The 95,764-nt window shown below is 70.2% G+C and carries 81 protein-coding genes and 1 tRNA gene (1 of these 82 cut by a window edge); 40 read left to right on the top strand and 42 right to left on the bottom strand.

The window, feature by feature from the left end; all coding sequences use genetic code 11:
• The 5 genes in view from G398_RS0110755 to mraY are tightly spaced (at most 28 nt apart) and all read left to right on the top strand, a layout consistent with a single transcriptional unit that may run on beyond the window.
• Nucleotides 1–1,070: the 3' end of a penicillin-binding transpeptidase domain-containing protein gene (locus G398_RS0110755; protein ID WP_026853584.1), read on the top strand. It extends 1,072 nt beyond the left edge of the window; 1,070 of the gene's 2,142 nt are visible here — the last part of the coding sequence; the start codon falls outside the window, past its left edge; it ends in the stop codon at nucleotides 1,068–1,070.
• Nucleotides 1,067–2,524, top strand: a complete 1,458-nt coding sequence (locus G398_RS0110760) for a UDP-N-acetylmuramoyl-L-alanyl-D-glutamate--2,6-diaminopimelate ligase (RefSeq protein ID WP_026853585.1) — start codon at nucleotides 1,067–1,069, stop codon at nucleotides 2,522–2,524. The genes G398_RS0110755 and G398_RS0110760 overlap by 4 nt, the downstream gene beginning before the upstream one ends.
• Nucleotides 2,521–3,507, top strand: a complete 987-nt coding sequence (locus G398_RS17870; RefSeq protein WP_084512494.1) for an L-threonylcarbamoyladenylate synthase — start codon at nucleotides 2,521–2,523, stop codon at nucleotides 3,505–3,507. The genes G398_RS0110760 and G398_RS17870 overlap by 4 nt, the downstream gene beginning before the upstream one ends.
• A complete protein-coding gene (locus G398_RS0110770) occupies nucleotides 3,504–4,856 on the top strand; it encodes a UDP-N-acetylmuramoyl-tripeptide--D-alanyl-D-alanine ligase (RefSeq protein ID WP_052571836.1) in 1,353 nt (450 codons plus the stop codon). Before G398_RS17870 ends, G398_RS0110770 begins: the two co-directional genes overlap by 4 nt.
• 28 nt (nucleotides 4,857–4,884) lie before the next feature.
• Nucleotides 4,885–5,973 carry a phospho-N-acetylmuramoyl-pentapeptide-transferase gene (mraY, locus tag G398_RS0110775; protein ID WP_026853587.1) on the top strand — a complete coding sequence of 363 codons (1,089 nt, stop codon included), beginning with the start codon at nucleotides 4,885–4,887 and terminating at the stop codon, nucleotides 5,971–5,973.
• Here the strand turns inward: mraY and G398_RS19765 are convergent.
• A complete protein-coding gene (locus G398_RS19765; protein ID WP_052571837.1) occupies nucleotides 5,951–6,730 on the bottom strand; it encodes an EAL domain-containing protein in 780 nt (259 codons plus the stop codon). The genes mraY and G398_RS19765 overlap by 23 nt on opposite strands.
• Before the next feature lie 56 nt (nucleotides 6,731–6,786).
• Between G398_RS19765 and murD the strand changes: the two genes are divergently transcribed.
• Genes murD through G398_RS0110795 form a run of 3 tightly spaced genes read left to right on the top strand, consistent with a single transcriptional unit; the run spans nucleotide 6,787 to nucleotide 10,147 of the window.
• Nucleotides 6,787–8,157 carry a UDP-N-acetylmuramoyl-L-alanine--D-glutamate ligase gene (gene murD, locus G398_RS0110785; protein ID WP_043484850.1) on the top strand — a complete coding sequence of 457 codons (1,371 nt, stop codon included), beginning with the start codon at nucleotides 6,787–6,789 and terminating at the stop codon, nucleotides 8,155–8,157.
• A gap of 8 nt (nucleotides 8,158–8,165) precedes the next feature.
• Nucleotides 8,166–9,590, top strand: coding sequence for an FAD-binding oxidoreductase (locus tag G398_RS0110790; protein ID WP_026853589.1), 1,425 nt, complete (start codon nucleotides 8,166–8,168; stop codon nucleotides 9,588–9,590).
• A 50-nt stretch (nucleotides 9,591–9,640) separates the two neighbouring features.
• Entirely contained in the window at nucleotides 9,641–10,147 is a 507-nt protein-coding gene (locus tag G398_RS0110795; protein ID WP_026853590.1) for a hypothetical protein, read from the top strand.
• A 65-nt stretch (nucleotides 10,148–10,212) separates the two neighbouring features.
• Here G398_RS0110795 and G398_RS0110800 read toward each other — a convergent pair whose 3' ends face one another.
• The 5 genes from G398_RS0110800 to G398_RS0110820 form a co-directional block, all read right to left on the bottom strand.
• Nucleotides 10,213–11,985, bottom strand: a complete 1,773-nt coding sequence (locus G398_RS0110800; RefSeq protein ID WP_026853591.1) for a cytochrome c biogenesis protein — start codon at nucleotides 11,983–11,985, stop codon at nucleotides 10,213–10,215.
• A gap of 2 nt (nucleotides 11,986–11,987) precedes the next feature.
• Nucleotides 11,988–13,148, bottom strand: coding sequence for a cytochrome c biogenesis ResB family protein (locus G398_RS0110805; RefSeq protein ID WP_052571840.1), 1,161 nt, complete (start codon nucleotides 13,146–13,148; stop codon nucleotides 11,988–11,990).
• Nucleotides 13,141–13,773, bottom strand: coding sequence for a hypothetical protein (locus G398_RS0110810; RefSeq protein ID WP_052571841.1), 633 nt, complete (start codon nucleotides 13,771–13,773; stop codon nucleotides 13,141–13,143). Before G398_RS0110810 ends, G398_RS0110805 begins: the two co-directional genes overlap by 8 nt.
• Nucleotides 13,774–13,856: 83 nt before the next feature.
• Nucleotides 13,857–14,102: a 4a-hydroxytetrahydrobiopterin dehydratase gene (locus tag G398_RS17880; RefSeq protein ID WP_052571842.1), complete on the bottom strand. Its 246-nt coding sequence runs from the start codon at nucleotides 14,100–14,102 to the stop codon at nucleotides 13,857–13,859.
• Nucleotides 14,099–15,691: an aromatic amino acid hydroxylase gene (locus G398_RS0110820; RefSeq protein WP_043485087.1), complete on the bottom strand. Its 1,593-nt coding sequence runs from the start codon at nucleotides 15,689–15,691 to the stop codon at nucleotides 14,099–14,101. The genes G398_RS17880 and G398_RS0110820 overlap by 4 nt, the downstream gene beginning before the upstream one ends.
• Before the next feature lie 82 nt (nucleotides 15,692–15,773).
• Between G398_RS0110820 and G398_RS17885 the strand changes: the two genes are divergently transcribed.
• Complete coding sequence (locus G398_RS17885) at nucleotides 15,774–16,553, top strand: TrmH family RNA methyltransferase (RefSeq protein ID WP_052571843.1); 780 nt, start codon at nucleotides 15,774–15,776, stop codon at nucleotides 16,551–16,553.
• Between the two features lie 3 nt (nucleotides 16,554–16,556).
• Here the strand turns inward: G398_RS17885 and G398_RS17890 are convergent, their stop codons facing one another.
• Nucleotides 16,557–17,126 carry a thioredoxin family protein gene (locus G398_RS17890; RefSeq protein ID WP_043484852.1) on the bottom strand — a complete coding sequence of 190 codons (570 nt, stop codon included), beginning with the start codon at nucleotides 17,124–17,126 and terminating at the stop codon, nucleotides 16,557–16,559.
• A 163-nt stretch (nucleotides 17,127–17,289) separates the two neighbouring features.
• On the opposite strand from G398_RS17890, the gene G398_RS0110835 reads away from it, so the two are divergent.
• Nucleotides 17,290–18,333: an NAD(P)-dependent alcohol dehydrogenase gene (locus G398_RS0110835; protein ID WP_026853595.1), complete on the top strand. Its 1,044-nt coding sequence runs from the start codon at nucleotides 17,290–17,292 to the stop codon at nucleotides 18,331–18,333.
• A 77-nt stretch (nucleotides 18,334–18,410) separates the two neighbouring features.
• Here G398_RS0110835 and G398_RS0110840 read toward each other — a convergent pair whose 3' ends face one another.
• Nucleotides 18,411–18,968 (bottom strand): type 1 periplasmic-binding domain-containing protein, encoded by a 558-nt coding sequence (locus G398_RS0110840; protein WP_026853596.1) that lies wholly within the window; start codon nucleotides 18,966–18,968, stop codon nucleotides 18,411–18,413.
• A 267-nt stretch (nucleotides 18,969–19,235) separates the two neighbouring features.
• On the opposite strand from G398_RS0110840, the gene G398_RS0110845 reads away from it, so the two are divergent.
• The gene (locus G398_RS0110845) at nucleotides 19,236–20,144 is read left to right on the top strand and encodes a winged helix-turn-helix domain-containing protein (RefSeq protein WP_026853597.1); all 909 of its coding nucleotides are present in this window, start codon (nucleotides 19,236–19,238) and stop codon (nucleotides 20,142–20,144) included.
• A 12-nt stretch (nucleotides 20,145–20,156) separates the two neighbouring features.
• On the opposite strand, the gene G398_RS0110850 is transcribed toward G398_RS0110845, so the two are convergent.
• The 9 genes from G398_RS0110850 to G398_RS17900 form a co-directional block, all read right to left on the bottom strand.
• Nucleotides 20,157–20,516, bottom strand: coding sequence for a nuclear transport factor 2 family protein (locus G398_RS0110850; RefSeq protein ID WP_026853598.1), 360 nt, complete (start codon nucleotides 20,514–20,516; stop codon nucleotides 20,157–20,159).
• A gap of 116 nt (nucleotides 20,517–20,632) precedes the next feature.
• Complete coding sequence (locus G398_RS21195; RefSeq protein WP_211229076.1) at nucleotides 20,633–20,797, bottom strand: hypothetical protein; 165 nt, start codon at nucleotides 20,795–20,797, stop codon at nucleotides 20,633–20,635.
• Complete coding sequence (locus tag G398_RS17895; RefSeq protein ID WP_211229077.1) at nucleotides 20,755–21,180, bottom strand: hypothetical protein; 426 nt, start codon at nucleotides 21,178–21,180, stop codon at nucleotides 20,755–20,757. The genes G398_RS21195 and G398_RS17895 overlap by 43 nt, the downstream gene beginning before the upstream one ends.
• Nucleotides 21,181–21,239: 59 nt before the next feature.
• Nucleotides 21,240–21,464: a DUF2188 domain-containing protein gene (locus G398_RS0110860; protein WP_026853599.1), complete on the bottom strand. Its 225-nt coding sequence runs from the start codon at nucleotides 21,462–21,464 to the stop codon at nucleotides 21,240–21,242.
• Between the two features lie 91 nt (nucleotides 21,465–21,555).
• The gene (locus G398_RS0110865; protein ID WP_157492386.1) at nucleotides 21,556–21,870 is read right to left on the bottom strand and encodes a hypothetical protein; all 315 of its coding nucleotides are present in this window, start codon (nucleotides 21,868–21,870) and stop codon (nucleotides 21,556–21,558) included.
• 134 nt (nucleotides 21,871–22,004) lie between these two features.
• Nucleotides 22,005–23,297 (bottom strand): dihydroorotase, encoded by a 1,293-nt coding sequence (locus G398_RS0110870; RefSeq protein WP_026853601.1) that lies wholly within the window; start codon nucleotides 23,295–23,297, stop codon nucleotides 22,005–22,007.
• A gap of 76 nt (nucleotides 23,298–23,373) precedes the next feature.
• Nucleotides 23,374–24,060 (bottom strand): HNH endonuclease, encoded by a 687-nt coding sequence (locus G398_RS20445; protein ID WP_026853602.1) that lies wholly within the window; start codon nucleotides 24,058–24,060, stop codon nucleotides 23,374–23,376.
• Between the two features lie 60 nt (nucleotides 24,061–24,120).
• Nucleotides 24,121–25,581, bottom strand: coding sequence for an IMP dehydrogenase (gene guaB / locus G398_RS0110880; RefSeq protein WP_026853603.1), 1,461 nt, complete (start codon nucleotides 25,579–25,581; stop codon nucleotides 24,121–24,123).
• A gap of 52 nt (nucleotides 25,582–25,633) precedes the next feature.
• On the bottom strand, nucleotides 25,634–26,572 hold the full coding sequence (locus G398_RS17900) for an ABC transporter ATP-binding protein (protein ID WP_052571844.1): 939 nt from the start codon (nucleotides 26,570–26,572) through the stop codon (nucleotides 25,634–25,636).
• Between the two features lie 148 nt (nucleotides 26,573–26,720).
• Between G398_RS17900 and G398_RS21100 the strand changes: the two genes are divergently transcribed.
• Nucleotides 26,721–26,954, top strand: a complete 234-nt coding sequence (locus G398_RS21100) for an HP1242/YdcH family protein (RefSeq protein WP_169720655.1) — start codon at nucleotides 26,721–26,723, stop codon at nucleotides 26,952–26,954.
• A 397-nt stretch (nucleotides 26,955–27,351) separates the two neighbouring features.
• Here the strand turns inward: G398_RS21100 and hutI are convergent, their stop codons facing one another.
• The gene (hutI, locus tag G398_RS20845) at nucleotides 27,352–28,560 is read right to left on the bottom strand and encodes an imidazolonepropionase (protein WP_026853605.1); all 1,209 of its coding nucleotides are present in this window, start codon (nucleotides 28,558–28,560) and stop codon (nucleotides 27,352–27,354) included.
• Between the two features lie 147 nt (nucleotides 28,561–28,707).
• Between hutI and G398_RS0110905 the strand changes: the two genes are divergently transcribed.
• Genes G398_RS0110905 through G398_RS0110935 form a run of 7 tightly spaced genes read left to right on the top strand, consistent with a single transcriptional unit; the run spans nucleotide 28,708 to nucleotide 39,937 of the window.
• Entirely contained in the window at nucleotides 28,708–30,825 is a 2,118-nt protein-coding gene (locus G398_RS0110905; protein ID WP_026853606.1) for a hypothetical protein, read from the top strand.
• On the top strand, nucleotides 30,822–31,772 hold the full coding sequence (locus G398_RS19770; protein ID WP_052571845.1) for a DUF1175 family protein: 951 nt from the start codon (nucleotides 30,822–30,824) through the stop codon (nucleotides 31,770–31,772). Before G398_RS0110905 ends, G398_RS19770 begins: the two co-directional genes overlap by 4 nt.
• Before the next feature lies 1 nt (nucleotide 31,773).
• Nucleotides 31,774–36,531 (top strand): alpha-2-macroglobulin family protein, encoded by a 4,758-nt coding sequence (locus tag G398_RS0110915; RefSeq protein ID WP_026853607.1) that lies wholly within the window; start codon nucleotides 31,774–31,776, stop codon nucleotides 36,529–36,531.
• The gene (locus G398_RS0110920; RefSeq protein ID WP_026853608.1) at nucleotides 36,528–37,394 is read left to right on the top strand and encodes a hypothetical protein; all 867 of its coding nucleotides are present in this window, start codon (nucleotides 36,528–36,530) and stop codon (nucleotides 37,392–37,394) included. The genes G398_RS0110915 and G398_RS0110920 overlap by 4 nt, the downstream gene beginning before the upstream one ends.
• On the top strand, nucleotides 37,381–38,211 hold the full coding sequence (locus tag G398_RS21995; RefSeq protein ID WP_026853609.1) for a hypothetical protein: 831 nt from the start codon (nucleotides 37,381–37,383) through the stop codon (nucleotides 38,209–38,211). The genes G398_RS0110920 and G398_RS21995 overlap by 14 nt, the downstream gene beginning before the upstream one ends.
• Complete coding sequence (locus G398_RS0110930; RefSeq protein WP_026853610.1) at nucleotides 38,208–39,683, top strand: hypothetical protein; 1,476 nt, start codon at nucleotides 38,208–38,210, stop codon at nucleotides 39,681–39,683. The genes G398_RS21995 and G398_RS0110930 overlap by 4 nt, the downstream gene beginning before the upstream one ends.
• A complete protein-coding gene (locus G398_RS0110935) occupies nucleotides 39,680–39,937 on the top strand; it encodes a GIY-YIG nuclease family protein (RefSeq protein WP_043484854.1) in 258 nt (85 codons plus the stop codon). The genes G398_RS0110930 and G398_RS0110935 overlap by 4 nt, the downstream gene beginning before the upstream one ends.
• On the opposite strand, the gene G398_RS0110940 is transcribed toward G398_RS0110935, so the two are convergent.
• The gene (locus G398_RS0110940) at nucleotides 39,921–40,511 is read right to left on the bottom strand and encodes a hypothetical protein (RefSeq protein ID WP_157492388.1); all 591 of its coding nucleotides are present in this window, start codon (nucleotides 40,509–40,511) and stop codon (nucleotides 39,921–39,923) included. The genes G398_RS0110935 and G398_RS0110940 overlap by 17 nt on opposite strands.
• Nucleotides 40,512–40,908: 397 nt before the next feature.
• On the bottom strand, nucleotides 40,909–41,595 hold the full coding sequence (rpe, locus tag G398_RS0110945) for a ribulose-phosphate 3-epimerase (protein WP_026853613.1): 687 nt from the start codon (nucleotides 41,593–41,595) through the stop codon (nucleotides 40,909–40,911).
• Nucleotides 41,596–41,735: 140 nt separating this feature from the next.
• On the opposite strand from rpe, the gene G398_RS0110950 reads away from it, so the two are divergent.
• Nucleotides 41,736–42,299, top strand: coding sequence for a ParB N-terminal domain-containing protein (locus G398_RS0110950; RefSeq protein ID WP_026853614.1), 564 nt, complete (start codon nucleotides 41,736–41,738; stop codon nucleotides 42,297–42,299).
• A 39-nt stretch (nucleotides 42,300–42,338) separates the two neighbouring features.
• On the opposite strand, the gene G398_RS17910 is transcribed toward G398_RS0110950, so the two are convergent.
• Nucleotides 42,339–43,946, bottom strand: a complete 1,608-nt coding sequence (locus G398_RS17910; protein ID WP_052571846.1) for an amidohydrolase — start codon at nucleotides 43,944–43,946, stop codon at nucleotides 42,339–42,341.
• 273 nt (nucleotides 43,947–44,219) lie between these two features.
• On the opposite strand from G398_RS17910, the gene G398_RS0110960 reads away from it, so the two are divergent.
• The 6 genes from G398_RS0110960 to G398_RS0110985 all read left to right on the top strand — a co-directional run bounded on the left by G398_RS0110960 (nucleotide 44,220) and on the right by G398_RS0110985 (nucleotide 53,302).
• Nucleotides 44,220–46,598, top strand: coding sequence for a putative bifunctional diguanylate cyclase/phosphodiesterase (locus G398_RS0110960; protein ID WP_052571847.1), 2,379 nt, complete (start codon nucleotides 44,220–44,222; stop codon nucleotides 46,596–46,598).
• Between the two features lie 56 nt (nucleotides 46,599–46,654).
• Entirely contained in the window at nucleotides 46,655–48,310 is a 1,656-nt protein-coding gene (locus G398_RS0110965) for an acyl-CoA mutase large subunit family protein (RefSeq protein WP_026853616.1), read from the top strand.
• Nucleotides 48,311–48,422: 112 nt separating this feature from the next.
• Nucleotides 48,423–48,674 carry a hypothetical protein gene (locus G398_RS0110970; protein WP_026853617.1) on the top strand — a complete coding sequence of 84 codons (252 nt, stop codon included), beginning with the start codon at nucleotides 48,423–48,425 and terminating at the stop codon, nucleotides 48,672–48,674.
• Nucleotides 48,675–48,894: 220 nt separating this feature from the next.
• Nucleotides 48,895–50,757 carry a cytochrome b/b6 domain-containing protein gene (locus G398_RS17915; RefSeq protein WP_052571848.1) on the top strand — a complete coding sequence of 621 codons (1,863 nt, stop codon included), beginning with the start codon at nucleotides 48,895–48,897 and terminating at the stop codon, nucleotides 50,755–50,757.
• A 51-nt stretch (nucleotides 50,758–50,808) separates the two neighbouring features.
• The gene (locus tag G398_RS17920) at nucleotides 50,809–52,977 is read left to right on the top strand and encodes a cytochrome b/b6 domain-containing protein (RefSeq protein WP_052571849.1); all 2,169 of its coding nucleotides are present in this window, start codon (nucleotides 50,809–50,811) and stop codon (nucleotides 52,975–52,977) included.
• Nucleotides 52,978–53,068: 91 nt separating this feature from the next.
• Nucleotides 53,069–53,302: a cytochrome c3 family protein gene (locus G398_RS0110985; RefSeq protein WP_026853618.1), complete on the top strand. Its 234-nt coding sequence runs from the start codon at nucleotides 53,069–53,071 to the stop codon at nucleotides 53,300–53,302.
• Nucleotides 53,303–53,363: 61 nt separating this feature from the next.
• Here the strand turns inward: G398_RS0110985 and G398_RS0110990 are convergent, their stop codons facing one another.
• From G398_RS0110990 to coaE, 5 genes are read right to left on the bottom strand one after another with little or no spacing between them, the layout of a single operon-like run.
• On the bottom strand, nucleotides 53,364–55,064 hold the full coding sequence (locus tag G398_RS0110990) for a phospho-sugar mutase (protein ID WP_026853619.1): 1,701 nt from the start codon (nucleotides 55,062–55,064) through the stop codon (nucleotides 53,364–53,366).
• Nucleotides 55,065–55,098: 34 nt separating this feature from the next.
• The gene (locus tag G398_RS0110995; RefSeq protein ID WP_026853620.1) at nucleotides 55,099–55,719 is read right to left on the bottom strand and encodes an SAM-dependent methyltransferase; all 621 of its coding nucleotides are present in this window, start codon (nucleotides 55,717–55,719) and stop codon (nucleotides 55,099–55,101) included.
• Nucleotides 55,719–57,107 (bottom strand): TldD/PmbA family protein, encoded by a 1,389-nt coding sequence (locus G398_RS0111000; protein WP_026853621.1) that lies wholly within the window; start codon nucleotides 57,105–57,107, stop codon nucleotides 55,719–55,721. Before G398_RS0111000 ends, G398_RS0110995 begins: the two co-directional genes overlap by 1 nt.
• Nucleotide 57,108: 1 nt before the next feature.
• Entirely contained in the window at nucleotides 57,109–57,627 is a 519-nt protein-coding gene (locus G398_RS0111005) for an O-acetyl-ADP-ribose deacetylase (protein ID WP_211229078.1), read from the bottom strand.
• Nucleotides 57,624–59,720, bottom strand: coding sequence for a dephospho-CoA kinase (gene coaE / locus G398_RS0111010; RefSeq protein WP_211229079.1), 2,097 nt, complete (start codon nucleotides 59,718–59,720; stop codon nucleotides 57,624–57,626). The genes G398_RS0111005 and coaE overlap by 4 nt, the downstream gene beginning before the upstream one ends.
• 164 nt (nucleotides 59,721–59,884) lie before the next feature.
• Between coaE and G398_RS0111015 the strand changes: the two genes are divergently transcribed.
• The 10 genes from G398_RS0111015 (at nucleotide 59,885) to ilvD (ending at nucleotide 73,572) form a co-directional block, all read left to right on the top strand.
• Nucleotides 59,885–60,817 (top strand): acetyl-CoA carboxylase carboxyltransferase subunit alpha, encoded by a 933-nt coding sequence (locus G398_RS0111015; RefSeq protein ID WP_026853624.1) that lies wholly within the window; start codon nucleotides 59,885–59,887, stop codon nucleotides 60,815–60,817.
• Nucleotide 60,818: 1 nt separating this feature from the next.
• A complete protein-coding gene (locus tag G398_RS17925; protein ID WP_052571850.1) occupies nucleotides 60,819–62,486 on the top strand; it encodes a single-stranded-DNA-specific exonuclease RecJ in 1,668 nt (555 codons plus the stop codon).
• Entirely contained in the window at nucleotides 62,483–64,231 is a 1,749-nt protein-coding gene (locus tag G398_RS0111025; protein ID WP_026853625.1) for a hypothetical protein, read from the top strand. The genes G398_RS17925 and G398_RS0111025 overlap by 4 nt, the downstream gene beginning before the upstream one ends.
• Before the next feature lie 53 nt (nucleotides 64,232–64,284).
• Nucleotides 64,285–67,560: a WD40/YVTN/BNR-like repeat-containing protein gene (locus G398_RS0111030; RefSeq protein WP_026853626.1), complete on the top strand. Its 3,276-nt coding sequence runs from the start codon at nucleotides 64,285–64,287 to the stop codon at nucleotides 67,558–67,560.
• A gap of 74 nt (nucleotides 67,561–67,634) precedes the next feature.
• On the top strand, nucleotides 67,635–68,375 hold the full coding sequence (gene lptB / locus G398_RS0111035; RefSeq protein WP_026853627.1) for an LPS export ABC transporter ATP-binding protein: 741 nt from the start codon (nucleotides 67,635–67,637) through the stop codon (nucleotides 68,373–68,375).
• Nucleotides 68,375–69,943: an RNA polymerase factor sigma-54 gene (gene rpoN / locus G398_RS17930; RefSeq protein WP_026853628.1), complete on the top strand. Its 1,569-nt coding sequence runs from the start codon at nucleotides 68,375–68,377 to the stop codon at nucleotides 69,941–69,943. The genes lptB and rpoN overlap by 1 nt, the downstream gene beginning before the upstream one ends.
• Before the next feature lie 73 nt (nucleotides 69,944–70,016).
• Nucleotides 70,017–70,340, top strand: coding sequence for a ribosome hibernation-promoting factor, HPF/YfiA family (gene hpf / locus G398_RS0111045; RefSeq protein ID WP_026853629.1), 324 nt, complete (start codon nucleotides 70,017–70,019; stop codon nucleotides 70,338–70,340).
• Between the two features lie 76 nt (nucleotides 70,341–70,416).
• Complete coding sequence (locus G398_RS20855) at nucleotides 70,417–70,581, top strand: hypothetical protein (protein WP_157492391.1); 165 nt, start codon at nucleotides 70,417–70,419, stop codon at nucleotides 70,579–70,581.
• A gap of 2 nt (nucleotides 70,582–70,583) precedes the next feature.
• Nucleotides 70,584–71,684, top strand: a complete 1,101-nt coding sequence (locus tag G398_RS0111055; RefSeq protein WP_026853630.1) for a CofH family radical SAM protein — start codon at nucleotides 70,584–70,586, stop codon at nucleotides 71,682–71,684.
• 37 nt (nucleotides 71,685–71,721) lie between these two features.
• Nucleotides 71,722–73,572 carry a dihydroxy-acid dehydratase gene (gene ilvD, locus G398_RS0111060; protein WP_026853631.1) on the top strand — a complete coding sequence of 617 codons (1,851 nt, stop codon included), beginning with the start codon at nucleotides 71,722–71,724 and terminating at the stop codon, nucleotides 73,570–73,572.
• 7 nt (nucleotides 73,573–73,579) lie between these two features.
• Here the strand turns inward: ilvD and hisG are convergent, their stop codons facing one another.
• The 9 genes from hisG to hisD all read right to left on the bottom strand — a co-directional run bounded on the left by hisG (nucleotide 73,580) and on the right by hisD (nucleotide 81,679).
• On the bottom strand, nucleotides 73,580–74,230 hold the full coding sequence (hisG, locus tag G398_RS0111065) for an ATP phosphoribosyltransferase (protein WP_026853632.1): 651 nt from the start codon (nucleotides 74,228–74,230) through the stop codon (nucleotides 73,580–73,582).
• Nucleotides 74,227–75,195 (bottom strand): ATP phosphoribosyltransferase regulatory subunit, encoded by a 969-nt coding sequence (locus G398_RS0111070; protein ID WP_026853633.1) that lies wholly within the window; start codon nucleotides 75,193–75,195, stop codon nucleotides 74,227–74,229. The genes hisG and G398_RS0111070 overlap by 4 nt, the downstream gene beginning before the upstream one ends.
• Nucleotides 75,195–75,854: a bifunctional phosphoribosyl-AMP cyclohydrolase/phosphoribosyl-ATP diphosphatase HisIE gene (hisIE, locus tag G398_RS0111075; RefSeq protein ID WP_026853634.1), complete on the bottom strand. Its 660-nt coding sequence runs from the start codon at nucleotides 75,852–75,854 to the stop codon at nucleotides 75,195–75,197. The genes G398_RS0111070 and hisIE overlap by 1 nt, the downstream gene beginning before the upstream one ends.
• 1 nt (nucleotide 75,855) lies before the next feature.
• Nucleotides 75,856–76,608: an imidazole glycerol phosphate synthase subunit HisF gene (gene hisF / locus G398_RS0111080; protein ID WP_026853635.1), complete on the bottom strand. Its 753-nt coding sequence runs from the start codon at nucleotides 76,606–76,608 to the stop codon at nucleotides 75,856–75,858.
• The gene (locus tag G398_RS0111085) at nucleotides 76,608–77,321 is read right to left on the bottom strand and encodes a 1-(5-phosphoribosyl)-5-[(5-phosphoribosylamino)methylideneamino] imidazole-4-carboxamide isomerase (protein WP_026853636.1); all 714 of its coding nucleotides are present in this window, start codon (nucleotides 77,319–77,321) and stop codon (nucleotides 76,608–76,610) included. The genes hisF and G398_RS0111085 overlap by 1 nt, the downstream gene beginning before the upstream one ends.
• A gap of 13 nt (nucleotides 77,322–77,334) precedes the next feature.
• Nucleotides 77,335–77,970, bottom strand: coding sequence for an imidazole glycerol phosphate synthase subunit HisH (gene hisH / locus G398_RS0111090; RefSeq protein ID WP_026853637.1), 636 nt, complete (start codon nucleotides 77,968–77,970; stop codon nucleotides 77,335–77,337).
• Nucleotides 77,967–78,551 (bottom strand): imidazoleglycerol-phosphate dehydratase HisB, encoded by a 585-nt coding sequence (hisB, locus tag G398_RS0111095; RefSeq protein WP_026853638.1) that lies wholly within the window; start codon nucleotides 78,549–78,551, stop codon nucleotides 77,967–77,969. Before hisB ends, hisH begins: the two co-directional genes overlap by 4 nt.
• A complete protein-coding gene (locus tag G398_RS0111100) occupies nucleotides 78,548–80,311 on the bottom strand; it encodes an aminotransferase class I/II-fold pyridoxal phosphate-dependent enzyme (RefSeq protein WP_026853639.1) in 1,764 nt (587 codons plus the stop codon). The genes hisB and G398_RS0111100 overlap by 4 nt, the downstream gene beginning before the upstream one ends.
• Nucleotides 80,312–80,392: 81 nt before the next feature.
• Nucleotides 80,393–81,679, bottom strand: a complete 1,287-nt coding sequence (hisD, locus tag G398_RS0111105) for a histidinol dehydrogenase (RefSeq protein ID WP_026853640.1) — start codon at nucleotides 81,677–81,679, stop codon at nucleotides 80,393–80,395.
• Nucleotides 81,680–81,900: 221 nt separating this feature from the next.
• Here hisD and G398_RS17935 point away from each other — a divergent pair, with 221 nt between their 5' ends.
• Nucleotides 81,901–83,502, top strand: coding sequence for a hybrid sensor histidine kinase/response regulator (locus G398_RS17935; protein WP_026853641.1), 1,602 nt, complete (start codon nucleotides 81,901–81,903; stop codon nucleotides 83,500–83,502).
• 7 nt (nucleotides 83,503–83,509) lie between these two features.
• Here G398_RS17935 and lpxC read toward each other — a convergent pair whose 3' ends face one another.
• The 7 genes from lpxC to G398_RS0111145 form a co-directional block, all read right to left on the bottom strand.
• Complete coding sequence (lpxC, locus tag G398_RS17940; RefSeq protein WP_052571853.1) at nucleotides 83,510–84,430, bottom strand: UDP-3-O-acyl-N-acetylglucosamine deacetylase; 921 nt, start codon at nucleotides 84,428–84,430, stop codon at nucleotides 83,510–83,512.
• A 123-nt stretch (nucleotides 84,431–84,553) separates the two neighbouring features.
• Nucleotides 84,554–85,258, bottom strand: a complete 705-nt coding sequence (locus tag G398_RS17945) for an IspD/TarI family cytidylyltransferase (RefSeq protein ID WP_169720656.1) — start codon at nucleotides 85,256–85,258, stop codon at nucleotides 84,554–84,556.
• Nucleotides 85,227–86,072, bottom strand: coding sequence for an SPOR domain-containing protein (locus tag G398_RS19775; RefSeq protein WP_052571855.1), 846 nt, complete (start codon nucleotides 86,070–86,072; stop codon nucleotides 85,227–85,229). Before G398_RS19775 ends, G398_RS17945 begins: the two co-directional genes overlap by 32 nt.
• A 132-nt stretch (nucleotides 86,073–86,204) precedes the next feature.
• Nucleotides 86,205–87,923 (bottom strand): DUF4388 domain-containing protein, encoded by a 1,719-nt coding sequence (locus tag G398_RS22000; protein ID WP_026853642.1) that lies wholly within the window; start codon nucleotides 87,921–87,923, stop codon nucleotides 86,205–86,207.
• Nucleotides 87,920–89,119, bottom strand: a complete 1,200-nt coding sequence (tyrS, locus tag G398_RS0111135; RefSeq protein WP_026853643.1) for a tyrosine--tRNA ligase — start codon at nucleotides 89,117–89,119, stop codon at nucleotides 87,920–87,922. The genes G398_RS22000 and tyrS overlap by 4 nt, the downstream gene beginning before the upstream one ends.
• Before the next feature lie 67 nt (nucleotides 89,120–89,186).
• Nucleotides 89,187–89,738 carry a hypothetical protein gene (locus G398_RS0111140; RefSeq protein ID WP_026853644.1) on the bottom strand — a complete coding sequence of 184 codons (552 nt, stop codon included), beginning with the start codon at nucleotides 89,736–89,738 and terminating at the stop codon, nucleotides 89,187–89,189.
• A 9-nt stretch (nucleotides 89,739–89,747) separates the two neighbouring features.
• The gene (locus tag G398_RS0111145; RefSeq protein WP_043484859.1) at nucleotides 89,748–91,079 is read right to left on the bottom strand and encodes a PhoH family protein; all 1,332 of its coding nucleotides are present in this window, start codon (nucleotides 91,077–91,079) and stop codon (nucleotides 89,748–89,750) included.
• Between the two features lie 105 nt (nucleotides 91,080–91,184).
• On the opposite strand from G398_RS0111145, the gene G398_RS0111150 reads away from it, so the two are divergent.
• The 3 genes from G398_RS0111150 to G398_RS0111160 all read left to right on the top strand — a co-directional run bounded on the left by G398_RS0111150 (nucleotide 91,185) and on the right by G398_RS0111160 (nucleotide 95,631).
• On the top strand, nucleotides 91,185–93,299 hold the full coding sequence (locus G398_RS0111150; RefSeq protein ID WP_211229081.1) for a prolyl oligopeptidase family serine peptidase: 2,115 nt from the start codon (nucleotides 91,185–91,187) through the stop codon (nucleotides 93,297–93,299).
• 74 nt (nucleotides 93,300–93,373) lie between these two features.
• Nucleotides 93,374–95,515 carry a prolyl oligopeptidase family serine peptidase gene (locus tag G398_RS17955; protein WP_084512514.1) on the top strand — a complete coding sequence of 714 codons (2,142 nt, stop codon included), beginning with the start codon at nucleotides 93,374–93,376 and terminating at the stop codon, nucleotides 95,513–95,515.
• Between the two features lie 40 nt (nucleotides 95,516–95,555).
• Nucleotides 95,556–95,631 (top strand) — tRNA-Thr (locus G398_RS0111160).
• Nucleotides 95,632–95,764: the final 133 nt, after the last annotated feature.

Consider the following 95,764-nt stretch of genomic DNA (forward strand, 5'->3'; position numbering starts at 1 on the left):
CCATCGCCCTGGAGGAGCGCAAGATCCACCTGGGCGAGCGCATCGACTGCATGTCGGGCCGGTGGCAGTACAGCGCGAAGGTCCCCCCCATCACGGACACCCACCGCCACGGGCTGCTCACCTTCGAGGAGATGCTCTGGCAGAGCTCCAACATCGGGGCCGCCAAGATCGGCATCCGGCTGGATCCCGCCGTGCACTACCAGTACCTGCGCAAGTTCGGCTTCGGAGACGCCACGGGCCTGAACTTCCCCGGCGAGAGCGCCGGCCGCCTCATCGCGCCGGACCGCTGGAGCGTGCCCACCCAGTACACCCTGTCCTACGGCTACGGCCTCAGCACCACGCCCCTGCAGATCCTCATGGCCGGCTGCGCGCTGGCCAACGGCGGCAAGCTCATGCAGCCCATCCTCGTCCAGCGCATCTACAACGACAAGGGCCTGCTGCTGAAGGAGTTCAAGCCCACAGTGCGCGGGCAGGTCCTCAGCGAGGAGACCGCGAACCTCATGAAGGAGACCCTGAAGGGCGTGCTCACCCAGGGCACGGGCCGCAAGGCGCGGCTGGACAACGGCGTGGAGGCCTTCGGCAAGACCGGCACCAGCCGCAAGCTCATCGACGGCCAGTACGATCCCAAGCGCCACTTCGCCTCGTTCATGGGCTTCTTCCCCGCGGACAAGCCCCAGTTCGGCGTCCTCGTGATGCTGGACGATCCTGCGGGCGACACCACCGGCGGCGACGTGGCCGCGCCCCTCTTCAAGCGCATCGGAGACGGGATCCTGCGGTTCCGCCAGACTGCGCCGGATCCCGACCGCGAATCGGACCTGAAGCTCTCCCTCCGCGACTGGCCCGTGAGCGAGACCGACGAGGCGACCATGCACGTGGAGCGGGGCCGGGTGCCGGACCTCCAGGGCCTCAGCCTCAAGGCCGCCATCCACCGGGTGGTGCTGGTGGGCGGGACGCCGAAGGTGGAGGCGGCTCCGGGGTTCACGGCCACCCGCGTGGTGGGCCAGATCCCGGCTCCCGGCGCGCCGCTGGAACCGGGCACCGTGGTGAGGATCAAGGCGGGGATGCCATGAAGCTGGATGCGCTCATCGAAGGGATCGCCCTGCGGCGCTCCGGCCCGGAGGTCGAGGTGGCGGACCTCACCAGCGACAGCCGGGAGGTGCGGCCGGGCTGGGGCTTCGTGGCCCTCAAGGGCGAGAAGGCCGATGGCGTCGCGTACGTGCCACAAGCCCTGGCGCAAGGCGCCAGTGCCATTTTCTCTCCTTCCGGCGTGAACACGCCGGAAGCCGTCGCCGACTGCACCTTCACCGGCGATCCCCGCCTCCAGATGGCCGAGCTGGCCCGCCGCCTGCACGGCGCGCCGGACGAGCGCCTGGCCCTCATCGGCGTCACGGGCACCAACGGCAAGACCACTACCACGACCCTCATCCGCCAGCTCCTGCGGGGTGCTGGTATCGGCTGCGGCCTGGTGGGCACGGTGCTGAACGCCGCCGGCGATCTCGAGGAGGAGGCCGTCCGCACCACGCCGGAGAGTCCGGCCTTCTACCGCTGGCTCCACCGCAGCGTGGCGGCCGGCGACGCCGCCTCCGCCGTGGAGGTGAGCAGCCATGCCCTCTGTCTGGGCCGGGTCCATGGCGCGCGCTTCCAGGTGGGCGTTTTCACCAACCTCACCCAGGACCACCTGGACTACCACGGCTCCATGGAGGCCTACTTCGAGGCCAAGCGCCGGCTGGTGGCCCAGAGCGGGCGCTTCCTGGTGAACGCCGACGATCCCTGGGGCCGCGGCCTGCTGGAACGCGAGGGCCACGTCAGCTACGCCGTGGACCGCCCGGCCTGCTACCGCGCCCACGGCCTGGACCTGGGCCCCACGGGTTCGCGCTTCACCCTGTACTCGGCCGAGGGGAGCTGGGAGGTCCAGAGCCCCCTGCTGGGGCGCTTCAACGTCTACAACCTGCTGGCGGCCCTGGCGGCCTGCGCCGAGGCGGGCTTCGACCTGGACCGGCTGGTACCCGCGGTGCCCAAGGTGAGCGGCGCCCCCGGCCGCCTGGAGCGCGTGGACTGCGGTCAGCCCTTCGGTGTGATGGTGGACTACGCCCACACGCCGGACGCCCTGGAGAAGCTGCTGGCGGAAGGCCGCCGCCTGCTGCCGCCCGGCGGGCGCCTGCATGTGCTCTTCGGCTGCGGGGGCGACCGGGACCGCACGAAGCGGCCCCTCATGGCCGCCGCCGTGGCCGCGGGGGCCGATGTCCTCTGGCACACCAGCGACAATCCCCGGACCGAGGATCCCGAGCGCATCCTGGACGACGCCGCGCCGGGCATCCCCGAGGCGCTCCGGGCCGATGCCACTCGCTACCACCGCAACGCCGACCGGCAGGAGTCGGTGCGCCGGGCCCTGGCGGACTGCCGTCCCGGCGACCTGCTGCTGCTGGCGGGCAAGGGCCACGAGCCCTACCAGGAGATCCACGGGGTGAAGCACCCCTACAGCGACCGCGCCGCCGTGGAAGCCGCCCTCCAGGGGGTGCTGTGACGCGCCTGTTGGCTGTCTCGGGCCCGGAGGATCCGGCCATCGTCGAGGCCGCGGCCCTGCTGCGCGCCGGGGGCCTGGTGGCCTTCCCCACGGAGACGGTGTACGGCCTGGGCGCCGATGGCCTGAACCCGGCCGCGGTGGCGAAGATCTACGCGGCCAAGGGCCGGCCCGCGACCAATCCCGTGATCCTCCATGTGGCCGACGCCGCGGGAGCCCAGGCCCTGGTCTCCCGCTGGCCCGCCGAGGCCCGGGCTCTGGTGGAGCGCTTCTGGCCCGGCCCCCTCACCCTGGTGCTGCCGGCCTCCGACCGGGTGCCCTCCATCGTGCGCGCCGGCGGGCCTTCCGTGGCCCTGCGCTGCCCGGCCCATCCCGTGGCCCTGGCCCTCATCCGCGCCACGGGCCGGCCCCTGGCGGCCCCCAGCGCCAACCGCAGCCAGCACCTCTCGCCGACCCTGGCCCAACACGTGGCCTCCAGCCTCGGCGGGGCGGTGGACCTGATCCTCGATGGCGGTCCCACTGAGGCGGGCCTGGAATCGACGATCCTCGACCTCTCCGGAGTCCGGCCCCGGATCCTCCGGCCCGGCCCCATCGGCCCGGCCGACATCGAGGCGCTGATCGGCCCCGTCGACCTGTGGGAGGGTGTGGTCAAGGCGGGAGACCGCCAGGCGGCCCCAGGCATGGCCGAGCGCCACTACGCCCCCAGGGCCCGGCTGGAGCTGGTGGCGCCGGGTTCCGGGCTGCGCGAGGCCTCTGGTTCCGTGGCGTACGTGGCCCTCGGAGCCCTTCCCGCCCTCCCCGCAGGGGTCCGGGGCATCCTCCTGCCCCTGGATGCGGAAGCGGTCGGAACCCGGCTCTACGCGCTCCTGCACGAGCTGGACGATGCCGGCTTCGAACGCATCTTCATGGAGCGCCCGCCGGAGGACGAAGCCTGGCTGGCGGTCCGCGACCGGCTGCGGCGGGCTTCGGCAAAGGAGCGGCCATGAGCCTCTGGTCTCTGTTCCAGGCTGCCTCCCAGGTGGGGGGGGAAGTCCTGGGCGACGGCGCGGTGGTGCCGTCCTCCCTCTCCCTGGACACGCGGACGCTGCTGCCCGGGGCCTGCTTCGTGGCCCTGCGGGCCGAGCGGGACGGCCATGAGTTCGCCCTCCAGGCCGTGGCGAAGGGGGCCTCGTGCCTCCTGGTGGATCATCCAGTGGACAGTGACCGTCCCCAGCTCGTGGTGCCCGACACCCTGGCCGCCCTTCAGCGCTGGGGCCAGGCCCGGCTCGCGGCGGTGCGGCCCAGGGCGGTCTTCGGCGTCACCGGCAGCGTGGGCAAGACCAGCACCAAGGAACTGCTCGCCGCAGCGGTGGACGGTTGGAGGACGCCGGGCAACCGCAACAACACGCTCGGGATGCCGGAGGCCCTGGCCACGCTGCCGGAGGGCCTGGGCGCCGCGGTGCTGGAGATGGGCATGAGCACGCCGGGCGAGATCCGGCGCCTCACGGAGATCGCGCCCCTGGACTACGGCCTCATCACGATGGTGGGCACGGCCCACGCGGAGAACTTCGCCGACGGCCAGCGGGGCATCGCCGAGGCCAAGGGCGAGCTGGTGGCCGGGCTGGTCCGGGGCGGCGTGTGGGCCCATCTGGCCTCCGACCCCTGGTGCCACTGGATCGCGGAGCAGCCCTGGGCCCGGCACGCCGAGGCCCTGGCGGTGGGCGAAGGGCAGGCCTATGGCTGGGAGGGCGTCGAGTCCCTGGGGGCCGCGGGCGAGGGCTTCCTCATGCGGACCCCGGCAGGCACCTTCCCGGTGCGGCTCCAGCTCCCGGGCGAGCACCAGGTGCGCAACGCCGCCCTGGCCGCCGCCCTGGCGGTCCATGCCGGGTTTGATCCGGCGCGGGTGGCGGCGGGCCTCGGCTCCGTGGTCCCTGAGCCCGGGCGCGGGCGGCTCCATGGGCTGGCGGGGGGCGGATGCCTGCTGGACGAGACCTACAACGCGAGTCCCGATTCCATCCTGGCCTGCGCCCGGGCCCTGCTCCAGCTTCCCGGGGAAGAGGCCGTGGCCGTGCTGGGCTCCATGCGCGAGCTGGGCCCGGAGGCTGCGCGGATCCACCGGGACGTGGGCGCCGGGCTCAAGGCCCTGGGCCTCTCACGGCTGTGGGCCTACGGAGAGTTCGCCGAGGACTATGCAGAGGGATTCGGCCTGCGGGCCGTGGCCTTCCCGGATTTTGAGGCCCTGCGCGACGATGCGGCCGGCCTCTCCGCAATCCCCCCCGGAGCCCGTATCCTGGTGAAGGGCAGCCGGTTCTGGCGCGCGGAGCGCGCCGTCGAGTGGCTTCTAGCCCGTTCCTGACTCCAGACTCCAGACTCCCGGACCCCCCATGCTGCCTTGGCTCCTCTACCCCTACCGCGACGTGATCCCGGGATTCTCGGTCTTCCGCTACGTCACCTTCCGCACGGCCATGGCCGCGGCCACGGCCATGATCCTCAGCCTGGTGCTGGGGCCCTGGGTGATCCGGACGCTGACCGCCCTCAAGATGGGCCAGCACATCCGCGGCGAGGGCCCTGAGCACCACCAGAAGAAGGCGGGAACGCCCACCATGGGCGGCATCCTCATCCTGCTGGTGATCACGGTGTCCACGCTGCTCTGGTGCGACCTCAAGAGCGGCGCCATCTGGGTGGCGCTGATGGCACTGCTGGGCTTCGGCACCGTCGGCGCCTTCGACGACGCGCAGAAGCTGCTCAAGAAGCAGAACCTGGGCCTCACGAGCTGGCAGAAGATGCTCCTGCTGACGGGGATCTCGCTGCTGGTGGCCTGGCTCATCCTGCACTTCGGCCTGCGCGGCTCCGCCACGAGCCAGCTCTCGGTGCCCTTCTTCAAGAACTTCCGTCCCAACGTGGGCGTGCTCCTCATCCCCTGGATCTGGCTGGTGATGGTGGGCACGAGCAACGCGGTGAACCTCACGGACGGCCTGGACGGGCTGGCCATCGGAGGCACGCTCATCGTGTCGCTCACCTACGCGATCCTGGCCTACATCGTGGGCCACGCGAAGATCGCGGCCTACCTGGTGGTGCCGCACGTGCCCGGCGGCGCCGAGCTGTCCGTGTTCATGGGCGCCATGGCCGGGGCCTGCCTGGGCTTCCTGTGGTTCAACGCCCACCCGGCGGAGGTCTTCATGGGCGACACAGGCTCCCTGGGCCTGGGCGGCGCGTTGGGCACCGTGGCCGTGGTCATCAAGCAGGAGGTGCTGCTCGTCATCGCCGGCGGCCTCTTCGTGCTGGAGGCCGTGAGCGTCATCCTCCAGGTGGGGAGCTTCAAGCTCCGGGGCGGCAAGCGCATCTTCCGCATGGCGCCCTTCCACCACCACCTCGAACTGGGCGGCCTCCAGGAGACCAAGGTGGTGATCCGCCTCTGGATCACCGCCATCGTCTGTTCGATCCTGGCCCTCAGCTCCCTGAAGCTGCGGTAGGCCCGGGGGCGGGCCCAGAGATGGGCCGGGGCAGGGAGGGCCATGGCCGGCCCAGGATGTAGCCCTGGCCCCAGGGCACGTCGGCATCCAGGACCGCCTCGAGCTCTTCCAGGGTCTCGATGCCCTCGGCGATGAAGCCGATGCACATGTGCCGCGCGAAGTGGGAGAGGGCGTTCAGCAGAGCCGCCTGGTAGGGCCGGCGGTGGACCTGCTCCACGAGGGTCCGGTCCGCCTTGATGAAGTCCGGCGCGAGCCGCGCCATCTGCGTGAGGCTGGCCACGCCGGCGCCCAGGTCGTCCACGGCGATGCGCAGGCCGGCATCGCGCAAGCGCTTGGCGTAGGTCTGGAGCGCCTCGAGGTCGTGCATGCCCTGGGACTCGGTGAACTCCATCACCACGAACTCCGCCGGAAAGGGCAGGGCCTCCAGCCAGCGTGGGAGGCAGTTCCAGAAGCCCGGGGATTCCAGGCTCACCGGCTCGAGGTTCACGAAGTGCAGGTGGTCCCCGTTCCCACGCCGGGCGAGGGCCTCGAAGGTGGCTTCGAGGAAGCGCAGGTCCAGCGCCAGGCGGTCCTGCAGGGCCAGCGCCGGGTCCTGCAGGAGGGGCCCCACAGGATGGGTGTTGCCGGCCGCGTCGAGATGCCGCGCCAGGTATTCCCGGGCCATCATCCGGTTGTCCTCCAGCCGGTAGATGGGCTGTACATGCGGGACGATGGCGCCGTCGCCGTTCAGAAGGTTCTCCAGGATGCCCTTGGGCATGGCCACTCCGCACACATCAAGGGTTCCAGCGCCAGTGTAGCGCGCCAGAGGCCGCCATGCAGGAAGCCCCGGGCCGGGTTACGCTGGACGTGGGGGGCGACATGCGCACCGTGGTGATGGGGGCGGGACGATCGGGCCTGGCGGCGGCCCGTTTCCTGGTGTCGCAGAAGCGGCCGGTGGTGCTCACGGACAGCCGTCCCGGCCCGGATCCCGACCTTGAGATCGAGCTGGCGAAGGCGGGCATTCCCGGCGTGTGGGGCGGCCATCCTGCATCGCTCCTGGATCATTGCGGCGAACTGATCGTCAGCCCGGGCATTCCTCCCAGCGCGCCCTTTGTGGCTGAAGCTGTTTCACGCGGCATTCCCGTGATCGGCGAGGTGGAGCTGGCCCACCGCGCCCTCCGGGCCCGGAAGGACGGCAGCCGCGTGCTGGGCGTGACCGGCACCAACGGCAAGAGCACCACGACGGACCTGGCGGCCCATCTCCTGCGGGCCTCGGGCCTGCCCGCCGTGGCCTGCGGCAACCTGGGCATGCCGGTCATCGAGGCGGTCGTCGCCGGCGCCCCGGGCGCCATCTACGTGGCGGAGCTGAGCAGCTACCAACTGGAGACCGTGACGGCCTTCCATGCGGAGGCGGCGGCCTTCCTGAACCTCACGCCGGACCACCTGGCCCGCCACGGGACCCTGGAGGCCTACCGCCGGACCAAGCTGCGGATCTTCGAGCGCCAGGGACCGGACGACCTCCGCGTGGTGCCCGCCGCCCACCCCGAGTGGTGGGAGGACGCGCCGGGAGCGGCGCGGACCGCGCGCTTCGGCTGGATCCCGTGCGAAGCCTGGTGCGACGGCCAGGGCCTCCTGCACCTGCACGGCGAGGCGCTCCTCCACCGGGACGAATTGCGCATCCCCGGCGACCACAATGTGGAGAACGCCCTGGCGGCGGCCCTCCTGGCACGGCACGGCGGCGCCACCCTCGAGGCGGTCCGCGCGGGGCTGCGCACCTATCCAGGCCTGGCCCACCGCATCGCCTTCTGCGGCGAGAAGGGCGGGGTGAGGGCCTACAACGACTCCAAGGGCACCAATGTGGATGCCACGGTCACGGCCATCAAGGCCCTGCCGGGGCCACTCGTGCTCCTGCTGGGGGGCACGGACAAGGGCGCCAGCTACGATCCCCTGCGCCAGGCCCTGGACGGCAAGCTGCGCCGCCTGGTGTTCCTGGGCGACGCGGTTCCGCAGCTCACCCGCGACCTCGGCGACCTGCCCCACGACGTGGTGCCGGCCTTCGACGACGCCGTGCGCGGGGCGCTCGCCCTCGCGCGCCCCGGCGACCAGGTACTCCTCAGCCCCGCCTGCGCCAGCTTCGACCAGTTCGACAACTTCGAGCAGCGCGGCGAGCGGTTCGAGGCCCTCGTGAAGGCCTGGCTCCAGTAGAATCGGGCATGCACGATGCTGTCCGAGCCGCTGCCGACCTCCGCGCCTTATTGGGCGCCGATGCCGTCCTGACGGAACCGGAGGACCTCTCCAAGTACGAATCCGGCTGGCGCTATGGGAAGGGCAAGGCCCTGCTCGCGGTGCGCCCCGGTACCACCGCCGAAGTGTCGAAGGTGATGGCCTACTGCCACGGGCGGGGCATCCGGGTGATGCCCCAGGGCGCCAACACCGGGCTGGTGGGCGCCTCCAATCCGGATGCCAGCGGGGAGATGCTCGTCCTCAGCCTGGAGCGGCTGAACAAGCGGCTGGAGATCGATCCCATCAACCGCACGGCCGTGGTGGACGGCGGCGTACTGCTCAGCGAGCTGAATGCGGCGCTGACGGAGCACGGGCTCATGTTCCCCATCGACCTGGGTGCGGATCCCACCATCGGCGGCATGATCGCCACCAACACGGGCGGCACGCGCCTGTTGAAGTACGGCGACGTGCGCCACAACCTGCAGGGCGCCGAGGCCGTGCTGGCGGACGGTACGGTGGTGGACGTGATGAACCACCTGCGGAAGAACAACACCGGCCTCGACTTCAAGCAGGTGCTCGTGGGCACCAGCGGCATCTACGGAGTGGTCACCGGCGCGGTGCTCCAGGTGGTGCCCGTGCCCCGCCAGCACGCCACGGCCCTGGTGGGCTGTGCCTCCGGGGATGCGGTGCTGGCGCTGCTGAAGGCCCTGGAACGGGAGCTGGCGGATGTGTTCACGGCCTACGAGGCCATCAGCGCCAATGCCCTGAATGCGGTGTTCAAGCACCACGACACGATCCGGAATCCCTACGCCGCCCAGCCGCCGGCCTACACGGCCCTGGTGGAGCTCTCCTCCACCCTTCCGGGGACGGCCCTGAACCTGCCCGAGGTCCTGGAGGAGCGCCTGGGCGCCTTCCTCGAGACAGACGAAGGCGAGGGCATCACGGATGTCTTCATGGGCAAGCCCGAGGACTTCTGGGCCATCCGCCACCACATCAGCGAGAGCCTGCGAAACGAGGGGAAGGTGCTGGCCTTCGACATCAGCGTGCCGCGGAGCCGCATGGCCGCCTTCACCGACGCCGCCGTGGCCCTGCTGGCCCAGGACTATCCCTTCGTCCGCTGCTGCGACTTCGGCCACTGGGGCGACGGGGGGACTCACCTCAACCTGGTGTGGAACGAGGCGGAGTCGCCGCGGCCGACGCCGGTGATCGTCGAGGAGCTGCAGTCGCGGATCTACGAGCTGGCGGTCCGCGGCTTCGACGGATCGTACAGCGCCGAGCACGGCGTCGGACCCCACAACCAGCGGTTCTACGACGCCTATACCCCAGAACCCGTGAAGGCCGTGAACCGGGCGCTCAAGGATCAGCTGGACCCTAAGGGCCTGCTGGGCACCACCCGGCTCGGCCCCCTGGCGTGATCGCCACCGGGGACGTTCGGGGTTAGATTCGAGGTTTCCAGGGAGCTCCCATGCGTCCGTCCGCCCTCCTCCTCCTGCTCTGCCCACCTCTCTTGGCGCAGACCCCCGCGCCCAAGGCGGACCCCCTGGAGGCCGTGCGGTTCCTCGCCGGGGACTGGGTGGGGGAAGGGGATGGGAAGCCCGGCTCGTCCAGCGGCGCCGCCTCCTTCCGCTTCGAGCTGGAGGGGAAGGCCCTGGTGCGGCGCAGCCATGCCGACTACCCCGCCGCCAACGGCCGGCCCGCCTCCCACCACGAGGACCTGATGACGGTCTTCGCCGAGGCCGGCCAGCTCAAGGCCTTCTACGCCGACAACGAGGGCCACGTCATCCGCTACCAGGCGTCCGCCGTACCCCAGGGTGTGGCCTTTACGAGCGAGCCCGCGCCCGGCCCACGCTTCCGCCTGACCTACCTCCGCGGAGCCGCCGAGACCGTCACCGTCCGCTTCGAGATCGCCCCGCCCAGTACGCCTGAAGCCTTCAAGACCTACCTGGAAGGAGTGACGCGTCGAGTGAAGTGACGCTTTTCCATGCCTGCAAAACGGCCCCCGGAAACCGGGGGCCGTTTTGCAGGTAGCAAAAGACTTCACGCTCTAGTGTGGGGCTTCTGTTCCCAGAAGCGGGCGGGCGCGTAGCAGATGGCCATGAAGACCAGCTGGCTGAGGCAGAAGCCCGTGAGGGCCCAGAAGGCCTGGTCCATGAAGCCGTAGGAGTGCAGGCCCACGCCCAGCATGTTCACGCCGAACCAGGAGAGGGCGGTGATGATGTTGCCGAAGATGGCCATCACCATAGTGCCGCGCTCGCGCACGTAGCCGGCCCAGCGCGCGTGGAGGATGATGGCGTTCCACAGCACGATCATCAGGGCGCCGTTCTCCTTGGGATCCCAGCCCCAGAAGCGGCCCCAGGACTGGTCGGCCCAGATGCCGCCCAGCACGGTGCCCACGAAGCTGAAGAAGAGGGCGAAGCAGATGATGCCGTAGGCCATGTCCACCAGGGCCTTGTCCGTTTCCACGTCCACCTTGGTGGCGATGTGCTTCCGGATGGCGTAGCCGATGGCGATGGCCCCGGCGAGGAAGGTGCCCGAGTAGCCGATGGTGATGGTCACCACGTGCGTGGCCAGCCAGAAGTTGGAGTCCAGCACGGCCCGCATCATCTCCATGGTGTCGCCCTCGGTGCCCAGGTTCTGGGCCACGATGAGCGAGGCGAAGCCCGCGGCGGCGGCCACGGCGGTGCCGAAGCCCTTGCGGTACATCCGCTCCACGATGAGGCCCAGGATCACCGCGCCCCAGCCCACGAAGACGGCGGAGGAGTAGAGGTTCGTCACTGGCGGGCGGCCCTGGAGGATGATGCGCGCGGCCAGGCCCAGGGTGTGCACGATGGCCCCGGCGAACAGCAGGGAGTAGGCCGTGGGCTGGAGGAGCTCGGGCTTGTAGATCCAGGACACGCACAGCACGAGGAAGGCCACGAAGTAGATGGACAGGCCCACGAAGAAGGGCTGGGCCCGGTTGAAGATCACCTCGTTGGTCGCATGGCTGAGGGCGCCGGGCTTGAGGGTGGAGACCACCCCGTTCATGTCGGCCAGGGCCTGGTTGAAGCCCGCGGCGTCATTGGCCACATAGGCCGCGTTGAGCCGGGCGAGGGGCACCAGGGCCGGATGGGTGCCCTGGCCTGCGGCCATGGCCTGGAGGCCTTCCCCGATGCTCTTCCAGGCGTCGGGGTTGGCGCCGGGGAGGGGAGGCAGGATGCGGAAGTGGGCCAGCTGCGTCAGGTCCTGGTGGCGGGCCGAGGCCTCGGCGTCGCCGATGGACTGGAGCTCCCAGCCCAGGCCCGGCGAGCCGGCCAGCTGGAGGGTGTTCCGCAGCTTGTAGTAGAGGAAGGCGCGGTCGAACAGGTTCACGATGGCGCTCTGGAAGCGGGTCCGCTTCTGAGGCGCGATGGGCTGTGCGGTCTGGGCCTGCTTCTGGATCTCCTCCAGGTGGGAGGACAGGTCGGCAAAGCTGAAGTAGTTCCGGTTCTTGGTCTGCTTGGCCCCGATGAGACCGATGATGTCGGGATCATCGATGACGAAGATGGGCTGCTGATCGGCCACCTGGGGACGGAACATCACGTCGAGGATCCACTCGTCGGGTCCGATGGTGCGGCCCTCGTACCGGAATCCCTGGCGGCTGTGGATGATCAGCAGGGAGTTGCGGGCCACGGAATCCAGCGGCTTGACGCGGCCACCTTCGAGGATGGGGATGTTGCCGAAGCCGGCGGCGTCGAAGCCGCGCACCTTCCCACCGGGCATGGCGAAGATGAGGGCGACGAGCAGGGCCAGGATGCCGGCGCCCCAGGCGAGGTACTTCTGGACGAAGGTCATGGTCAGGCCTCCTTCTTGTCCTGGCGCCGCTTCAGCGAGCGCCGCAGGACGATGGCGAAGTGCACGAGCAGGCCCAGGGAGACCAGCACGCAGGACACATACGGGAGCAGCCAGCCGGGATTTTCGACCACGGAAAGGACGGAGAGGGTGTCGTTCTTGCCGAAGCTCGCCTGGTAGAAGGTCTTGCCCTCGTACCGCAGCGGCTGGTTCATGTAGATGAGCACCTCGCGGGATTCCTTCTGGGAGGGGTTCACCACCTGGACCAGGCTGGAGAAGTTCTTGGGGATCTGCGTGCCGGGGTAGACGTCATGCCGGAACTGCTTGAGCGTGAAGGAGTACGGCAGGTACTGGCGGAGCAGGCGCATGGAGAGCGAGTAGGTGCGGCCCTCGTGGGTGAAGGACTGGGGCGCCCCGATGGCCATGGAGGCCAGCCAGGTGCCGTAGCTGCGTCCGCCGGCCACGGGCTCCACGAACACCGAGCCGGTGTTCAGCTCGTTGTCGTTGGTGACCGTGGGCCGTTCCACGATCGCAATGCCCGGGCCCACGCCGGCCGTGGCCATGGAGGGCGGCATGCCCGGGGCCAGGTTGGAGAGCTCGGAATTGGGGAAGTAGCGCTTCACATTGAGGGTGATGGGGGTGCCGGGGATGGGGATGGCGCCGCCCCTGGACAGCAGGGTGTCGGGAACGGAATAGACCTCGTCCCAGGCGGGATCGGTGACGTCGATGACGGCCAGCTCCATGTTCTTGTAGCTCTGGACGTAGTTGACGGTCTGGCCCACCTCGATGGACATGTTGGTGTCTACCTGCATCATCCCCGCCACGAACTCGCCGGCGAACAGGATCACCAGGCCCGCGTGGACCAGCCACATGCCGGCCTTCTGCCAGGTACGCTGGATGTCGAGGGTCTTGGCGATGAGGTTGAGGGTGAGCAGGAGACCCACCAGGCCGCCGCCGGGGAACACGGGGATGGCGAAGGGAAGCGCCGCGAACTGCTTCTTCACGAAGAAGCTGCGCATGTAGGCGTTCACCGCGCCCTGGGTGCCCATCTCCACCTGGGCCAGGGTGCAGAGCACCACGAGGCACATGAGGAGGGCCAGCAGGACGATGGTGAGCTGGAAGGACTTGAGGAAAGTCCAGATGCGGGAGGCGAGTGTCTTAATCAAGGCGGAGGCTCTCCAGGATGCGCATGAAATCAGGCTTGGCCTTGGCCACGGGGCCCGCGTCGCCAGTCAGCTTCAGAAACCAGGTGTTCCCGTCGGGAGTGGAGATGAGGCCGGCCACCATGCGGCTCTTGGCCTGGCCCTCGCTGGTGAAGTCGTAGACGTTCAGGGCGCCGGCCTTGGACTTGACCACCACCCGCGCCGCGGCCAGGGCCGCTTCGTCGATGGGGCCGAGGCCGATCTGGCCGCGCCAGCGGTTCACGTTGGCCAGCTCGCCGCCGGCGGCGCCGGGCAGCACCACCACCGTGGCCTCGTGGCGCCCCTGGATGGGGGACTTGAAGGTGGCGAAGCGCATGCCCTCACCGGGGACCTCGCTCCACCCCTTGGGCAGGGACCACTTCAGGGCGCCGGCTCCCGCGGGGCGGGGCGGGGCGGGCATGTCGCCGCCGGCGGGGGGCATCCCCTCCATCTCATGGCCCGGATGGTCGGGATGATCGGCCACGGCCTCCTTGGGCACCCGGTAGTGGCTCACCTGGTCGCGGCCGCACCCGACGGCCAGGGCCAGGAGGCCGGTGCCGGCCAGGAACGAGGCCTTCGCGATGAAGGACCTGGAATGGCGGGGAAACATCGATGTTTTCAACAAGGGGTTCCTCTGGGACACATCAGAATACCGGACCTTCTGGGGGGGAGACTCGTGACATTAGGCAAGGCTCAGAAGCCGAGAGGCTGGACGGCTTCATCGATGAGATGGGCCAACTGTTGATCTTTCTGGGTGATCCCTCCCGCATCGTGGGTGGTCAGGGCGATCCTGACGTGGCCCCAACCAAAGATGATATCTGGGTGGTGATTCATGGCCTCCGAAGGTTCCACCACGGCGGTCACAATCCGGAAGGCGGTCATGAAATCCGGGGTCCGGAATTCCCGCACCAGGCATCCGTCCTGCTCGATCCAGCTCATGGCCGCGCCTCCTGGGTTTCCAGTTCCGCCAGCTCCTCCTGGAGGAGCCACTCGCCTGGGTAGGTCCGGGCCCGGGTGGCCAGGGCCTGGAGCCGGGGGCCATCCCCGGCCTCCCGGGCTTCCCGGGCCTCCCGGTAGAGGGCAGCCAGGTCCGGGGCCAGGGAGGAGGCTTTCCGGGCCCTTGCCTGGGCTTCGGCTTCGCCTTCTGCAAAGGTGCCTTGGGACCCGTACCAGCGATCCCAGGCGCCCGGATCCGCCGGGCCACCGGCCACGGAAGGCAGGCCGGAGCTGAGGAAGAGCAGGGCCCAGCTGGGCAGGTCCAGGGGGCGGCCGTCCTGGTGGCCCCGGAGGTTGATCACTTCGTGTTCGCCCACTCGGAAGCCCGTCAGGAAGAGGCCGGAGGGGAGGTCCAGGCTGAAGGGCCCCCGCGCCGGGAGCGTGCCCGTCCCGAAGGCCACCACGGCCGTGCCGGGCCAGGGCGGCGCCTCAGCCACGCCCTGGCGGGAGATCATCACGGGGCCCTCGACCCGCGCCAGGGCGGTGGAGAGCCCGGGGGCCAGCTCGCCGCGGGCCGGTATCCGGGCCACGACCTTGCCGGTGATCTCCAGGCCGCCCTCCAGCCCCAGGTGGTTCACGGTCCGGGCGCGGAGGGCCTCCTCGAGGCCGTGATCCCCGCCGCGCCGCCAGCCCAGGGTGGCCTCGAAGGCCTCCAGCACTTCGAAGAGGTGGTCGAAGTCCCGGGCGACGAAGAGCTGGGGCTGCATGCGGGTGATGTCGTACTCGGTGTCGACGCAGACCAAGCTCAGGGGCACCTTCGCCACGGCCGGCGTGAGGCAGTGGGCTGCCTCGCCCAGGCTGCTCAGGAGGCCGGCGCCGTAGAGCTTGGGATCGGCGAGATCGCCCACCAGCCCGTACTCCGCGGTCCACCAGTAGAGGCGGCTGGCCCTGGTGCTCTCGCTCACGTAGCGGCGGCTGGCGGAGGCGGCGCGCAGGCGCTCCTCGGCCAGGTGGACCTCGGCCCCGGTGGCCTCGGGGTCCTCCTTCACCACGCTGAGGTTGCGGATGGCCTCGTAGACGGCCTGGTCCTCCACGGAGGCGATGGCCCGGAAGCCCGCTTCGCCGCAGCGCTTGAGGTAGTCCGCGTAGCGGCGGTCCGCGAGGATGGGGGCGTGGCCGGCGCTCTCGTGGACGATGTCCGGGGCCGGGGTGTACTCGATGTGCTCGTGGCTGCGGATGTCCGCGGCGATGGCCAGGACGCCGAGGGACTGCAGCTCCGTGAACACCGCCGGGGGGATGAAGCCCCGCACGCCCACGGCGCACCAGCCCAGGCCCTCCAGCTTCAGGTTCATCTCGTCCAGGCTGGGGATGCGCTCCAGGCCGATGCCCGTGGCCGCCAAGCCCGAGAGGTAGCTGGCGTGGGCCGTATCCTTCAGTCGGTCCGCGAGCCGGTGGAGGATGTGCCGCCAGACCGCGTGGTCCCGGGGGGTGTAGGCCCCGTAGTCCTGCTCCGCCACGTAGCGCCGGAGGTGGGCCGGGAGCCGGTCGATGGCGCGCTGGGTGGGGCTGGGGGACGCGGTGGGGGAAGCCATCATTGAATTCTAATCCGAAATCAATGCCCCGGCCCGGCGGGAGCGTCCCGGGTTCCACTGGAAGGCGGGGTACCCTGGTCCCATGGCCTTCGATCCCTGGGAACCCTACCGCGACCTCCGCTTCGCCGGCACCCGGGAGCATCCGGAGCATGGCCCCTGCTTCATCGCCGAGGGCCGTATCCTGGTGGAGGACCTGCTGGCCGCAGGCCGGGCCGGCAGGCTTCGCATCGTCTCCGTGGCGGCCACCACCACGGCTGCAGAGGCCGCGAGGCCCCTGCTTCCGGAGGGGACGGAGCTGCTGGTGGCCGAGCCGGAGGCCCTGTCGGCCATGGCGGGCTTCTCCTTCCACCGGGGGCTCATGGCCCTGGCCCAGGTGCCGCCGCCGCCCTCCGGCGAGGCCCTGCGCGCCGCCCGGCGGCTGCTGGTGCTGCCGCGGCTCTACGACGGCGAGAACCTGGGTCTGCTGCTGCGCAGCGCCGCGGCCCTGGGTCTGGACGGCGTGCTGGCGGGGCCGGGGCCGGGCCTCTGGAGCCGGCGTACGGTGCGGGTCTCCATGGGCGCCGTCTGGCGCATCCCCGTGTGGCGGGTGGACGACCCCTGGACGCTCCTGGCGGACTGGAAGGCGGCGGAGGCAGGTTCGGAGATCATCGCCGCCGCGCTCTCCCCTTCGGCCCAGGATGCCCGCACCTGGCGGCCCGCGCCGCGCACGGCCCTGGTCATGGGGCCCGAGGACACGGGCCTGGATGCCGCGCAGCTGGCCTGCTGCGACCGCGCCGTGGCCATCCCCATGGCCTCGGGCATGGACAGCCTGAACGTGGCCGCCGCGGGGGCGATCCTGATGTTCAGGCTGGTGGAAGGTTGAGCCTCAGGGCTCGCGGCTGCTGGCGATGTCCGCCAGACGGATGAGCTCGGCCACCACCTCGCGCCGCGCCGTGTCCTGTCCATAGAGGGCCGACACCTTCTTCCGGGCCGCGGCCACATCGCCGCAGGCCTTGCCCCGGGCGATCAGCTCCTTGCAGGCCTCGGGCATGGGGCCCCAGTTCCCGCACTCCACGAAGCGGTCGCTGAGGAAGATGAACTTGGGAATGGCCTCGCCCCCGTTCGTGAGGAAGCGCGCGAACACATCCGGGTGCTGCCCCCGGCTGATGTAGCGGACCTGCAGGTTCGGGCCCGCCTCCGCCAGGCGCTGGAGTACGGGCACATGGCGCACCACGTCGCCGCACCAGTCCTCGGCGATGGCCACCACATGCACAGGCCGTGGCAGGGCGGCCATGAAGGCCGCCGCGGAGGGGTCCAGCTTCAGGGCCTGCCGCTGGGCTTCCATCTGGTCGCGCTGCTCCGCGGACTCCGCCGCGGCCAGCCAGGTCGCATAGTCCTGGCCCGAGGCATGGACGGCTTTCCAGTCGATGAGGGGCAGGGTGGCAGGGCGCGGCATGGAACCTCCTCGGGTCATCTGATGCTCGCACGCCGGCACTCGTTGCAGGCCGCCTCCATGCCCGTCCATGATTCCCCACACCCGCACGCTACGCACCTGGAAGTGCGTCGTGCCCGAGGCGCGGCCCTGGACTAGAGTGGAACTCTGTCTTCAAGGAGTCCCCATGGCCACCGCCAAAGCCTACGCCGCGACCTCCGCCACATCCCCGCTCGCGCCCTTCCAGATCGAGCGCCGGGCCGTGGGGCCGCACGATGTCCAGATCGAGATCGCCTACTGCGGCATCTGCCACTCGGACCTCCACCAGGTGCGCGACGAGTGGGGCGGTTCCAGGTTCCCCATGGTTCCCGGGCACGAGATCGTCGGGAAGATCACCGCGGTGGGAGCCCACGTGAAGGCCTTCAAGGTGGGCGACCTGGCGGGCGTGGGCTGCATGGTGGACAGCTGCCGCACCTGCCCCAGCTGCCAGCGCAAGCTCGAGCAGTTCTGCGAGAAGGGCGTGGCCTGGAGCTACAACAGCACCGAGATGGACCGGGTGACCCCCACCTATGGCGGCTATTCGTCCAGCATCGTGGTGGACGAGGCCTTCACGCTGAAGGTCTCCCCCAAGCTGGACCTGGCCGCGGCGGCGCCCCTGCTCTGCGCGGGCATCACCACCTACTCCCCCCTGCGCCACTGGAACACGAAGAAGGGCGACAAGGTGGGCGTGGTGGGACTGGGCGGCCTGGGCCACATGGCCGTGAAGCTGGCCGCCGCCATGGGCGCCGAGGTGACCATGCTGAGCACCTCGAAGTCGAAGGAGGCCGATGCCCGCAAGCTGGGAGCCCATCACTTCGGGCTCACCTCGGAGGACGCCACCTTCAAGCGGCTGGCCGGCCAGTTCGACCTCATCATCGATACCATCTCCGCACCTCACGACTACAACAAGTACCTGGGCCTCCTCCGCGTGGAGGGCGCCATGGTGCTGCTGGGCGTGCCCCCGGAACCCACCCCCGTGGCGGCCCACTCGCTCATCGGCGGGCGCAAGACCCTGAGCGGCTCGCTCATCGGGGGCATCCAGGAGACCCAGGAGATGCTCGACTTCTGCGCCGAGCACGGCATCGTCTCCGACATCGAGCTGATCCCCGTTCAGCAGGTGAACGAGGCCTACACGCGCATGCTGAAGAACGATGTCCGCTACCGCTTCGTGCTGGATATGAAGACGCTGTAGCAGGACGGCCGGCAGGCGTCCCCATGGGAAAGCGCCCCGCCTCGGCGGGGCGCTTCCTGCTTCCACGGCCGGCGCTGTCAATAGGCGAACACCAGGTCCAGGACCGCCGGTCCACCCTTGCCGCCGTTCGTCCAGGGTGTGATGGTGATGTCCTCGATGACGCCTTTCTTCAGGTCAAGGTCGATCAGCTTGCGGTTGAACAGCAGCTCCCAGTTGGTGGCCTGGCCCATAGCCATCACGCAGCCGTTCTTGAGGGCTGCCGGGGTGGTTCCGAAGGCCGGGATGGTGCGGTGGAGGTTGGCCACGAGGTTCGTGGCGAACGGGGACCCGTCGAAGACCAGGGCATCCTTGGGCAGCAGGGCCAGCATCTGCACGCGGCGCTGGAGGATGATGTTGCCGGCGCGCTCCACCTGGGAGGGGTGGTGGGCGTCGACCACGGTGAGGACAGAGCCCTCCGGCAGCGCCCGCTGGAGATCGGCCACCATGGCCAGGCTGCGGCCGTAGTCGCAGACGACGCCGAAGTGGTTCCTCCCTGGGTAGATGAGGCCGGCGGCCTTCACCACGGGGCCGAAGTCCTCCGCGGCGAGGGAGGCAGTGAGGGCGGCCATGGCGAACAGGGTGGTGGGTCTGAACATGGAACACCTCCGTGGAAGGGACCCTGCTGGGCCCAGATGGTGCCGAGCCAGGCGCTGCGGCAAGGCCCAGGCTTGGCTGGGGCGCCTCACCGCGCCATGACCATTCCCTAACCGCGTAAGTGGTGATTTGGCGTTACTTGACATGACTTCACCTCGACAGTCCGGAAAGCCGCTGGGACACGCGAGGCGGTGGTTAGAATCCGGTGAGGTCGAGCCTTGAAGTGGGTTCTTGCCGCATCCATACTTGGCCAGCCCCATGGATCTCGCATGTCCCGATTGTCCTTCGGCGGATTCGAGCTGGACCCCTCCACTGGTGAACTCTGGAAGGGGAAGGACTGCATCCACATGCAGGAGCAGCCCCTCAAGCTGCTGCTCTGCCTGCTGGAGCGCCCGGGCCAGCTGGTGGGGCGGGACGAACTGCAGAAGCGGGTCTGGGAGGGGGACATCCACGTGGGCTTCGAGGACGGGCTGAATGCCGCCGCCTGGCGCCTCCGGCAGGCGCTGGGGGATTCCGCCGATCGGCCCATCTTCATCGAGACCGTGCCCCGCAAGGGCTACCGGTTCGTGGGGAAGGTCATCCCCCTGCCCGGGAAGACGCCCCCATCGTCGGGATCCTTCCCCATGCCCGTCTTCCGCCCCGCCACGAATTCCAGCCGGTTTCCGGTGCTGGCGGGCCGGCGCTGGGCCTCCCGGCGGTCCCTGTGGCTCGGGGCCGGCCTGGGGCTGGGGCTCCTGGGCGTGGGCGCGGTGCTGTGGGGGGGCCTGCGGTCGAGGCCAGTGCCCCTGGTCATCACCCCCCTGGTGAACATGACCGGGGATCCGGCCGTGGACTACTTCGCCTCGGCCTTGTCCCGCCAGGTGAGCCAGGATCTGGTCGATCATCCGGACGTCACGGTCCAGCCCGCCGAAACCAGGGGGGCGGCCCGGGGTCCGCTGCCGCCGGGAACGCTGTCCCTCACCTGGACCCTGGCGCGGGAGGGACAGGGCTACCGCATCACCACCAGCCTGGTGGATGCCCAGGGGCAGGGCCGCGGCGACCGGACCTTCGTGGTGGCTGCCGAGGAACTGCACCAGGTCCACCGGATCATCGCGGGATACCTCGCGGGACAGGCCACTGGGGAGGCCCCCTCCGACCCGGGTGCGCCGGGGGCAGGGAAGGCCCTCCCGGGGAACTGAGGCCGCTTCCCCTCAGGCCTGCGGGATGGGCAGGCCGTGCTGGCGGAGGAAGCTGAGCTTGTCCCAGTAGCCGCGCTGGAAGGCGATCTTCCCGGCCACCACGCGGAAGAAGCCGCACCCCCGCAGGCCCAGCGGGTCGCGCCACTCCAGGATGGCCCACTCGCCGTCCTCGAAGAGGTTCTCCACGAGGCACACCATCTCCGCGGCGGCGAACTCCCGCGCGAACATCGCGTGGATGGCCTCCCGGCCCGCCACCGGCGATTCCGCCACCTGGTGGTTCACCGCATCCGTGTGGTACATCGCGGCCAGGGCGTCGGCGTCGCCGCGGTTGAAGGCCTCGACCCAGGCGGCCACCCGAGTCTTCGGCGTCATCTCGCTGGGTTCGGATGGGGCGGTCATGGAGTCTCCGGGGACCAGGGGGCCCATGGACACGGTAGCCGGATCCTCCCTGGGGAACGAAGGGGGCCAGCGTCCAGGAACGCCGGGGCTCAGATCCCCGCGGGACCAGTGGCGGGCCGCCCCGGGCGGAGCCGGCGCACCAGGGAGGGGAGGATCAGCATGGCCGCGAGGACGATCCAGACCGTGGCCTCAGGATGCTTCAGCCAGGCATTCAGGCGCAGGGTCGCGAGGGCCACCACGGCGAAATAGAGCATGTCCCCCGCGATGGCGATGGCCCAGCCCGCCAGGAACCCATGGCCCGCGGCCAGGGCGGCGCTGCGGGGCCCGTCATGGGATCCACGCCGAAGGCGATCATGACCAGGGCGATGGGCCCCATGCCAGGGCCGCCGACCCGGGCGGCGCTGAGGGCCATGGCCGCCTTCAATGCCGATCTGAACCGGGCCAGGAAGGGGCTGCGCCGGGCCAGGAACACCAGTCCCCGGAGCACGGGCTCGAAGGCCAGGGCCAGGATCACATCTGAAACGAGGTACAGTCCCGCCGTCGGCGCCCAGCCCAGCCCCTTCGACTGGGCCAGCAGCACTCCCGCCGGAATCCCGCCCCCGACAGGGACCAGGAAGAGGAGGAGGACCGCGAACATGCAACCATGCTACCCCGGCAGGAGCCTCTGCCCGGGGGCCGCTTGGGGAGGATCAGGCCTCAGCCCTTGATGCGCCGGGGATCCATGGACCGGGAATAGGTCCGCTCTTCCTGGATCTGGCCGTTCTCCTTGTGGATCTTCACGGAGCCTTCATGGTCGTGCATGTAGGCCCGCATCTGTCCGATGGCCTCCGCCTTGGTCATGGCGTGGACGACCGGCCGGCTGCCCCCTTCCGGCTTGAGGTTCCAGGCGTTTCCTTCCTTGGCGAGGTGATAGTTTTTCATATCGCCCTCCTTGTGTGGCGTTCGCCGGTGCCGAACATAGGCCTTTTCAAGGGCCGGGCCAATCAAGCTGCGGAGGCCCGGGCGGCCCAACTCAATCCATGCGGATGGATGTTCCGGAGAGCAGGGCCAGGGACAGGACGGCCAGGGACATGCCGAGGACGGCGGCGATCGAGGTGAGCACCTGGGTCCGCCGGGACTTGGCCCTGGAAAACCAGGCCACGCCGAGAACAAGGAGGCTCCACTGCAGGATGGCGATCGACACGGCGCTTGGATAGGCCAGCAGAGCCGCGGGGCGGTCGGGAAAGGATCCGGGCGCCGTGAACCCTGCGTGGGGGAACACCATCAACTTCCAGAGCGTGCCCAGAACCGCACCGGCCGGGGACTCACGGAGCACGACAGAGGCCATGGCCGGAGCCATCAGGATCGAGCAGGTGGTCAGGACGCTTCGCCTGAAGCCTGGGCTTTGGGTCCCTGGGGTCATTGACGGGCCTTGCATGGGAGGTTGCGTCGCTCGAGCGCCCGGGGGCCGGGATGGGTCCGCTACCCCCATACCCGCTTGCCGCCCACCCAGGTGCCGAGCACCTTGCCGGGCAGGCTCCAGCCCTTGAAGGGGGTGTTGTAGGACTTGGACTGGATGAAGGCGCGGTCCACCTGGACCTTGGCCTCGGGATCGAAGAGGACCAGGTCGGCGGGGGCGCCGGACCGGAGGCTGCCGAGGCCCTGGCGGTCGAGGTGGAAGACCTGGGCGGGCTTCCAGGAGAGCAGGGCGAGGGCCCTGGCCAGGCTGATGACCTTCCGGTTCACCAGCAGCTCCAGCGTGAGGGGCAGGGCGGTCTCCAGGCCGATGACACCGAAGGCGGCGATGGGCAGCTCCACCTCCTTGTCGTCCCAGGCGTGAGGCGCGTGGTCCGTGGCGATGGCGTCCACGGTGCCGTCCGCCAGGGCCTCCAGCACGGCCTGGATGTCGGCCTCGGTGCGGAGGGGCGGGTTCATCTTGTAGTCGCTGTCGAACTTCATCAGCTCCCTGTCCGACAGGGCGAAGTGGTGGGGGGTGACTTCGCAGGTGACGTTCAGGCCCCGGGCCTTGGCCTCGCGCACCATGCGCAGGGAGCCCTTCGTGCTGAGGTGGGCCAGGTGCAGGTGGCCACCGGTGTGCTCCGCCAGCACGAGGTCCCGGGCCACCATGGCCTCCTCGGCCGCGGCGGGGATGCCCAGGCAGCCGAGCGACGCGCTCACGGCCCCCTCGTGCATGTAGCCCTTGCCGGCCAGGTCGCGGTCCTCCTCGTGGGCCACCACGGGGACCTCCAGCCAGCGCGTGTATTCCAGCGCCCGGCGCATGAGCGCCGAGTTGGCGATGGGCATGCCGTCGTCCGAGAAGGCCACGCACCCGGCGGCCTTGAGGGTGCCCATGTCCGCCAGCTCCTCGCCCTTCATCTCGCGGCTGACGGTGCCGATGGGGAAGTAGCGGCAGAGGCCGGCCTTCTCGGCACGGCTGAGCATCATCTCCGTGATGGCCACGCTGTCGTTCACGGGCTTGGTGTTGGCCATGGCGCACACGGAGGTGAAGCCCCCCGCCACCGCCGCCCGGCTGCCGCTCTCGATGCTCTCCTTGCGGGTCTGCCCCGGCTCGCGGAAGTGCACGTGGAGGTCCACGAAGCCCGGCGCCAGCACGGCCCCGCCGCCGTCCAGGATGTCCGCCCCCGCCGCGAGCGGATCGCCCTCCAGGTCCGCCCCGATGGCCGCCACCACCCCCTCCACCACCAGCAGCGATCCCGGCCCGTCCAGGTTCTGCGCCGGATCCACAAGGCGGACGTTCTTCACGAGGAGGGACATGGGGGCTCCGGAGCAATCGCGTATCTAGAAAAGCTAACCACCAAGACACCAAGGCACCAAGAAATGCAATGGAGGCTCACTCAATTTTGTCGCGTTTGGCCAGATTGTGTTTGGCGCACAGCAAGCGGACATTCTCGGCCACGAGAGACGACCCTCCCTTAGCAAAGGGGATCTCATGGTCAAAATGGAGGTTTTTGGTGTCTCCACATAGGACGCATCTACCTTGATCTCGTTTCCAGACAGCTTGTTTGACGCGGCTTGGGATCATGCGTTCGTGTTTGAGTGGCCCTGTGGCGGCAACAGGGATGCCCTCATTCTCAGACAACTCCATTCTGAACTTCACCACCTGCCGCCCCTTCGATGGTTCCGTCCAGGCGGATAGAAGCGCAAATGTGCCGTTATAGGCCCATATGCCGGCTTTGATCTTTTCGTAAACCCTTACTCTCTCGGGTTCCGTTCCGCTCTCGGCGGCCTTCGCTGTGGACCAGAACTTCCCGTTTTCGGTCGGCTTTCCATTGGCGCTCTTGAGAGGTTGATCCACAGATTTGGGGTCAGGTCCGCCTTTTAGCGTGGGGATGTCGTGACCTTCATAGATCAGAACTCGGCCTGATTCTTGGAGGGAGTCGTCGTAAGGAGCACCGGCCCGAAGACTCATCAGCACCACAGAATGGGTTGGGCGGAGCCGGAAGTTCATCCCACGTTGAAGACTCGCACCTTCCTCCTGGCACATCTCCAAATAGGAGAGGATGTCCCCGGGTTTCATGGCGCGCTTACCTCACCGAATGAATAACTTTGTGTCTTGGTGGTGGACTTTTGGTCGTCCCTACTCCATGCGGTAATTCGGCGCTTCCTTGGTGATCATCACGTCGTGGGCGTGGGACTCGCGGAGGCCGGCGCCGCTGATCTCGACGAGGGTGGCCTTCTTCTGGAAGTCGGCGATGGAGGCGCCGCCGCTGAGGCCCATGCCGGCGCGGAGGCCGCCCATGAGCTGGGTGACGAGGTCGCCCATCTTGCCCTTGTAGGGCACCTGGCCCTCGATGCCCTCGGGCACGAGCTTGGTGTCGTCCTTGCCTTCCTGGAAGTAGCGGTCTTTGCTGCCCTGCTTCATGGCGCCCAGGCTGCCCATGCCGCGGTAGGCCTTGAAGGTGCGGCCCGCGTAGAAGATGGTCTCGCCGGGAGCCTCGTCCGTGCCGGCGAAGAGGCTGCCGATCATGACGCAGTCGGCGCCCGCGGCGATGGCCTTGGCCACGTCGCCGCTGAACTTGATGCCGCCGTCGGCGATGCAGCTCACGCCAGCCTCGCGGCAGGCCCGGCTGGCCTCGGCCACGGCCGTGATCTGGGGCATACCCGCGCCGGTGACGATGCGGGTGGTGCAGATGGAGCCGGGCCCGATGCCCACCTTCACGGCGTCGGCGCCGGCGGCGGCCAGGTCCTTGGCGCCCTGGTAGGTGGCCACGTTGCCGGCGATGAGGGCCACGCCGGGGTGGGCCTTCTTGAGGGCCTTCACTGCGTCGATGACGCCCTTGCTGTGGCCGTGGGAGCTGTCCAGGCAGAGCACGTCCACCTTGGCCTCGACCAGGGCCGCGGCGCGGTCCAGCAGCTCCTTGCCCACGCCCACGGCGGCGCCCACGCGCAGGCGCCCGTGGGCATCCTTGCAGGCGTTGGGGTACTCGATGGACTTCTCGATGTCCTTGACGGTGATGAGGCCCTTGAGCTGGCCCTGGCCGTCCACCACCAGCAGCTTCTCGATGCGGTGCTTCTGGAGGATGCCCTTGGCCTCCTGCAGAGTGGTGCCGACGGGAACCGTGACCAGGTTCTCCTTGGTCATGGCCTCGCGCACGGGGATGTCCCAGCGGGTCTCGAAGCGGAGGTCGCGGTTGGTGAGGATGCCCACCAGGCGGTGGCCCTCCACCACGGGCACGCCGCTGATGCGGAACTTGGCCATGAGGGCCTCGGCGTCGCGGATGGGCGCGTCGGGCCCGATGGTGATGGGGTCCGTGATCATGCCGGATTCACTGCGCTTCACCTTGTCCACTTCCTCGGCCTGGCGCTCGGGGCTGAGGTTCTTGTGGATGATCCCCACGCCGCCCAGCTGGGCGAGGGCGATGGCCATGCGGCTCTCGGTCACCGTGTCCATGGCGGCGGAGAGGAGGGGGATGCGCAGCCCGATGTCCTTCGTGAGCCGGGTGCCGAGGTCCACCTGGTTCGGGTGGATCTCCGAGTAGCCGGGGACGAGCAGGACGTCGTCGAAGGTGAGGGCGCGCATCAGGGGCAAGGTCAGCATGGGGCTTCCAGAAACCGGACCCGCTGCCTGCGGGACCTTGCATCCCATGGTCTCACGCCGGGGCCGCGGCTTCCAGCGGGCGCTCGCAACGCAGGCCGTCATGGGGCTCTCCGCGCCAGGGCCCCCAGGCGCTGCAGGCCTCCGCGGGATCGGGACAGCGGGGGCGGAAGGGACAGCCATCGGGCCGGTGGCCCGGGGCGGGGAGGAAGCCGGCTTCGCGGGAGGGGCGGCGCCGGGCGGCCTCCAGCAGGCGGGCCGTGTAGGGATGCCGGGGGGCCGAGAGCAGGCGGGCTGCCGGCCCCGCCTCCAGGGCCTCCCCGCCGTAGAGGACCAGCAGGCGGTCGCAGGCTTCGGCAGCGAGGCCCAGGTCATGGGTGATCCACAGGAAGCCCAGGCCCCGCTCCCGCTGGAGACCCAGGACCAGGTCCAGGAAAGCCCTCCGGGCCAGGGGGTCCAGGGCCGTGGTGGGCTCGTCCAGGACCAGCAGCTCCGGATCGCAGGAGAGCGCCATGGCCAGGCAGAGGCGCTGGCGCTGGCCACCGCTGATCTGGTGGGGGAAGCGGCCCAGGAAGGCCCCGCCGGTGGGCAAGCCGAGCCGTTCCAGCAGGGGGGTCAGCCGATCCAGGGCCCGGCGGGAGCCCTCGGCCCGGTGGATGCCCGGGAGCAGGGCCAGGTGCTGAGCCAGGGTCAGGAGGGGATTCAGGGCCTGGCGGGGATCCTGGGGCACCCAGGCCATCCGGGCGCCCCGGATCTGGTCCCGGCCCCTGCCGGGGCGATCCAGGGGGAAGCCGAAGGCCGTGAACCTTCCCCCCGCCTGCCGTACTCCAGGGGGCAGGACGCCGAACAAGGCCTGCACCAGCAGGCTCTTCCCCGAACCGCTCTCCCCGACCAGGCCCAGGCGCTCCCCCGGACCCAGCCGGAGGCTCAGGGGACCCAGCAGACGGACCCCGTCCACCCGTTCCAGGAGCAACTCGTCAATGGCCAGGGACATGGGCCAAGAATTGCATGGAAGTGATGAAAGTCAACGGGTTCCATGTGGCCTGGTATTGCCTCTTGACGGTCCCCGGGGGGGCCTTACCCTTGGGCCACCTGATCACCCTGCGGGATCCGCGGCGGGCCCGCCCAGGCAAGGAGGATTCATGGATTTTCTGCGCCCAGATCTTCAGGAGCGCCTGATGAAGGAGCACTTCGAATTCCGCAAGCTCATGGAAGAGCACCGGGCCGCCGACACGCGCCTGTGCGACCTCCAGAGGAAACCGACCCTCTCCGCCAAGGAATCGCTTGAAGAGGTGGAACTCAAGAAGACCAAACTCCGCGCCAAGGAACGCATCTACTCCATCGTGCAGGAGGCCTCAAGGCACGTCGAACAGTAGACCTTCCGCACTCGCAGGAGAAGCCCCGGGAATCGGCCCGGGGCTTCGTTTTTCCCGCGGCAGCGGGAGGGCCAAGGATCGCCACGAAGGGTACGAAGAAAGTCGGAGGGGGCGGGATAAATGATGGGCAGCTTTATCTCCGTCCATCTCCGTTCATCTCCGGCTTTTCTCTTTTAGAGATGCTTCTTGGCTGACTTGGACGCCATCACGGGGCGGATCCTCGGCTGAGCCTTCGAGGTGAGTACCCCTCACCCAACGGCTGCTGAAGGGCTGGGAAAAGAAACGACAGCCGGAGATGAACGGAGATGAGCGGAGATAAAAGAGAAGAGCGAAGGGCGCGAATGGATTTCCTTGGTGCCCTTGTCTTTCCATTCGTGCTCTTCGTGGAAGTCTTTATCTATCTAGTCAGGAACCTCGGCCGATAGGGCTCCCCGACCCAGTACACGAGCTCCAGCATCTCCTCCACATCCCACAGCAGCACCTGGGCGCGGGCGCCGGGATGCAGGTGGCCGAGGTCGTCGCGGCGGAGGCTGCGGGCGGGATGCAGGGTGAGCGCCGTGAAGGCCTCCTCGAAGGTCATGCGCAGCTGGAGGCAGCCCAGGCGGAGGATCGTGAGCGGATCCACGCAGGGACAGGAGCCGGGGTTGAAGTCCGTGGCCAGGGCCACGCGGCAGCCGGCCTCGATCATCTTGCGGGCCGGGGCCCAGTCGCGCATGCCGAGGAAGAGCGTGGTGGCCGGCAGCAGCACGGGGGTCACATCGGCGGCGGCCATGGCCTTCATGCCCGCCTCGCTGCAGAACATGAGATGGTCGGCGCTGGCGGCGCCCAGCTCCGCGGCCAGCTCGGCGCCGCCGGTCCAGGAGAGCTCATCGGCATGGACCCGGGGGATGAGGCCCAGGCGCTTCCCGGCCCCGAGGATGCGGCGTCCCTGTTCGGCGGTGTAGACGCCGGTCTCCACGAACACATCGCAGAAGCGCGCCACGCCGGGATGGCGTTTTACCAGTTCCGGCAGCCAGTCCTCGGCCACGGCGCAGGCGTTGGCCTCGGCGTCGCCGCCGAACTCCGGAGCTAGGTCGTGAGCGGGCAGCAGGGTGACGTCCAGGCTCCAGCCCCGCTGCTGCAGCTCCGCATAGGCGGCCGTGAGCCGGGACTCCGCCTCCAGCTCCAGGCCGTAGCCGGTCTTGCATTCCAGGTGGACGACGCCGCGCTCGCGGAAGGCCCTCAGGCGCTCCTCGCCGGAGGCCACCAGGTCATGGACCGTGGCCCCGCGGGTGGCGCGCACGGTCTCCCGGATGCCACCGCCCTCGGCGGCGATCTGCTGGTAGGTGGCGCCGTGGAGCCGGCGGTTGAATTCGCCCGAGCGGTTGCCCCCGAAGAGCAGGTGGGTGTGCGGGTCCACGAAGCCTGGCGTGGCCCAGGCGCCGCCGCCATCCACCTTCGGGGCGTCCGCCCAGGCCGCGGGAAGGTCCTCCTTCCGGCCCAGCCAGGCCACCCGGCCGCCCTCCAGGGCCAGGGCCGCGTCGGGGATGCGGTCCACCGCCCAGGCCCGGGCGGGATCGGGGGTGAGCAGGCCCCGGAGGTTCACGAGCACGCGGCGGTCCGACATCCGTCCAGTCTGCCAGCAAAAAAATCCCAGGAGGTCCCTTGCGCCGTGACCTCGGCTTGATAGGATCGCTCGACACCGGAGGTTCCAGTGCGGGGCAGGGGGCGTGGCATGAGGCGACTCGCGCAGAGTCTGTGTGTGCTTGGAGCGGTGCTGGCTCCCGCGGCGGCCGAGGAGGCCGTGCCGGCCTGGGCCCGGGAATACGCCGCCCAGTGGTCCACCTACCGCACGGACGCGCGGGGCCAGCGGAACTGGCAGGCCATCCCCTTCGCCCAGATGACCCAGGGCGAGCAGTGGGAGCAGTTCATGGAGCACCTCAAGCAGGGCGGGAAGGCCCGGCGCGCGGCCCTCGCCTTCCTCGGGCAGCGGACGCCCTCGGTCTGGGCCGCGGAGGGCCTGAAGACCGGCGATCCGGAGGTGGCCCTCGCCCTGTACCGCCTCGGCTTCCGTCAATCCGGAGCGGATCCGCTGGCCTACCTCGGGTCGCCGGATCGCGTGGACCGCCCCTGGACCCACGGCCTGGGCCTGCATCTGGACAAGACCGGCTGGCGGTTCCAGTGGATTCCCAGCCCTGCACTCTTCACGCAGGGCGGGTCCGCGGCGCTGCCAAAGGGGCTGGGCCAGGCCGCCCAGCCCGGGGTGATCATCCACCTGAAGCAGCTGCGCCCGGGCCTCGAGAAGCTGGTGGCCCTCGGCGGAGGGACCAGCCCCGAGGTGCGGGGCATCCTGCCGGCGCTGGCCCAGGGCGGCCGCCTCGGCTTCACGGCGCGCCACCTGGAACCCTGGCTGAAGAAGGCCTCGCCGGCCCTGGAACCCCTGGCGAACCGCGAAGCCTGGGTGTTGCATTACGGGTCCGCCCGGCCCGGGGCCGAGGACCTCCAGGGCACGCTGGTCTTCATCCCCGGGGACCTGCCGGCGCGCACCCAGTTGACCATGGCGCTGCTGCGCCTGAACCCCTCCAGCTCCGGGGCCCGGTCCCGCGTGGTGAAGTGGACAGGCCCTGGCGGATCGACGGAAGTCCAGCAGCTGCGCGGCTCCGGTGGCGTCTTCCACCTGATCCAGATGGCCGAGGGCACCTGGATCAGCGACCGCGAGGCTCCGCTCCGCGCCCTTCTGTTCCCCGGTCCCGTGCCCACGCTGGGGGAGCGGCCGGAATGGGCCCGCGTGGCCCTGTCGGCCACGGCGCCCGACACGGAGCTCTCCTTCTGGCTGGCGCCGCGCATCGGCGCGGGCGCCGCCTTCGAGGCCCAGGCCCTCCGCCGCCGGCAGGCGAACGCGCAGCAGGGCACCTGGCCCAACCCCTTCGTGGCCAAGGCCGCGCCCCGCACGGGGGCCCTGGCGGTCTCCCTCGGGGCCGGGCCCACGGAGAAACTGGTGGAGGCGATCCTCCGGGTGGATGACGCCGCCGACTTCCGGGCGCCGCAGATGCCGGAGTTCGCCAATGGCGGCCAGGCTTTGAGCCCGGATCAGTTGAAGGCCTACCGGGATGCGCTGGCAGAAACCCAGGAGCGCCAGCGTCAGCGGACGGCCCTGCGCCAGGACGCCCAGGCCCTCCAGGCCTGCCTCGACCTCCGGGGCGCGGCGTTCTTCTGGAACGGCTGGGTGACGGCGCCCCCGCTGACGGGGGCGGAGAAGGCGGCCCTGACGGAGCTGGGCAAGCTGCGGCGGGAGGATCCCTGGCGGGCCATGCGCCTCCAGCAGGAAGGCAAGGTGACCGCCTTCGGAGGCTTCGGCGAGCCCGGCATGGCCCCGAGCCTGGCCCTGGCCCTCCCCCTGCAAACCGCCCGGCGGACGCAGGCCGAGAACCTCATGAAGAAGGTGCTGCCGAGGCTCTTCAAGGGCCAGAACCAGAAGCAGGCTTCCGGTTCCGCGGAGCTGCACCGCATCCTCACGGCCCAGGCCTTCCGGCCCGCCTGGACCCTGGTGGCCGACACGCTGGTGCTGGGCACGGACGAGGGCGCGGTGAAGGCCGTCGCCGCCGGCCTGCAGGGGCAGGCGCCCACCCTGGCGGACAGTGAATCCCGGGCCTGGGCCCGCATGGAAGTGGACGGGGCCAGGGCCTCCGCCGAGCTGGAGAACCTGCTGCTGGCCTTCCTCCGCAGCCGCAGCGGCGGCGGGTGGTGGATCGGGGAAGCCTCGAGCCAGGATGATGCGGCGGCGGAGCTGGCGGCCAGCCTCGGCCCCTTCCTGGGCGCCCTGAAGGCCCTGGGACCCGTGCGCATCGAGTGGAACTGGACCGCGGCGGGCCTGGAGGGGCGCCCCCGATGACGCCGATCAGGCCCCTGTCCGTGGCCCTCGCCGCGGGGATCGCGGTCTTCCTGGCCCTGGCCCCGGTGCGCCACCGGGCGTTCGTGGAGACCGATCCCTCCAATCCCATCGCGAGGATCCGCCTGGAGAGCCGGTCCCTGCTGGGCCTGCGCCGGCCCGCCTGGGGGGCCGGCGTGGACGGGGCGGCGGCCTGGGGCGACAGCCGGAGCGGGTTCTTCCTCCGGACCGCTGGCCCCTCCCAGGCCCACATCCACGCCTGGCCTGGATTCAGACAGTCTTTGTCCATTCCAGGGACTGATGGGAGCGCGGATGCCCTCCTGGACGAGGGCGACCGCCAGGCCTTCCGGGACTGGTTCGTGGCGATCCTGGAGCAGCAGGTGGAGGCGCCGAGCCCCGCCTGGGAGCCCGCTCAGCGGGACTGCGCCGGCCTGCTGCGCTTCGCCTTCCGGGAGGCCCTGGCGGTCCACACCGCGGACTGGAGGCTGCGCGTGGCCTTCTCGGATGGCGCCCCGGGGCAGGATCCCTCGCCAGCCTTCGCGACGGCCTGGCGACGGGGCTTCCCCACCCCGGAAGGTCCCCGCCCCTTCGCCAAGGGGGCCTTTCTCCGGCAGCTCTCCTGCTTGCCGCTGGGGCGCGACCTGGCCCTGGCCAAGCCGGGGGACCTGCTCTTCTTCGCCCGGGGCGGGGCCCGCGCCCAGCCCGACCACGCCATGGCCTTCGTGCGACCCGATGTGGACGGCGCCCCCGTGCTGCTCTACCACACCGGTCCCGAGGGCAGCGGCAGCTCCCGGAAGCCCGGTGAAGTCCGCCGGGCGCGCCTCGACGACTTGATGCACCACCCTGATCCCGATTTCCGACCCCTGCCCGAGAACCCCGCGTTCCTGGGCCTCTTCCGCTGGCGGGTGCTGGCGGAGGCGGCCTCCGAACCTCTCCCTCCCAGGTCCTGACATGCGCTGGTTCCGCCCGATCCTCACCCTGCTGCTGCCCGCGATCCTGCTCATGCCCACCACGGGCACGGCCCAGAAGCGCAGCCCCGAGGCCCCTTGGCGGGAGGGCGGATGGACCGGCGCCTTCGCCAACCTGAGGCCCACGCTGCCCGGGAAGCCGGGGCAGCTGGAGGCGGCGGGACCCATCCCGGCCGAGGCGCGCATCCGCATCTACCGGGTCGAGGATCCGGAGTCCCTGCTGAAGAAGGTCCTGGCGGACCGGAGCCGCTCCGTGGCCGAAGGCGGGCGCGGCGTCCAGGATCCCCTCGACCTGCTGCGCGAGGCCGTCCTCTGGGGCGGGCGGCGGGCCTTCGTCACGGTCCACCGCACGGCCACCCAGGGCCTCCGCGACGCGGCCAAGCAGACGGACCGCCTGCGCTCGGCGCGCACCTCGCCGGACCGGGTCCGCGAAGGCGCCGCCCTGCCCATCGAAGGCCAGCCGGGGATCACCTTCATCACCGAGCTCGTACCCCGCGTCGCAGAGGACATCGCCGGAAAGAAGGGACGCCCGGAAGATGAGTCCGGGGACGAGGGCTTCCTCAGCCGGGTGGATCTGCCCGCCCAGGCCGCGGGCCTCTATCTGGTGGAGGTGCTGCGCGGCAGCGATGCGGCCTACGTGCCGTGGCTCGTCACGGACCTGGCCCTGCTGTCCGAGCAGGACGGCTCGCGCCTCCGCGTGCGCGCCGTGGATGCGCGGGACGGCTCGGCCAGGGCCGCCGTGTCGGGCCAGATCCTCGAGGGTCCCAAGGCCCAGCCCCTGGCCTTCGACGGCGCCGGAACCGCCGAAGCCGCCGCCACGCCCGGGGTGCGCCGGGTGGTGGTGGCCCGCGCCGGGGCGAGCTTCGCCCTGCTGGCCAGCGAGGGGCAGGGCTCCGCAGCGGTGCGCCAGCGCCTCTACGCCTTCACGGAGCGGCCCCTCTACCGGCCGGGCCAGGAGGTCTTCGCCAAGGCCATCCTCCGTCGGGTGGAGGATGGCGAGAATCGCGTGGCGGGCGGAGCGGCGGCCCTCCCCTTCACGGTGCTCGATCCCGAGGACACCAAGGTGACGGAGGGACAGGCGAAGCTGATGAGCGCCGAGACCGGCACCTACGCCGCCCAGTTCACCCTGCCGGGCGCGGGCCGGCTGGGCCTCTACCGCCTCGTGTTCCAGGGGCCCCAGGGGCCGGGCCAGGCCGAGTTCAAGGTGGAGCAGTTCGTGAAGCCCGCCTTCGAGGTGAAGGTCACGGCCGCCAAGGCCAAGGTGGGCCTGGGTGACCTGCTGGCCTTCCATGCCAATGCCCGCTATTTCTACGGTGCCGCCGTGCGCGGGGCCAAGGCGGACTGGTTCCTCTACAAGGTCGTGCCGCCCAAGGCCCGGTGGATCTGGGACGACGAGGACGCCGGCCCCGCGCCCGAGCTCATGGAGAGCGGCCAGCTGGAGCTGGATGAGGAAGGCCAGGCGGACCTGCCCACCTTCAAGGCCGAGAGCGACGGTCTCTGGCGCATGGTGGTGAAGGTGGCCGATGCCTCGGGCCAGCGGAACAGCGGCCAGGCCCAGGTGCGGGCCGCCGCCGGCGACCTGGTGCTGATGATCGCCTCGGACCGGCAGGTGGCCCTGCCCGGGAAGCCCTTCCAGGTGACGGCCCGGGCCCTGGACTTGGATGGCAAGGAGGTGCCGGGGGTGGCCATCGCCCTGCGCGCCGCCCGCATCGTGGCGCAGAAGGACTCCGCCTACTGGTGGTCCCGTCCCAATGCCTTGAAGCCTGGCGAGACCGTGGCCTCGGCCCAGGGCCCCCAGGCCATGCTGAGCATTCCCGAGGGCGGCGCCTTCCTGCTGGTGGCCGAGGCCCGCGATTCGAAGGGCCGCCCCGTGACCGCCCAGCGGCAGATCACTGTGGCCGCCGAAGGCACGCCGCTCCCCGCCGTGCCGGACCTCCGTGCCGCCGCCGACAAGCCCGAGTACCAGCCCGGCGACACCGCCCGGGTCCTCGTGCAGCTCCCCCGGCCCCGGCTGACTCTGCACTGGGCCCTGGAGCACGAGGACCTCGGCCGGCACCAGAGCCGGGTCGTCCAGGGCACCACGGCCCTGATCGAGATCCCCGTCACCGCCGCCATGCAGCCCAATGTCTGGGCCGTGTTCGAGATCGTGAGCGAAGGCCGCCGCCAGATGGTGGAAGTGCCGCTCCGCGTGCCGAAGCGGGACCGGAGGCTGTCGGTGGCCGTCTTCACCGACAAGGACCGCTACCAGCCCGGCCAGCCCATGAAGGTGTCCGTGGAGGTGAAGGACGCTTCCGGGAAGCCCTCTGCCGCGGACCTCAGTGTGGGCGTGGTGGACGAAGCCATCTATGCCCTGAGCCAGGAGCTGAGCCCCGATCCCGTGCGCTTCTTCCATCCCACGCGCCGCCATGGCGTGCTGCGGTCGGGCTCCACGGACTGGAGCTTCCACGACCTGCTGCGCCGGCAGCGTCCCGTGTGGAGTCTCAAGCAGACGAAGCGCGGTGACTTCAAGGCCGATGACGACGACAAGGTACGCCAGAACTTCAAGGACACCGCCCACTGGGCGCCCTTCGTGGCCGCGGGCCGGGATGGGCGGGCCAGCGTGGACCTGGTGCTGCCGGACAACCTGACGGCCTGGCGGGCCACGGCCACGGCGATCACCTCCGACACCAAGGTGGGCGTGGGGCGGGCCTCGAAGCCGGCTTCCAAGCCCCTGCAGGTGGCGCTCACCCTTCCGCGCACGCTCAGCGTGGGCGAGGAGGCCCGGGCCATCGCCCTGGTACGGAACCTCTCGGGCCAGCCCATCCAGGGGAAGATCCGGCTGGAGGTCCAGAACGGGCGCTTCTCGGGGGCGCCCGAAGGCACCTTCTCGCTCCAGGACCAGGGCGAGTACCGCTTCGCCCTGCCGCTCTTCTCGGACAAGACCGGGCCACTGACGGTCACGGCCCGGGTGGAGGGCGGGGGCCTGAAGGATGCGGAGCGGCAGCGCGTCGTGGTGCAGGACCAGTTGGTGCCCGCCTCCCTGTCCGGCTCCATCCTGCTGGACGGCGGGAGCCAGACGGTCACGATCCCGGCACCTCCCTCCGCCAAGGGCGAGGCGGCCCTGGTGCTCACGCCCGTGGGCAACCTGGAGCACCTGGCGGCGCCCTCGCTGCCCTACCTCATCGGCTACCCCTACGGGTGTGTGGAGCAGACGCTGTCCAGCTTCGTGCCCAACCTGCTGGTGGCGGACCTGGTGAAGCAGGGCGCCATGCCGGATCTGGACTGGAAGCAGCTCACGAACCTGGACCGCAACATCCGGGACGGCGTGTTCAAGGTCTACGGCTACCAGATGACCAACGGCGGCTGGGGCTGGTACGCGCCCAACGACTTCGGGCTGGAGGCCAATCCCCACACCACCGGCTACGCCATCCAGAGCTTCGCCACCATGAAGCGCCTCGGCTACGCGGTGGACGAGGGGGTCTACCGTCGGGGCCGCATGGCCGCCCTGAGCCTCTTCCAGCAGGTGGCTCGGCAGGCGGACCAGGCGACGGCGGTCCAGCGCCAGCGGAACAGCCACGGCCAGACCGCCGATCCCCAGGCGGATGCGGCCTTCCTGCTGACCTCCCTGGCCCAGACCGGCGAGCCCATCGCAGGTCTGGTGGACAGCGCCGCGGACAAGGTGCTGCGGGGCCAGTGGTCCGGCGATCACGTGCTGGCCCTGGTGGCCCTGGCCGCCGCCCAGGCGAAGCATCCCAAGGCGGCGCCCCTGGCCGAGCGCCTGGAGCAGCGGGCGGTGGTGAAGGGCGGCCTGGCCCGCTGGGAGGGCCGCCGCGAGGCCTGGTGGGGTTACGCCTCCGGCGACGTGGTGCCCACGGTGATGGCACTGAAAGCCCTCTCCCTGGCGCGGCCGCGCTCGCCCCTGATCCGCCAGGGCGAGACCTTCCTGGCCTCGGAGTACCGCGGCTACGGCTGGTATTCCACCTGGAGCACCAGCCAGATCGTGGACCTGCTGCCCTACCTCCTGAAGACCCGCAAGCTGGACTGGGGAGCCCTCTCGATCCAGGCCTCGGTGCAGGGGGGCCCCACCTGGGACTTCAAGGAACGGCCCCAGGCCCGCCGCTGGAACGCCCGGGAGGCCCGGGCCGGCACCTTCGCCATGGCTGAGCCGAGGCCCGTGACCGTGAGCGCCAGCGGCCGGGGGCTGCTCGTGTGGACCTACGCCTACCAGGTGCCCGGCAGTGCCGCGGGCGTGCCCAAGGGCGACGCGTCCACGGCGCTGCGCATGTCCGTGACCCGCGACCTGTGGCGCCTGCGGACGCCCCAGCAGACCGGCCACGCCAGCCAGGGCTGGGTCCGCCAGCCCTGGACCGGCACGCTGAAGGCGGGCGAGGAGGCCTGGATGCAGGTGTCCTTCCGTACGGACCGCGACGCGGACTACGTGATGCTGGAGGTGCCCATCCCCGGCGGTCTCAACCCCACCGTGAAGCTCGAGGGCTTCGTGCTGGAAGGGAAGGCCTTCACCGAGGAAGGCGCCTCGGACCGCTGGGTGAAGCCGCGGATCGAGGTGCACTCCGACAAGGTGACGTTCCTGTTCCCCCACACCTGGAGCTGGGATACGCAGACCGTCCGGATCCTCCTGCGGGCCGGCATGGCGGGCCACTACCGGCTCAGGCCGGCGAAGCTGAGCCTCATGTCGAACGAAGGCCAGTGGGTCACCAGCGACGGACTGGACCTGAAGGTGGTGGATGGAGGTGCGCGATGAGGTCCGTGCTGATCCTGTCCCTCCTGGTGTCCGCCTCCTTCCTGGCGGCCCAGAAGCCCCGAGCGGCCACCCCGCCGGCGGCCGCCTACGCGCCCGACCTCAAGCAGTGGCGCCTGGAGGTGTCGCCGGCCCTGGGGGGCTGGTCCGGCGACCGCACGGTGGCGCTCAAGGTGAAGCTGGTGGATCCCAGGGACCCGAATCCTCCCAGGGACGAGCCCCAGCCGCGCTTCTACGATGGAGAGGACGAGGGAGAGGAAGGGGACGGCGGGATGCCGGCCGAGGACACCCGCACCGCCGACCAGCTGCGCCGGGAGCGGCTGGCGCGGGAGGCGGAGGCTGCCCGCAACGCCTGGCGCTCCCGCACGCTGCTGGTGTGGCTCAACGGCGCCTCCATGCGCTGGCAGACCAGCGTGGGTACCACCTTGAACATGGAGCTCACCGCCCAGAACGGCGAGAACCGGCTGGAGATCCTGGAGCCGGACTCGGGCCTGAAGGTGGTGCGGAGCTGGTGGGTGTCCACCACCCGCACGCGGCTCCGGGTGGTGAGCATCCAGGCCAACGACGAGTACGTCAGCGGCAGCCTCCAGGTGCAGGAACCGGACGGGGCCCTGGCGCAGGGCGGACGCCGCACGCCCTCGGGCGGCATGCTGCGCTGGTCCGGCGAGTACACCCACGACACGCCGCCCCCGGGCACCTACGCGCTGAAGTGGACCGGCGGCTGGCGGGGAGGCCGTCCCGCCCGCATCCACGTGGAGGCCGTGCTCGACGGGGGCACGGACCAGGAGCGGCGCTGGACCTGGGAGCGCCTCATCCTGCCGGGCTCGGGCCCTGTCATGCTGGGGACCTTCGATGTGGAACCCTAGGCTGATCGGCGCCCTGCTAGCCTCCTGCCTCCTGGCCGCCCAGCCGGCGGCGGAGGAGAAGCCCGCGCCCGCGGTGGTGGCCGCGGCCCGGGCGCCGGTCCTCCGGCCCGGCGAAGGTTTCGCCATCACCCTGGGGGATGGGGAGGTGCATGCCTTCGGCGAGGCGCGGAAGGAGGCCCCCATGGGCAGCCTGGCCAAGCTGGTCTGGATGAAGCTGGAAGGGGGCGAGTGGTCCGCCTCCGGCGTCCAGTACCGCTGCAAGGGGGCCGAGGGGCCCTTCGTCTGCTGGAACCGCGAGGGCCACGGCCGCGTGGACCTGTCCCGGGCCCTCCAGGAGAGCTGCAACCTCGCCTTCCTGGCCTGGATCGCGGGCGCGCGCGAGCGCTGGGCGCAGGACTACGGCCCGGACGCGGCCAGGGCCCGGTTGGAGGAGACCTTCGGGCCCTTCCTCGGGCGGCGCATGCCCCCGGGCGAGGGGCTTCCCCCGCTGACGGCGGCCTGGGTGGGCGACGGCGATCTGCTGCGCACCAGCCCCGAGGCCTTCCTGCGCTGGCTCATGGACCCTGGCCAGATGGAGGTCGTCACCTTCGGCAAGCGCTACCTGGCCGGCTTCTGGGCGGAGGTGAAGGACCTGTTCGGCCGGGAGGACTGGTGGTTCAAGACCGGCACGGGCCCGGTGCCTGGCGATCCCTCGGCCACCGGCGCCTGGGTGGCGGGCGGCCGGCGCTCGGTCCTGGTGGTGCTCCACCTGCCGCGGGGACGCGGCAAACAGGAGGGCATGACGCGCATCCGGGAGATCCTGGGGCTGAAGCCTTGATCCTGCTGGCGGCTCCGGCGCCCGCGCCTCCCTTCCAGCCGCCGGTCATCGAAGGAGAGGGCGCCGGCCTGGAGGTCATGGAGGAGTCCCTGCGGGCAGCCTTCGCGTCCACCTCGGACTTCGGACCATGGCCTGCGGGGCCCTGGCACGTCCGCATCCATCCCGACGCCGCCGCCTTCGAGAAGGCCACGGGCGCGCCGGCCGGCCGCAGCGGGCAGTGGCAGGGGGACACCCTGCACCTGCGCCCCTGGGATCAGCTCAGGCGGCGGGACCTCGGCGCCATCCTGCGCCACGAGCTGACCCACCGGCGCCTGCGGGACGCGCGCCTCCGGCGCTGGGAGGAAGAGGCCCGGTGCCTGTGGGCGGAGGGCCACGCCAGGCCGCCGCGGGCCTGGCCCGCCGCGCCGCCGGCGGGCGCCCAGGCGCGTCTCGACCGGGCCCTGGCGGGCGGCGCCACCCGCGAGCAGGCCTGGGCCTATCGCTGGCTGAGGGCCTGGCTCCGGGGTGGTCCCCTGCCGCACCCGCCGGAGCCCACCGGGGCCACCGCGGAAAGCTGGACCCGGGAGGCCCCGGTCCTGGCCGAAACCGTCACGGTGGTCTGGCCCGCGGAGCGCCTGCGGGGGCCCATGGCCGTGAATGGACACCAATTGTCGCATCGTTTGGGGAGGACCTGGCGCTTCCAGGGGGCCGTCCGGTTCCAGCCGGGCTTTCCGGTCGGGCCGCTCCGGGGCACGGTGCGGATCCGGGCCGAGCGCCACGGCTGGCGCCTGGCCTGGACGGCCTCCCGGACCGCCTGGATCGCCGCGGCGGCGGAGGGGGAGCTCGGCGCCGATGCGCCCTTCGAGGCCCGGCGGGCCCTGGCCGCGGTGCTGGACCGCTGGCTCGACGGCCACCCCCGGCAGCATCCGGCCGGCGCGCTCTGTCCGCTGACCCACTGCGCCGTGGTGCGGGGAGGCGCTATGCCGGGCACGATCCGGGCGGTCGAGGCGGCCCCGCCTCTGGACCTGGATCCCCGGTGGGCCTTCTTCACCGGTTCCGCCGGCGGTCATTCCCTGAGCCCCCGGGTGGTCTGGGGCGACGGACCGGCCGAGGCGGGCTCCGCCCCGGAGGTGCCGGAGGACCGCTGGACGGCCTGGGAGCGCACCCTGGAGGCCGCCCAGGTCGCCGCCCTGAAGCGGGACGTGGCCGCTGGACTGAAGCCGGGCCAGCTCGGGATGAGGCTGGGCGCCTCCGGGCCCTACGCGGTGGAAGCCCTGCGCCTGGCCGCGGGCCGGCGCTACGGGTGGACCACCTGGCCCAGCAATGTCTGTGAGGGCGAGTTGCGGCCGGACGGCTCCCTCCACCTGAAGGGGCGGGGCTGGGGCCACAACGTGGGCCTCTGCCTCAGCACCGCGCGCTTCCGCGCCGCCCAGGGCGCGGTGGCCGAGCAGATCCTCGCCGAGGCCTTTCCGCCTTCCTGGCGGCTGCCATGACCTGGTTCGTCTACCTGGTCCGCTGCGGGGATGGGACCCTCTACTGCGGCATCGCCCTCGACGTGGCGGCGCGGCTGGAGCAGCACCGGGCGGGCCGGGGCGCCAAGTACACCCGCGGCCGCGGGCCCCTGGAACTGGCGTACCAGGAGGCCTGCGGCTCGAAGACGGAGGCCCTGCGGCGGGAGAGGTCCCTCAAGCGCATGAAGCGCCCAGCGAAGGAGGCCCTGGTCGCCGGCGCTACAGGAAGACCGTGATCGCGATGCGGATGCCTGGATAGCGGGGATTGACCAGGTAGTAGCCGTCGCCGTAGTAGTCGATGTACACGCGGTCGGCCATGTACCAGTCATCCACCCAGAACTCCGGCCAGGGGTCCACGATGAGGAACCAGTAGCCTCCGCAGCGGAACCGGGGGTAGCCCTGGTAGATCACCGGGCGGGTGCCGATGAGGAAGGGGTGGCTGATGCCGAAGCGGGAGACGAACTGCGGCTCGGGAATCCGGTAGCCGCCATAGCCTCCGCGCTGGGCCCAGGTGCGGTGGTCGCGCTCCCAGTGCTCGGCGCGATGCTCCCGCCAGGTGGCGCGGGCCGGCCAGGCATTCCGGCGCCAGGTGTCACGGCCCTGCCAGGCGCGGGCGGTGTCAGCCGCGCGCGGGGAGGGGCGCGCCTCCCGGCCCTGCGGGCGGGACGGCTCCCGCTCCGAGGGGGCGCGGAAGGTCCGCGGCTCCCCCCGCTCCATGCGGCCTTCAGGGCGGCCTTCGGGGCGTCCCTCGGAGCGCCCTTCGGGGCGGCCGGGCCGCTCGGGCCTGGCCTGGCGCTCGGGTCCAGGCATGGGGCGGGACCGCTCCATCTCCCTGGATGGGCGGGCGGCCTGGGGGGCCGACCGCGCGGGCGGCTGCTCCCGTCCCCGTTCCGGGGCGCGGCCCTGTTCGCGCCCCTGCTCGCGGGGACGCTCAGGCCGGGAACCTTCTTCGCGGCGGTCCCTCTGGGCCGCGACAGGTACGGCCAGAGCGGCCAGAAGCAAGAGGACCAAGGTGCTGGACGTTCGGTGGCGTGTCATGGACTCCTCCCTTCCGCGCCCTCGATGGAGGCACTGGATAAGATGCGGAGATTGCAGGATCAGTGCCAGTCAACGTCCCGGGCTGCAAACGGATGAGGCGCGGTAGGCCGTTCGGATGAGGCTCCATCGCAAGGGCGCGCGCAGAGGCGCGGAACTGCGCTGCGCAGGATCAGGCCCGCCGCCCGGCGCCCATCTCGCGCAGCAGCGCGGCGGCGGCGGCCTTCGGATCCTCCGCCTTGAACACGGCATTGCCGGCGACGAGGCAGTCCGCGCCCGCGCGCACGAGGTCCGCGGCGTTCTTCAGGCCCACACCGCCGTCCACCTGGATGAGGAAGGGCACGCCGCGCTCCGCGCGCAGCGCGTCGAGGCGCTTCACCTTGTCCAGCACGCGGGGGATGAAGCTCTGGCCGCCGAAGCCGGGATTCACGCTCATGAGCAGCGCGAAGTCGAAATCGCCCAGGAGGTCCACCAGCGTCTCCACGGGTGTGCCGGGATTCAGCACCACCCCGGCCTTCCCCCCGGCCTGGCGGATCGCCGCCAGGGTGCGATTCAGGTGGGGATCGGCCTCCTGGTGGATGCTCACCCAGCCGGCGCCGGCCTTCACGAAGTCCGCAGCGTAGCGCAGGGGCTCGACGATCATCAGGTGGCAGTCCAGGGGCAGGTCCGTGGCCTTGCGCAGGCTCTCCACCACGGGCAGGCCGATGGTGATGTTCGGCACGAAGCGGCCGTCCATGACGTCCACGTGCACCACCTGGGCGCCCGCGGCCTCGATCATCCGCAGTTCCTCGCCCAGCCGCGTGAAGTCCGCGGAGAGCAGGGACGGGGCCAGCAGGGGGGAGGCGGGGCGGAGGCTCATGGGCCCAAGTATCCCAGACCAGGGCCGGGGATCTCCATGGCCGGAAGGGGAAGCCGCACCCGCCGGCCCGCTCCGGAATAACAGGAGTGCAGGATTCTGATCTTGGATTAAACTGGATAAATCCAGGTCAGGATTATTTTATGTCCCAGGTGTTTCATGGAAATACCTATGGAGCCGATGTAGCTCCCGAGCGCCTTTCCATCCTCTTCCAGCTCAGGGCGCTCCTCCTCCTCCTCCGGCCGGAGACTCAGGAGGAGTTCGAGCGGGACTGGAATTCGGCCGTGGCCGTGCGGGCCAAGGGCTACGCACCGCCCCGGCTCGTCCGCGTCCGGGCCCTGTCGGTCCCCACCGCCTGGGCCCTGGACAAGAACAGCGAGGAGACCGAGGAGTATGTCGAAGTGCTCCAGGCCGAGGAGTCCCAGGTGGAGCAGACCCGGTACATCCAGGAGATCCAGCTCCGGAAGCATGCACGGAGTCTTGAATCCGCCATGCACCGGGCCCGGACCTTCAGGGAGCTCGCCGTGCGCATGGAAAGGGAGGGGATCCGCCGGCCGGTCTACCTGGTGGATGTCGGCGCCTACGGCCTTCCGTACCGGATGTTCCGGTTCGACGGGCACCATCGCGCCATCTGCGCCAGATTCCTCGGCCTGGAGCGGGTCCCGGCCTATGTCTTCGAGGTGTCACCTCCGCTCCCGATGCCCTGAGCATCGGGTTCCAGGCGTCTCCGTGGGGACTGGCGCGCTTCAGCGCCCCAGGGGCACCTCCACCCCGTTCACCCACAGGCGGGCCGGCTTCACCTTGCGCAGGGCCTCTGGAGCGAGGGTGCCAAGGGGGACCTGGATCCACAGGAGGTCCGCCACGGCGCCCTTCTGGAGCGTGCCCATGTCCCGGGCCCGTCCCAGGGCCGCCGCATTGCCGGCGGTGTAGGCGCGGACGGCCTCGGGGCGGGTGAGCCGCTGGGCAGGCAGGAAGCCGCCGGGCGGGTTGCCGGCGGGGTCCTGGCGCGTCTCGGCGGCGGCGAGGCCCACGAAGGGATCCGGGTCCTCCACGGGTGCGTCGCTGCCGAAGGCCAGGAGGGCGCCGCCGTTCGCGAGGCTGCGCCAGGGGAAGGCCTCGTCCACGCGCCCGGGGCCCAGGCGTGCCGGCGTCCAGCTGTGGTCGGAGGTGCAGTGGACGGGCTGGACGCTGGCCACGACGCCGAGCTTCCCGAAGCGGGCGGCATCCTCGGCGGTGACGATCTGGGCGTGCTCGATGCGCGGAGGCAGGGCGCCCTTGCCCTTCTTCATGGCCTGGGCGATCAGGTCCAGCGCGGCGCGGTTCGCCGCATCGCCGATGGCGTGGATGGCAGGCTGGTAGCCAGCCCGCAGGGTGATGGAGACATCCAACGCCACCTTGGCGGGATCCGTGACCCAGAGCCCCTGCGTGGAGGGCTCGTCTGCGTAGGGCGCCAGGAGTCTGGCCCCACGGCTCCCCAGGGCGCCGTCCATGTAGAACTTCACGCCCTGCACCTGGAAGAAGGACAGGGCCTTCGCCCGGGGCTGCTTCAGCTCCCGGAGCATCAGGGCATGGTCGTGGTTCACGTAGGCGAAGACCCGGATGGGCAGGGCCCCCGCGGCGGCCAGACGCCGGTAGGCCGCCAGCTCGCGGGCGCCCACGCCCATGTCGGCCACGGCCGTGAACCCGTCGGCACGCAGGGCCGTGAGGCCGGCCTTGAGCCGCGCCTCCAGCTCGGCGGCGCTGGGCTCGGGAATGTGCTTCTCCACGAGCTGGACGGCGGCGTCCAGCAGGATGCCCGTGGGCCGGCCGCCGGCATCCCGGAGGATGCGGCCGCCCTGGGGATCCGGCGTCTTCGCGGTGATGCCCGCGAGGGCGAGGGCGGCGCTGTTCACCCAGGCGGCATGGCCGTCCACCCGCTGGAGGAAGGCGGGCCGGGGGCCCGTGAGGGCGTCCAGGTCCACGGCCCGGGGGAAGGCCTTGCCGGCCCACCGGTTCTGGTCCCAGCCTCGCCCCAGCACCCAGCCCTGGGGGTGCGCCGCGGCCCAGGCCCGGATGCGCTCCAGGGTGCCGGGCAGGTCCGCCGGGCCCGTGAGGTCCACCTTCCGACCCAGGGCGCCCAGGCCGCCCACGTGGGCGTGGCCCTCGATGAGCCCCGGCAGCAGGGTGCCCCCTGGGAGGTCCACCCGCTGGGCCTTGGGGTGGGCCTTGGCGAGGGTCTCCACAGGGCCCACCGCCAGGATCCGTCCCTTCCGGATGACCACGGCCTGGCCGTGCTGCAGCCCCTGGTCGGTCCACAGGTCGGCGCCCTGGATCAGGCGGTAGGAGGCGGGCGGGGCGGCGGGCGGCATCGGCATGGGCGGGTTCCCGGGTGTTCTGGAAGCATAGCTTCACGAGGATTCGCCCTGGAAGCCGACAGGTCCGTTCCCGGGTCGAGGGATCGTCCCGGCCCAGGGCTGAAGGACCGATCGGGCAGACGGTCCGGGCTACGGTTTGTAGAAAAACGCAATAAATCGAATATAAATTTATGTATTACATGTATTTGCCTGCTGGATTGGGTGACGGCAGTCACTGACGGTCCGGCGGGAATCACGGACAGTTGACCCTTGGGTAGTGAAAAAAGGAGGCGCGTGCCGCCCTGGACCGAAACCGCAGACTGGCTGGAATCCGATTCCGGCGCCTTCCTGGGCACCGGCCGGATGCCCCTGGGGACCGCCCCCTGGAGCGACCGGGAAGTCCGGGCGAGGCTGGTGGCCAGGGCCCGCTGGACCCTGCTGGCGGTCATCGGCCTCTACGGGCTGTTCGCGGGAGGCGTGTTCTCCGCCAGTCCCTACGGTTTCTTCCCCACCCGAGCCCAGTTGGTCTTCCTGGCCGGCTCCCTGGCCACCGTGGCGGCCTACAGCCTGGTGCTCCAGAAGGGCTGGTTCGGGGCGCGGGCCTTCCGCCACGCCGACCACCTCCTGGTCCTGCTGGACCTGGTCTTCATCACGGTCCTGATCCACCTCAGCGGGGGACCTTCAAGCTGGTTCTGGCCCGCGTACCTGATCGCCACCATGGAGGCGGCCTTCCTGCTGCCCCGGCGGCGGGATGTCTGGCTCATGGGCGCCGCGGGCGGGGCTATGCACGGCCTCATGCTGGCGGGGCACTACGCGGGGGCGCTGTCGCCGGTGGCCATGCCCTTCGTCCCCGATGCCCTCGGCGCCAACCCGCTCTACCTGGGCCTGGCCTGGTCCTGGGCGGCGATCCTGAATGCCGCCGTGGCCTTCATCATGGCGCGGCTCATGGCGGTCATCCGCTGGGACCACCGGGCGCTGGAGGTCCGCGAGGCCCAGCTGAGGCAGTTCGTGGACTCGGCCAACGACCTGATCGTCTGCCTCACGCCCGAAGGCCGCTTCCTCTACGCGAACCCCCTCTGGGTGAAGACCATGGGATCCGGCCTCCCGGACCTGGGAACCTCCAGCTTCTTCGATCTCATCGACCTGGACCATCGCGCCCGCGTGCTGAGGGAATTCGGGCGGGCCATGCTGGAATCGCGTGGAACGGCCATGGAGGCCGATTTCGTGACCCGGAACGGGGCCAGGGTCTCGGTGGAGGGCAGCATCGCCCCGACCCTCAAGGACGGACAGCCGAGGATGGTCTGGTGCATCTGCCGGGACGTGACCGCGCGGCGGCGGGCGGAGGAGCAGCTCTTCCACATGGCGCACTTCGACGGGCTGACGGGCCTGCCCAACCGGGCCTCCCTCGTGGAGAAGCTGGACCAGGCTCTGGAGGCCGCCCGGAGGGCCGGGCAGGGGCTGGCCGTGCTGTACGTGGACCTGGACCGGTTCAAGCTCATCAACGACACCCTGGGACACGCCGTGGGCGACGAACTGCTGTGCGAGGTGGCGAGGCGGATGCAGGGCGCGATCCGGGATGCCGACCTGGTCTCCCGCATCGGCGGGGATGAGTTCATCGTCACGCTGCGGGACGTCGGGGACCCCAAGGAAGCCTCCAGCCTGGCAGGAAGGATCCTCCGGCCACTGGCGCGCCCCTTCCAGATCGGGGGCCACGAGATCTTCGTGACCGCCAGTGTCGGCATCGCCATCTACGCGGGGGACGGCACCGGGAGCGAGTCCCTGGTGAAGAAGGCCGACATCGCCAAGTACCACGCCAAGAGCCGGGGCCGGAACAACCACCAGCTCTACCACCCGCGGATGGATGAGGATGCCGAGCGGCGGCTGGTGCTGTCCAACGGCCTGCGCCGCGGCCTCGAAGGCGGGGAGCTCCGCGTGTTCTACCAGCCGAAGATCGACGTGGACACGGGCCGGATGACCGCCATCGAGGCCCTGGTGCGCTGGGAGCACCCCGAGCTGGGCCTCCTTCCGCCCTCGGAGTTCATCCCGCTGGCCGAGGAGACCGGGCTCATCCTCCCGCTCGGAGAGTGGGTCCTGCGGGAGGCCTGCGGCCAGAACGCCCGGTGGCAGGCGCGGGGCCTGCGCCCCATGCGCGTCGGCGTGAACCTCTCCGGCTACCAGCTCCAGCAGGCGGGCATGGCCGCCTCCGTACGGCGGATCCTGGAGGAGACAGGGCTGGACCCGCAGTGGCTGGAGCTGGAGATCACGGAGACGGTGGTCATGCAGAACCCCGCGCTGGCCGTCGCCGTGCTGGAGGAGATCCGCGGCCTGGGCGTCCAGGTCTCCATCGACGATTTCGGGACGGGGCATTCCTCGCTCGCCCAGCTCAAGCGCTTCTCCGTCAACACCCTCAAGATCGACAAGTCCTTCATCCGCGATCTGGAGCACAACCCCACCGATGCGGCCATCGCCACGGCCATCATCGCCATGGGGGCCAGCCTCAACCTGCAGGTGGTCGCCGAGGGCGTGGAGACGGAGGGGCAGCTCTCCTTCCTCCGGAAGCACGAATGCCATGGGGCCCAGGGCTTCCTGTTCGCTCCCGCGGTGCCGCCGGAGGAACTCGCGGGCCTGCTGGAGCAGGAGGGCCCGGAGCCGGAGCTCGTCATGGTGACCTAGCTGGAACCCGCCGGGAGCCGCATTCCGGATGCTATGGTGGATTCCACGGAGGACCCATGTACCAGAAGGATTTCCTCGACCAGGTGCGCACTCAGCTCACGGCGCCGGAGGATCCCTCCAAGCTCCGCCAGCGGACCTTCGAGACCAGCTCGGGCATCCCGCTGAAGAACAGCTACACCCCGGCGGATCTCGCGGACCACGATCCCCTGCGGGACCTGGGCGCTCCCGGGAAGTTCCCCTTCACGCGCCACGTGCAGCCCACGGGCTACCGCGGCCGCCTCTGGACCATGCGGCAGTACGCGGGTTTCGCCACGGCGGAGGAGAGCAACGCGCGCTACCGCTACTTGCTGGAACAGGGCACCACGGGCCTCTCGGTGGCCTTCGACCTGCCCACCCAGATCGGCATGGATCCCGACCATCCCATGGCCCTGGGCGAGGTGGGCAAGGTGGGCGTCAGCATCAGCTCCATCCACGACATGCGCACCCTGTTCCGGGACATCCCCCTGGACAAGGTGACCACCAGCATGACCATCAACGCCCCGGCCTCCGTGCTGCTGGCGCTCTACCTGGCCGTGGCGGAGGAGCAGGGCGTCTCCTGGGACAAGGTGGGCGGCACCATCCAGAACGACATCCTCAAGGAGTACATGGCCCGCGGCACCTACATCTTCCCGCCGCGCCAGAGCCTGCGCCTCATCACGGACATCTTCGCGTTCTGCGCGGAGCAGGTGCCCAACTGGAACACCATCTCCATCTCTGGCTACCACATCCGCGAGGCGGGCTGCACCGCGGCCCAGGAAATCGCGTTCACGCTGGGCGATGGCATCGCCTATGTGCAGGCGGCGCTGGACGCGGGCCTGAAGTTGGAGTCGTTCGCGCCGCGCCTCAGCTTCTTCTTCAACGCCCACAACCAGTTCTTCGAGGAGGTGGCCAAGTTCCGCGCCGCCCGCCGCCTCTGGGCGCGGATCATGAAGGAGCGTTTCAAGACGGACGATGCAAAAAGCCAGATGTTGCGTTTTCACACGCAGACGGCGGGCAGCACGCTCACGGCGCAGCAGCCGGACAACAACATCGTGCGCACCACCGTCCAGGCCATGGCCGCCGTCTGCGGCGGCACCCAGAGCCTGCACACCAACAGCCGGGACGAGGCCCTGGCCCTGCCCACGGAGCAGAGCGCGATGATCGCCCTGCGCACCCAGCAGATTCTGGCCCACGAGTCCCGCGTGGCGGATGTGGTGGATCCCTTCGCGGGGAGCTACCTCATCGAATCCCTGACGGACGAGCTGGAGGCCCGCGCTTCCGCGCTGCTGGCCAGGGTGGACGAGCTGGGCGGCATGGTCTCGGCCATCGAGAAGGGCCTGCCCCAGCGCGAGATCCAGAACGCGGCCTACGCCTACCAGAAGGCCGTGGAGAAGGGCGAGCAGGTCGTGGTGGGCGTGAACCGGTTCGCCATCACCGGCGAAGTGGCGCCCGACCTCCTGCGGGTGGACGAAGCCCTGGGCGGGACCCGGCGGAGCCAGGTGGCCGCCGTGCGGGCGGGCCGGAACCAGGCCGCCACCACCGCGCGGCTGGCCGAGCTGGCCGCTGCGGCGGCGGGCACCGAGAACCTGATGCCGCGCATCCTGGCAGCCGTGAAGGCCGAGGCGACGGTAGGAGAAATCTGCGACACACTCCGGAATGTCTTCGGGGAGTACCAGGAGCGGCTGGTGCTCTAGGTCACTTAAAGGCCCAAGACATCTTGTGAGAGGCCCCATCCCAGGTACCCTTATTGCATTGCTGTGACCAACCCCGTCCCGCTCCCCGCGGGACCCCACCTCCGGAGGCACCATGCGCATCGCCACCCTCATCGCCGCCGCGGCGCTGATCTTCGCCGTTCCCGCCCAGGCCAAGATGCCTTGGGTCAAGAAGGCCCAGGAACTCGGCTTCGCCGATGTCAAGGACTGCAAGGCCTGCCACGTCGGCGCCCCCAAGAAGGGTGGCGAGATGTCCGCCCGCGGCAAGTTCCTGGAAGAGACCAAGGCCAAGAAGAAGGCCGCTGAGGTCGACCTCAACTGGCTGAAGGAATACAAGGGCAAGTGAGCCGCTGAAGCAGGCTCGCGAACTCGACCGGGCGGGGCAACCCGCCCGGTTTTTTCTGTACCTCCGGCCAGTAGTAGCAGGAGATTCCGACAAATGTCGGCACATTTATATGAATGAATACAAGCACTTGGACCGGACCTCTGGTCGTGACCTAGATCACCATCAGGTATCTTATTGGGAGGTAACCGCGCTAGGGTGATAGCCGACACGTGAGGTAGCTATGCGCCTGCTGTTTGTCGGTCTGCTTTCCGTATTCCTCTCAGCGGCGCCTCCTCCGGCGAAGGACTGCCTCGGCTGCCACGACCTCGACCTGGCCAAGTTTGCCACCACCACGCACGGCAGCATGGCCTGCACGGATTGCCACAGCAGCATCACGAAGCTGCCCCATGAGGACAAGCCGGCGCCGGTGAAGTGCGCCACCTGCCACGAGGACCAGGTCAAGGCCTACGCCAAGAGCGTGCACGGCGTGGCCAAGCAGAACGGGATGACCGACGCGGCCACCTGCGCCTCCTGCCATGGGCCCGCCCACGGCATCGTCCCCGGCTCCGATCCCGCCTCCAAGGTGGCCAAGCAGAACCTGGCGGACACCTGCGGCAGCTGCCACTCCAACCCCGACTTCGTCGCCAAGCACCAGATTCCCTTCGTGAAGCCCGTGGAGGCCTACCGCCTGAGCATCCACGGCCGCGAGGTGGCCAAGGGCAATGCCGGCGCGGCCTCCTGCTCCGACTGCCACGGCAGCCACGACATCCTGGCCTCGCGGGATCCCAAGGCGAAGGTGAACCGGGCCAACGTGGCCGAGACCTGCGGCGTCTGCCACAGCGACGTCCAGGCCGCCTACTCCGACAGCATCCACGGCCTGGCCCTCAAGCGCGGGTCCAAGGACTCCCCCACCTGCACTGGCTGCCACGGCGAGCACGAGATCCTGGCGCCTTCGGAGCCCGGGTCCCTGGTGAACGCCGCGCGCGTGTCCACCAGCACCTGCGGCCGCTGCCACGGGGATGAGCGCCTCAACACCCGCTACGGCTTCGGCGACAAGGTGCCCGCCTACCAGGACAGCTTCCATGGCCTCGCCGTCCGCGGCGGCGGGAAGTCCGCCGCCAACTGCGCCTCCTGCCACGGCGTGCACAACATCCTGCCCTCCTCGGACATCCGGTCCACGGTGAACCCCGCCAACCTGGCCCAGACCTGCGGCAAGTGCCATCCCGGCGCGGGGACAAAGCTCGCGGGAGCCCCCATCCATGTGCGCACCGCCACGATGACTGAGCACCTCTCCGTGCGCTGGATCCGGCTGGCCTACCTGGTCCTCATCCCCCTGACCATCGGGTTCATGCTGCTGCACAACTTCCTCGACTGGCTGGCCAAGCTGCGGCGGGGACCGCACCACGGCGCCACGCACGAGGGCTTCCCGCGCATGAACCGGACCTTCCGGCTCACCCACGGCCTGGTGATCGTGAGCTTCATCTCCCTGGTCGTCACCGGGTTCGCGCTGAAGTTCCCCGAGTCTGCCTGGGTGAAGCTCTTCCAGTCCTTCGACCCGGATTCCAGCCTCCGCGGCGTGGTGCACCGCATCGCCGCCGTGGTGATGATGGCGGGCACGGTGTTCCACTTCATCCACCTGGCCATCTCGAAGCGGGACCGCATCATCCTCGTGGAGCTGCTCCCCTCCTGGCAGGACGCCAAGGACATCCTCAACATGTTCCGGTTCAACCTGGGCCTGACCAGGGAACGCCCCACCTTCGGGATGTTCGGCTACCCCGAGAAGATGGAGTACTGGGCCTTCATGTGGGGCACGGTGGTGATGGCCGTGACCGGCGTGCTGCTGTGGGCCGAGAACTGGAGCCTGCGCCACTTCCCGAAGTGGGTGCTGGATGCGGCCACGGCGGCCCACTGGTACGAGGCCATCCTCGCCACGCTCTCCATCCTCGTCTGGCACTGGTACCTGGTGATCTTCGATCCCGACGTCTACCCCATGGATCTCGCCTGGCTGAACGGCAAGGCCTCCGCGGACCACATGCGCGAGACCCGGCCCGAGTACTACCGGAAGACCCTCGAGAAGCGCGGCGACTCCCAGGACCAGGCCTGACACCCCTTCGAGCCCCTACACCCCACCCCACCACCTCACAGGACCCGCCCCATGACTCCTCCTGCCTCCGACTCCCAGGGCTCCGCCGGCGCCAGGCCTGGCAGGCGCCTCCTGTTCGCCCTCCTCGCCAGCCTCCTCTTCGCGGTCGCGCCCATGGGCGCGGCCCCGGCCAAGCAGGCGGCGAAGGAGAGCTGCTTCGACTGCCACAGCGACAAGGACATGACCAAGGAGGCGAACGGGGTGAAGCGCTCGCTCTTCGTGGACGAGCAGCGATTCGCGGCCTCGGTGCATGGCTCCCTCTCCTGCCGGGACTGCCACGTCAAGCTCACCGACAAGCACCAGGAAGGCTCCGAGACCTACACCGACGTGAAGTGCGACGGGTGCCATTCCGAGCAGGCCAAGGTCTATGCGGGAAGCATCCACGGCGTGAGCCAGACCCTGGGGGCGACGGCGGCGGCCTATTGCCACGACTGCCACGGGAACCACGACATCGTCCCCGTGAAGCAGACCGACTCGCCGGTCCACAAGATGAACCTCTCGCAGACCTGCGCGAAGTGCCACGCCAACAGGAACCTCACCGACGAGTACAAGATGAAGTACCCGCAGGTGGCCTCCCAGTACCAGGAGAGCATCCACGGGAAGGCGCTGCTCGTGAAGGGGCTCATCGTGGCCCCCAGCTGCAACGACTGCCACGGCGTGCATGACATCAAGCGCAGCGTGGACCGGAGCTCGCCCATCAACCACGCCAACGTCGCCAAGACCTGCGGCAAGTGCCACGTCAAGGTCGAGGAGATCTACAACAAGAGCATCCACGGCCAGCTTCTGGCCAAGGGCGACCCCCGCGGCCCCGTGTGCGTCCAGTGCCACTCCGCGCACCAGATCGAGACGCCGGTGAACGGCCACTTCAAGTCCGGCAGCGACATGGTGTGCGGCAAGTGCCACGCGGACCGGCTCGAGCACTACCGCGACACCTATCACGGCAAGGCCATGGCCCTCGGCAAGGCCAACACCGCCAGCGCCGTGGCGGCCTGCTACGACTGCCACGGGCATCACGACGTGCTCAGGGCCTCGGACCCGAACTCGCATCTTTCCCAGGCGAACATCGTCAACACCTGCAAGCAGTGCCATCCGAAGGCCACGGTCAGCTTCACCAAGTACGCGCCCCATGCCAACCCCATGGACCGCAAGAACTACCCCGTGCTGCACTACGTCTTCCTGGTCATGACGACCCTGCTGGTGTGCACCTTCTCCCTGTTCGGCGCGCACACGCTCCTGTGGCTCTTCCGTTCGCTCTGGCTCTACCGCCACGACTCCAAGCAGTTCCGCGAGGCGAAGGCCAAGATCCAGGCGGACGACGAGCAGTTCACCCGCTTCCAGCCCTTCGAGCGGTTCCTCCACATCCTGGTGGTGACGAGCTTCCTGTTGCTGACCATCACCGGCATGCCGCTGAAGTTCTACTACACCGACTGGGCCAAGGCGATCTTCAGCTTCTTCGGCGGCGCCGACGTGGCCCGCACCCTCCACCACTTCGGCGCGGTGATCACCTTCACCTACTTCGTGCTGCACGTGAGCACCACCCTGAGCCACCTCTGGAAGAACCGCGGCTTCATGAAGGATCCCGAGACCGGCGCCTTCCGGTTCTCCCGGATCTTCAAGGCCATGGCCCACCCGGACTCCATGATCCCCACCAAGCAGGACGTGAAGGACTTCGTGGCCCACAACCGCTGGTTCTTCGGCAAGGGTCCGCGCCCCGAGTTCGACCGCTGGACCTACTTCGAGAAGTTCGACTACCTGGCCGTGTTCTGGGGCGTCTTCGCCATCGGCGTCTCGGGCCTGATCATGTGGTTCCCCGAGTTCTTCAGCCGCTTCATGCCGGGCTGGATGATCAACGTCTCGCTCATCGTCCACTCGGACGAGGCACTCCTGGCCGCCGGCTTCATCTTCACGGTCCACTTCTTCAACACGCACTTCCGGCTGGAGAAGTTCCCCATGGACACCGTGATCTTCTCGGGCCGCATTTCCAAGTCCGAGATGCTCCACGAGCGCAAGCGCTGGTATGACCGCCTGGTGTCCGAAGGCCGCCTGGACAGCTTCCGCGTCAAGGATGAGTGGGAGGCCTGGAAGGGCATCGCCCGCAGCGCCGGCTACATCTTCTTCGGCATCGGCCTCCTGCTGCTTGTCCTTATCATCTATGCCATGACTTCCCGCCTGGCCCACTGAGGCCAGGCCGGGCCCGGCGCGATACCCGCGCCCCACCCGCCCCCACCCCGACCCGTCACGGGTCCAAACCCAACCCCCGCAAGGAGCTCACATGCGACGCATCACCCTCCTCACCGCCGCGCTCATGCTGGCCCTGGCCCCCGTCGCCAGCGCCAAGCCCACCACCGTCAAGGGTGCCAAGTGCACCGCCTGCCACGAGGGCGCGCCCAAGGACAAGAAGTTCAACGCGGCCACCGTCAAGATGCTCGCGAAGTACAAGGAGGCCCAGTGCAAGGACTGCCACGGCTGGGCCGATGGCAAGCTGACCACCATCAAGAAGAAGTAGTTCCCTGCTCCAGAAACAAGATGGCGCCGGCAACCCGGCGCCATCTTGTTTCTGGAGGAAGTCAGAGCCCCAGCAGGGCGCGAGCCTCGATCTCGAGCTGATCGAGCTGGGCTTCGCCACTCCGGCTCTGGAGGTAGACCTTGAGCTTGGGCTCCGTGCCGCTGGGGCGGAAGGCGGCGAAGGCGCCGCTCTCCAGGCGGAACTTCAGGACGTTGCTGCGGGAGATGGGCAGGGCGATCGGGCGGTTGTCGGGACGATCCAGGATGGGCTCGGTGCGGCCTTCGCCATGCCAGAGGCCGGTCTGGAAGTCCTCCCAGCTGACGACCTTCTCGCCGCCCAGGGATTCCAGGCCCGCGGCCCGGATGCGGCCCATGGCCTCGGCAAAGCGCTTGGCGCCGCCCGGCCGCGGGTCCTCTAGGTTCACCAGGCGGTTCCGGAAGGTGCCCACCCGGGCCATGAGGGCCTCCACCGCCTCGAAGAGCGTCTGGCCCTTGGCCTTGTAGTGGCCGGCCATCTCCGCCACCACGAGGGCCGCGGTGACGCCGTCCTTGTCACGCAAGTCCGGGGGCAGCAGCATGCCGTAGCTCTCCTCGGCGCCGAAGGCGTAGGGCTCGCCCAGCTCCAGCAGCCGGTCCATGCACACCGCGATGTTCTTGAAGCCCGTGAGGGTCCAGACCACGGGCAGGCCGTGGTGGCGGGCCACCTCGGCCATGAAGTCGGAGGTGACCACCGTACTCACCACGGCGCCCTTCCGGCCCTTCTGGGTGCAGAGGTAGTCCAGGGTGAGGCCGGCCAGGTCGTTGCCCGACATGAGCTCCCAGGCGCCGTTCCGCTTGGCCACGACGCCGATGCGGTCTGCATCGGGATCGTTGGCCAGGATCACCTCGGCGCCCATGGCCTCGGCTTCCTCCAGAGGTGCCGCGTAGGCGGCCAGCTCCTCGGGATTGGGCCGCGGGGCCGTCGGGAAGGTGCCGTCCTGCACGCCCTGGCTGGGGCTGAGGATGAGGGGCAGGCCCGCGCGCTCGAAGAGGGCGGGCACGAAGGCCACGCCGGTGCCGTGGAAGGGCGTGTAGAGGATGCGGGCGGCTTCGAAGGCCTCGGGATGTTGGAGCAGGTCCTGGCCCATGGCCAGGTAGGCCTCCTCGACCTCCGCGGGGATGGGCTGGATGCGGCCCGCCGGCGCCACGGGGGGCTCGGGCACCAGGGGCAGGGTGGCCATGTGGGCCTCTACCTCCGCGTCCCAGGGCTCCACCACCTGGCCGCCTAGGTCGTTGTAGGCCTTGAAGCCGTTGTACTCCTTGGGATTGTGGCTGGCGGTGACGATGGCGCCGCAGGCGGCATCCAGGCGGCGCATGGCGAAGCACAGGAAGGGCGTGGGCAGGGGGCGCGTGCCGAGGAACACCTGGTAGCCCGCAGCGGCCAGGACCGCGGCGCTCTCGGCGGCGAAGACATCCGAGTTGATGCGCGTGTCGTAGCCCACCACGGCCACCTTCTTATCCGGGGCGCGGCGCTGGGCCACGGCCGCGAGGCCGAGGGTCGCCCGGCGCACGTTGGGCCGGTTCATACGGCGCAGGCCCGCGGCCATGAAGCCGCGCAGGCCGCCCGTCCCGAAGGCCAGGGGCTCGGAGAAACGGTCATCCAGCTCCGCCGCAGCCTTGGCATCCCCCGCCTCGGCCGCCTTGAGCAGGGGCTCCAGCTCCGCCCGGAGCTCCGGCTCCAGGTGGGGGAAGGCGAGGTAGGAGCGGGTGGCGTCAAGGCTCATGGATCATCCCTGAGAAACACTCCAGGATTGCAGATCAGGGCTGGGAGGTCGACCCGGCGGGCCTGCGGGCCACCACCTGCACCACGGCTCCAAGGCCCTGATGGTGGGCGCCTTCGCGGATGTCGCGCAGCAGCTCCCGGCCCACCTCCAGCTCCAGGCCGGGCAGGAGACCTCGCAGCTCGTCGAGGGTGTCGAGCAGGTCCGGCTCCTTCGGCCCGCCGGTGCCGTACTCCAGCTGGCGGGGTGTGTAGCCTTCCAGGATGAAGACGCCGCCGGGCGCGAGGGCCGCCGCGCAGCGCGGGTACAGCTCGCGCCGGAGGGCGGAGGGCAGGTGGCAGAAGATGGAGATGATGCCGCTCCAGGGGGTGGCTCCGAGGTCGAACGCTGCGAGATCAGCGACCTCGGTGGTGAGCGGCACGCCCCGGCTGGCGGCCAGGTCCCGCGCCCGGGCCAGGCCCACCGGCGACTGGTCCACGGCCGTGACCGCATGGCCCAGCGCGGCCAGATGCACGGCGTTGCGGCCCTGGCCCTCGCCCAGCCCCAGCACGGGGCCCGGGGGGATGCGCGGCGCCATCTCCCGCAGGAAATCGTTGGGCTCAGAGCCGTAGGTCAGCTCGGCTTCCGAATAGCGCGTGTCCCAGAATTCTCGTCCCATCAGGCGCCTCCCAGGGCGATGTCCTCCAGCAGCAGGCTCAGGCCGGCGCTGCTGCCGTACCAGCGCAGGTCGCTACCCAGGGCCACGATGCGGGTGAGGAAGTCCCGCAGGTTCCCGGCGAAGGTGAGCTTGTCCACGGGCTCGGCCAGCACGCCGTCGCGGATGCGGATGCCCGAAGCGCCCACGCTGAGATCGCCGCTGACGGGATCCACCGTGTGCAGACCCATGATCTCGGTGATCAGCACACCATTCCCCGCCAGACGGTAGAGGGCCTCGGGAGCGGTGCTCCCGGCCAGGGGGAAGAGGTTGAAGGTGGTGGCGCCGGGCTGGCTGCCGAAGCCGCGGCCGGCACTGGCCGTCGGAGCCTGGCCCAGCTCCGCGGCGGTCTTGAGGGTGTGGAGGTAGGTCTTCAGCACGCCGCCCTCCAGCAGCACGTTGCGGCGCGTGGGCAGGCCCTCGGCGTCCCAGGGCTCCGTGCCCAGGGCAGGACGGCCCGGAGCCTCGGGCAGGCGCCCGTCGTCCACGAGCGTGAGCAGCGGCGAGGCGATGGCTTCGCCCAGCTTCCCAGCGAAGAGGCTGCGGCCCTTGATCACGGCCTCGGCATCCAGCATGCCCGCCACGATGCCCAGCAGATCCACCGCCACTTCGGGGTGGAGCACCACGGGGTACTTTCCGGCGGGCAGCCGCTGGGGATGGAGCTTGCGCTCGCCTTTCAGGGCCGCCTCGGCCCCGATGGCCGAGAGGTCCAGGCCCGGCCGGCGGGCCACGTCCCAATGCCAGGCGGCCTGCCGTTCCTCGCCATCGGCCACGGCCAGCTCGATGGCCGCGGAGCAGCTGGACCAGGCATCCGGCGTGCGCACGTCCTTCTGGGTGAGCAGCAGGCTGGCGCCGGAACCGTCGCTCCAGGCTGCTTCCCGCACGGCGGCGACCTTCGGCGAGGCCTTGCGGGCCTCGGCCTCCAGTTCCAGGGCCCAGGCGATGCGCTGCTCGGGCGTGATGGCCTCGACGGATGGATCGAAGCGGCTGGGCAGGTCGTCGGTACCCTCGGGATCGGCCTGGCGCAGCCAGGGGTCCTCGTCCCCCAGGGCGCTCAGCTCCCAGGCCTGGGCGAAGAGGCCGCGGAAATCCGCCGCGGTGAGATCAGTGGTGGTGGCGAGGCCCGTGCGGTAGCCCTTGCCCCCGTTGCGGATGACACGCACGCCGAGGCCACCGCGCTTGCTGGTGGTCAGGTTCTCCAGGGCGCCGTTCTGCACCTTGGCCTTCCGGCTCCGGGACACGGAGACGAAGGCCTCGGCACCCTCCGCGCCCAGGCTCAGGGCGTGCCGGATGCCGTCCTGGAGACGAGACTCGAGGGTTTCGGGGATGAAGGTTCGGAACGGATCGATCATGTCAGGCTTCCTTCTCTAGGGCAGAGCGCAGGACCACCAGGGAGCGGGCATCGAAGGCCACGAGGGTGAGGGTCTGCGGGAGGTCGTGGACTGCCAGCCAGGCCCGGCAGGTGGCCACGGCGATGGCGGCGGCCCGCTCGGCGGGGAAGCCGTAGATGCCCGTGCTGATGGCTGGGAAGGCTACGCTGCTGCAGCCGTGGGCTTCGGCCAGGCGGAGGCTCTCCCGGTAGCAGGAGGCGAGGGCCCTGTCCTCACCCTGCTGCCCGCCGTTCCAGACCGGACCCACGGCATGGATGACGAACCGGGCCGACAGGCGATGGCCGCCGGTGAGCTTCGCCTGGCCCGGAGGGCAGCCTCCCAGGCGCCGGCATTCCTCCAGCAGGCCCGGCCCCGCGGCCCGGTGGATGGCCCCGTCCACACCGCCCCCGCCCAGCAGGCTGCGGTTCGCGGCATTCACGATGGCGTCCACGGCGAGGGTGGTGATGTCGGCCTGCACCACCTGCAGGCGCCCGGAGGTCAAATGACGCTCGGCAGGGGCTCGGCGGTGCCGCCCACGACGAGGGCGGGGCAGAGGATGGTTGGGAGGGCATCGCTGACGGGCACGCCCTGGCCGTCCTTACCGCAGGTGCCGATGTCGAAGTGGTGGAGGTCGCTGCCGATGCGGGTGAGGCCTCTCAGCACTTCGGGACCGCAGCCGCTGAGGGTGGCGTTCTTCACGGGGTACTTGGGTTCGCCGTTCTCCACCCAGTAGCCTTCGGTCACCTGGAACACGAAGTTGCCGGTGACCGTGTCCACTTGGCCGCCGCCCATGTGTTTCACGAGCAGGCCCCGGTCGAGATCCTTGAGGATGGCCTCGGGAGCCTCGCTTCCGGCGGCGAGGAAGGTGTTCCGCATGCGGGGGATGGGCAGGTGGCGGTAGCTCTCCCGGCGGCCGTTGCCCGTGGGCTCCGTGGCCATCTTCCGGGACGTCTTGCGCGACTGCAGGTAGGCCTTGAGCACGCCATTCTCGATGAGCACCACGCGGCTCACGGGGTTCCCCTCGTCGTCGATGGCCTGGCTGCCGCGCTTGTGGGGCAGGGTGCCGTCGTCGATGATCGTGACGCCCTCGGCGGCCACCTTCTGGCCCAGCTTGCCCGCGAAGGCGGACATGCCCGCGAGCGCGAGGTCGGCCTCCAGGCCGTGTCCGCAGGCCTCGTGGATCATGGTGCCGCCGGCGGAGCTGCTGAGCACCACGGGGAAGGTTCCGGCCGGGGCGGGCTGGGCGTCCAGGGCCTGCATGGCCAGGCGCACGGCCTCCTTCACCGTGCGGGCCACGGCCTCGTCCGTGAACAGCTCGAAGCCGCGGGTCTCGCCCAGGGCCTGGTAGCCGGTCTGGAGCTGGGTGCCGTCGCCGGCGGTGACGTTGGCCCGGAGCACGCCCTGGGTGCGGTGGTCCTCCGTGAGGCGGCCCGTCCAGCTTCCACCTTCACGTTCGGCGGCGGCGATCCACACGCGCTGGGTGTTGTCGCCGTAGCCCACGGATACCTGCTTCAGGGCGCCGGGACGCAGGACCTCGGCCTCGGTCCGGGCCAGGGCCTCGGCCCGGCGGACCAGGGCCACCTTCTCGTCCAGGGGCACGCTGCCCGGATCGCGCTTCACCGGGCTGGGCGTCGGGTGGACCTCCAGCGTCAGGGCGGGGATGGGGGCCGCCGTGCCGATGCCGGGGGCCGCCAGGGTGCGCGCGGCCTCCAGCAGCTCCTCGAAGGCCGGGGCGATCAAGTCGGCAAAGCGGGTGGTTTCTCCGTCGATCAAGCGCAGGCTGGCTCCGAAGGTCTCCGAGGCCAGCACGTCCTCCATGCGGCCGTCGTCCATGCCCAGCGCATGGGCCCGGCGGCGCTCCACGAAGGCTTCGCCATAGTCCCCGCCGCGGCTGAGGAGGGCGGTGAGGACGTCGCGGAGCTGTTCGGGGGTGAAGGGTGCGGGCATCGGGGCTCTCCACGTCCGCGCGCGGCGGACCCTCCAGTTTGACAGAAGGGCCGCCTCGGCTCCCGCGAGGATCCCGGCCAGGTCCCTCCCGTCGTTGGGGATCACCAAGTCCGCATGGAGGGCACGCTCGGGAGCCGATGCCTGGGCCCGCAGCCGCGCCAGAGCCGTCTCGCGGGGCATCCCATCCCGGGCGGCCAGGCGTTCGAGGCGCAGGTCCTCCGGGGCGTCCACGGTCCAGAAGGCGTCGAAGTGATGGGCCCTTCCGGTCTCCACCCACAGGGCGGCGTCCAGCACGGCCCCCCGGGTGTCCGGGGGAAGGGCCGCGAGGCGGGCGGCCTGGAGGGCCTCGATCCGCGGGTGGAGGATCGCGTTCAACCGGGCCCGCGCCGCACCGTCCGCGAAGACATGGCCGGCCATCCAGGCCCGGTCGAGGCTCCCGTCCCGCAGGAGGCAGCCCGGGCCGAAGGCCTCGACCACCGCCGCCAGGCCCTCGCTGCCCGGTTGCACCACCTCCCGGGCCAGGGCATCCGCATCGATCACCGCCCAGCCCCGTGCCGCCAGCAGGTTCGCCACATGGCTCTTCCCCGCCGCGATGCCGCCGCTGAGGCCGAGGAGGGGGAAGGGGGGCGCTGGAAAGGTTCCGTCCATGGGACTGTATGGTGCCCCCGCTCCGGCATCCATGCATGGAAGGATTGGCGGTGGGGCTACCCGGAGTCAGGCCGATCTGTTCAACGGCCTCCACCCCCTCTACACTGGACCCTTGAAACGATTCAACCTGAGGCTCCATGAAAGACGCGACTCCCGAACAGGCCATGGATCTGTCCCAGCTGGAAAAGCCGGTGCTCGAGCTGGAGGCCCAGATCCGGGCCATGGAGATGGATCCTTCCCAGGCGAAGGAGCGGGAGAAGCTGGAGAAGAAGCTGGAGAAGCTGAAGTCCGAGCTGTTCACGAACCTCACGGACTGGCAGCGGGCCCAGCTGGCGCGGCATCCCAAACGCCCCTACACCCTGGACTACCTGGAGCGCATCTGCGAGCGCTTCGAGGAGTTGCACGGCGACCGCCGCTTCGGCGACGACGCGGCCATCGTGGGCGGCATGGGCTGGATCGAGGGCAATCCGGTCATGATCATCGGCCAGCAGAAGGGCCGGGACACCAAGCAGAAGATCCTCCGCAACTTCGGCATGCCCAAGCCCGAGGGCTACCGCAAGGCCCTGCGCCTCATGAAGCTGGCCGAGAAGTTCCAGCGGCCCGTCCTCTGCCTCATCGACACGCCGGGCGCCTACCCGGGCGTGGACGCCGAGGAGCGCGGCCAGGCCGAGGCCATCGCCCGCAACCTCCTGGAGATGGCCAAGCTCGAGGTGCCCGTGGTGGCCGTGGTGCTGGGCGAGGGCGGCAGCGGCGGGGCCCTGGCCCTGGGCGTGGCCGACCGCGTGCTCATGATGGAGAACGCCATCTATTCCGTGATCTCGCCCGAGGGTTGCGCCTCCATTCTCTGGAAGGATGCCACCCAGGCCCCCAAGGCCGCCGCGGCCCTCAAGCTCACGGCTCCGCATCTGCTCGACCTCGGCGTCATCGATGGCATCGTGAAGGAACCCCTGGGTGGCGCCCATTCGGATTTCGACGCCGCGGCCGCAGCGCTCAAGGAGGCTGTCATCGAGGCCTTCTCCGAGTTGTCCGAGCTGTCCGCCGAGCAGCTGGTGGAGGAGCGGTACCAGAAGTTCGCCCGCATGGGCAGCGTGGGCTGAGATGGAGGCCAAGAGCTGGCGCCTCCGCCGGGAGATCCCGGCGGGTCCGGCGCCCTGGAGGGCCCTGACGGCGGCCTGGGGGCTGGAGCCGCGCCTGGCGCGGCTGGCCTGGATGCGGGGCGTGGACCGGCCCGAGGGACTGGCCTGGCGGCTGGAGGCCGCCTGGACGCGCAGCACGGACCCCCACCTGCTGCCGGGCGTGAACGCGGCCGTGGTCCGCATCCGCCGCGCTGTCGAGGCCCGCGAGCGCATCGTGGTCTACGGCGACTACGACGTGGACGGCGTCACCGCGACGGCCCTGCTGGTGCGGGCCCTGGAGCGGATCGGCGCGGAGGTCTCCTTTTTCATTCCCAACCGATTCTCAGACGGGTATGGCCTGCACCTGGACTGCATCCGCGAGCTGAAGGAGATCCGGGATCCCGGGCTTCTCGTCTCCGTGGACTGTGGCGTGCGCAGTGTGGATGAGGTGAAGGCCAGCGCGGAGCTGGGCCTGGACTGGGTGATCACGGACCACCACGCCCTGGGCGCGGAACTGCCGCCGGCATGCGCCGTGGTGCATCCCCACCTTGACGGCTACGCCAACCCCTTCCTGGCGGGTGTGGGCGTGGCCTTCAAGCTGGCCCAGGCCCTGCTCGGGGCCGTGCCCCATCCCACCGGGGCCGACGCGGCCTTCCTGGACGGGATGCTCAAGCTGGTGGCCATCGGCACCGTGGCGGACGTGATGCCGCTGGTGGACGAGAACGCCCTGCTGGTACGCCGGGGGCTGGACTCCCTGGGCGGGAAGAACGGGCCCGGCCTGGCGGCCCTGCTGCGGGCCGCGAAGAAGGAGGGCGCCCTGGGCGGCCAGGACATCGCCTTCGGTCTCGCGCCGCGGCTCAATGCGGTGGGCCGCATGGGTGGGGCCGAGGACGCCGTGCGCCTGCTGCTGACCCGCGATGCCACTGAAGCAGAGGCCCTGATGGCCCGCGTCGAGGCCCTCAACCAGGAGCGCCGTGCCATCCAGGAGGACCTGGCGGCCCGCCTGCCGCGCCCGGATGGGGCGGCCTTCGACCTGGTGCTGGATCCGGCGGCCCACAAGGGCGTCATCGGCATCGTGGCGGGCCACCGCATGCGCGCCACTGGCCGGCCCGCAGGCGTCTGCACGGTCATCGACGGGGTCGCCCACTGCAGCCTGCGCGCCCCGGAGGGCTACGACCTGGGCGGTCTGCTGGCCCTGGCCCAGCCCTTCATCCTGGGCGGCGGCGGCCACCGCGCGGCGGCGGGCCTCAGCTTCGAGGCCTCCCGCCTGGCCTTCGTGCGCCAGGCCCTCCAGCGGGGCGCGGCGGAGCAGGCCGCGGGCCGGGAGATCCCGCCCCTGCTGGTGGATGGGGGCCCGGCGGACCTCCCGGAGGACGAGGGGCTGGCCCGCCTGGAACCCTTCGGCCAGGGCTTCGCCCCCCCCCTGGCGCGCCTGGAGGGGACCGTGTCGTCCTCGTCGGCTTTCGGGGCGGACCACTGGAAGCTGCGCCTCGCGGGGGTCCCCGATCCCCTCACCTGGTTCGCCAACCGCGACCGGCCCCCGCAGCCGGCCGCAGGCCAGCGGCTCCACGTGGCCGCGGCGCCCCAGGGCAGCGCCCGCTGGGGGCGCTCCTGGCTGGTGGACACCCTGCTGGGGGAGGGCGCCCCATGAAGGCGCTGGCCCTGCTCCATGACCTGCCGCCCGCCCGGCATCCGCTCTGGCGGCGCCTGGGCTGGGCCATGGTGGCGGGCATCCTCGGCCTCACCCTGCGCTTCCTGATGGTGGGCGGCGAGAGCATGCCGCGCACGGTGGGTGGCGATCCCCTCTTCGGCGAAGGCACCAAGGGCAACGTGGGCACCCTCACGGAGCAGATGGGCCCCAACCGCATGGTGCTGGCCTACCGCACCATCGAAGGTTCCGAGGAGGACCTGAAGCTGGAGACCGTCACAGGCCACCTGGAGGAGGCCACGGGGCAGTGGCGCATGCTGTCGCCCAAGGCCCGCCGCCAGGCTGGCGTCTGGACGCTCCAGGGGCCCCTGGATCTGGAGGTGGCCGACCCCGGAACGCGGGCCCTGCTGGGCAAGGGGCGCGTGGAGGATGCCGGGCCCGCCCTCCGCTGGGCCGGCGGCGAGTGGGAGGGACTGGCCCCGTTGCGGTGGGAGACCCTGGAGGGGTCCACCCGGGGCACCTGGCACCTGCCCGCAGGCTGGCGGCGAGAAACCGAAGGGCGGTTCCGCGTGGACCGGGGCCCCGTGCGCTGGCAGGCTCCGGCGCCCGGGACCGTCCCCGCGGCCACGCTCCAGGCCATGGAGGCTGAGCGGCTCTGGGCCATGCCCGGCTTCCAGACGGGCCACATGGAGGGCGTGAAGGCCCGCCTCGCGGAGGGCTCCCTTCAGGCCTCGGTGGCGGACCTGACTCCGGAGACGGTCATCTGGCCGGGCCCCCTGGCCTTCGAACGCGCCGACGGCTGGCACGGCGACGCCAAGGGAGGCGTGGCGCCGCGCCCCGCCCCGGGCGCCACCTTCCAGCAGGTGGAACTCCGGACCTTCCATGCCCGCCGGGCCCTGCCCGCAGGCGAGGAGCGCCTCTCCACGGACGGCGCCCGGTGGACGCCCGCGGGCCTTCGCCTGGAGGGCAGCGTGGTATGGGACCAGCCCCTGGACGGCCAGCGCCTCACGCTCAGGGCCCCGCGCGTGCTCATGCGGGAGGGGCCGGGCGGCGACCTGCCCCAGTCCCTGCCCGTGGGGCATGCGGTGGCGGAGGGCCAGGCCGTCCTCACCTGGGGCCGCCGCAACCTCGCCTCGCCTCGCATCCAGGTGGAGCGGGCCACGCGGCGCTGGAAGCTCCAGGCGCCGGTGCTGGGCCGCGGCGAGGACGGCACCTTCAGCGGCGGGGCGGGGCAGGGGGATCCCCGCGCCTGGACCATCGAGGGGCCCGTACAGGTGAACCTGTTCTCCGGGGGCAGCCTCCGGGGGGCGAAGCTCATCTGGGAGGATACGCTCTGGACGCTCACGGGCCGTCCGGCGGCCTGGAGCCGGCTGCGCGAGCGCCTGTCCGGCCCCCGCATCGTCCGGAAGGGCGAGGCGGTGAGCTTCCCTGAAGGATTGAGCGGCACCCTGGCGGCCGCGGACGGGGACCTCTTCCTGCGCGCGGAGCGGGGCCAGAGCGAAGGGCAGAAGATCCTCCTGACCGGCGGCGTGGACTGCCAGGGCCAGGGCTGGCGGCTGGCGGCGGACTCGGTGACCGTCACAGTGGGGCCGGACCGCACGGCGAAGGTCATCCAGGCCCAGGGTGCCGTCACCCTGCGGGGCCGCCTCGGCGAAGGCCAGGGCGAGGCCCTGGACCTCGAGCCGGGCTCCCAGACCGTCAAGTGGCAGGGACGCGTGCGGGGCAAGGGGGCCGGTCCAGGCTGGTGAAGCCTCAAACGATCTGGGGCATGATGGTGGAAACCCTCGTATCAGGAGGCACCATGCTGCGATCCCTGTCGCCTCTGGCTGTGCTGCTGGCCGCCGTGCCGGTCCTCGCGGCCCCCCCGGCCAAGGCCCCTGTGAGCGCCAAGGCGGCGGAGCGTGCAGAGTCGCCGCTGGCGGACCTCCCCTTCCGGAACCTGGGGCCGGCGGTCAATTCGGGCCGCGTGGGCGACATCGCCGTCGATCCGCGCAAGCCGGATACGTGGTACGTCGGCGTGGCCTCCGGCGGCGTGTGGAAGACCGTGAACGCGGGCACCACCTGGACCCCCCTCTTCGACAAGGAGGGCTCCTTCTCCATCGGCTGTGTCACCGTGGATCCCCACGACCCGAACACCGTGTGGGTGGGCACCGGCGAGAACAACTCCCAGCGGTCCGTGGCCTATGGCGACGGCGTCTACCGCAGCCTCGACGGCGGCAAGCACTGGGAGAACATGGGGCTCAAGGCCAGCGAGCACATCGCGAAGATCCTGGTGGATCCCCGCGACGGCAAGGTGGTGTACGCCGCAGCCCAGGGTCCCCTGTGGAAGGAGGGCGGTGAGCGCGGCCTCTACAAGACCACCGATGGCGGCAAGACCTGGAAGGCCGTGCTGACCGTGGACGTCCACACGGGCGTGACGGATGTGGTGATGGATCCCCGCAACCCTGAGGTGCTCTACGCGGCCACCTATCAGCGGCGCCGCCACGTCTGGGGCATGCTGGATGGCGGTCCCGGCAGCGCCATCCACAAGAGCCTGGACGGCGGCCAGACCTGGACGAAGCTCACGGAGGGCCTGCCCAAGGAGGATATGGGTCGCATCGGCCTGGCCGTGCCCCTCGGCGAGCCGGACACCGTGTACGCCACCATCGAGGCGGCCAACAAGGCCGGGGGCTTCTTCCGCAGCCTCGACGGTGGCCGCACCTGGGAGCGCCGCAACGAGCAGGTCTCCGGCAGCGCGCAGTACTACCAGGAGCTGTTCTGCGATCCGAAGGATCCGAAGCGCGTCTATTCCATGGACACCTGGATGCAGGTGACCGAGGACGGCGGCAAGACCTGGCGGCGCGTGGGCGAGACCTCCAAGCACGTGGACAACCACGCGCTGTGGATCGATCCCGCCAACACCGAGCATCTCATCGCCGGCTGCGACGGCGGGGTGTACGAAAGCCGCGACCGGGGTGCCACCTGGGAGTACAAGGCCAACCTGCCGGTCATGCAGTTCTACCGCGTGGCCGTGGACAACGCCCGGCCCTTCTACACGGTGTACGGCGGCACCCAGGACAACTACTCCCTGGGCGGGCCCAGCCGCACCCGGAACTTGCATGGCGCCGTCAACCTCGACTGGTTCGTGACCCAGGGCGGCGACGGCTTCTACAGCCAGGTGGATCCCGACGATCCCAACACGGTGTACTCCGAGAGCCAGTACGGCGGGCTGGTGCGCTACGACCGGCGGACCGGCGAGCGGGTGGAGATCCAGCCCCAGCCCGCGCCCGGCGAGGATCCCTTCCGCTGGAACTGGGACGCGCCGCTGATGCTCAGCCCCCACAACGGGAAACGCCTCTACTTCGCGGCCCAGAAGCTCTTCCGCAGCGATGACCGGGGCGACAGCTGGACCGCCGTGAGCCCCGATCTCACGCGCAAGATCGACCGCAGCCGCCTGAAGATCATGGACAAGGTGTGGAGCGTCGATGCGGTGGCCCGGAACACGTCCACCAGCTTCTTCGGGAACATCGTCTCGCTGACGGAGAGCCCGAAGGCCGAGGGCCTGCTCTACGTGGGCACCGATGACGGTCTGCTGCAGGTGAGCGAGGACGGCGGGAAGGCCTGGCGCAAGCTCGACCGCTTCCCCGGCGTGCCCGACCTGACCTACGTCTCCTGCCTCTCGGCGAGCCCCCACCTGGCCGGTACGGTGTACGTGGCCTTCGACAACCACAAGACCGGCGACTTCCATCCCTACCTGCTGCGCTCCAGGGACCGGGGCCGCACCTGGGAATCCATCGCCGCGGGCCTGCCCGAGCGCGGCAGCGTCTACACCGTGCGCGAGGATCCCGCCCGGGAGGGCCTGCTCTACTGCGGCACCGAGTTCGGCCTCTTCTTCAGCCTCGATGCCGGCCAGTCCTGGACGAAGTTCGCGAAACTGCCCACCATCGCCGTGAAGGACCTCGCCATCCAGGCCAGGGAGGGCGACCTGGTGGTGGCCACCTTCGGACGCGGATTCTATATCCTGGACGACCTCACGCCCCTGCGCGAGGCGAAGCCCGGGGACTTCACCGCAGAGGCCCACCTCTTCGGCCTGCGGCCCGCCCAGGCCTACATCCAGGCCGTGCCCCTCGGCGGTCCCGGGAAGTCCTTCCAGGGCGACTCGCTCTACCTCTCGCCCAACCCGCCCTTCGGCGCCGTGTTCACCTACCACGTGAAGGCCGAGCCGAAGGCGCTGGGCAAGCAGCGCCGGGAACGGGAGAAGGAGGCCGCCAAGGCCGGCCGCGATCCCGTCCTCCCGACCTGGGACGACCTGCGGGCCGAGGACCGGGAGATCTCCCCGGCGGTGGTGCTGACCATCGCGGCGGCGGACGGCCAGGTGGTGCGGCGTCTCGCGGCGAAGCCCGGGAAGGGGCTTCAGCGCGTGGCCTGGGATCTCCGCCTCCAGGATCCGGGGCCCATCCGGCTGAAGGAGCCCGCCGAGCGGGATCCCTGGGACTACGGCGCCCGGGGCGCCCTGGCGGCCCCGGGCCGCTACCAGGCCACCCTCGCCTTCCAGGTGGATGGTGTGCTGAAGCCCGTGGCGGAGCCCGTGACCTTCGAAGTGAAACCCCTCGACGCCGACCGTCTCGCGCCGGCGCAGTGGGCGGAGTACAGCGCCTTCTGCGCCCGCATGGGCGAGATCCAGCGCCGCGCCATGGGCGCCTCTGAGCATCTGGGCGAGGCCCAGAACCGGCTCGACTTCGTGCGGAAGGCCCTCCTGGAGACGTCCGCGGCCGAGGCTGCGCTGCTCGACCGGGCCCGGACCCTCCACCGCGAGCTGAAGGACCTGCGCAGCCTCCTCAGCGGCGACGCCACGGTGGCCAGGTACCAGGAACCCACGGCCCCCGGCATCCTCGGGAGGGTCCGCGAGGTGACCGGCAGCGTCTGGGCCACCACCCAGCTGCCCACCGCCACCCAGCGCCAGAACCTGGCCTGGGCCGAGGAGGGTCTGAAGGGCTTCCAGGTCCGCTTCGACGCCGCCCTGGCCGCCCTCAAGGCGCTCGAGGACGCCCTGGAATCCGCCAAGGCTCCATACACGCCGGGCCGGCCCGTCCGCTAGGTTTTTTGCGCGCGCGCCGGCCACGGCGTGCGCTGCCGGGGCCACCAGCCGGGGCAGTATGTTCTGATAGAGCCATGATGGAACGCACCACCCCCTGCCTTGAGGCCGTGAACCTCCAGAAGCGCTATGGCGACCGCACCGTGGTGCGGGACGTGAGCCTCTGCGTGGGCATGGGCGAGGTGGTGGGGCTGCTGGGTCCCAACGGCGCAGGCAAGACCACGACGTTCTACATGGTGGTGGGCGTGGAGGCGCCGGATGAGGGGGACATCCGCTGGCTGGGCCAGGAGGTGACGGCGCTTCCCATGCACCGCCGAGCGCGGCTGGGCATCGGCTACCTGGCCCAGGAATCCAGCGTGTTCCGTGGCCTTACCGTGTGGGAAAATCTGATGGCGCTGGCTGAATTGCAGCCCATTCCGAAGGCGGAGCAGAAAGACCGCTGCGAGCGCCTTCTGGCCGATTTTCACCTGGGCAAGGTGCGCGACACGCTGGGCATGAGCCTCTCTGGCGGCGAGCGGCGGCGCTGCGAGTTGGCGCGGGCCCTCGTGACCGAGCCCCGGATCATGCTCCTGGACGAGCCCTTCGCCGGCGTGGATCCCAAGTCCGTGCTGGAGATCCAGGGCCTCATCGCCGACCTCACGGCGCGAGGCATCGGCGTGCTGATCACCGATCACAACGTCCGCGAGACCTTGCAGATCGCGGACCGGGCTTATATCTTGGCGGACGGGATGATCATGAAACACGGCCTGCCCAGCGAGATTGCAGAGGATCCGGACATCCGCCGGGTCTACCTGGGCGACCGGTTCAGGTTGGACTGATGGCCGCCGGTCCCTTCCTTTCCCAGCGCCTGGCCCAGAGCCAGACCCTCGCGCTCACCCCTGCCATGCAGCTGAAGCTCAAGCTGTGGCAGATGAACCTTCAGGAGTTGTCGGAAACCATCGAGCACGAGCTGGAGGACAACCCTCTGCTGGAGCTGGCCGACGACGGCGACGAGGTGCCGACCCTGGAGGCCATCGAGGAGGGGCGTGATTCGGACGTGGCCGAGGCCTCCCCCGACCAGGCCGCCGAGGGCGTGGAACTGCCCGAGGGGGTGGACACCATGGATCTGGGACCGATCCTGGATGCGGCGGGCGAGATGAACCCCGAAAGCGATCTGGAGAAGTTCACGGAGGAGGGGGTGGCCCAGGTCCAAGAGACCGAACTGGGCGCTGAGAACAGTTGGGACCAGGAGCTGCCCCGTACCAGCAACCTGCCCGAGGAGGACCGCCTCTCCTGGGAGGATCGCCTCAGCGCCTACGAGTCCCTCCAGGACCACCTGGTAGGCCAGCTCTACGAGACCCTGGAGCACGAGGATCCCCGGGCCGCCCTGGTGGAGCGCCTCATCGACCGCCTCGATCCCAAGGGCTTCCTGCGGCTGGATCCCGACCAGCCCTCTGCGGAGGCGACGCCCGCGCTTTTGGCGGCGGACCTGGGGGTGGCCGAGGAGGCCCTGCGCGAGGCCCTGGATGTCCTGCAGGAATTCGATCCCTCGGGCATCGGCTGCTTCACCGTGCAGGAGAGCCTGCTGCTCCAGCTCCGCCATGCCGGCGCCGAGCCCGACGACCTGGCCGTGCGGATCATCCATGACCACTCGGCCCTGCTGGCCCAGCGCGACAGTGCCAAGCTGCGCCGCGCCCTCGGCTGCACCGAGGCCGAGCTGGGCGTGGCCATGGACCAGCTCAAGCACCTCAATCCCTCGCCGGGACGGGCCTTCGATCCCGAGGGCGAGCGGGTGGTGAAGCCCGATGTGGTGGTGCTCAAGGGCGAGGACGGCAACTGGAAGATCTACCTCAACGACGAGGGCCTGCCCCGGCTCAAGGTGAACGGTGACTACCAGCGCTTCCTGGCCTCCAGCGACGCCAAGGCCGACAAGGACTTCATCCGTGAGCGCTTCCGCAGCGCCCGGGACTTCATCCGCGGCGTGGAGGACCGGAACCGCACCGTGCTGCGGGTCTCCGCGCAGATCGTGGAGCTCCAGAAGGACTTCCTGGAGCACGGCATCGAGCGCCTGCGCCCCATGGTGCTGCGCGACGTGGCCGAGGCCACCGGCTTCCACGAGAGCACCATCAGCCGCGTGGTGAAGGCCAAGACCATCCACACGCCCCAGGGGCTCTACGACCTGAACTACTTCTTCTCGGCGCGTCCCAAGGATTCGGACGTGTCTGCCACCGTGGTCAAGCACCGCATCAAGGCGTTTGTGCAGGCCGAGGACCCTGCCAAGCCGCTGTCCGACGAGGCCATCGCCGGCCTGCTCGAGCGGGACGGCATCAAGGTGGCCCGGAGGACGGTAAACAAGTACCGCGAGGAGCTCAAGATCCCTCCCGCCTCCCAGCGCCGGCGCCGCTGACAAGGGTTGAGGCCCCTTCCAGGCGCTGCATCCAAGGATTTCCGGGCCGCCCGGCCCCTTTCAGGAGTGTCCCATGAAGGTCCACTACACCGGCCGCCACGTGGAGCTCACCGAGCCCCTGAAGCAGTTCACCAAGGAGCGGCTGGACAAGATGGCCACCTACCTGGACGACATCATCGACGTCCACGTGATCCTCGCCGTGGAGAAGCACCGGCATGCGGCGGAGATCACCCTGAAGACCCGAGCCAGCGCCTTCGTGGCGTCCGCGACCACGGACGACATGTACACGAGCATCACCCAGGCCATCGAAAAGCTGGACGTCCAGGCCCACAAGCTCCAGGGCAAGCGCAATACCCGGGGGCATGAGACTGTCCGGACAGGAGTTGCCGAGGAATAGCCCCGAAACCCCTGGTTTCGAGTAAACGCGGCCCCGCCTGGCGGGGCCGCGTTATTCTAGATGGCTGGAGCCTCACATGCCCGATCCCACCCATCTCTACGCCCCGAAGAACACCACCGAGCCCACCCAGATCTGCGAGAAGTGCCGAAATCCCTACACGCTGGAGCACTTCCAGCACGGCATCGAAGGCCAGGAGTGCATCTGCCGCCGCTGCCTCCGGGTGATGGGGTACAAGGTATAGACATGCTGAAGGCCCTCGATCACCCCGAGGCGATCCTGGAGGGCGTCCTCCAGGGCCGCCGTGTCTCCGCCGCCGAGGCCCTGGCGCTCCTGGAGCGGGCTGAGCTGCCTGACCTGGCCGTGGCCGCCACCGCGGCCCGGGACTGCCACAACGATCCCCGGCGCGTGAGCTACGTCATCGACCGGAACGTGAACTACACGGACGTCTGCAACGTCTACTGCACCTTCTGTGCCTTCTACCACAAGCCCGGCGACAGCCGCGGCTACGTGCTCACCAAGGAGCAGCTCAAGCAGAAGGCAGAGGAGACCCAGGCCATCGGCGGCACGGGCTTCCTGCTCCAGGGCGGCGTGAACCCGGACCTGCCCTGGGACTACTACCTGGACCTGGTTCGCTACCTCCACCACGACTTGGGCATTTGGGTCCACGGGTTCTCGCCCGTGGAGATCCAGATGATGGCCAAGCTCAGCGGCCAGACCCTGCGCAAGACCATCTCGGACCTGCGGGACGCGGGCCTCGGCTCCATCCCCGGGGGCGGCGCCGAGATCCTGGTGGACCGCATCCGCAAGAAGATCGCGCCACTCAAGGGCGGCCGCGAGAAGTGGCTGGAAGTGATGGAAGCCGCCCACGAGGAGGGCGTGAAGACCACGGGCACCATGATGTTCGGCATCACGGAGACCCTGGCCGAGCGCATCGAGCACCTGGAGGCTCTGCGTGACCAGCAGGACCGGGCCCTGGCTCGGAACAATGGCGGCGGCTACACCGCCTTCGCCGCCTGGCCCTTCCAGAGCGGCCACACGCCCTGGGAGGGCAAGGTGCCCAAGCCCACGGACGTGGAGTACCTGCGCACCATCGCCGTGGCGCGCATCTTCCTCGACAACTTCGCGCACGTCCAGAGCAGCTGGGTCACCATGGGCCGCAAGACCGGGCAGCTGGCCCTGCACTACGGCTGCGACGACATGGGCAGCCTCATGCTCGAGGAGAACGTCGTCAGCGCCGCGGGCACCTGCTACAGCGTGAACAAGGATGAGATGACCCGCATGATCCGCTCCGCCGGCTACGAGCCCTGGCAGCGGGACAACATCTACGGCGAGATCCAGGGCTGACCGGGTTCTCTCCGCCACACCTCCCCGGAGTCCAGCCATGCCCGTCTACCGCTCCCGCACCTCGACCCACGGCCGCAACATGGCGGGGGCGCGCGCGCTCTGGCGGGCGACTGGCGTCCAGGAAGGCGACTTCGGCAAGCCCATCATCGCCGTCGTCAATTCCTTCACGCAGTTCGTGCCGGGGCACGTGCACCTGAAGGACCTGGGCCAGCTGGTGGCGCGCGAGATCGAGGCGGCCGGCGGCCTCGCCAAGGAGTTCAGCACCATCGCCATCGACGACGGCATCGCCATGGGCCATGACGGCATGCTCTACTCGCTGCCCTCGCGGGATCTCATCGCCGACTCCGTCGAGTACATGGTCAACGCGCACTGCGCCGACGCCATGGTGTGCATCTCGAACTGCGACAAGATCACGCCGGGGATGCTGATGGCCGCCCTGCGCATCAACATCCCGACCATCTTCGTGTCCGGCGGGCCCATGGAGGCCGGCAAGGTGCAGTGGCAGGGCGAGACCATCGCCGTGGACCTCATCGACGCCATGATCAAGGCCGGCGACAGCAAAGTGTCGGATGCCGAGGTCGAGAGCTTCGAGCGCTCCGCCTGCCCCACCTGCGGCTCCTGCTCGGGCATGTTCACCGCCAACTCCATGAACTGCCTCACGGAGGCCCTCGGCCTGTCGCTGCCCGGCAACGGCACCCTCGTCGCCACCCACGCCGACCGCCGGGACCTGTTCCTCCAGGCCGGCCGCGGCATCGTCGAGCTCTGCCGGCGCTGGTACCAGGACGGCGACGCCTCGGCGCTGCCGCGGGGCATCGCCACCCGCGAGGCCTTCGAGAACGCCATGGCCCTCGATGTGGCCATGGGCGGCTCGACGAACACCGTGCTCCACCTGCTGGCGGCCGCCCAGGAGGCGGGCGTGGACTTCACCATGGCGGACATCGACCGGGTCTCCCGCCGCGTGCCCTGCCTGGCCAAGGTGGCTCCGGCCACCCAGCAGTACCACGTGGAGGACGTGCACCGCGCCGGTGGCGTCCTGGGCATCCTCGCCGAACTGGATCGCGCGGGCCTGCTCCACCGCGAGGCCGCGACGGTGCATGCACCCACGCTGGGGAAGGCCATCGAGTCCTGGGACGTGGTCCGGGGCGACCGGGCCGTGCTCGACTTCTTCCGCGCCGCGCCGGGCGGCGTGCCGACCCAGGAAGCCTTCTCCCAGGACCGCCGCTTCCCGGAGCTCGACCTGGACCGCGAGCGCGGCTGCATCCGCGATGCCGCCCACGCCTACACCCGCGAAGGCGGCCTGGCGGTGCTCCACGGCAACATCGCCACGGACGGCTGCATCGTCAAGACCGCCGGCGTGGATGAGAGCATCTGGAGATTCTCCGGCCGCGCCCGGGTCTTCGAAAGCCAGGAGGAGGCGGTCGGCGGCATCCTCGGCGGTCAGGTCGTGGCGGGCGATGTGGTCGTCATCCGCTACGAGGGCCCCAAGGGCGGGCCGGGCATGCAGGAGATGCTCTACCCGACCTCGTTCCTGAAGTCCAAGGACCTGGGCAAGGCCTGCGCCCTCCTGACCGATGGCCGCTTTTCGGGCGGGACCTCGGGGCTGTCCATCGGCCACGTCTCGCCGGAGGCCGCCGACGGCGGTGCCATCGGGCTGGTGGAGGACGGCGACACCATCGAGATCGACATCCCCGCCCGCAGCATCCGCCTGGCCGTGAGCGACGACGAGATGGCGCGCCGGGGGGCTGCCATGGAGGCCCGGGGCGACATGGCTTGGCAGCCGGTGAAGCGGAAGCGCCAGGTGTCGGCGGCCCTCCAGGCCTATGCGCTGATGGCGACCTCTGCGGACCGCGGCGCCGTGCGCGACGTCCGGCAGATCCGGCGCCGCTGAGGGACGGTCAGTCCCCGCCCTTCAAGGCCGCGACGAGGGCCGCGGCCAGGGGCTGGAGGCGGCCGGGCTCGCTGAGGTAGGCGCCCCGGGCGGCCACCAGGCGGGCGGAGGAGCGGCCGAGGACGGCGGTCTCCACCAGACCGTGGGCCTTGAGGGTCCCGCCGGTCTGCACCAGGTCCACGATGGCGTCCGCCAGGCCCAGCAGGGGCGCCAACTCCGCGCTGCTGCTGAGGGGCACCAGCTCCGCGGTGAGGTCCTCGCGCGCCAGCCATGCCTCGGTGGCCTTGGGGAACTTGGTGGCCAGGCGCAGGTGGGGCTTGGCGCGGAGCTGGTCGAGGGTGACGCCGGCCTGGGCGCAGAGCGACAGGCGGCAGGCGCCGAAGCCCAGGTCCGCCAGCTCCAGCAGGTCCATGTCCATCTCGTCCAGGGTGTCCGAACCGACGATGCCCAGCGAGGCCACGCCGGCGGCCACATAGCGGGGCAGGTCCGCGCCCTTGAGGAGCAGGGCGGCCACGCCGGGCGTGGCGGTGGGAATGCGCAGCACCCGGGACTTCAGCGCCGCGGCGTCCAGGGCCAGGGGCGTGCCCGCCAGCTTCGGCACCAGCTCGTCGCCGAGGCGGCCCTTGGGGAAGGCGATGAGCAGGGTCTGGGGCGTCATCGGGGCTCCTCGAAGAGGTCGGGCCGGGTGCCGGCCAGGTCCAGCAGGCGGGAGAGGCGCACGCAGAAGCCCGCGGCCTGCCAGGGCCGGCCCAGGCCCGGGAAGAGGCGGTCGTAGCGGCCGCCCGCGGCCAGCTCCTGCTGGGCGCCGGGGGCCCACAGGCGCAGGGTGGGGCCCGTATAGAAGCCCAGTCCCGCCACGTCCGCCAGGTCCACGCGCAGCTCCAGGTTCGGCGGCAGGATGGGCAGCAGGGACCTCAGCGCGCGATCCATGTGGGCCCGCTCCTCCTCCAGGAGGGTCGCGTAGGGGCTGGTGGCGAGGGCGTCCAGGGTGCCGGGCCCGTCCATCACCGAGAGCAGGGCCTCCGCATGGGCCGAGAGCCGGGTGGCGGCGGGATGGCCGTCCAGCGCCTCGCGCACCCGGTGGGGCGCGCGGCGCGAGAGGGCAGCGACCACCGAGTCCGCCAGCTCCCCGAACAGGCCCTCCGCCTCGAGGGGGCGCCGCACCAGGGCCGCGTTGCCCAGGTGGAGGATGGCGCTCTTGAGGCCCAGGAGGCCGGGGACGGCCATGAGCATCCGGGCCAGCTCCACATCCGCCTCCGGGGCGGGCTCGCCCTCGGGCTGGATGCGCTCGCAGCCCACCTCGAAGCGCTCCACGGCCTCCCAGGGCTGCACGGGCCGCCGGAACACCGCCCCGGCGTAGGCCACGCGGTCCGGCGGCGCAGGGAAGGTCCGGGCCAGCAGGCCCGCCAGGGCCATGGTGAAGTCCCAGCGGAGGGCCACCAGGTCCTCGCCGTCGAAGAAGCGCAGCGCGCCCTCGGGCACGGCCTCCCGCAGCACGAGGGAGGGGTGCATCTCGCGGTAGCCGTGGGCCGCGAAATGCTCCATGAGGATGCCCTCCCAGCGGCGGAGCCGGGCGGCGGCGCTGAAGAACAGGTCGGGGAAGTGGGGCGTGCGGACGGCCATCAGGCGGGCCCTCCCGTGCGGTCGGCGTGGCGCTGATGCAATACCTCCACCACATCGAGGAGGCTCGCGCCACGCTCCAGCAGCAGCATGTCGAGGTGGAAGAGCAGGTCCGCGGCCTCGCCCAGGAACTCTGCGCGGTCGTCGTTCTTGGCCGCGATGACCACTTCGCCGGCCTCTTCCACCACCTTCTTGGCGATGCGGTCCACGCCTTTGGCGAAGAGCTTCTGGGTGTAGCTGCCGTTGAGGTCCGCCGAGGCCTTGCGGGAGGCCAGCAGGGCCTCCAGGCGGCCCAGCCAGGGCAGGGTGGCGGGCCAGGGGGCGGCGTTGGGAGCAGCGTTGGGGCCGCCGTCCGGATCCGCGTCGAAGCAGCTCTGCGTGCCGCGATGGCAGCTGGGGCCCTCGGGCTCCGCGAGGATGAGGAGGGCATCGGAGTCGCAGTCCGGGCGGATCTGCACGAGGCGGAGGCGGTTCCCGCTGCTTTCGCCCTTCACCCAGAGCGCCTGGCGGGAGCGGCTCCAGAAGGTGACGAAGCCGGAGTCGAGGGTGCGCTGGAGGGCCTCGCGGTTGAGCCAGGCCACCATGCGCACCTCGCCGGCGCGGTCCTGCACGATGCCGGGGATGAGACCGGCGGAATCGAAGGTGAGCGTGTCGAGGTCCATGTCAGATCCGTATGGAGAGGTCGTTCTGGGCGAGGTAGGCCTTGAGGCGGGGGATGGGCAGGATGCCCTCGTGGAAGAGCGTGGCCGCCAGCACGGCATCCGCGCCGTGCTGGAGGGCCTCCAGGAAGTGGACCTCCCGGCCCGCGCCGCCGGAGGCGATGAGGGGGATGGGCAGCTCCGAGGCCAGGTCCAGCAGGGGCAGGTCGAAGCCGTCGCCAGTGCCGTCGCGGTCCATGGAAGTGAGCAGGATCTCGCCGGCGCCGAGGTCGTTGAGCTCCCAGAGCCAGTCCACGGCAGCGCGCTCCGTGGGTTCGGTGCCGCCCTTGAGGTAGACGCGCCAGCCCAGGTCGGCGTCGCGCTTCACGTCCACCGCGGCCACCACGCACTGGCTCCCGAAGGCGTCCGCCAGCTCGCAGACCAGGTCCGGCCGCAGGGAGGCGGCGGTGTTCACGGCCACCTTGTCGGCGCCGGCACGCAGCAGGCTGCGGGCATCGTCCACGCTGGAAACGCCGCCCCCCACGGTGAAGGGGATGCTCAGCTCCCGGGCCACGCCGCGGACCCAGGCCTCCCGCGTGCCGCGGTTCTCCAGGGAGGCCGCGATGTCGAGGAAGACCAGCTCGTCCGCGCCCTCCTGGTCGTAGCGGCGGGCCAGGTCCACGGGGTGGCCCAGGTCGCGGAGCTGCTTGAATTGGATGCCCTTCACCACGCGGCCGTTCTTCACGTCGAGGCAGGGGATGACGCGCTTGGCGGGCATCAGGCGCCTCCTTCGAGGGCGGCGCGGGTGCGTGGGTCATCCAGGGGGATGTGTCCCTCCATGAGGGCCTTGCCGCTGATGGCGCCCACCACGCCAGGCAGCGCGGCCAGGGCGGGAAGGTCGGAGAGGTCCTTCACGCCGCCCGAAGCCTGCACGCGGAAGCCCTCCCGGGCCACCCAGGCCGCGGCCTCCAGACCCGGCCCCTCCAGGGTGCCGTCGCGGCTCACGTCCGTGACCAGGGCCCGGTCGAAGCCCAGGGTGAGCAGGGCTTCGAAGACATCCGTGGACTCGCAGGCGCTGGGGGCCTGCCAGCCCCGGGTGACGATGCGCTGGCCCTTGAGGTCCAGGGCCGCAACAACGCGGTCGCCGGGGAGGCCCCGCAGGGCCGAGGGCTGCTCCACGGCCAGGGTGCCCGCCACGGCATCGAAGCCCAGGGCCAGCACCTCCTCGATGGCCGCGCGGTCCCGCAGGCCGCCGCCCAGCTGGAAGCGCACCCCCGGGAACCGGGCGGGGAAGCTGGTGAAGGCCCCCTGGCGAGGCCCGCCGAAGGCGCCGTCCAGGTCCACCAGGTGGATGCGGCGGGCGCCGGCTTCGATGAGCCGTTCGACCCAGCTCTCCGGCGTGAAGTCATAGAAGGTGGCCTGGGCGCGGTCGCCGTGGCGCAGGCGGACCAGGCGGCCCTGCATCAGGTCCATGCTCGGGATCAGTTGCACAACGCCTCCAGCGTCACTGGCATGGTTCCTCCGGGGCGGTCGAAGCGGCGCCCATCCAGGTGAGCGCGGAGCGGAGCAGGCGCAGGCCGTTGGGCCCGGACTTCTCAGGGTGGGGCTGGAAGCCCATCACCTTCCCCCGGGCCTCCACGGCGGCGAAGGGGCGGCCGTGGTCGGCCAGGTAGAGGGTCTCGGCGGAGGGCTCCAGGGCGTAGCTGTGGACGAAGTAGAGCCAGGCCCCCTCGGCGTCCGGCAGGGCCGGGTGGGAGGCGCCCGGACGGACCTGGCACCAGCCCATGTTGGGGACCTTCACGCCCGGGCCCAGTCGCCGCACGAGGCCGGGGATCAGGCCCAGCCCGGGGACGCCAGGCGCCTCCTCGCTGCCTTCGGCCAGGAGCTGAAGGCCGAGGCAGATGCCCAGGAGGGGCCGCCCGCCGGCCACCAGACCCGGCAGCTCGGACCACCAGCCCCGCTCCCGGAGGGAGCGCTGGGCGGCCTCGAAGTGGCCCACGCCCGGGAGGACGATGGGACCGGAATCCATCGCCTGGTCCGGGGACGCGGCACGCCGGTAGGCGAAGCCCAGGCGCTCCAGCGCCCCCTCCAGGGAAGCCAGGTTGCCGGCGTCGTAGTCGATGAGGGTGAGGGCACTCATGCGGACAGGGTCCCCTTGGTGGAGGGCACGCCGCCGCCCTCGGCGCGGGTGGCCTGGCGCAGGGCCTTGGCCAGGGCCTTGAAGAGGGCCTCGACCTTGTGGTGGGTGTTCACGCCGCGGATGAGGTCCGCGTGGATGGCGAGGCTGCCGCGCATGGCGAGGGCGATGAAGAACTCCCGGACCATCTCCACCTGGAAGCCGTCGCCGAGGATCACCGGCGGCAGGTCCGCGTGGAACTCGCACCAGGGGCGGCCCGACAGGTCCACCACCACGCGGGCCAGGGCCTCGTCCAGGGGCACGTAGGCGTGGGCGAAGCGGGCGATGCCGGCGCGGTCGCCCAGGGCCGCCTTCAGCGCATCGCCCAGGCAGAGGCCCACGTCCTCCACCAGGTGGTGGCTGTCCACGGGCAGGTCGCCGGTGGCCTCCACCTCGAGGCCGAAGCCGCCGTGCTTCGCGAGCTGCATCAGCATGTGGTCGAAGTAGCCCAGGCCCGTGCGGATGCGGGCCTCGCCGCCGTCCAGCGAAAGGCTCAGCTTCACCTGGGTCTCGGCGGTGGCGCGGGTCAGGGTGGCGGTTCTCATGGCTGCTCCTGGGCTAGCGTGGGCAGGATGCTGCGTAAGGTTTCGGACTCGATATCCCCGGCCTCGGCGAAGCGGGCGCGGTCGGGGCCGAGTGCCGCGAAGCGCCAGGCCACCTCGGGCTTCAGCGCCGCGGCGGCGCGCAGGCAGCGGGCATCGTCGATGGTGTCTCCGGCGAAGACGACCTCCTCCGCCCGGAAGGCATCCGCCAGCTGGAGCAGGCCCGCAGGCTCGGGCTTGCGGAGGTGGGGCGCGGCGTCGCAGACCGCAGGCAGGGAGAAGCCCAGCACCTTCCAGGCCAGGTCCAGCTCTTCGGGCGGCCGGCCCGTAAGCACCGCCAGCTCCCAGCCCGTGGCCCACAGCTCCTCCAGGGCCACCAGGGGGCGCTCCAGGCGGATGGTGTCGGCGTAGTGCTTCTGCACCACGGCCTGCGCCGCAGGCTCCAGGGCCTCGGTCCGCGCATCGAGCTCGGGGAAGCCCCGGCCATCCGCACCTTCGACCAGGGGCCGCAGGTCCACGTCGCCGTGGGCTTCGGCCATGGCCAGGGCACCGGCCGCGAGGCGGAAGTCGTTGTTGTAGCCGCCCAGGCGCTTGAAGGCGCGGTAGGCCCCGTCGGACCAGGGGAGGGAAGGCCGCAGCTCCGCCAGGGCCCGGGCCACAGCCTCCATGAAGCTGCGGTCCGCGTCGATGAGCACGCCGTCGATGTCCAGCACCAGCAGGCGCCGGCGCGGGCGCGGCGCAGGTTCCGGAAGCGCCGCGCCCAGGGTCGCGGCCACGCGGGTGGTGTCGGCCTCGGTGCCGATGGTGAGCCGGGCAGCGCCAGTGCCGGGCAGGCGGCGCACCTTGATGCCTTCGGCCTCCAGGGCATCCGAGGGGTCCGGCGTCACATGGATGAAGTTGCCGGCGCTGGGGGCGGCGCGGTGCGCGGGCAGGGACGCCGCCAGGCGGTCGCGGCGGTCCGGCAGGGCCCGTACGGCGGGCTCGAAGGCCGGGGCGAAGTCCAGGGCCACGTCCAGCGCTTCAAGGCTGGCGGCGGGGATCGAGTAGGGCAGCTGCAGGGTGGCCAGCTTGCCCACCAGCTCCGGATCGCCCAGCAGATAGCCCAGGCGCCAGGAAGCCGAGGCCAGCGCCTTGCTGAAGGTGCGGAGCAGCAGCAGGTTCGGATAGCGGTCCACGGCCAGGCGGTGGGTGGCCGGTGCGAACTCCGCGTAGGCCTCGTCCATCACCACCAGGGGCGGCTCGGGCCGTGCAGCCGCCGCGGCCAGCAGGGGCTCCAGCTCCGCCGGGGACACCCAGGCGCCCGTGGGGTTGTTGGGTAGGGTCAGCCAGATCTGCCGGCAGTCCAGAGCCTCGAACCAGGGCTCCAGCGGGAAGCCCGTGCCCTGGGGCACCTTCCGCACTTGGCCGCCGTTGCGGCGCACGAGCATGGGATAGAGGCTGAAGCCGGGAGCGGGGATGGCCACGGTATCGCCGAAGCTGAGGCCGGCCATGGCCACGAGATCGAGGAGGGCCCCGCTGGAGGGTCCCAGCAGCAGACCGCCCTCGGGCGCGCCCACGCGCTTCCGCAGGCGCTCGGTGAGCTCCTCCTGGCGCTCGGGGTAGAGGTGGAAGGGCATGTTCCGGAGCCGCGCGAGCAGCGCCTCGCGGGCTTCCGCGGGCCAGTCGGAGCCGGCCTCGTTCATGTGCAGCCGGACGCCCGTGGGCGGCTCGGGAGGCCGCCGGTAGGCGGGCAGGTCGGAGAGGTCGGGTCGGAGGAAGGACATGGGCAACTCGGGATGAGGGTAGGAGGAAACCTGGCCTCTTGGGAGAAGAAGCGGGGCGGAGCGCTCGGAAGGAGGCGCTCCCTAGGGGTGGTGATGGCCGCGCAGGCCGGCGCTGCGGCCGTGGTGCGTGAGGCCCTCAGCCTCGGCCAGCTTCTCGACCCAGGGGGCCATGGCGGCGGCATCGGCGGCGGAGAGCCGCAGCAGGCTCTGGCGCTTGAGGAAGGTGGCCACGCCCAGGGGGCTGGTGTAGCGGGCGCTGCGGTTCGTGGGCAGCACGTGGTTGGGGCCCGCGCCGTAGTCGCCGAAGGCCTCGGCGCTGGCGCTGCCGATGAACACGGCCCCGGCGGTGGTCAGCGAGGGCAGCCAGGCCTCGGGATCGCGCACGCAAAGTTCGAGATGCTCCGGCGCCCAGGCCTGGGACAGGGCGATGGCCAGGTCGCGTTCCGCGCAGACCAGCCGCCCGTGGGCGCCCAGGCTCTGCTCGAGGATCGCCCGGCGGGGCGAGACGGCTACGCGGGTCTGGAGTTCGGTTTCCACGGCCTTGAGCAGGGCCCAGTCAGCGCTCACCAGCACCGCGGCCGCATCGGGATCATGCTCGGCCTGGGCCATGAGGTCTTCGGCCAGCCAGGCCGGATTAGCGCTGTCGTCGGCCAGGACCAGCAGCTCCGTGGGGCCCGCCAGGGCGTCGATGCCGCAGGTGCCGATGAGCTGGCGCTTGGCCTCGGCCACGAAGCGGTTGCCGGGGCCGGCCACGAGGTCCACGGCGGGTTCTCCGAAGGCCAGCCAGCCCAGGGCCTGGGCACCGCCGAAGGGATAGAGTTCCGAAAGACCCAGCTCCGCCGCGCAGGCCAGCACCAGGGGATCCACGCCCCAGGCGCCGGGCAGGGTGGGCTGGGGTTTCGGAGGCGTGACGCCCACGATGCGGCTCACGCCCGCCACCTGGGCGGGGATGACGGTCATGGCCAGGGTGGAGGGGTAGAAGGCGCGCCCGCCGGGGATGTAGACGCCCGCTGTCTTCAAGGGGCACCAGCGCTCGCCCACGGTGCCGCCGCCGGGCAGGGGCAGCTCCAGGTCGTTCAGGCAGCCCCGCTGGCCCTCCGCGAAGCGGCGCACGTTGGCGATCATCTCCCGCAGGGCGGCCATGAGCTCGGGGCGCTCCCGCTCCACCCGGGTCCGGGCCTCGGCCAGCGATTCAGCGGGGATGCGGAGCACGGCCGGGTCCAGCTCCACGCCGTCCAGCTTCCGGGTCCAATCCAGCACGGCGGTGAGGCCGTCCCGGCGCACATCCGCCAGGATGGCCGCGACGGCCCTCTGCGTGTCTTCCTCCGTTTGCCCATGCCTCGTCAGTGCGGCGATCCACCCGGGCACGTCCGCCCGGTTCGTCAGGTCACTGGAGGGGATGAAGCAACACCTGTGCACCTCATGGGTGAAGTCCTGAGCTTGGCACCGGATGGGCCGGGGCGCAAGCGGGAACGTTGTCTGGGCAGATTCTTTACAATACGCCACCATTGTTGGCATCCGCCTTTGGCGACTAGCATCAGGGCAAGCCGATTGGGCATTAATCAATTGGATCCTGAGGTCACGAAACCATGTCGAACCTGGACGGCCTGATCAAGGAAACGCTGGTCTTCATCGCCCAGCGCGGCTGGGCGGGGTCGCAGGTGGACTTCTTCCCGTCGCTGGCGAAGTTCCTGGGCGAGAAGCTGGGGGTGGAGTACGCGCTGGTGGACGAGCTGCTCCCCGGCGGGAAGCGCGCGCGGACCGTGGGGCTCTACGCGGCCGGGGAGATCCTCCCGGACCTGGAATACGACCTCCAGGGGACGCCCTGCGAAAACGTCATGGGAAAGACCCTCTGCTGGTACTCGCGGGGCATCCAGCAGCTCTTTCCCGAGGACCCGATGCTCCAGCAGATGGGCGCGGAGAGCTACCTCGGCATCCCCCTGTGGGATTCTCGCGGGAATCCCGTCGGCCTGATCGCCGTGATGGGGCGGAAGCCCATCGAGGACCGGGATCTGGCGGAGTCCGTCCTGCAGGTGGTGGCCGTGCACTGCGCCCATGAGCTGGAGCGCAAGCGCGCGGAGGAGGCCGAGCGCCGGATCCAGGCCGAGCTGCTGCGGTACCAGAAGCTGGAGTCCATCGGGGGCCTGGCCAGCGGCGTGGCCCACGACATGAACAACGTGCTGGCGGCGATCATGGGTCTGGCGACGGTCCTCCAGAACCGGGTGGAGGGCGATCCCGCCGCCACGCGGGACCTGGACCTGCTCCTCAAGGCCGCCCTGAGGGGCCGGAACCTCGTGAAGGGGCTCACGGATTTCTCACGCGACGGGCTGAAGGACCCCGCCCCCGTGGACCTGAACCAGGTGCTCAGGCAGGAGGCGGAACTGCTCACCCGCGCCGCCGCCGGGCGGGTGGAGGTGGGGCTGGACCTGGAGGAGCCCCTGCCTGAGGTGCTGGGCGAAGTCTCGGCCCTGGCCAACGTGGTGATGAACCTGTGCGTGAACGCCCTGGACGCCATGCCGGAAGGGGGCCGCCTGACGCTGCGGTCCCGGAAGCTGGATGGGGGCGGGGTGGAGGTGGGGGTGGAGGATACGGGCCAGGGCATGACGCCCGAGGTTCTGGCCAAGGCCCTGGATCCCTACTTCACCACCAAGCCCGTGGGCAAGGGCACAGGCTTGGGGCTCTCCATCGTCTATGGGGTGATGAAGGCCCACGGCGGCGGCTGCCAGATCCAGAGCCGGCCGGGGCTGGGCACGCGGGTCCTCCTGGCTTTCCCGGCCATGGAAGCCCCGGCGGTCCCCCCGCCGGTGGCAGTTCCGGTCTCCGCCGCCAGGGGCCTGGGCATCCTCCTGGTGGACGATGAGGAACTGATCCGCGAATCCGCATCGGCCCTGTTCCGCCATGTGGGGCACCAGGTCGAGGTGGCGGCCAGCGGCCGGGAAGGGCTGGATCGGCTGCGCGACGGGCTGGCGGTGGATCTGGTGGTGCTCGACCAGAACATGCCGGGGATGAGCGGGGTGGAGACCCTGCGGGAGCTCCGGACCTCGCATCCGGACTTGCCGGTCATCCTCTCTTCGGGCCGGGTGGACCGGGAGGTGGAAGGCGCCCTGTCCTCCTACGCCAGCGTCTGGCTCCTGAAGAAGCCCTTCGATTTCGCCGAGCTGAAGGCCATCGTCCGGACGGCCTGTCCCTGAGACGGGCTCAGGCGGGCAGGGCGGCGATGCTGAGCTCGGCCGGCTGGAAGAAGAACCGCACCGTGGCGGGTTCCGCCTCCTCGGTCCACTCCCAGCAGCCGGGGTCGGCCAGGATGGCCTGGGCCAGGGCCACATGCAGGGCGTGGCCGGCCGCGTGGGCCTCCACCAGACCCATCAGGGGCGCGCCGAGCAGGGCCAGGTCGCCCACCAGGTCGAGCATCTTGTGGCGCACGGCCTCGTCCTCGTAGCGCAGGGACTCGTTCAGGGGCCCGTCGGCGCCGAAGACCACGGCATTGTCCAGGCTGCCGCCGAGGGCCAGGCCCCGGGCGCGCATCATGTCGATCTCCTGGGCCAGGCAGAAGGTGCGGGCGGCACCCAGCTCCCGGCGGTACTTCTCCGGGGTGAGGCTCAGCTCGCGGCTCTGGCGGCCGAGGGCGGGGATGGGGAAGTCGATGACGTAGCGCAGGCGGAGGCCGTCGTAGGGGAGGGCGCGGATCCAGCGGTCGCCGTTGCGGACCTCGATGGGCCGGGTGATCTTCAGGAACCGGCGGCGGCCCTCGAGGGCCCGGGTGCCCGCCTGCAGGATGGCGTCCACCCAGGGGGCGGCGCTGCCGTCCAGGATGGGCAGCTCCTCGGCGTCCACCTCGATGCGGAGGTGGTCGATCTCCAGGCCCGTGAGGGCGGAGAGCAGGTGCTCGATGGTCTGGAGCCGGACGCCGTCCTTCACCAGGGTGGTGGCCAGGACCAGGTCGCCGGCCAGGTTGGCCTTGGCGGGAATTTCTGTGCCGGTGGGGGTATGGATGAACACGATCCCCGTGGGCTCGGCCACGGGCACCAGGCGCACGGAGCAGGGGCGGTTGCCATGCAGGCCATGGCCCGAGATGGTGATCTCGCGGCTCAGGGTCTGGGGTGTGGTGCTGCGGGGCATGGTTCGTCCTCGCAGGGTTCTAAGCCATTTTCGTGCCGTTTTACATACTCAAATCATTTCATGATTTGAGTATGGATGAATAGGGCACGGATGTGGGTGCGGCCACCACACTCCGTGGTCTGGTCAGCGGGGCCGGGTGCGCTCCCAGTCCTCGGGGGTGGTCAGCTTCAGGTTGGAACCGGGGCTGGGGATCAGCTTCACGGCCAGCCCCAGCCGCTCCAGCAGGGCCACATCGTCTGTGGCGCTGAAGCCGGCCTCGTCCGCCGCGTGGAAGGCATGGAGCCAGGTGCCCAGCCGGGCGATCTGGGGGGTCTGGGCCCGGAAGAACTCCTCACGGGGCTCGGTCCGGAGGACTCGGCCCTCCGCGTCCACCCGCTTCAGCGTGTCCGTGGAGGGTTCGCCGAGGAGGACGCCATCGTACTGGTTCAAGGCGTCCAGAGCCTCCCACAGGGGAGTCGCGGGGGGGAAGGGGCGCACGGCATCGTGGATCATCACGGGCGCCATGGGCTGGTCGGGCAGGGTCAGGAGGGCGGCCCAGACCGAGGCTTGGCGGGTGTCGCCCCCGGGAGTCACCGCGCAGGGGATGCCGAAGGACCAGCTCCGGGCCTCCTCGAGGTGGGCCTCCGGCACCGCCAGGACGATCCCCGCCAGCGGCGGCATGCCCGGGGCCAGGAAGGCCTCGACGGTGGCGCGGAGGAGCGGGCGGCCACCCCAGTCGCGGAACTGCTTGGGCAGGCCGCCGCCCATGCGCAGGCCCCTGCCCCCGGCCGGGATCACCAGGTAGGGCCGCAGGGGCTCAGTGCTGGCGGGTGATGAAGGGCTCGACACCGCGGTCCTTGAGGAGCTTGGCCAGCTGCTGGGCCGCCTGCTCGGCATCCTGGCGGCTGGTGTAGCTGCCGACGCGGACCCGCTTCACCGCCAGCCCGCCGCGGGTGGTGGCGCTCTGGAGGGTCACGACTCCGAAGGTGTTTTCAAGTTCGCGCGTAAGTGATTCGATGTTCTTGGGATCGGAAAGAGCGGCCACCTGCACCACGAAGGGATCCAGGCGATCTGCGGCGGGATCCAGGGGGACGGGCAGGCCCATGGCATCCACGGAGCGAAGCCGGATGCGGGTGGTCCCACGGCCCAGGAAGCCCAGTTCCTCAGCGCCCCGCTTGGAAAGATCCAGCATGCGCCCCTTGACGAAGGGCCCCCGGTCGTTCACCCGGAGGACGGCGCGCTTGCGGTTCTCCAGGTTCTCCACCTCGACGAAGCTGCCCAGCGGCAGGGTGCGGTGGGCGCAGGTGAACTGCTCGGGATCGAAAATCTCCCCGCTGGCCGTGGGCCGGCCTGCGAATCCGTCGTCATTACCCCCGTACCAGCTGGCCACGCCCTCTTCCACGTAGGCCTGTCCATCCGCGGGCACGGCGCCCCCGCGGGAGCCGGTGGCCGGGCTGACGTAGGCCGCCGGGGGCCGGGTGCAGTGGAGGGTGAAGCTCAGGGCCACCAGGGTGGCCACGCGCGGAGTGCTCCAGCGCATGAGCCTGAGGAGTCCGCCTCTTCCTGGGTCCACCGGCGTCGGAGGGTCGAAGGCGATGTGGATCTCGTGGATCCAGAGCGCGCAGGCCTTGCTCCAATTGGTGGGATGGAAGGGTGACAGCATCGGACTCCACAAAGATCATCAGGTCGAATTTAATGACCAGTTCGTATACATATAGAGTATGGCTGAGGCGGCCCCTTTTGTAAAGAGCCACAAATTGCAATAGGAATATAGGATGGAAATCCGTGCTTATGCCTATTGCCGGGCGGGGATCTCGTCCACCCGGAAGGGCTTCGGACGGTTGCCCCCCGCCGAGAACGGGGCCGGGAGGCGGCGGGCGGCGGCCTGGGCGGCAGCTTCGGAGTCGTAGCTCCCGAGGAAGACCTGGTAGCAGGTGCGTCCGCCCCGCATGGTCATGGGCAGGATGAAGAGATCCGGGTCCAGACCCTTGAGCAGGCCGACCGCATGTTGGACCGTGTCGCCCTGGCAGGCGATCTCCAGACGCAGGGACCACTTGCCCCGGAGGCTGGCCCGGTGGGCGGCCCCCTGGCTGAGCGCCTGCTTCCAGTTCCCTTCGCGGATGGTCTTCAGCCGCTCGGCCTTGGAAGGAAGCGCGGTCTTCGGTTCTGCCTTGGCCACGGCCTTGGCCTCGGCTTTGGGCTCGGCTTTGGGCTGGGCCTGTGGGGGAGCCGGGGCCTGGGCGGGGGCCTTGGCGGAAACCGGGGTGGCGGTGGCCGGGGCGACGGCGGCCTGGGCCGAAGCGGCTGGAGGCGCGGCAGATGCCGGAAGGGAAGCCTTCACCGCCTCCCCTGGGGAGGCCTGGGGGCTCGGGCTGGGGGAGAGAGCCCGGTGATCCGGAGTGGATTGGGTCAGGCGGGGCAGGATGATGGGATTCTTCCGATGCCACCACAGACCACCCCACAGGCCCAGGCCCACCAGGAGGATCAGGGCCAGGACCAGGGGGCGGCGATTGGAGGTTTTGGGCCCAATATCTGAAAGATCAGAGATTTCTGTACTGCCGGAGGCCGCCTGGAGGATAGGTACGGCCGGTTCCGGCGGTGTGAAGAGCCGGGAGGCAGGCAGAGGCTCCTCCACCTCGTCTTCGGGTTCCAGCCGGTCGAGGGCCTCGGCCAGGTGCTCCAGGTTGGTGGTGGGATGCTGGCTGGCCTGGATCTCCTCGATGAGCGAGGGGCGGGGTCCCGGGGCAGACACCGGGACAGGCGTGGGGGGGATGAGCGGCACCGGGGACAGCGGAGCGACCGGCGGCAGGTCGAGGGGGAGGGCCAGCACCGGTTCGGGGAGGGTGGCGCCATGGAGCCGGACCCATCCCATCTCACGCAGGTACAGGATGAAGGCACCGAGGCGGAAGGGCTCCACCCCGGATTCCCGGCTCAGCTCCAGCAGGGTCCGGTGGTCGTCCAGGAGGGTGGGGATGCGGACCAGGTCCTGGGGCAGGCTGAGCTCCGCCGGGATCCGTCCCTCCAGGTCCACCACCTGGTCCAGGGGGCCCAGCTCCGCCAGCACCCGCTCCCGGTCCTGGAGGTTCAGCACCCCGCCCAGCAGCATGGCCGGGGTGTCGAAGGGCAGGCGGACCGTGGCCGCGTCCAGGGCCTTGGCCTCGAAGGCCGGAGGCTCGGCGTCCACGGCCATGGCCCCCCAGACCACCCGCTCGACCTGGGCCCGGGCCACGTCCAGCAGGTCTCGCTGGGTGATGAAACCCATCTCGATGAGGTTCCGCCCGATGGACATGGTCGGGTTGAGGTTCGCCATGGCGTAGTCGAGCTGGACCTGGGTGAGCTTGCGGCGCTCCACCAGCAGGTGGGTGAGGCGGTCCAGGGGGTGGGTGCTGGCGGCGAAGACCACGTTCCCCTGCTCGAGGTAGACCGTCCGGCCCGGTTCATGGCCCAGGCGCCACAGGCCGGTGGCCCCCGCCCGGTGCCGGGCGAAGAGGTCCCGGAGGGCCGGAAGGCTCATACAACCACCCAGCGCTCGAGCTTGAGCTTGCCCACCTTCACCAGGAGGGACTGGCCGGAACGCAGCGAGAGGCGCAGGGCCGGATCCCCGGCCTTCTGGCCGTCCAGACTGACGGCCCCCTGGCCGATGAGGCGCTCGGCCTCCTTCCGGCTGGCAGCCAGGCCCCGGTCCACCAGCAGGCGGCTGAGGGGAACCTCGCCATCCGTGGGGGCCACGGCGACTTCGGGGGCCTCCTCCTGGCTCCGCTCGGAGAAGCGGCGCACCCACCGCTCCTCGGCCTCGCGGCCGGCCGCGGCGCCATGGAAATCCGACACGATCTGCCGGGCCAGGGCCTTCTTCGCATCCATGGGATGGCCCCGCTTGAGGGTCTCGATCTCCGCGGGCAGCTTGTCCGTCAGCAGCAGGTACCAGTCCCACATGAGGCTGTCGCTGGCGCTCATGGCCTTGCCGAACTGGGTGTCCGCGTCCTCCATGAAGCCGATGTAGTTGCCCAGGGACTTGGACATCTTCTCCACGCCGTCCAGGCCCAGCAGCAGGGGCACGGTGAGCACCACCTGGGGCTTCTGGCCCGAGGCCTCCTGGAGGATGCGGCCCTGCATCAGGTTGAATAGCTGGTCGTTGCCGCCCAGCTCCACATCCGCCTGGAGGGCCACGGAATCGTAGGCCTGGGTGAGGGGATAGAGCAGCTCGTGGAGCGAGATGGGCTCGCGGGCCTCCATGCGCTTGGCGAAGTCGTTGCGCTCCAGCATCTGGGCCACGGTGAACCGGGAGGCCAGGCGGATCCACTGCTCGCCATGGAGGGGATCCAGCCACTCGCTGTTGAAGCGGATCTTCGTCTTCTCGGGATCGAGGATCTTGAATACCTGGGCCTTGTAGGTTTCGGCGTTGGCCTCGATCTCCTCCCGGGAGAGGGCCGGGCGCGTGGCCTTCTTGCCCGTCGGATCGCCGATGAGGCCCGTGAAGTCGCCGATGAGGAAGGTGACCTCGTGGCCCAGCTTCTGGAACTGCGCCATCTTGCGGATGAGCACGCCGTGGCCCAGGTGCAGGTCCGGGGCCGTGGGATCGAAGCCGGCCTTGATCCGCAAGGGCCGGCCCTCCTTCAGTTTGGCCTCCAGCTGTTCCACCTTGTGGCAGGTCACGGTGCCCTTCGTGAGCAGGGCAAGGGCATCAGATACGGATCCGGAAGCGGCGGTCATGCTTGAATCTTGGCGGAAAACCCGCGGATCCTCAATGCGGAACGGTCCGGGGACACCGGGGGTCCGGTCAGCGGACGTCCACTTCCTGGACGCGGCGGGGCCCCTTGTCCCCGGATTTCCGGGCGCTTTCGAAGGTGACGTAGACGGCGCGGCCGGATTTCGGGCTCCAGCCCACCTCCACCGGCCCACCGAGGTGGTGGTTGATGCGGAGCCCCTGGTGCTCCATGAGGTCCGGCGTCAGGTCCGGGGCCGGGGCCAGGTCCTTCTGCCACCCGGCGGCGGCCTGAAGGAAGGCGGATTCCGTGGGCCAGGTCTTCGCCAGCCCAGGATTCGCCGCGTAGAGGGCGCGGCAGCCCTCGGGCGTGCGGAGCTGGTCCACCACCAGGCGGAAGTCCTCCCAGTCCGGGCGGACCTTGTCCAGGGCGAAGCCCATGACCTGGTTCTTGAGGCCCTCGGGGTCCTTCTTGGCCCGGTTGGCCACATAGGCGACCCCGCCCACGCAGGTGACGAGGGCCACCAGGAAGGCGATGCCGCAGCCCATGAGGACCTTCGCCCAGGTGGGCAGGCCCGCCTTGGCGGGAACCCCGTGCCCGCCGTTGTCCCAGGATGAGTCAGCCATGGAAGGCTCCTAGAGCAGGTTGCTCGCCAGCTCCGCCAGCTTGCTGCGCTCGCCCTTCTGGAGCGTCACATGGCCGGAGATGTCGAGGTGCTTGAAGTGGTCCGCCAGGAAGCTGAGGCCGTTGGTGCTGGCGTCCACGTAGGGGTTGTCGATCTGCTGGGGATCGCCCGTGAAGATGACCTTGGTGCCCTCGCCGGCCCGGGTGAGGATGGTCTTCACCTCGTGGGGCGTGAGGTTCTGGGCTTCGTCCACCACCAGGTACTGCTTGGGGATGCTGCGGCCCCGGATGTAGGTGAGGGGCTCCACGCTGAGGTAGCCCGCCTCCTCCAGCTGGCCGGCGCTCATGGTGCTGCGGCGCCGGGCCTCGGTGTTGGCGGCCACGATGAACTCGAGGTTGTCGTAGATGGGCTGCATGTAGGGACGCAGCTTCTCGCCCACGTCTCCGGGCAGGTAGCCCAGGTCGCGGCCCATGGGCATCACCGGGCGGCTCACCAGGAGCTTGTCGTAGGCTTCGTCGTCCACCACCTGCTGGAGGCCCGCCGCGATGGCCAGCAGGGTCTTGCCCGTGCCCGCCTTGCCCAGCAGGGTGACCACCTGCACCGTGGGATCCAGCAGCAGCTCCATGGCGAACTGCTGCTCGCGGTTGCGGGGCTTGATGCCCCAGGGATAGGCCTCCATGCGCTTCATGGGTCGCAGGAGCCCCTCTCCGGCCATGAAGCGGGCCAGGGCCGTGTGGCTGGGGTTGGACTGGTCCACCAGGGTGAGGAACTGGTTGGGCTGGAGGTTCAGCTTGGGATCCGGCTGGAGGCCGCCGTCGTAGAGCTGGTCCACCTGCGCAGGCTCCACCTCCCAGGACTTGTGGCCGGTGTACAGCTCGTCCATCTCCACCCGGTCCGTGGTGTAGTCCTCGGCCAGGATGCCGATGGCGTCGGCCTTGATGCGGAGGTTGGTGTCCTTGGTGACCAGGACGACCTTTTCCTTGAGGGTGCCCACGAGCTGCTTGGCGCAGGCCAGGATCTGATTGTCGGCCTTGTGCTTGTCCTCGCGCAGTATGCCGATGTCCAGGGGATGATTCTCCACATCCACCTTGAGGGAGCCGCCGCCCTCCAGAGGCACGCCGAGACTGAGGCTGCCGCTGGCCCTGAGCTTGTCCAGCATCCGCGAGACCGTGCGGGCGTTGCGGCCCACCTCGGTCTGGTCCTTCTTGAAGTGATCCACCTCCTCGATGACCACGATGGGCAGCACCACATCGTGTTCCTGGAAGTGGAGGATGGAGTTCGGATCGTGCAGGAGGACGTTCGTATCCAGGACGAAGACTTTCTTGCTGGATGGTGGGACCAAAGAGACCTCCAGGGCTGCCCGCACCCTACCACCAAGCGGCCGGCCTTGCACGGCTGGGATTCCACCGCCCGCTGGTGGGAAAATGGCCCCTCTGGAGACCCCATCATGAGGATCCTTCCCATGGCCCTCGCCATCACCACGGCCCTATCCGCCCAGACTCCTCCGACTTATCCATCCACGCGGAAAGGCGGCGTGGTGGACGACTTCTTCGGCACCAAGGTGGCCGACCCCTACCGCTGGCTGGAAGACGACAACAGCGCCGAGACCAAGGCCTGGGTGGAGGCCCAGAACAAGGTCACCTTCGCCTACCTCGAGCAGATCCCCCAGCGGGCGAAGATCCGGGAGCGCATGACGCGCCTCTGGGATTTCGAGAAGTTCAGCGCCCCCTTCAAGCGGGGCAAGCGCTATTTCTACTCCTACAACACAGGCCTCCAGAACCAGTCCGTGCTCTTCGTGACCGAGGATCCCAAGGCCCAGGGCCGGGTGCTGCTGGACCCCAATACCCTCAGCAAGGACGGCACCGTGGCCCTCAGCGGCGCGAGCTTCACCGAGGACGGCGGCCTGATGGCCTATGCCGTCTCCGTGGCCGGCTCGGACTGGCAGACCTGGAAGGTCCGCGACGTGGCCACCAGCAAGGATCTGCCCGACGAGATCCGCTGGTCCAAGGCGAGCGGCGCCTCCTGGCTGAAAGACGGCAGCGGCTTCTTCTACAGCCGCTACGAGACCCCCAAGGAGGGCGGGGCACTCACGGGCGTGAACAACAACCACCTGCTCTATTTCCACAAGCTGGGCACGGCGCAGTCGGACGACGCGCTCATCTACCAGCGCCCCGACCAGCCCGAGTGGTACATCGGCGGCAGCGTCACCGATGATGGCAGGTGGCTCGTCATCACCGGCAACAAGGGCACCAATCCCGAGACCAGCCTCTTTCTCAAGGACCTGTCGAAGCCCGGATCTCCCGTGGAGCCCTTCCTGGACCGCATGGACGCTTCCTACAGCGTGGTGGACAACGAGGGCGACACCTTCTTCGTGTTGACCAACCAGGGCGCGCCCCGCAACCGCCTGGTGGCCATCCGCAGGGGTCAGGCCGATCCCGCCGCGTGGACTCCGATCATCCCCCAGGCCAAGGGCAGGGAGGTGCTTGAATCCGTGTCCCTGGTGGGCGGACGCTTCGTCGCCACCTGGATGCGGGATGCCCACTCCGCCGTGACGTTCCACGACCTGAAGGGCAAGAAGACGGGCACCCTGGCCCTCCCGACCCTGGGCACGGTCACCGGGTTCAGCGGCCGTCGCCAGGACACGGAGACCTTCTACACCTTCGGCAGCTTCGCCTATCCCGGGACCATCTACCGCCTGGACCTGAAGACCGCCAAGAGCACGGTCTTCCGCGCGCCCAAGGTGGCCTTCAAGCCCGCGGACTACGAGGTGGAACAGGTCTTCTACGCCAGCAAGGACGGCACGAAGGTGCCCATGTTCCTGGTGCACAAGAAGGGCCTCAAGCGTGACGGCCAGAACCCCACGCTGCTCTATGGGTACGGCGGCTTCAACATCTCGCTGACCCCGTCATTCTCTGTGTCCCGCATGGTCTGGCTGGAGATGGGAGGCCTCTACGCCATGCCGAACCTGCGCGGCGGCGGCGAGTACGGCCTGGAGTGGTACGACGCGGGCCGGAAGGACAAGAAGCAGAACGTCTTCGACGACTTCATCGCCGCCGCCGAGTGGCTCATCGCGAACAAGTACACCTCCACGCCGAAGCTGGCCATCAACGGCGGCAGCAACGGCGGCCTGCTGGTGGGCGCCTGCCTCACGCAGCGGCCGGACCTCTTCGGCGCCGCGGTGCCCGAGGTGGGCGTCATGGACATGCTGCGCTTCCACAAGTTCACCCTGGGCTGGGGCTGGAAGAGCGACTACGGCAGCAGCGAGACGAAGGAGGGCTTCGAGACCCTCATGAAGTACTCGCCCCTCCACACCATCAAGCCGGGCACGAAGTATCCGCCCACGCTCGTCACCACCGGCGACCACGACGACCGCGTGGTACCCGCCCACAGCCACAAGTTCACGGCCACCCTCCAGGCCGCCCAGGCGGGTCCGGCGCCCATCCTCACCCGCATCGAGACCAGCGCGGGCCATGGCGCGGGCAAGCCCACGGCCAAGGCCATCGAAGAGCGGGCGGACGTGCTGGCCTTCCTGGCGAAGAACCTGGGCCTGAAGACGCCCTGATTCGCGTTTGACGACATAAACATAGTGATGCGATGTATGCTGGGAACCTCCCCCCTGCCTCCGGAGGTTCCCAGATGACCTGCATCCGATTCCGCGCCTGCGCGCTGGCCCTGGCGGCGACTGCGCTCGTGGCCCAGGCGCCGCTGACCTATCCCGCCACCCGCAAGGCGGACGTGGTGGACGACTACTTCGGCACCAAGGTGGCGGATCCCTACCGCTGGCTGGAGGATGACCACTCCGCCGAGACCGCGGCCTGGGTCGCGGCCCAGAACCGGGTGACCCAGGCCTACCTGGCGCAGATCCCGGAGCGGAAGGCCATCGAGGCCCGCATGACCCGCCTGTGGAACTTCGAGAAGTACGGGGCCCCCAGCAAGCATGGGAAGTACTACACCTACTCCTACAATTCCGGACTCCAGAACCAGGCAGTCATCTACCTCACCGAGCGGTTGGAGGAGAAGGGCCGCGTGCTCTTCGATCCCAATGCCCTCAGCGCTGACGGCACCGTGGCCCTGGGCGGTCTGCGCTTCAGCGAGGACGGCGCCTTCGTGGCCTACAGCCTGTCGAAGGGCGGGTCTGACGTGAGCACCTGGAAGATCCGCAACGTGGCCACGGGCGCGGACCTGCCGGACGCCTTCCCGGCCGGGCGCATGGCCGTGAACAGCTGGGCCAAGGATGGCAGCGGGTTCTACTACACCGACTATCCCAAGGTGGCCGCTGGCAAGGCCCTGACCGCCGTCTACAAGAACCAGAAGCTGTTCTTCCACAAGCTGGGCGATCCCGTGGAGAAGGACGTCGTGGTCTACGCGCGCCCCGACCAGCCCGACTGGGGCTTCGGCGCCCAGGTCACCGACGACGGCCACTGGCTGGTGATCTCCCAGCGCCAGGGCACCGAGCGGAAGAACCGGGTCTTCCTGAAGGACCTCCGCAAGGCGGGCAGCCCCGTGGTGCCTCTGTTCGACCGGTACGACGGCTCCTATTCCATCCTGGGCAACGACGGCGACACCTTCTACGTGCATACCGACGCCGGCGCGCCGCGCCATCGGATCGTGGCCGTGGACCTCAAGGATCCGAAGCCCTCGGCCTGGAAGGACCTCATCCCAGAAGCCAAGGGACGTGACGTGCTTGCGGGCGCGGACCTCTTCGGGAACACCTTCGCGGTCACCTGGAAGGTGGACGCCCTCAATGTGGTGAAGCTCTACGACCTGAAGGGGCGCTTCCTCAAGGAGATCAGGCCCGAAGGGCTGGGCACCCTCGCCGGCTTCAACGGCCGCCGGGAGGACACCGAGACCTTCTACACCTTCACGTCGTACAACCAGCCCCCCACGCTCTTCCGCTACGACTTCAAGGCGGGGAAGAGCACGGTGTTCCGCCAGCCCAAGGTCGACATCAGGCCCGCGGAGTTCGAGGTCAAGGAGGTCTTCTACCCCAGCAAGGACGGCACGAAGGTCCCCATGTTCCTGGCCTACAAGAAGGGCCTGAAGCTGGACGGCGCCAATCCCACGCTGCTCTACGCCTACGGCGGCTTCAACATCGCCCAGGCCCCCGGCTATTCCCCCATCGCCCAGGTGTGGATGGAGATGGGCGGCGTCTACGCCGTGGCCTGCCTCCGCGGCGGCAGCGAGTACGGCAAGGACTGGTGGGAGGCCGGCAAGCGGGAGAAGAAGCAGAACGTCTTCGACGACTTCATCGCCGCCGCCGAGTGGCTCATCAAGGAGAAGTACACCGCCACGCCGAAGCTCGCCATCCAGGGGGGCAGCAACGGCGGGCTGCTGGTGGGCGCCTGCATGGCCCAGAGGCCGGACCTCTTCGGCGCGGCCCTGCCGGCCGTGGGCGTCATGGACATGCTGCGCTACCACACGTTCACCATCGGGTGGATGTGGAAGAGCGACTACATGTCCAGCGACACGCCGGAAGGCTTCGCCAACCTCATCAAGTACTCTCCGCTCCACAACCTGAAGCCCGGCGTGAAGTACCCGCCGACCCTCGTGACCACCGGCGACCACGACGACCGCGTGGTGCCCGCCCACAGCCACAAGTTCATCGCCACCCTCCAGGCCGACCAGGCCGGGCCCGCCCCCGTGCTCACCCGCATCGAGACCAACGCGGGCCACGGCGCCGGCAAGCCCACCGCCAAGCTCATCGCCGAGCGGGCCGACCTGTGGGCCTTCCTGGTCAGGAACCTCCACATGAAGCTGCCCGCCAGCTTCGCCCGGTAGTTGATTCCAGGGCCTTCCCAGGGCAAACTGGGAGGCCAGCGCCAACTTAGCTCAGCTGGTAGAGCAGCTGATTCGTAATCAGCAGGTCGCAGGTTCGAATCCTGTAGTTGGCTCCAAAAAAGGCCCCCATCCGGGGGCCTTTTTTGGAGCCAAGGATTCGAACCTGCGAGTGGGACCGCCCGAGGCGCGACTTGATGTCGCGCCGAAGCGGGACCGGCGACTGGCGAAGCCAGGCGCAGTTCGAATCCC

Origin of the sequence: Geothrix fermentans DSM 14018 (genome assembly GCF_000428885.1) — a bacterium.
GTDB classification, from domain to species: Bacteria; Acidobacteriota; Holophagae; order Holophagales; family Holophagaceae; genus Geothrix; species Geothrix fermentans.

What these genes read in the sequence shown, in the direction of transcription:
- G398_RS0110940 (WP_157492388.1), bottom strand. Translation starts at nt 40,511, where the DNA reads ATGCCTGGACCCGAGCGCCAGGCCAGGCCCGAGCGGCCCGGCCGCCCC.
- G398_RS0110840 (WP_026853596.1), bottom strand. Translation starts at nt 18,968, where the DNA reads ATGTTCAGACCCACCACCCTGTTCGCCATGGCCGCCCTCACTGCCTCC.
- tyrS (WP_026853643.1), bottom strand. Translation starts at nt 89,119, where the DNA reads ATGACCGCCGCTTCCGGATCCGTATCTGATGCCCTTGCCCTGCTCACG.
- hisH (WP_026853637.1), bottom strand. Translation starts at nt 77,970, where the DNA reads ATGAGTGCCCTCACCCTCATCGACTACGACGCCGGCAACCTGGCTTCC.
- G398_RS21195 (WP_211229076.1), bottom strand. Translation starts at nt 20,797, where the DNA reads ATGCTCTATTTCGCCGTGGTGGCCCTCGCGACCCTGCGCCTGAATGCC.
- G398_RS17885 (WP_052571843.1), top strand. Translation starts at nt 15,774, where the DNA reads ATGGCCTTCGATCCCTGGGAACCCTACCGCGACCTCCGCTTCGCCGGC.
- G398_RS17935 (WP_026853641.1), top strand. Translation starts at nt 81,901, where the DNA reads ATGTCGAACCTGGACGGCCTGATCAAGGAAACGCTGGTCTTCATCGCC.
- hisB (WP_026853638.1), bottom strand. Translation starts at nt 78,551, where the DNA reads ATGAGAACCGCCACCCTGACCCGCGCCACCGCCGAGACCCAGGTGAAG.
- G398_RS0110915 (WP_026853607.1), top strand. Translation starts at nt 31,774, where the DNA reads ATGCGCTGGTTCCGCCCGATCCTCACCCTGCTGCTGCCCGCGATCCTG.
- G398_RS0111030 (WP_026853626.1), top strand. Translation starts at nt 64,285, where the DNA reads ATGCTGCGATCCCTGTCGCCTCTGGCTGTGCTGCTGGCCGCCGTGCCG.
- hutI (WP_026853605.1), bottom strand. Translation starts at nt 28,560, where the DNA reads ATGTCGGACCGCCGCGTGCTCGTGAACCTCCGGGGCCTGCTCACCCCC.
- G398_RS0110920 (WP_026853608.1), top strand. Translation starts at nt 36,528, where the DNA reads ATGAGGTCCGTGCTGATCCTGTCCCTCCTGGTGTCCGCCTCCTTCCTG.
- G398_RS20445 (WP_026853602.1), bottom strand. Translation starts at nt 24,060, where the DNA reads ATGAAACCCGGGGACATCCTCTCCTATTTGGAGATGTGCCAGGAGGAA.
- G398_RS20855 (WP_157492391.1), top strand. Translation starts at nt 70,417, where the DNA reads ATGCCCGATCCCACCCATCTCTACGCCCCGAAGAACACCACCGAGCCC.
- guaB (WP_026853603.1), bottom strand. Translation starts at nt 25,581, where the DNA reads ATGCTGACCTTGCCCCTGATGCGCGCCCTCACCTTCGACGACGTCCTG.
- ilvD (WP_026853631.1), top strand. Translation starts at nt 71,722, where the DNA reads ATGCCCGTCTACCGCTCCCGCACCTCGACCCACGGCCGCAACATGGCG.
- G398_RS0110795 (WP_026853590.1), top strand. Translation starts at nt 9,641, where the DNA reads ATGCGTCCGTCCGCCCTCCTCCTCCTGCTCTGCCCACCTCTCTTGGCG.
- G398_RS0110965 (WP_026853616.1), top strand. Translation starts at nt 46,655, where the DNA reads ATGTACCAGAAGGATTTCCTCGACCAGGTGCGCACTCAGCTCACGGCG.
- G398_RS17920 (WP_052571849.1), top strand. Translation starts at nt 50,809, where the DNA reads ATGACTCCTCCTGCCTCCGACTCCCAGGGCTCCGCCGGCGCCAGGCCT.
- G398_RS0111015 (WP_026853624.1), top strand. Translation starts at nt 59,885, where the DNA reads ATGGATCTGTCCCAGCTGGAAAAGCCGGTGCTCGAGCTGGAGGCCCAG.
- G398_RS0110820 (WP_043485087.1), bottom strand. Translation starts at nt 15,691, where the DNA reads ATGGCTTCCCCCACCGCGTCCCCCAGCCCCACCCAGCGCGCCATCGAC.
- G398_RS0111000 (WP_026853621.1), bottom strand. Translation starts at nt 57,107, where the DNA reads ATGATCGATCCGTTCCGAACCTTCATCCCCGAAACCCTCGAGTCTCGT.
- mraY (WP_026853587.1), top strand. Translation starts at nt 4,885, where the DNA reads ATGCTGCCTTGGCTCCTCTACCCCTACCGCGACGTGATCCCGGGATTC.
- G398_RS0110870 (WP_026853601.1), bottom strand. Translation starts at nt 23,297, where the DNA reads ATGTCCCTCCTCGTGAAGAACGTCCGCCTTGTGGATCCGGCGCAGAAC.
- murD (WP_043484850.1), top strand. Translation starts at nt 6,787, where the DNA reads ATGCAGGAAGCCCCGGGCCGGGTTACGCTGGACGTGGGGGGCGACATG.
- G398_RS0110760 (WP_026853585.1), top strand. Translation starts at nt 1,067, where the DNA reads ATGAAGCTGGATGCGCTCATCGAAGGGATCGCCCTGCGGCGCTCCGGC.
- G398_RS0110990 (WP_026853619.1), bottom strand. Translation starts at nt 55,064, where the DNA reads ATGAGCCTTGACGCCACCCGCTCCTACCTCGCCTTCCCCCACCTGGAG.
- lpxC (WP_052571853.1), bottom strand. Translation starts at nt 84,430, where the DNA reads ATGCCCCGCAGCACCACACCCCAGACCCTGAGCCGCGAGATCACCATC.
- G398_RS17915 (WP_052571848.1), top strand. Translation starts at nt 48,895, where the DNA reads ATGCGCCTGCTGTTTGTCGGTCTGCTTTCCGTATTCCTCTCAGCGGCG.
- G398_RS0110860 (WP_026853599.1), bottom strand. Translation starts at nt 21,464, where the DNA reads ATGAAAAACTATCACCTCGCCAAGGAAGGAAACGCCTGGAACCTCAAG.
- G398_RS0110850 (WP_026853598.1), bottom strand. Translation starts at nt 20,516, where the DNA reads ATGACGCCGAAGACTCGGGTGGCCGCCTGGGTCGAGGCCTTCAACCGC.
- G398_RS0111100 (WP_026853639.1), bottom strand. Translation starts at nt 80,311, where the DNA reads ATGTCCTTCCTCCGACCCGACCTCTCCGACCTGCCCGCCTACCGGCGG.
- G398_RS0111140 (WP_026853644.1), bottom strand. Translation starts at nt 89,738, where the DNA reads ATGGCTGACTCATCCTGGGACAACGGCGGGCACGGGGTTCCCGCCAAG.
- G398_RS17955 (WP_084512514.1), top strand. Translation starts at nt 93,374, where the DNA reads ATGACCTGCATCCGATTCCGCGCCTGCGCGCTGGCCCTGGCGGCGACT.
- G398_RS17890 (WP_043484852.1), bottom strand. Translation starts at nt 17,126, where the DNA reads ATGCCGCGCCCTGCCACCCTGCCCCTCATCGACTGGAAAGCCGTCCAT.
- G398_RS19770 (WP_052571845.1), top strand. Translation starts at nt 30,822, where the DNA reads ATGACGCCGATCAGGCCCCTGTCCGTGGCCCTCGCCGCGGGGATCGCG.
- hisIE (WP_026853634.1), bottom strand. Translation starts at nt 75,854, where the DNA reads ATGGACCTCGACACGCTCACCTTCGATTCCGCCGGTCTCATCCCCGGC.
- G398_RS0110845 (WP_026853597.1), top strand. Translation starts at nt 19,236, where the DNA reads ATGTCCCGATTGTCCTTCGGCGGATTCGAGCTGGACCCCTCCACTGGT.
- G398_RS17880 (WP_052571842.1), bottom strand. Translation starts at nt 14,102, where the DNA reads ATGAGCTGGATCGAGCAGGACGGATGCCTGGTGCGGGAATTCCGGACC.
- G398_RS0111150 (WP_211229081.1), top strand. Translation starts at nt 91,185, where the DNA reads ATGAGGATCCTTCCCATGGCCCTCGCCATCACCACGGCCCTATCCGCC.
- G398_RS0110835 (WP_026853595.1), top strand. Translation starts at nt 17,290, where the DNA reads ATGGCCACCGCCAAAGCCTACGCCGCGACCTCCGCCACATCCCCGCTC.
- G398_RS0110790 (WP_026853589.1), top strand. Translation starts at nt 8,166, where the DNA reads ATGCACGATGCTGTCCGAGCCGCTGCCGACCTCCGCGCCTTATTGGGC.
- G398_RS22000 (WP_026853642.1), bottom strand. Translation starts at nt 87,923, where the DNA reads ATGAGCCTTCCGGCCCTCCGGGACCTCTTCGCCCGGCACCGGGCGGGG.
- coaE (WP_211229079.1), bottom strand. Translation starts at nt 59,720, where the DNA reads ATGGACGGAACCTTTCCAGCGCCCCCCTTCCCCCTCCTCGGCCTCAGC.
- G398_RS17895 (WP_211229077.1), bottom strand. Translation starts at nt 21,180, where the DNA reads ATGTTCGCGGTCCTCCTCCTCTTCCTGGTCCCTGTCGGGGGCGGGATT.
- G398_RS0110950 (WP_026853614.1), top strand. Translation starts at nt 41,736, where the DNA reads ATGTCCCAGGTGTTTCATGGAAATACCTATGGAGCCGATGTAGCTCCC.
- G398_RS0110970 (WP_026853617.1), top strand. Translation starts at nt 48,423, where the DNA reads ATGCGCATCGCCACCCTCATCGCCGCCGCGGCGCTGATCTTCGCCGTT.
- G398_RS0111070 (WP_026853633.1), bottom strand. Translation starts at nt 75,195, where the DNA reads ATGGCCGTCCGCACGCCCCACTTCCCCGACCTGTTCTTCAGCGCCGCC.
- hisG (WP_026853632.1), bottom strand. Translation starts at nt 74,230, where the DNA reads ATGACGCCCCAGACCCTGCTCATCGCCTTCCCCAAGGGCCGCCTCGGC.
- G398_RS0111055 (WP_026853630.1), top strand. Translation starts at nt 70,584, where the DNA reads ATGCTGAAGGCCCTCGATCACCCCGAGGCGATCCTGGAGGGCGTCCTC.
- G398_RS21995 (WP_026853609.1), top strand. Translation starts at nt 37,381, where the DNA reads ATGTGGAACCCTAGGCTGATCGGCGCCCTGCTAGCCTCCTGCCTCCTG.
- hisF (WP_026853635.1), bottom strand. Translation starts at nt 76,608, where the DNA reads ATGCCCGCCAAGCGCGTCATCCCCTGCCTCGACGTGAAGAACGGCCGC.
- G398_RS0110935 (WP_043484854.1), top strand. Translation starts at nt 39,680, where the DNA reads ATGACCTGGTTCGTCTACCTGGTCCGCTGCGGGGATGGGACCCTCTAC.
- G398_RS0110995 (WP_026853620.1), bottom strand. Translation starts at nt 55,719, where the DNA reads ATGGGACGAGAATTCTGGGACACGCGCTATTCGGAAGCCGAGCTGACC.
- G398_RS0110865 (WP_157492386.1), bottom strand. Translation starts at nt 21,870, where the DNA reads ATGGCCTCTGTCGTGCTCCGTGAGTCCCCGGCCGGTGCGGTTCTGGGC.
- hpf (WP_026853629.1), top strand. Translation starts at nt 70,017, where the DNA reads ATGAAGGTCCACTACACCGGCCGCCACGTGGAGCTCACCGAGCCCCTG.
- rpoN (WP_026853628.1), top strand. Translation starts at nt 68,375, where the DNA reads ATGGCCGCCGGTCCCTTCCTTTCCCAGCGCCTGGCCCAGAGCCAGACC.
- lptB (WP_026853627.1), top strand. Translation starts at nt 67,635, where the DNA reads ATGATGGAACGCACCACCCCCTGCCTTGAGGCCGTGAACCTCCAGAAG.
- G398_RS0110810 (WP_052571841.1), bottom strand. Translation starts at nt 13,773, where the DNA reads ATGTTTCCCCGCCATTCCAGGTCCTTCATCGCGAAGGCCTCGTTCCTG.
- G398_RS0110985 (WP_026853618.1), top strand. Translation starts at nt 53,069, where the DNA reads ATGCGACGCATCACCCTCCTCACCGCCGCGCTCATGCTGGCCCTGGCC.
- rpe (WP_026853613.1), bottom strand. Translation starts at nt 41,595, where the DNA reads ATGAGCCTCCGCCCCGCCTCCCCCCTGCTGGCCCCGTCCCTGCTCTCC.
- G398_RS0110770 (WP_052571836.1), top strand. Translation starts at nt 3,504, where the DNA reads ATGAGCCTCTGGTCTCTGTTCCAGGCTGCCTCCCAGGTGGGGGGGGAA.
- G398_RS0111025 (WP_026853625.1), top strand. Translation starts at nt 62,483, where the DNA reads ATGAAGGCGCTGGCCCTGCTCCATGACCTGCCGCCCGCCCGGCATCCG.
- G398_RS0110800 (WP_026853591.1), bottom strand. Translation starts at nt 11,985, where the DNA reads ATGACCTTCGTCCAGAAGTACCTCGCCTGGGGCGCCGGCATCCTGGCC.
- G398_RS21100 (WP_169720655.1), top strand. Translation starts at nt 26,721, where the DNA reads ATGGATTTTCTGCGCCCAGATCTTCAGGAGCGCCTGATGAAGGAGCAC.
- G398_RS19775 (WP_052571855.1), bottom strand. Translation starts at nt 86,072, where the DNA reads ATGCTGTCACCCTTCCATCCCACCAATTGGAGCAAGGCCTGCGCGCTC.
- G398_RS17925 (WP_052571850.1), top strand. Translation starts at nt 60,819, where the DNA reads ATGGAGGCCAAGAGCTGGCGCCTCCGCCGGGAGATCCCGGCGGGTCCG.
- G398_RS17900 (WP_052571844.1), bottom strand. Translation starts at nt 26,572, where the DNA reads ATGTCCCTGGCCATTGACGAGTTGCTCCTGGAACGGGTGGACGGGGTC.
- G398_RS17910 (WP_052571846.1), bottom strand. Translation starts at nt 43,946, where the DNA reads ATGCCGATGCCGCCCGCCGCCCCGCCCGCCTCCTACCGCCTGATCCAG.
- G398_RS19765 (WP_052571837.1), bottom strand. Translation starts at nt 6,730, where the DNA reads ATGCCCAAGGGCATCCTGGAGAACCTTCTGAACGGCGACGGCGCCATC.